This window comes from Streptococcus marmotae (genome assembly GCF_001623565.1).
GTDB classification, from domain to species: Bacteria; Bacillota; Bacilli; order Lactobacillales; family Streptococcaceae; genus Streptococcus; species Streptococcus marmotae.
Window position 1 is genome coordinate 862,889 of sequence record NZ_CP015196.1, and the last position, 112,181, is coordinate 975,069.

Below are 112,181 nucleotides of genomic sequence, written 5' to 3' on the forward strand. Positions count from 1 at the left end.
AAATATAGGTATGGTAGGAGAGCGTTCTATGTGTGGCGAAGGTGTACCGTGAGGAGCGCTGGAACGCATAGAAGTGAGAATGCCGGTATGAGTAGCGAAAGATGGGTGAGAATCCCATCCACCGTAAGACTAAGGTTTCCAGGGGAAGGCTCGTCCGCCCTGGGTTAGTCGGGACCTAAGGAGAGACCGAAAGGTGTATCCGATGGCCAACAGGTTGATATTCCTGTACTAGAGTATGAAGTGATGGAGGGACGCAGTAGGCTAACTCAACCGGACGACTGGAAGAGTCCGGCCAAGCAGTAAGGCGTGGTATGAGTCAAATGCTTATACCTATAACGTTGAGCTGTGATGGGGAGCGAAGTATAGTAGCGAAGTGAGTGATGTCACACTGCCAAGAAAAGCTTCTAGCGATGTATCATACTCTACCCGTACCGCAAACCGACACAGGTAGTCGAGGCGAGTAGCCTCAGGTGAGCGAGAGAACTCTCGTTAAGGAACTCGGCAAAATGACCCCGTAACTTCGGGAGAAGGGGTGCTCAGTTAGACTGAGCCGCAGTGAATAGGCCCAAGCAACTGTTTATCAAAAACACAGCTCTCTGCTAAATCGTAAGATGATGTATAGGGGGTGACGCCTGCCCGGTGCTGGAAGGTTAAGAGGAGGGTTTAGCGGTAACGCGAAGATCTGAATTGAAGCCCCAGTAAACGGCGGCCGTAACTATAACGGTCCTAAGGTAGCGAAATTCCTTGTCGGGTAAGTTCCGACCCGCACGAAAGGCGTAATGATTTGGGCACTGTCTCAACGAGAGACTCGGTGAAATTTTAGTACCTGTGAAGATGCAGGTTACCCGCGACAGGACGGAAAGACCCCATGGAGCTTTACTGCAGTTTGATATTGAGTGTCTGTACCACATGTACAGGATAGGTAGGAGCCTAAGAGATCGGGACGCCAGTTTCGATGGAGGCGTTGTTGGGATACTACCCTTGTGTTATGGCCACTCTAACCCGGATAGGTGATCCCTATCGGAGACAGTGTCTGACGGGCAGTTTGACTGGGGCGGTCGCCTCCTAAAAGGTAACGGAGGCGCCCAAAGGTTCCCTCAGATTGGTTGGAAATCAATCGTAGAGTGTAAAGGTATAAGGGAGCTTGACTGCGAGAGCAACAACTCGAGCAGGGACGAAAGTCGGGCTTAGTGATCCGGTGGTTCCGCATGGAAGGGCCATCGCTCAACGGATAAAAGCTACCCTGGGGATAACAGGCTTATCTCCCCCAAGAGTTCACATCGACGGGGAGGTTTGGCACCTCGATGTCGGCTCGTCGCATCCTGGGGCTGTAGTCGGTCCCAAGGGTTGGGCTGTTCGCCCATTAAAGCGGCACGCGAGCTGGGTTCAGAACGTCGTGAGACAGTTCGGTCCCTATCCGTCGCGGGCGTAGGAAATTTGAGAGGATCTGCTCCTAGTACGAGAGGACCAGAGTGGACTTACCGCTGGTGTACCAGTTGTCTCGCCAGAGGCATCGCTGGGTAGCTATGTAGGGAAGGGATAAACGCTGAAAGCATCTAAGTGTGAAACCCACCTCAAGATGAGATTTCCCATAACGTTCAGTTAGTAAGAGCCCTGAGAGAAGATCAGGTAGATAGGTTGGGAGTGGAAGTTGTGTGAGCAATGGAGCGGACCAATACTAATCGCTCGAGGACTTATCCAAAGAAAAAAAGATTCAACGAGCTTACAGCGTAAGGAAGACTTGTGACGAATTGATATGATATTCAATTTTGAGTGTGTAAATACTCAGAAGATAGTTAAGTGACGATAGCCTAGGAGATACACCTGTACCCATGCCGAACACAGTAGTTAAGCCCTAGAACGCCGGAAGTAGTTGGGGGTTGCCCCCTGTGAGATATGGTAGTCGCTTAGCTATTATCCGCCATAGCTCAGTTGGTAGTAGCGCATGACTGTTAATCATGATGTCGTAGGTTCGAGTCCTACTGGCGGAGTAAAGAGATATCTTTAATTTATTTTATGGTCCGTTGGTCAAGGGGTTAAGACACCGCCTTTTCACGGCGGTAACACGGGTTCGAATCCCGTACGGACTATAAAGTTGGAGGATTACCCAAGTCTGGCTGAAGGGAACGGTCTTGAAAACCGTCAGGCGTGTAAAAGCGTGCGTGGGTTCGAATCCCACATCCTCCTTTTAAATAATAGTATCGCGGGATGGAGCAGCTAGGTAGCTCGTCGGGCTCATAACCCGAAGGTCGTAGGTTCAAATCCTGCTCCCGCAATTTGATTGTGGACTTGGCTCGGTAGCTCAGTTGGTAGAGCAATGGATTGAAGCTCCATGTGTCGGCGGTTCGATTCCGTCTCGCGCCATTAAATTAATATTTAGGAAGGGTAGCGAAGAGGCTAAACGCGGCGGACTGTAAATCCGCTCCTTCGGGTTCGGGGGTTCGAATCCCTCCCCTTCCATACCTTTACGGGCATAGTTTAAAGGTAGAACTAAGGTCTCCAAAACCTTCAGTGTGGGTTCAATTCCTACTGCCCGTGTTATATTATGGCGGGTGTGGTGAAGTGGTTAACACATCAGATTGTGGCTCTGACATTCGTGGGTTCGATTCCCATCACTCGCCTATTTTATTATTGGGGTATAGCCAAGCGGTAAGGCAAGGGACTTTGACTCCCTCATGCGTTGGTTCGAATCCAGCTACCCCAGTTATCATATATTAGCCGGCGTGGCGGAATTGGCAGACGCGCTGGACTCAAAATCCAGTGTCCGCAAGGACGTGCCGGTTCGACCCCGGCCGCCGGTATGGTTGATATGACAAGGTTTTTCAAACTTTGTCTTTTTCTTTCTCTGGATAGATGTCATTCTCTTCGTTGTTGATGTGAGCTTCTCTGAGAGTGATGAAAGAATAAGGAATTATGTAATACTTAACAAAAATCAAATTCTGATGTATCATAGTCCTATGAACGCTACACAAGAACAAATCACAGAACTCAAATCAGCTCTCAAGGCTAAACACCTCTCTGCCTATCACAAACGGATTCAAGCGGTCTATTTACGCTCTCAAAAGTTGACCTACAAGGCCATTTCTGACTTAATCGGTTTATCTCATGATACGATTTGGCGTTTGGTGAAAAAATATGAACAAGAAGGCCTCTCTGCCCTTACCCATGATGCACGAGGGGGGCGTCATCGTTCTTATCTTACTTACGAAGAAGAAAAAGCATTCTTAGAAGAACAGTTTGTTGGTAGTGCTTCAGACCAATTTGTCACTATTGCAGAAATGCACGAGGCTTATCAAACTAAAATTGGGAAACAAACGACGCGAGAAGGGTTTTATGCACTGTTGAAGCGTCACGGTTGGCGCAAAGTAACACCAAGACCTGAACACCCTAAAAAGGGCAGATGCCAAAACGATTTTGGCGTCTAAAAATAAAATATACCTTCAAGAAGACGAGAAAGCGCTTTAAGAAGGCTCTATAATATCTGTAGTGGGTACGCCCGCCACAGAGATTATGGAGCCTTTTTCAGTGTAGAAAAAAAGTCCCATATGACCTATAATGAAAAGCGACAAAAATATCATTTAGAAAGACTCATATGGAACAACTAAATCTTATCACAAATTTTCTCAAAATGAAAGACAAAAATATCACTATCACTAATGAATGCGACATGGGAACACACTTAGAACTCCACGGTCGCTTGGATTACACAGCCCCTAAATGCCCTTCCTGCAAGGGACAAATGGCTAAGTACGACTTCCAGAAAGCCTCTAAAATCCCCTACTTAGAAACTGCTGGCTACCCGCTACTTATCCGCCTTCGAAAGCGTCGTTTCAAGTGCAAGGAATGTGGGAAAATGGCGGTCGCTGAAACTCCTATTGTTAAGAAAAACCATCAAATCTCTGTCGATGTCAACCAGAAAATCGCACAATTACTCATCGAAAAGCAAGCAATGACACATATCGCACACAGACTCTCCATTTCTACATCTACAGTTATTCGAAAACTCAATGAGTTTAAATTTGAAACGGATTGGGATAAGCTTCCAGAAGTCATGTCCTGGGATGAGTATGCCTTCAAGAAAGGGAAAATGAGCTTTATCGCTCAAGATTTTGACACAAATAACATCATCGCTATCCTTGATGGAAGAACGCAAGCAACCATCCGAAATCACTTTCTGAGATACCCTAGACAGGTCAGAAACCGCGTTAAAATCATCATTATGGACATGTTTAGCCCCTATTATGTCCTCGCTAAGAAGCTTTTTCCGAATGCCAAAATAGTGCTTGATCGCTTCCACATTTTGCAACATCTCAGCCGTGCTATGAACCGTCTCAGCATACAAATCATGAAGCAATTCGACAGAAAATCGCATGAATACAAAACGCTCAAACGATACTGGAAACTGGTACAACAAGATAGCCGTAAACTCAGTGACAAGCGGTTTTACCGCCCTACATTTCGCATGCACTTAACCAACCAGGAGATTGTCGCTAAACTGATAGGCTATTCTCAAGAACTGAGAGAACACTACGAGCTCTATCAACTACTGCTTTTTCACTTCCAGGAGAAGCAAGCTGACCAGTTTTTTGGACTTATCCAAGACGCTCGGCAGACTGTCGACCCGATTTTCCAGACCGTATTTAATACCTTTTTGAAGGACAAGGATAAGATTCTCAACGCCATGGAATTGCCTTACTCAAATGCCAAACTTGAGGCGACGAATAATCTCATCAAAGTCATCAAACGCAATGCCTTTGGCTTTCGAAACTTTGAAAACTTTAAAAAGCGGATTTTCATTGCTTTAAACATAAAACGAGAGAAGACCAATTTGGTCCTCTCTAGGTGTTAGCTTTTCATCTACCCACTACAGTTGACAAAGAGCCTTTAAGAATAGTAGACGCTACCAGAAGGTCAGACTCATGTATCAAGATGAAGCAGGATTCGGACGGATTAGTAAAATTGGGAAGTCTTGGGTGCCAAAAGGAGTACGACCTCATGTTCACAGCCACTATATTCGAGAATATCGCTACTGCTATGGAGCTGTTGATGCCCATACGGGGGAATCTTTCTTTATCATTGCTGGGGGTGTAACACCGATTGGATGAATGAATTTTTAAGACAACTGTCTCAAGCCTACCCTAATGACTACATTTTACTCGTGATGGATAACGCCGTATGGCATAAATCACGGACGTTAGAGAAACCTGCCAACATTGGCTTTGAGTTCATTCCACCTTATACCTCTGAGATGAATCCCATTGAACAAGTCTGGGCTGAGATTCGTAAGAGAGGTTTCAAGAATAAGGCCTTTAAGACGCTTGACGATGTCATTAGCAAGCTGCAAGAGGTGATTCAACGTCTGCATTGGTCTGTGTTAAAACCCATTGTTCATAGAAATTGGCTCTTTTCAGATTTTGATGTTAAATGAGTATAAAATGAGTTTCGAATGAAAATGAAATGAAAAATACTTGATTTTTTTTATTTTTATGATAAAATTAACTAGTTAATTAAGTGATTAAGGATTGGTATATGAGATGGAACAATTAGCTCATCAGATTGATCGGAGTTTACATGAGATTATACTGAGTTCGGAGAATCAGTTAGAGATTTTAGTGGGGACTTGTCAAAGTGAAATGCATTTGACGAATACTCAAGAGCATATTTTGATGTTGATTGAAAATAATGCGTTTACGAATAAGGAAATCGCAAAACAATTGAACGTTAGTCAGGCTGCCATTACAAAGGCGATTAAGGCCTTGATTGCTCAAGACTTATTAGTGGCTGTTCGGGACAGTCGAGATGCGAGAATTGTACGGTATAGCTTGACAGATGTCGCTAAGCCAATTGCCGCAGAACATGCACATCACCATGCTCACACACTAGCCTCTTATGAGGAATTGGTTGGTCATTATTCAGAAGAAGAGCAAGTGATTATTGGTCGTTTTTTGACTGATTTAGTAAAAAAGATTCGGAAGGAAATATGAGATATATTACAGTAGAGGATTTATCGTTTGTATACGATCAAGAGCCTGTTTTAGAACATATCCATTATCATCTAGATAGTGGAGAATTTGTGACATTAACAGGTGAAAATGGAGCAGCAAAGACTACCTTGATCAAAGCTACTTTAGGTATTTTAAAGCCAAGGAAGGGAAAGGTCACGATTTCAGAGACAAGTATTGCTGGGAAAAAGTTAAGAATGGCCTATTTGCCTCAGCAGATTGCAAGTTTTAACGCTGGTTTCCCAAGTACAGTTTATGAATTTGTTAAATCAGGACGCTATCCTCGGCAAGGGTGGTTTCGACGGTTGACAAGCCATGATGAGGAGCACATTCGGACGAGTTTAGAGTCTGTTGGGATGTGGGAGCACAAGGACAAGCGACTTGGTTCCTTGAGTGGTGGTCAGAAGCAACGGGCGGTGATTGCTCGCATGTTTGCCTCAGATCCGGATATTTTTATTTTGGATGAACCGACAACAGGGATGGATAGTGGGACGAAGGCCGCTTTTTATGAGTTAATGCACCATAGTGCGAAAAAGCATGGGAAATCTATTTTGATGATTACACATGATGCGGATGAATTACGCAACTATGCTGATCGAAATATTTATCTTGTACGAGATCAAGCCTCTCCTTGGCGTTGTTTTAATGTGCATGATAGGAAAGAGGGGGTAACGCATGGGTAATGTGCTCGATTTTTCGATATTTCATTATGAATTTATGCAACGAGCTTTTCTAGCCATTATTGCGATGAGTTTATTTTCCCCTATATTAGGTGTGTTTCTGATTTTGCGCCGTCAGAGTTTGATGAGTGATACACTCAGTCACGTATCGTTAGCTGGGGTGGCTTTTGGACTTGTTTTGGGAATCTCCCCTACGGTTTCGACAATCTTGATCGTCATTATCGCAGCAATCTTTTTAGAATACTTACGAACCTTATATAAGAGTTTTATGGAGATTGGAACAGCTATTCTGATGTCAACCGGTCTTGCTGTTTCCTTGATTGTCATGAGTCGTTCAGGTGGTAAGAGTAGCTTGAGTTTAGAGCAATATTTGTTTGGGTCAATCGTGACCATTAGTCAAGAACAGGTGATTGCCTTGTTTGCGATTGCAGCGGTTGTATTAATCTTGACCTTGCTCTTTTTACGACCTATGTATATTTTGACCTTTGATGAAGATACAGCTTTTGTAGATGGGCTACCTGTTCGCGCTATGTCTATTGCCTTTAATGTGGTGACAGGGGTCGCTATTGCGCTCATGATTCCAGCAGCAGGGGCTTTACTGGTTTCAACGATTATGGTTTTGCCCGCTTCGATTGCCCTTCGTCTAGGAAAAAGCTTTAAAATGGTAATTGGAATTGGAATGCTGACTGGATTTGTGGGAATGCTTTCTGGTTTGTTTATGTCTTATTATGCAGAAACACCAGCTAGTGCCAGTATCACCCTAATTTTTATTGGGATTTTTTTACTTGTCAATTTGGCAAATAAATGGAAAAGATAGGAGAAATAATGAAAAAAGTTTTAGTAGCGATGATGGGGGTCTGTCTTATTTTGTTAGCAGCATGTGCTTCCAAGACTGAATCTGCTAAGAAGAATCTTCAAATTGTAACGACCTTTTATCCGGTCTATGAATTTACCAAGCAAGTAGTTGGGGATGAGGCTGATGTTTCTCTCTTGGTAAAAGCAGGGACAGAACCACATGATTTTGAACCTTCAGCCAAGAATATTGCAGAAATTCAAGAAGCGGATGTTTTTGTCTATGAAAATGAAAATATGGAAACATGGGTACCAGATGTGTTGGCGTCTGTTGATACTAAAAAAGTCAATGTGATTAAGGCGACAGAAGGAATGCTTCTCTTACCTGGTGGTGAGGAAGAAGAGGATCATGATCATGGAGAAGAAGGTCATCATCATGAATTCGACCCTCATGTTTGGTTGTCACCAGAGCGAGCTGTTCATCTTGTAGAGGCGATTCGTGATGGTTTGGTTGCTAAATACCCAGACAAAAAAGAAGTATTTGAAAAGAATGCAGCTGCCTATGTGCAAAAATTAGAAGCGTTGCATGCAAATTATCAAAAGACCTTGTCAAATGCTAAACAGAAGTATTTTGTGACTCAACATACAGCCTTTGCCTATCTAGCATTGGATTATGGTTTGAAGCAGGTATCTATTACAGGAGTATCTGCGGATCAGGAACCAACTCCGTCTCGTTTGTCAGAGTTAACGAAATATATCAAACAGTATGGGATTAAGTATATTTACTTTGAAGAAAATGCTTCAAAAGCAGTAGCTGAAACCCTGTCAAAAGAAACAGGTGTGGAATTGGCAGTTTTAAATCCATTGGAAAGTTTGACAGATGAAGATGTGAAAAATGGAGCAGATTATCTTTCAGTCATGGAAGAAAATTTGAAGGCCTTGGAAAAAACAACGAGTCAAGCTGGGCCAGAGATTCAACCAGAAGCTGGGGAAGAAGCAACAAAGACAGTCTATGCAGGTTATTTTGAAGATAATGCTGTTAAAGACAGAACCTTGTCGGATTATGTGGGAGAATGGCAGTCCGTGTATCCGTATCTAGTCGATGGTACTTTTAACCAAGTCTTTGATTATAAGGCGAAATTAAGCGGTCAAATGACAGCAGAAGAATACAAGGCTTATTATGATAAAGGTTATAAGACAGATGTTGAACAAATCAACATCACAGACGATACCATGGAGTTTGTCGTCAAAGGGCAGTCTGAAAAGTATACTTATAAATATGTTGGTTACAAAATTTTGAACTATAAGAAAGGAAATCGTGGGGTTCGTTTCTTGTTTGAAGCGACCGAAGCCAATGCAGGACGTTTCAAGTATGTTCAGTTTAGTGACCACAATATTGCACCGGTAAAAACAGGTCATTTCCATATCTACTTTGGTGGAGAGAGTCAAGAAAAATTACTGGAAGAATTGGATAATTGGCCGACCTATTATCCAGATGAGATGACAGGTCTTGAAATCGGTCAAGAAATGCTATCGCATTAAGATGCTAAAAGGAGCTAACGTGTGTTTAGCTCTTTTTTACATTATGTAAGAGGGAATGGTTGACATTTTTTGACTACAAGCGTAAACTTTAAAAGAAAGGAGGTGCTGTAATGGAACAAATGATATCAGCTGCGGAGTGGCAGGTAATGCGTGTGATTTGGGCTCATCCAGGGTATACCTCGAGTCAGATTCTCTCGGCTTTACAAGAAGGATTTGACTGGCAGGTTTCGACTGTTAAGACGCTCTTAGGCCGGTTGCGGAAAAAATCCTATTTGGAGATGAAAAAAGTGGGAGGCCAATATTACTACTATCCTTTAGTAGAGGAAAGGGGGCATGTGCAGCGACAGCTTCAGGTGTTGCTAGATACTATGTGTTCTACTAGGCATGGCGAGTTGGTTAGCCAGCTCTTAGAAATGGGACAGTTTTCGCGTTCAGATTTACAGAGCCTAGGAGAACGAATCGCTCAACAAGAATCATCAGCACCAGAACAAATTGCCTGTCATTGTTTAGCAGGTCAGTGTACTTGTCATCATCATAAGGAGAATACCCATGCAAAAAATTAAGTTAAGCAATCTATCATGCCAAAATTGTGTCAGACATGTAAAAGATCATTTTCAGGCCATGTCTGGTGTAGAGGAAGTATCGATTGATTTAACACATCAAATCGCAACAGTCGCGACAAGCGTTAGCCATGCGCTATCTGATTATCAAGCAAGCCTTGCTGATACGGTTTATGAAGCGCTTGAGATAGTGGACTAAGAAAAAGCCATAATCAACAGATGTTATTCTGCTGATGTCATGGCTTTTTATAGTGAATTGAATAAAGGTTAGGACATCGTTCAGTCGCTTTGATGAACGCCAGTTCTATCTGCAGCTCCTTGCCTTGTCCTATTCCTTTCTCAATCCACTATATTTGTTAGTGTTTAGTTGGTGAACGAAGTCTTCTAATGGTATGATTTGTTTCTGAACTTCAATTCTATCCCAAAACCCGTCCTCTTTTTGCCGTGGGATAAGATGGGAATGAAAATGTGTCCCCTCGTCCATTAGATTTTTGTCATTGCGTAGAAGAGTGACACCGTCAATGGGGAGTATCTCCTCCATAAGAGTGATCATCTCTTGCTCTAGCTCTGCTAGCTCATGAAGAAGGGGCAAGGGGAGTTCAGACAGGCTGGTAAAATGGTCTTTACTGATTATCAAGAGGTGCCCTGTCTGAATGGGGTCTATATCCCAAACTAGTTTGAAATGTCTGCTCTGATACAGAATGGCTTCCTCTGAAATATTGCGACAAAAGATACAAGGCATAATCTGCTCCCTTTTTTAAGATGAGATAGTAAAAACTGAGAGCAGGTCCCAGTTTTTATGGTTAATAGGTAACAACGAAATATTTTTTCTTACCACGGCGGATAACGGTCAATTCGTTTTCGAGTTTGTCAGCATCTGTCAATGCATAGTCAAGATCCTGTACGCGGTCTCCGTTAATGTAAATCGCACCATTTTGAACATCTTCACGAGCTTGACGCTTAGAATTCACAACACCTGCCGTCACAAGGAGTTCGACAATGTTGAGGCTATCCTCTGCTGTTACAGTGTAGTTTGGTACGCCACGAAGTCCTTGTTTGAGTTCTTTGACAGAAAGTTTTTTGATATTTCCTGCAAACAGTTGCTCAGTAATGTTTAGTGCTTCTTTGTAAGCTGCTTCACCGTGAACCAAGGTCACCACTTCACGGGCAAGGATTTTTTGGGCTAGGCGTTCATGAGGTGCTGCTTCAAATTGTTTTCGGATTTCTTCGATTTCGTCAAGTGGTAAGAAGGTGAAAATTTTCAAGAAACGAACAGCATCGGCGTCCATGACATTCATCCAAAATTGGTACATTTCGTATGGTGAAGTCTTATCAGCATTGAGCCAAACAGCGTTTCCTTCTGATTTTCCGAATTTTTTACCAGTTGCATCGGTAATGAGTGGCACAGTGATGACATGGCCAGTCTTGTCTGCCTTACGGCGGAGCAATTCAGTTCCGGCAGTCATATTGCCCCACTGGTCACTTCCGCCAATTTGGAGAGTGACGTTATGCAGGCGATTGAGTTCATAGAAGTCAAAGCCTTGCATGATTTGGTAGGCAAATTCTGTGTAGGAAATCCCTGTTTCAATCCGCTTTTTCACTGATTCCTTACTCATCATGTAGTTGACCGTGAAGTATTTTCCGATGTCACGCAAGAAATCAATAAAGCTGATGCTCGCGAACCAATCGTAGTTGTTGGTCATGACAGCCTTGTTGTCCCCATTTTCAAAATCAAGGAAACGTTCTAGTTGGGCTTGGATACTTTTCACCCAGCTATCCACTGTATCTTTTGTTTGCAAGCTCCGTTCGGTATCTTTGAAAGAAGGATCGCCAATCAGACCAGTTGCTCCTCCCACGAGTGGGTAAGGTTTGTGACCAGCTAGTTGCAAGTGACGGTTGACAATAATTGGGACCAGGTGTCCTAAATGTAGGCTGTCGGCAGTGGGATCGTAACCTGTATAATAAGAGACTTGACCCTCTTCTAAGGCTTTTCGTAAAGCATCTTCATCTGTGGTTTGAAAAACCAAGCCACGTTCTTTTAGCTCATCAAAAATGTGCATGTCTCTTCTCCTTTTTAAGTTTTTTCGTTAGCTTCCATTGTACCATATTTTGGGGACAATCGTGTAAGAAAATTTCGTAAAATACGAAAAAATGTGATAAAATAAGGAGAATAAGGAGTTTTGTATGACGACTAAATTACCGAAGAAAAAAGAAGAAACAAAAGAAAATGTTTCTTTGACAATCAGAGATATAGCTGGAATCGGTCTGCGCACGTTAAAATTGTTAGTGGATTTTGGAGCTATTTTATTATTCTTACTTGGAGTGCTGGGGACAGGTCTTGGTTTGGGGTATGTTGCCAGTTTATTTGATAAGGTGGAAGTACCTGACTCTACAGACTTGGTCAAGCAGGTGACGGCAGTTAGCCGTATTTCAAAAGTGGTTTATGCAGATGGAAGTATGATTTCAGAAGTCAATTCGGATTTGCTTCGTCTTCCTGTCGAGAGTGATGCTATTTCAGATAATGTGAAACATGCTGTTATTGCAACTGAGGATGCAACTTTTGAAAGCCATGATGGTGTAGTTCCTAAGGCGGTCTTGCGAGCAGCGCTTGGTTCTGCAGGAGTTGGATCATCAAGTGGCGGTTCGACATTGACTCAACAGTTGATTAAGCAGCAGATTGTCGGGGATGCACCGACCTTTAGTCGAAAGGCTAATGAAATTATATCAGCTCTCGCCTTAGAGCGGACGATGAGCAAGGAAGAGATTTTAACGACCTATCTAAATGTTTCTCCTTTTGGGCGGAACAATCAAGGGCGCAACATAGCAGGGGTTGAGGCTGCAGCTAAGGGTATTTTTGGAAAATCGGCTAAGGAGTTGACCGTTCCTCAGGCAGCTTTTATCGCAGGTTTGCCACAAAGTCCAATTGTTTATACGCCCTATTCTGCTACAGGTGGGTTTAAGTCGGATGAAAATATGGCTTATGGAATTGCTCGGTCAAAAGAAGTCTTGTACAACATGTACCGCACAGGGTATTTGACACAAGAAGATTATGATACCTATGTGGCCTATGATATAAAACAGGATTTTATTGCACCAGCACCCGTGACGAAGGATACGAAAGACTTTCTTTACTATGCGGTGATGGAAGAAGCTCAAGAAGCCATGTATCAGTATCTGGTCAAGCGAGACAAGGTGTCTGATAATGATTTAAAAAATGACAAGACAGTTGCGGCCTACGAGGAATTGGCGCAGCAAGAATTGAGTCAAGGTGGGTATACTGTAACGAGTACCATCGATAAGACCATTTACCAGACGATGCAAAATATCGTTGCAACCTATGGATATATCTTAGATACGGGACCTGGTTTTGTTGAAACTGGAACGGTTCTGTTGGACAATAAAACCGGAGCTATTCTTGGATTTATCGGCGGTAGAGATTACACGAACAATCAAAACAACCATGCGCTTCATACAAAGCGCTCGCCGGGTTCAACGGTTAAGCCTTTTTTGGCTTACGGAGTGGCGATTGATCAAGGAATGATGGGCTCAGCTAGTGTATTATCCAATTATCCGACAACCTTTTCTGATGGCATGCAGATCATGCACGGTACGAGCAGAGGGACGGGGAAGATGAATTTGCAAGAGGCGCTCAATGTGTCCGCAAATATTCCTGCCTTTTGGACCTACAAAATGTTGCGGAATGCAGGTGTCAATGTCAAGTCTTATATGGACAAAATGAACTATGACATTGATTTATATGACATTGAAAGTTTACCACTAGGTGGTGGTATTGAGACGACAGTTGCAGACAATACAAACGCATATCAAGCATTGGCAAATGGTGGAGTATACAATAAACATTACATCGTTGAAAAAATTACAGCGCATGATGGAACAGTAGTGTATGAGCATGAAGCGAAACCTGTTCAAGTCTACTCAAAAGCGACAGCAAGCATTATGACGAATTTGCTTCATGGTCCAATTACCTCTGGAATCACAACTAGCTTCTTGAGTCGATTATCAGGAATCAATCCACAAGCGGCTAGCAGTGATTTGATTGGGAAAACAGGTACGAGTAATGATTATGTTGATATTTGGCTGATGCTTGCGACACCGCAGTTTACAATTGGAACGTGGGCTGGAAATGATGAGAATTTAGAGATGGATTCTTTGTCCAGTTATAACAACAATGCCCAGTATATGGCTTATCTCATGAGTGCCTTGCATCAGGTCAATCCTTCGCTATTTGAAGGTCGTTTCCAGTTAGATGACAGCGTGGTGGCCTCTAGTGTACTTGCTTCAACAGGACAACGACCAGCTAGTGTGCAGGTCAATGGCGTAACCATTACCCCTCCAGGCCCACTTGTTACAAGTTACTGGGCGAAGAATGGCGCTCCTACAACAGATTATCGCTTTATGATTGGTGGGACAGAAAGTGATTATTATCAGGCTTGGAGTAGCTTGTTACCGCCGCCTCCAAGTTCAAGTAGCAGTACAAAACGTTCTTCTAGTCGTTCTTCGACTGAGTCGACTGCTTCATCGTCGCAGTCGACCACCGTTCCAGGTAGCAGTTCAAACCCATAGGCCAACGAAATATGTCATCAGCTAGGGGAACGATTCCGTTTGAGGACTATTCCTCTAGCTGATTTTTTGCTGACTAAATTCTCAGAGTAAGTTCTACCTTATTTTTCTGTCTCAGTCTAACTTCTCGTTTTTTATCACACCTAGAACTTACCCTGAGATTTTACGCTGGCGTAAAGAACTGGGTGAAACAGTTGAAAAAAGCATGAAAATAGTGTATAATGTATTTAAATTATTTGTCGTGTGTTTTGTCTGAAATATTGTCCAGGCAAGGCTTGCAGCAGTTAAATCGGGCTTAGTTAAGGAAGATTTAGCTGCTCTTTTTGTGCTTATTTTTGGTATCTAAAAGCAATTGTCATCAATTCTTAAAGATTCTAAAAATTCAGACAAAACGACAATGTATGGTCTTATTAGCTAGACCTAGAGAAAAAAGAAGGAGTTAAAAACTTGGCAGGACATGAAGTTCAGTACGGCAAGCACCGTACCCGTCGTAGTTTTTCAAGAATTAAAGAAGTTCTTGATTTACCAAATTTGATTGAAATTCAAACTGACTCATTCAAAGAATTTTTGGATCACGGTCTGAAAGAAGTTTTTGAAGATGTACTTCCAGTATCCAACTTTACAGATACAATGGAACTGGAATTTGTTGGTTATGAATTAAAAGAACCAAAGTATACCTTAGAAGAAGCACGTATTCATGATGCGAGTTACTCAGCGCCAATCTTTGTGACCTTCCGTTTGATTAACAAAGAGACAGGTGAAATTAAGACACAAGAAGTCTTCTTTGGTGAGTTCCCAATTATGACTGAAATGGGAACCTTTATCATCAATGGTGGTGAGCGGATTATTGTTAGTCAGCTCGTGCGTTCTCCAGGTGTTTACTTCAATGATAAGGTTGATAAAAATGGGAAGATTGGCTATGGTTCAACCGTTATTCCAAACCGTGGTGCCTGGTTAGAGCTAGAGACAGACTCAAAAGACATTGCCTACACACGGATTGACCGTACTCGTAAGATTCCATTTACAACTCTTGTTCGTGCACTTGGATTCTCAGGTGATGATGAAATCTTTGACATCTTTGGTGATAGTGAGCTAGTGCGCAATACCATTGAAAAAGATATTCACAAAAACCCAGCTGACTCACGTACAGATGAAGCCTTAAAGGAAATTTATGAACGTCTTCGTCCAGGTGAACCGAAGACAGCAGAAAGCTCACGTAGCTTGTTGACAGCGCGTTTCTTTGACCCACGTCGTTATGACTTAGCTCCTGTAGGTCGTTATAAAATCAACAAAAAATTGAATCTTCGTACTCGCTTGCTCAATCAAACATTGGCTGAACATGTGATTAATGGTGAGACAGGAGAAATTGTCCTTGAGGCTGGAACGGTCTTGAATCGCGATGTCCTTGAGGCTATCGAAGAACAATTTGACGAATTGAACTTGGTTGAATACAGCCCGAATGACGCTGCTGTTGTGGTAGAGCCAGTCTTGCTTCAAAAATTCAAGATTGTAGCGCCGACAGACCCAGACCGTGTTGTAACAGTTATCGGGAATGCCAATCCAGCAGAAAACGTCCGTATCATTACACCGGCAGATATCTTGGCTGAAATGAGTTACTTCTTAAACCTTGCTGAAGGTCTTGGGCGTGTGGATGACATTGACCACCTTGGAAACCGTCGGATTCGTGCGGTTGGAGAATTGCTTGCCAACCAAGTACGCATTGGTTTAACACGTATGGAGCGTAACCTTCGTGAACGCATGAGTGTGCAAGATAACGAAGTGTTAACTCCGCAACAAATTATTAATATCCGTCCTGTAACTGCTGCAATCAAAGAATTCTTCGGCTCTTCCCAGTTGTCACAGTTCATGGACCAACACAACCCGCTATCAGAATTGTCCCACAAACGCCGTCTATCAGCCTTAGGACCTGGTGGTTTGACTCGTGACCGTGCTGGTTATGAAGTTCGTGACGTGCATTATACCCACTATGGTCGTATGTGTCCGATTGAAACGCCTGAAGGACCAAATATCGGTTTGATTAACAACTTGTCTTCCTATGGACATTTGAATCGATATGGCTTCATCCAAACTCCTTACCGTAAGATCGATCGTGCGACTGGTACGGTGACAAATGAAATTGTCTGGTTGACTGCTGATGAAGAAGATGCCTATATCGTAGCGCAATCAACTTCTCCACTTGATGAGAATAACCGTTTTGTAGACAAGATTGTCATGGGACGTCATCAAGGGAATAACCAAGAATTTCCAGCAGAATCTGCGGATTTCATGGATGTGTCTCCTAAGCAGGTAGTTGCTGTTGCGACAGCATGTATTCCCTTCCTTGAAAACGATGACTCCAACCGTGCCCTCATGGGTGCCAACATGCAACGTCAGGCTGTGCCGTTGATTGATCCAAAAGCTCCTTATGTAGGAACGGGTATGGAATATCAAGCAGCTCATGATTCAGGTGCAGCAGTTATTGCCCAGCATGACGGGAAAGTTACCTATGCAGATGCAGACAAGGTTGAAGTACGCCGTGAAGACGGATCACTTGATATTTATCGCATTCAAAAATTCCGCCGTTCAAACTCAGGTACAGCTTATAACCAACGCACATTGGTGAAAGTTGGCGATACCGTTGAAAAGGGTGACTTTATCGCTGATGGACCGTCTATGGAAAATGGAGAAATGGCGCTTGGACAAAACCCAATCGTTGCCTATATGACTTGGGAAGGGTATAACTTCGAGGATGCGGTTATCATGAGTGAGCGTTTGGTGAAAGACGATGTCTATACATCTGTTCACTTGGAAGAATACGAATCTGAAACCCGTGATACCAAGTTGGGTCCTGAAGAAATTACTCGTGAAATTCCAAACGTTGGTGAAGATGCACTGAAAGATTTGGATGAAATGGGAATTATCCGTATTGGTGCAGAGGTAAAAGAAGGCGACATCCTTGTTGGTAAAGTAACTCCAAAGGGTGAAAAAGACCTTTCGGCGGAAGAACGTCTCCTCCACGCTATCTTTGGTGATAAATCTCGAGAAGTTCGTGATACTTCTCTTCGTGTGCCTCACGGTGCTGATGGCGTCGTTCGTGATGTGAAAATCTTTACCCGTGCTAACGGTGACGAATTGCAATCAGGTGTCAACATGCTGGTTCGTGTTTATATCGCTCAAAAACGGAAGATTAAGGTCGGAGATAAGATGGCGGGACGCCACGGAAATAAAGGGGTTGTCTCTCGTATCGTACCTGTTGAGGATATGCCATACCTTCCAGATGGAACACCGGTTGATATCATGTTGAACCCACTTGGGGTACCATCTCGGATGAATATCGGACAGGTTATGGAGCTTCACCTTGGAATGGCAGCTCGTAACTTGGGCATTCACATCGCGACACCAGTCTTTGACGGGGCAAGTTCAGAAGACTTGTGGTCAACGGTTAAAGAAGCAGGCATGGATAGTGATGCCAAGACTATTCTTTACGATGGACGGACAGGTGAGCCATTTGATAACCGTGTGTCTGTTGGGGTCATGTACATGATTAAACTCCACCACATGGTCGATGATAAACTTCATGCTCGTTCAGTAGGACCTTACTCACTCGTTACCCAACAACCTCTTGGAGGTAAGGCTCAATTTGGTGGACAACGTTTTGGTGAGATGGAGGTTTGGGCCCTTGAAGCTTATGGTGCTTCAAACGTTCTCCAAGAAATCTTGACTTACAAGTCTGATGATGTTAACGGTCGTTTGAAAGCCTATGAAGCCATTACCAAAGGAAAGCCAATTCCAAAACCAGGTGTACCGGAGTCTTTCCGCGTATTGGTCAAAGAATTGCAATCACTTGGTCTTGACATGCGTGTTCTTGATGAAGATGATCAAGAAGTCGAGCTCCGTGATCTTGATGAAGGCGAAGATGATGACATCATTCACGTAGATGATTTAGAAAAAGCGCGTGCAAAAGCTGCAGCCGATGCTGCCGCAGCATTTGCAGCAGAAGCCGAATCAGAAGAATAAGGATGTGCAGAAGCAGGATATGTATCTGTTTCTGCAACCTCCTCTTGTTAGAAATGAAGAAAGGGATTATTAGTGGTTGACGTAAATCGATTTAAAAGTATGCAAATCACTTTAGCTTCTCCCAATAAGGTCCGTTCATGGTCTTATGGTGAAGTTAAAAAACCTGAAACAATCAACTATCGTACACTTAAACCAGAGCGTGATGGACTCTTTGATGAAGTCATCTTTGGTCCAACAAAAGACTGGGAATGCTCTTGTGGAAAGTACAAGCGAATTCGTTACAAGGGAATCGTTTGTGACCGTTGTGGTGTAGAGGTTACGCGAGCTAAAGTACGCCGTGAGCGGATGGGGCACATTGAGTTGAAAGCACCCATTTCACATATTTGGTATTTCAAAGGAATTCCAAGCCGTATGGGCTTGACCTTGGATATGAGTCCACGTGATTTGGAAGAAGTTATTTACTTCGCTGCCTACGTAGTCATTGATCCAAAAGATACACCGCTTGAACACAAGTCTATTTTAACGGAACGTGAATACCGTGAAAAATTACGTGAGTATGGATTTGGATCATTCGTTGCGAAAATGGGAGCAGAAGCGATTCAAGACCTGTTGAAGCAAGTAGATTTGCCAACAGAAATCGCAGCTTTGAAAGAAGAATTGAAAACAGCTTCTGGTCAAAAACGCATTAAAGCCGTACGCCGTTTGGATGTCTTGGATGCCTTTTACAAATCTGGGAACAAACCTGAATGGATGATTTTAAATATCTTGCCAGTTATTCCGCCAGATTTACGCCCGATGGTTCAATTGGATGGTGGTCGCTTTGCAGCTTCTGACTTGAATGAACTGTATCGTCGTGTTATTAACCGGAACAACCGCTTAGCTCGATTGCTTGAGTTGAATGCACCAGGTATCATTGTCCAAAATGAAAAACGGATGCTCCAAGAAGCAGTTGACGCTCTTATTGACAACGGTCGCCGTGGTCGTCCGATTACAGGTCCAGGTAGCCGTCCGCTGAAATCCCTCAGCCACATGCTGAAAGGGAAACAAGGGCGCTTCCGTCAGAACTTGCTTGGAAAACGGGTTGACTTCTCAGGACGTTCTGTTATCGCTGTTGGTCCAACGCTTAAAATGTACCAATGTGGTGTGCCACGTGAAATGGCAATTGAGCTTTTCAAGCCATTTGTCATGCGTGAAATTGTTGCCCGTGAGATTGCAGGAAATGTTAAAGCAGCAAAACGCTTGATTGAACGTGGAGATGACCGCATTTGGGATATTTTAGAAGAGGTTATCAAAGAACACCCAGTGCTTCTTAACCGCGCACCGACCCTTCACAGACTTGGAATTCAGGCATTTGAGCCGGTTCTAATTGACGGTAAGGCGCTTCGCTTACACCCGCTCGTGTGTGAGGCCTACAATGCCGACTTTGACGGGGACCAAATGGCGATTCACGTACCATTGTCAGAAGAAGCACAAGCAGAAGCACGTATCCTTATGCTTGCGGCAGAACACATCTTGAACCCGAAAGACGGAAAACCGGTTGTAACACCGTCTCAGGATATGGTCTTGGGGAACTACTACTTGACCATGGAAGATGCTGGCCGTGAAGGCGAAGGAATGGTCTTTAAAGACATGGATGAAGCCGTTATGGCTTATCGCAACGGTTATGTTCACTTACATACCCGTGTTGGTATTGCGACCGACAGTCTTGACAAGCCTTGGTCAGAATCACAAAAACACAAAGTGATGATGACGACAGTTGGTAAGATTTTATTTAATGCTATCATGCCAGCTGGTTTGCCGTACCTCCAAGAGCCAAATAATGCCAACTTGACAGAGGGCACACCAGACAAGTATTTCTTGGAATCAGGATCTGATATCAAAGCTGCAATTGCGGCCTTGCCAATCAATCCTCCATTCAAGAAGAAAAATCTTGGAAATATCATTGCAGAGATCTTCAAACGTTTCCGCACAACTGAAACATCTGCCCTTCTTGACCGCTTGAAAGACCTCGGTTACTACCATTCAACGCTTGCAGGTTTGACAGTGGGAATTGCAGATATTCCAGTGATTGACAACAAGGCAGAAATCATTGAAGAATCACATGAACGTGTAGAACAAATCAAGAAGCAATTCCGCCGTGGTATGATTACTGACGATGAGCGTTATGCAGCTGTTACAGATGAGTGGCGTTCAGCGAAAGAGAAATTGGAAAAACGCTTGACGGAATCACAAGATCCAAAGAACCCAATCGTTATGATGATGGATTCTGGAGCCCGTGGTAACATCTCGAACTTCTCCCAACTTGCCGGAATGCGTGGTCTGATGTCTGCGCCGAACGGACGTATCATGGAATTGCCAATCTTGTCAAACTTCCGTGAGGGACTCTCTGTATTGGAAATGTTCTTCTCAACTCACGGAGCGCGTAAAGGTATGACAGATACGGCCTTGAAGACAGCCGACTCAGGTTATTTGACTCGCCGTCTCGTCGACGTTGCTCAGGATGTGATTATCCGTGAGGACGATTGTGGAACAGACCGTGGCTTGGACATTCGTTCGATTACTGACGGTAAGGAAATGATTGAGCCGCTTGAAGAACGTTTGCAAGGTCGTTACACTAAGAAGACAGTGAAACATCCTGAAACAGGTGCTGTCATCGTTGGTCCAAACGAATTGATTACCGAAGATATCGCGCGTGAGATTGTGAATGCTGGTGTTGAACAAGTGACTATTCGCTCTGTCTTTACATGTAATACCCGCCATGGTGTATGTCGTCATTGTTACGGTATCAACTTGGCAACAGGTGATGCGGTTGAAGTGGGTGAAGCGGTTGGTACAATTGCCGCTCAATCTATCGGAGAACCTGGAACTCAGTTGACCATGCGTACCTTCCACACGGGTGGTGTAGCCTCTAACTCAGATATCACGCAAGGTTTGCCTCGTGTCCAAGAGATTTTTGAAGCCCGCAATCCAAAAGGGGAAGCGGTTATTACAGAAATCAAAGGTGAGGTTACAGCAATTGATGAGGATGCTGCAACACGCACGAAGAAAGTCTTTGTTAAAGGTAAGACTGGCGAAGGTGAGTATGTGGTACCATTTACAGCCCGAATGAAGGTTGAAGTGGGCGACCAAGTAGCACGTGGGGAGGCGCTTACAGAAGGATCTATTCAACCGAAACGTTTGCTTGAAGTACGTGATGTCTTGTCTGTTGAGACCTATCTTCTTTCTGAAGTACAAAAAGTATACCGCAGCCAAGGGGTAGAAATCGGAGATAAACACATCGAGGTAATGGTTCGCCAAATGCTTCGTAAAGTTCGTGTCATGGATCCAGGAGATACAGACTTGCTCATGGGTACTTTGATGGATATTACAGACTTTACAGATGCCAATGCAGATGTGGTGATTGCAGGTGGTATTCCAGCGACTGCTCGTCCAGTTCTTATGGGAATTACCAAAGCCTCTCTTGAAACCAACAGTTTCTTGTCTGCGGCTTCCTTCCAAGAAACCACTCGTGTCCTTACAGATGCAGCGATTCGTGGTAAACGTGATAATCTTCTTGGCTTGAAGGAAAATGTTATCATCGGTAAGATTATTCCAGCAGGTACTGGTATGGCACGTTACCGGAATATTGAACCTCAGGCAGTTAACGAAGTTGAAATCATTGAAGATACTATTGCTGAAGAATTGGCAGAAGAACTCGTATCTGAATAAATCTTTATATAGAAAGCCTGATGAAACCCTATCAGTGCAGACTTAAAAGAGCTTGTCCAAGAATCAGGACAAGCTCTTTTCTACTAACCAAACAGGGATTCAAGACAAAATAGTTTCGAAAAGCACTAATTAGTGATAAAATAATTTTAACAAAAGAAAAGGAGTGATAATATGATTGAATTAGGTATTTCTACGTTTGGAGAGACAACTCCGCTTGAAAAGACAGGGCAGGCAGTGAGCCATGCAGAACGGATTCGGAACTTGGTAGAGGAGATTGAATTGGCAGACCAGGTTGGACTAGATGTTTATGCGATTGGGGAGCATCATCGAGAGGATTTTGCAGTTTCTGCACCGGAAATTATATTGGCTGCAGGGGCAGTGAACACCAAACAGATTCGTTTGTCTAGTGCTGTAACGGTTTTGTCATCGATTGACCCAGTTCGAGTTTATCAGCAGTATGCGACGATTGATGCCTTGTCTAATGGTCGTGCCGAAATCATGGCAGGACGAGGTTCTTTTGTTGAATCCTTTCCTTTGTTTGGTTATGATTTGAAAGACTATGAAGAATTATTTGATGAAAAGTTGGACATGCTTCTTGCGATTAAAAATGATACTCTGCTCAATTGGACGGGGCGGCATACGCAAAGTGTGGAGAATAGACCTGTTTATCCAAGGGCTGTGCAAGAAGATTTTCCCATCAAAATTGCAACAGGAGGCAGTCCTGAATCCACGCAGAAAATTGCAGAGTTGGGCTTACCGATTGTTTACGCCATGATTGGCGGCAATCCTCGTTATTTTAAACCTTTGGTTGAGATGTACCGGAAAATTGGTCGGCTAAAAGGACATGATGAAACGAAGATGACAGTCGGGGCTCATTCATGGGGATGGATTGCAGAAGATAAGGATAAGGCAGAGCGGGACTATTTTTACCCGACGAAGCAATTGGTAGATGCGATTAGTAAGGATCGGCCTTTCTGGAAACCATTGACCTATGATGCTTACTTGAAGAGTATCGGTGAGGATGGTGCGATGTTCGTCGGTGATTCTGATACAGTGGCCAATAAGATCATTCGAGTGGTAGAGGACTTAGGATTGGATAGTTTTATGCTCCATCTTCCAGTAGGGTCTATGCCGCATGAGGATACCTTGAAAGCCATTAGACTGTATGGCGAGCAAGTCGCACCGAAGGTTCGCTCCTATTTTGCAGCTAAGAAAGCCTAGTTGCTTGCGCTAAAATAATGCTAAATTCTCAGAGTAAGTTCTAGTTGATAAGGTGTTTGTATTTTGCCATCGTAAGAGCTCATTTCTAACCCAAACGCCTCAGACTTAATTCCACCATAAAAATCCGTTTTAGACTAACTTCCGCTTCGAAAACGAAAGTGGAACTTACTTTGGGAAATTACCGGAAATTACCGCACTAAAATAATCAGCAAAGATAGTTGACACAGGGCATTGTTTGTGTTATGATGATAGACGGTACTTTTTACTTTTGGTCTCTCAAAAGTGTACAGAGACGTGCTGACAAATAGTTGCAAAGTACACACAGATAGGGGCTGTCACCAAGTGCTCTATCAACCAAAAATAAAAAAATATACAGGAGAATGTAGATGCCTACAATTAACCAGTTGGTACGTAAACCACGTAAGTCTAAAGTAGAAAAATCTAAATCACCAGCTTTGAACGTTGGTTACAACAGCCGTAAAAAAGTTCAAACAAACGTTTCTTCACCACAAAAACGTGGTGTTGCGACTCGTGTCGGAACAATGACACCTAAAAAACCTAACTCAGCCCTTCGTAAATTCGCTCGTGTACGTTTGAGCAACTTGATCGAAGTAACTGCTTATATCCCAGGTATCGGACACAACTTGCAAGAGCACAGCGTAGTGCTTCTTCGTGGTGGTCGTGTAAAAGACCTTCCAGGGGTACGTTACCATATCGTTCGTGGTGCACTTGATACTGCAGGTGTAAACGATCGTAAACAAGGCCGTTCTAAATACGGTACAAAACGTCCAAAAGGGTAAGAAAGGGGATATAGATAAATGAGTCGTAAAAACCAAGCGCCTAAGCGCGAAGTATTGCCAGATCCGCTTTACAATTCAAAATTAGTAACACGTTTGATCAACCGCGTTATGCTTGACGGAAAACGTGGTACAGCGGCTTCTATCGTATATGGTGCCTTTGATCAAATCAAAGAAGCTACTGGAAACGATGCACTTGAAGTATTTGAAACAGCGATGGAAAACATCATGCCTGTACTTGAAGTCCGTGCACGCCGTGTTGGTGGTTCTAACTACCAAGTCCCAGTTGAAGTTCGTCCAGAACGTCGTACAACTCTTGGACTTCGTTGGTTGGTAACTATTGCACGTAACCGTGGTGAACACACAATGGTTGACCGTCTTGCAAAAGAAATCATGGATGCAGCAAACAACACAGGTGCAGCTGTTAAGAAACGTGAAGATACTCACCGTATGGCAGAAGCAAACCGCGCATTTGCACACTTCCGTTGGTAATATAGGATATGAAGGCGTAAAGCAAATGCTAGCCAAAATAGGAAATTCGACGAAGAGTTTTAAAACTCTAGGAGAATTTATCTTTTTGGCAGACATTTGTAGCCTGAATTCAATTAAGATGTGAGGACGTTAAGAAAGTTCAAGGAAAAATAGAAAATCTTTGCAGAACGCTTGAGCGTTCAAGAAGATTTGTCTTTTTTCCAAAACTTTTAGTCCGAACTCAATTACATTAAGATACAGAAGACGTAGAGAGCAAGGGCAAAATAGGAAAACTAACAACGAAGCTTCAGCTTCTAGGAAGTTTTGTCTCTACTAAAGGGAGCCACATCTGTAATTAGCTAAAGCTACAACAGTTGCGTCTCTTTTTGGCAGACATTTGTAGCCTGAGTTCAATTCAATTAAAATGTGAGGACTTTTCGTCCAAACTCAACTAGCAAAATTGCTCAGCAGTATCTTTTTACCACTTTACAAAAAAGCATTTGAGAACGGGTAGGTCCTGCCTATCCGTTCTTTTCTAAAATATGCTATAATAAGATGTAACTAAATTTAACTAAAATAGGAGAACATAATGGCACGCGAATTTTCACTAGAAAAAACTCGTAATATTGGTATCATGGCCCACGTCGATGCCGGTAAAACAACAACAACAGAGCGTATTCTTTACTACACTGGTAAAATCCACAAAATCGGTGAAACACACGAAGGTGCGTCACAAATGGACTGGATGGAGCAAGAGCAAGAACGTGGGATCACGATCACCTCTGCTGCGACAACTGCACAATGGAACAACCACCGCGTAAACATCATCGACACACCAGGACACGTGGACTTCACCATCGAAGTACAACGTTCTCTTCGTGTATTGGACGGCGCGGTAACCGTTCTTGACTCACAATCAGGTGTTGAGCCACAAACTGAAACAGTTTGGCGCCAAGCAACTGAGTACGGAGTTCCTCGTATCGTATTCGCCAACAAAATGGATAAAATCGGTGCAGACTTCCTTTACTCAGTCAGCACACTTCATGAGCGCTTGCAAGCAAATGCTCACCCAATCCAATTGCCAATCGGTGCAGAAGATGATTTCCGTGGAATCATTGACTTGATCAAGATGAAAGCTGAAATCTATACAAATGACCTTGGTACAGATATTCTTGAAGAAGATATTCCAGCTGAATACCTTGAGCAAGCACAAGAATACCGTGAAAAATTGGTAGAAGCAGTTGCTGAAACTGATGAAGATTTGATGATGAAATATCTCGAAGGTGAAGAAATCACAAACGAAGAATTAAAAGCGGGTATCCGTAAAGCAACCATCAACGTTGAATTCTTCCCAGTATTGTGTGGTTCTGCCTTCAAGAATAAAGGTGTTCAATTGATGCTTGATGCGGTTATCGACTACCTTCCAAGTCCAGTTGATATTCCAGCAATCAAAGGTATTAACCCAGATACAGATGCTGAAGAAGAGCGTCCAGCTTCAGATGAAGAGCCATTTGCAGCCCTTGCCTTCAAGATTATGACGGACCCATTCGTAGGTCGTTTGACCTTCTTCCGTGTGTACTCAGGTGTCCTTAACTCAGGTTCATACGTAATGAATACTTCTAAAGGAAAACGTGAGCGTATCGGACGTATCCTTCAAATGCACGCTAACAGCCGTCAAGAAATCGAAACAGTTTACTCTGGAGATATCGCTGCTGCGGTTGGTTTGAAAGATACAACAACTGGTGACTCATTGACAGACGAGAAAGCAAAAGTTATCCTTGAGTCAATCAACGTTCCAGAACCAGTTATCCAATTGATGGTTGAGCCAAAATCTAAAGCAGACCAAGACAAGATGGGTGTTGCCCTTTCTAAATTGGCTGAAGAAGATCCAACATTCCGCGTTGAAACAAACGTTGAAACTGGTGAAACAGTTATCTCAGGTATGGGTGAGCTTCACTTGGATGTCCTTGTTGACCGTATGCGTCGTGAGTTCAAGGTTGAAGCAAACGTAGGTGCGCCTCAAGTATCTTACCGTGAAACATTCCGTGCTTCAACTCAAGCTCGTGGATTCTTCAAGCGTCAATCAGGTGGTAAAGGTCAATTCGGTGATGTATGGATTGAATTTACGCCAAACGAAGAAGGAAAAGGATTCGAGTTTGAAAATGCTATCGTCGGTGGTGTGGTTCCACGTGAATTTATCCCAGCGGTTGAAAAAGGTTTGATTGAGTCTATGGCAAACGGTGTTCTTGCTGGCTACCCAATCGTTGACGTTAAAGCGAAATTGTACGATGGTTCATACCACGATGTCGACTCATCTGAAACGGCCTTTAAAGTTGCGGCCTCTCTTGCCCTTAAAGAAGCAGCAAAATCTGCACAACCAGTTATCCTTGAGCCAATGATGCTTGTAACGATTACTGCACCAGAAGACAACCTTGGTGACGTTATGGGACACGTTACAGCTCGTCGTGGACGTGTAGATGGTATGGAAGCTCGTGGTAACACACAAATCGTTCGTGCCTATGTACCACTTGCTGAAATGTTCGGTTATGCAACTGTTCTTCGTTCAGCGACACAAGGACGTGGTACCTTCATGATGGTATTTGACCACTATGAAGATGTTCCTAAGTCTGTACAAGATGAAATCATCAAGAAAAATGGCGGTAACGCTTAATAATAAACTAAGCACCTTCGGGTGCTTTCAGATTGAAGACAAAGTCCTAGAAACACTTGTTTCTGAGGGCTTTTTTGATGTCAAGGAGTATAATAGAGGTAAGAAGAATGTGAGGTGTTGGCTATGTCTCACAAAGAAAATCCCGAATATAACCGTCGTCAAGTAGGCTTCTATACGCTTGAAGAGTTAGTTCCAAAGGACCACTTTCTGCGTCAGTTGGAGGAAACTGTCGACTTTTCTGTCATCTATGACTTGGTGGAGGATAGTTATTCCTCAGACAAGGGTCGTCCTAGCCTTGACCCTGTTATGCTGGTCAAAATCCCTCTGATTCAGTGCTTCTATGGCATTCGCTCCATGCGTCAGACCATCAAGGACATTGAGGTCAATGTTGCCTATCGTTGGTTTCTGGGCTTGAGTCTGGACGATAAGGTGCCTCATTTTACCACATACGGTAAAAACTACAGCCGTCGTTTCGCTGAAACAGAAGTGATCACGCGTATCCTCGAACATGTCCTCAATCTCTGTTTGACTGCTGGATTAGTGGATACAGATGAGATTTTCATCGACGGAACGCACATCAAAGCAGCTGCCAACAACCATAAATACAGACGACAAGAGGTCGAGGCTCAAGCTAAATGGATGAGTGAACAACTCGAAAAAGAAATCGCACAAGATCGGGTAACACATGAAAAAAAGCCCTTAAAGCCCGCCGCAAAAGGCGAGGCTAACACTAAAAAGATGTCCACGACTGACTCAGAGAGCGGCTGGTTTCGTCAAGATATGAGAGCGTTAAAAAAGTCGTACAAAAATAGGGACTTGCTTCGTGTTTGAAAAACACAAAAACAAGTCATCTTTTTTGCTAGACTTTTAGATCGAATTCAATTTCATAAGGGGGAGCATAAGGAGGTTTTCGCTTATGCAGCACAGGTGGCTTGCGACAAACACGGTTGGGCATTAGCCTATACTGTTGAAGCAGGCAATGTCCATGATAGTCAAGCTTTCCCTGCTCTTTTCGCAAAGCTAGAACCGTTTCACCCCAACTATATCATCGCTGACTCTGGTTATAAAACTCCCAGTATTGCCAAATGTCTACTGGACCAGCATATCACACCTGTCTTTCCCTACACCAGACCTCGTGGCAAGAAGGGCATGTTACGACCGAATGATTTCATTTATGACGAGCATTATGACGTCTACCTCTGCCCTGAAAACCAAGTCTTGTCTTACAGCACTACCAACCGTTCTGGCTATCGAGAATACAAGAGTAACCCTAAGACTTGTGCAACCTGTCCACTCCTAAAGAGTTGTACTGAAAGTAAGACCAAGCAGAAGCTAGTCACCAGACATATCTGGAAAGGTTACATGGAGATTTGTGAAGAGATTCGCCACCAAAGAGGGATGAAAGAGCGATATCAGCATCGCAAGGAGACGATAGAGCGACTCTTTGGGACGGCTAAAGAATACCATAATCTCCGCTATACAAGAGAAATTGGTAAGCTCAAAATGCGAGATAAGGTTGGGCTGACTTTGGCGTGCCTTAATCTCAAAAAACTGGTGAAAATAAGGGCAGGAAGGCCTTTTTATGTTGCCCTAATCTACTCTTTTAGACTACTTTTTTCAAAAATAACACAGCAAACAAAAAGACAAACTAGTTTAAGGGCTAGTTTGTCTTCGGTCTGTAAGCACCTTCGGGTGCTTTTTGTGTTTTGAAAAGTAATTGTTGACTCATCATTTTGAAAGATATAGTCAGAAAAATCAGAAAATTCTGTTGACTTTAGAGGTTTATTTTTGTATAATAAATTATAAAGATAAATTACAAAATAAAGTACAGCTGCTATAAAATCTCGTTATCGTGCTTCCAAAGCAGTTCTGTAAGGTAAGCAGCCAACTGAAACAAGAGGAGCTCAGGGCTTCAGCTTGATGGTGCAGCCTACCAATCCTATATAAATCTAGCGTCTTATACGAATAGAGATGGGACATTTGCATTTTAGCTAAGTCAGGAACTTATTATGGTCCAAAAGGTACTTATATTACCAGGAATCGTGCGGTCAATTCTGGCGGAGGGGCACACGGAGGTAGTTATTGGAAATGATAGGCTAGAAGTGGTGCGAGGATAAGAACTTATAACGAAAGTGGCTACTATCTAAGACCGTAAAGCTAAACGCATCTTTGGCAATAAAATGAGGAGTTCAAATGAAAAAATATCAGTTACAAGATTATGAAATCTATGTGTCTCAACGATTGCACCCCGTTTATGATGGTCAGGATCAATTATTGATTCTATATCCCGAGCAGACATCTATTTGTTGTAGCGTGACATTGTCGCCGACTGGTAATCTTCAACTTGCTACTTACTGGGGAATTGTTTATGATATTTGCGGCAAAATAGTTCATATTTGGTATAACGATGAGGAGGGAGTGCAGTGAATCACTATCACTTTGGAAAATACACCGTCCATGTTCACTCAGCGTTGAGCGTTTTTATCGGTAACGATGGGACAGAACTTATCATTTATAACGATAAGGATGATTATGCTGTTGTTGCAGTATTCCGTTGGGTGTCAGAAAAGCAAATCCTCCGAGTGGTGAATAAATGGCGCTTAACGTTTGAACACGACAGTCAGAATAATGTATTTATTCATTATGATCCAGATTATCGTTATTGACAAGAAGTTGGGGAAACACTGAGTATCGTTCCCTTTATTTTTAGTACGAATCTTAAGATTTTTCAAGATAAAAACGAGGCTGGGCAAAAACTAGCCAGTAAATAAAAAACACATATAGATTCAAGCTGATTTTGATGAAATCCTGCCGAACTATTTGTGTTTTTATTTTTGTCTCTATTATATTGGACTAATTTCTTAGCCAATTTCGTGAGATTCATGCTCATTAGGAGGAATCCTATCTCAGTTTCAACCACTTTTTGACCTCTGACATGCACTCTGCGTACGCCAAAAACACCCTTCATCCTACCAAATACAGGTTCGACATCCACCTTGCGTTTGGCATAAATGCGGGCTCCCTCTTTACTTGTCAATTCCTCTTTGGCTAAGTTCTTGAAATAGTTCCACGTAGGATTATACTGAATTTGTTTGAGGTTTCCTTTCTCTGTCCGTGCTAATTGGTCTAACTCTTCACTAGCTTGTACAGGATCAGCTTCGTAAATCTTACTATCTTTCTCAAATCCATACTTTTCCGTTCTTCGTGAATAATTCTTAAACGAGTAGACAACTCCATCTGGTTTTATCCACTGGTCAGAATCTTCTAGGTAAGTCCAGTTTTCAGGATTGGCATCACTCTTCTTGTAGCTTTTCTTCTGCTCTTTCTGATATGTTCCGTAGGGAATTAGAGGCGTTTTCTCCAGAACATCAACGATAAAGCTGTAATTTTCTTCACTACCATAACCTGCATCCGCAACAATGTGTTGAAAGAGTTCTAAGGTTTGGATGGATTGAAGAAAAGGTTTGAGTGTACGAGTGTCAGTTGGATTCGGATACAATCCGTAAGCTAAGGCAAACTGGCTATTTGTACCAAGTTGAAGGTTGTAACCAGGTTTGAGCTGACCATTCCTCATATGATCCTCTTTCATCCTCATAAACGTCGCATCAGGATCTGTTTTAGAATAGGAATTTCGCTCTTGTAAAATCTGTTTATCTCGTTCGTACTTTTGTTTCCGAACAAGAAAATCCTCTTTCAACTTTCTCTTGAGTTTCTTAATTCTTCTTCGTTTCTGTCTGTTAGCCGATCCACCTTTACTGACTTTAGGCTCTTGTGAGATAGCATTTTCCAACTCATCTAGTACTTGTTCGGTCTCTTGTAGGAGTTGGTTTAGTCCTTCGCTAGTGAGACATTCTTCCTTGGACAAGGCAGTATCCACCCCTTCTTGGACTAGCTTGTCATAGAGGGCAGAAATGTTTCCATTCAAGGCATCTTCATAGCGCTCAACGGCCTTTTTCCACGTGAAAGAATACTTGTTGGCATCAGCTTCTACCTTAGTCCCGTCAATGAAGAGAGCTTTATCTTCAATCAATCCATTCTCTCTGAGGAGGAGAGTAAAGTAGATGAAAGCAGTTTTGATAAGCTGGTTGGCGTGTGTAGAGGCCCGAAAACTATTTATGGTTCGATAACAGACGTAGGTATCTTGACTCAGCCATTTCATAGGAATGACTTCCTCATTCATTTGGACAATTTTTCTACCAGAGAAAACTTGGCGAGCATAGGCGAACAGGGTCATTTTGAGCAACATCGCTGGATGAAAGGCAGGACGACCTGTGTGGGAAGTTTCTTCTAGGAGAACGGATTGAGGAATAGTATCCACAAACTGACTAATCAGACGTGCCTCATGTGTAGCAGGTAAGTCCCAAGCGATATTTAATTCCAAACTAAGCTGATTTGTGTTATACTGTTTATACATTTTCATGCCTTTCTAGTTGTTTTGTGGTTATTATAATTATAAAGCATGAAATGGAAAACGAGCAACTCCTAATTGGAATGGCTCGTTTTTTATATATGAGCAGCTAGTTTTTGCCCAGCCTCGTTTTTATAGATAACCGTAGTAGGGACGCTGAACGAGACTTTGATGCAGCCAGTTAATAAGAGTGATAAAATCAAAAACAGGCAGTCCCACACGGGATTGGATTTTTGCCGCATATGGAGGAAGGTCGCTGCATTCGAGCAGAATAGCTCCGATGTCTGGATGCTCTTTCCGTAGGTTTTCAACCACATCCGCCAAGTCGTTCCCTAATTTTTCATGATCTAGATGCGTCTGATTCCAGCGGATTGGAGCAAAACTTTCTAGGCTACCGATTTCTTTGACGATACAGTCTTCAATTTTAGCATGGGCTTTTTGGAAAAAGTCACGATTGGCACCGTTGCCATCAGCTACCAAAACGGCAATTTTTTGCTCGGCGTTTAATCCCATCTTGATAAGAGGAATCTGAAGGACGCTTGAAAGATAGACAGGGATAGAGACTGCGTGTTTAATTTCTTCTTGGAAATGATTGAAATAGCCACAGGCACCAACAATAGCCCGCACACCTTTCTTTTCTAACCGTTGGGCAGCTTCAATAATTGCTGGCAAAACCTCAACTTTTCCTTGGAAAAGATCCTCAATTTCAATGTCGATAACTTCGTATAGAACTGGAAAGTTAAAGGTTGTTGCGTTGACGACATTACCAGGCATTTTGACATAGTCGAAATCAATGGCAATGATACCAAGAGCGATTCCTGCAACGGGCGTCGGTACAACGTGATGGGAGCGGTCTATTTTTTGTGGATTGTCTAGATAAGTATAGTGGTGTTGGTCCATCTTAATCAGCCTTTCTAAAGTTGCCATTTTCAAGATAATCTAGAATTTCGTCAGAAGAGAGATGTGCTAAATCTAGATCGTCCAGCGTCAATCCTTTATCATAGAAATTTTGTCCGGTCATCACAGATCCAAGAGTAATCATACTGTCGATAACCGGAGTTGAAACACCGTACTTTTTCCCTAATTCATGGTAGAGATGGCATCCGACTGGAATGTCTTCTGTGATATAACGATCGTGGATGCTAAATGGCCCTGTACCATAAGCCATAGGAAATTGTTCTTCAAAAGGAATAATGCAGTCATCTCCCATATACTCAGGTCCTAAGATACTGGTACGTGATAAAAAGTTTTTCTTAGGGTAGCGTTGCAAGTCTACGCCGATTTTTTCTGCTAATTCAACTTGTTCCAGATAAAAGGCATATTGGACCTCGGCGACAGATTCGCTATAAGCATGGGAATAGATAGAATAAGAATATTTATCATTGCCTCCAAAGATTCGTCCCCAGTTTTCCATCACGCCGGCACCTAAGATCGTTCCTGGCACATGGAGGACAGGGTTGACATTGCTAAAACCGATGTCAAGAACCGTTTTTCCGCCCGTTACTCCTTGGCCATGAGTGATAGCATCGAAGCTACCGATAGCCTTGGAACTTTCCAAAAAGGCATATTGGTCGGTACTTGGAAGGCTAGCCCCACGCAGGGTGATTGCTCGGTATTTTAGTTCAATTTTTGGCGTCAAAACGCCGCCTTCTTTAATGATGCGAGAGCCGTATGGGGCACTAGACCAGCCACCGACAATGATGTCTTTTTGACAGTTTAATTCGCGCATTTTTTTCCGCAACTTGAGACTTCCAAAGTTGTCAGGGATGATATGAACAATCATGCCATCTTCTAAAATAGGAACTAATTTCTCAAAAAAAGTATCGTGAGCGACAGATGGAACGGTGACAAGGACAAGGCGAGTTCCTTTTACCGCTTCAGCAATATCTGTTGTTACAAGGTCAAAATGCGCTTTTCCGCTTCGTTCAAAAGCAAAAAGGTTATTTTGACCTGTATGAGCAATTGTAATTCCCGTTTTGTCAATGTCTTTGAGGGTGAAGGAGGCAAATTCTGGTAATTCATAAAGATGAACGGTATTGCCTGCGAGAACAGAATCCGCTGCGACAGCCTTTCCGACTGCTCCGGCTCCTAATACTGCAATGGGATGATTTTTTAATTCTTGAATATCCATGTTTATCTCCTTGTTATACTATACTTTCCTTATTCTATCATAATTTATAAGGAGAGGAATTTGGTATTTTTTATCAAGGTGATAGAAAACAACTATCAAAGCTCATTAAAATTTCTTTCTGAAAAAAGAAAATCATTTGCAATTTTATCAACTTCATTATATAATAGTAATGTTGAAAGGTAACTTGTGTATTAACAAGTTAAAATTTTCACAAAAGGATTAAAAGGCTTGCCTTTTAAAATAAAAGAACCCGATTTTCATAAGGAGGAAATCATTCATGGTAGTTAAAGTTGGTATTAACGGTTTCGGTCGTATCGGACGTCTTGCATTCCGTCGTATCCAAAACGTAGAAGGTGTTGAAGTTACTCGTATCAACGACCTTACAGATCCAGTTATGCTTGCACACTTGTTGAAATACGACACAACTCAAGGTCGTTTCGACGGTACTGTGGAAGTAAAAGACGGTGGATTTGAAGTTAATGGTAAATTTGTCAAAGTTTCTGCTGAACGCGAACCAGGAAACATTGACTGGGCTACTGATGGTGTAGACATCGTTCTTGAAGCAACTGGTTTCTTTGCATCTAAAGAAAAAGCTGAGCAACACATCCATGCTAACGGTGCGAAAAAAGTTGTTATCACTGCACCTGGTGGAAACAACGTGAAAACAGTTGTATTCAACACAAACCACGAAATTCTTGATGGTACTGAAACAGTTATCTCTGGTGCATCATGTACTACAAACTGCTTGGCTCCAATGGCTAAAGCACTTCAAGACAACTTCGGTGTTGTTCAAGGTTTGATGACAACTATCCACGCTTACACTGGTGACCAAATGATCCTTGACGGACCACACCGTGGTGGTGACCTTCGCCGTGCCCGTGCTGGTGCTGCAAACATTGTTCCTAACTCAACTGGTGCTGCAAAAGCTATCGGTCTTGTAATCCCAGAATTGAACGGTAAATTGGACGGAGCTGCTCAACGCGTTCCTTCACCAACTGGATCAGTAACTGAATTGGTAACTGTTCTTGAGAAAAATGTAACGGTTGATGAAGTAAATGCTGCAATGAAAGCTGCTGCAAACGATTCATACGGTTACACTGAAGATCCAATCGTTTCTTCAGATATCGTAGGTATGGCTTACGGTTCATTGTTTGACGCAACTCAAACAAAAGTTCTTGATGTTGACGGTAAACAATTGGTGAAAGTTGTATCTTGGTATGATAACGAAATGTCATACACTGCTCAATTGGTTCGTACACTTGAGTACTTTGCAAAAATTGCAAAATAATGAGTAAAAGGAGAGGTTGTTTGACCTCTCTTTTCTAATGTAGCAACGTTTGTATTCGAGTGATATTTTTTGTGAAATCTTTCCCTAAATCCCCAAAATATGATATAATGAGGGAGTATAAAATAAAGAATAGGAGTTTTTGTAAAATGGCAAAACTTACTGTAAAAGACGTTGACTTGAAAGGCAAGAAAGTCCTTGTCCGTGTTGACTTTAACGTTCCTTTGAAAGACGGCGTGATTACAAATGACAACCGTATTTCAGCAGCCCTTCCTACTATCAAGTATATCCTTGAGCAAGGTGGACGTGCGGTGCTCTTCTCTCACCTTGGACGTGTGAAAGAAGAAGCGGATAAAGAAGGCAAATCGCTTGCACCAGTTGCTGCGAACTTGGCAGAAAAATTAGGGCAAGATGTTGTCTTCATCCCAGGTGCAACTCGTGGGGCAGAACTTGAAGCGGCAATCAATGCGCTTGAAGATGGACAAGTTCTTTTGGTTGAAAACACTCGTTTTGAAGATGTTGACGGCAAGAAAGAGTCAAAAAATGATGCAGAACTTGGTCAATACTGGGCTTCTCTTGGAGATGGAATTTTCGTTAACGATGCCTTTGGTACAGCTCACCGCGCACACGCTTCAAACGTAGGTATCTCAGCAAATGTTGAAAAAGCCGTTGCAGGTTTCCTTCTTGAAAATGAAATTGCCTATATCCAAGAAGCGGTTGAAAATCCAGTTCGTCCATTTGTGGCAATTCTTGGTGGTTCAAAAGTTTCTGATAAGATTGGTGTCATTGAAAACCTTCTTGAAAAAGCTGATAAAGTCCTTATCGGTGGAGGTATGACTTACACATTCTACAAAGCACAAGGTATTGAAATCGGAAATTCACTTGTAGAAGAAGATAAATTAGATGTAGCAAAAGCTCTTCTTGAAAAAGCAAATGGTAAATTGATCTTACCGGTTGACTCAAAAGAAGCAAATGCTTTTGCTGACTACACAGAAGTCCGTGATACAGATGCTGAAGCCGTTTCTGAAGGCTTCCTTGGTCTTGACATCGGTCCAAAATCCATTGCGAAATTTGATGAAGCTCTTACAGGTGCGAAAACAGTTGTTTGGAACGGTCCTATGGGTGTCTTTGAAAATCCTGACTTCCAAGCTGGAACAATCGGTGTGATGGATGCGATTGTCAAACAACCAGAAGTGAAATCAATCATCGGTGGTGGTGACTCAGCTGCAGCTGCCATCAACCTTGGTCGTGCAGATAAATTCTCATGGATTTCTACAGGTGGTGGAGCTTCAATGGAGCTTCTTGAAGGTAAAGTATTACCAGGCTTGTCTGCATTGACAGAAAAATAATCTTCTCATGATGGAAGGTTAGAAAAGGTGTCGATAGGCACCTTTTTATACACCTTCTAGAGTTTTTGAGAAGCTTAGCGAACGAGAGAATCTAGCAAGGTATAAAGTATTGTCAGGGTTGGCTGCATCGGCAGAAAATAATTCATCTAAAATAATGAAGATTAGAAAAAAGGCGCATCGAAGGCGTCTTTTCCTATGTTTTATCATGTTTTGTAATGGGCGGTAGCTTTAGATAATGACTGCGAATGGCAGTAGCTCTCCCCTTAACATCATCAGCTTGGTAATTTAATGGTATAATAATAAGGAATAGATTTGTCGTTGATGAGAGGAAGTAAGCTTGTATGTTTAAAAAATATCGATTTAATCCCAAGGAATTTAAGTTGGGAATGCGAACCTTGAAATCAGGAATAGCGGTCTTTTTGGTTATCCTGCTATTTGCATTTTCTAGCCGACAAGGAGCTCAAATTGCAGCTCTGACAGCCGTTTTTAGCCTGCGTGAGGATTTTGATAAAAGTGTGCATTTTGGCGCATCTAGGATTCTAGGAAATTCGATTGGTGGTGTCTATGCCCTTATCTTTTTTATCTTAAATCAAATTTTTCATGAGCATGTACTAGTTACGATTTTTGTGGTGCCGGTGTGTGTCATGTTAACGATTATGACAAATGTGGCCATGAATAACAAACCTGGGATTATCGGAGGGGTAGCTGCCTTGCTGATTATCACCTTATCGATTCCGTCTGGGAATGCGATTCAATATGTTTTTATTCGTGTCTTTGAGACGTTTGTTGGGGTGTTTATTGCGATTTTGGTTAATTCGGATATTGATAGACTAAAAAAGCGATTACAAAGCGAACGATGTAAGAAAATATGACATATAATATTGACGAATGAATAAAATTCTCCTATAATGGTAGGCAGAAAGGAGCTTATCATGAGAGAAAAAGAATTTCGTAGATCTTTAGCGGTCTTTCCAATTGGTAGTGTGATGAAATTGACAGACTTAACGGCGCGTCAAATCCGCTATTATGAAGAACAGGGTTTGATTCACCCAGATCGAAATGAGGGCAACCGTAGACTCTATTCATTGAATGATATGGATCAATTGCTGGAAATCAAGGATTTTCTTAATGAGGGTCTTAATATCGCAGCAATTAAGAAAGAGTATGCCAACCGCCAGGCTAAGCCTCAGAGGGAATCTGAAACACTGACAGATGAAGATGTGCGCCGTATTCTCCGGGATGAACTCCGCAACCAAGGGCGCTTTTCTAACCCTACTAGTATCTTTCGTTAGCCTTCCCTGTCTTAGACAGGCGTGTTATAGTTGAAGCATTAAAGGAGACCATTATGTCAATTACAGTAGCGGATATCAAACGGGATATTCAAGAAAAGAATGTGACTTTCATTCGCTTGATGTTTACAGATATCTTAGGAATTATGAAAAATGTTGAAATTCCAGCCACTGATGAGCAAGTAGATAAGGTGTTGTCAAATAAGGCGATGTTTGACGGCTCTTCTATTGAAGGATTTGTCCGAATCAATGAGTCAGATATGTATCTGTATCCGGATTTGAATACATGGACTATTTTCCCTTGGGGTGATGAAAACGGTCGTGTTGCGGGTTTAATTTGTGATATTTATACGACAGAGGGCGAACCATTTTTAGGAGATCCTCGTGGAAATCTGAAAAAGGCCTTGCGTCATATGGAACAATTAGGCTTCACATCGTTTAATCTAGGCCCAGAGCCAGAATTTTTCCTCTTTAAAATGGACGAAAATGGCAATCCAACACTTGAAGTAAATGATAAGGGTGGATATTTTGACCTTGCACCGACGGACCTTGCGGATAATACACGCCGTGAGATTGTCAATGTCTTGACACAAATGGGCTTTGAAGTAGAGGCTAGTCACCATGAGGTAGCAGTAGGGCAGCACGAAATTGACTTTAAGTATGCGGATGTTTTAAAAGCCTGTGACAATATTCAGATTTTCAAATTGGTTGTCAAAACGATTGCTCGTAAGCACGGTCTATACGCAACTTTTATGGCTAAGCCGAAATTTGGTATTGCGGGTTCTGGAATGCACTGCAATATGTCCTTGTTTGATAGCGAAGGAAACAATGCCTTTTATGATCCAGCAGATTCTAATGGGATGCAGTTGTCAGAAACGGCCTATCATTTCTTAGGAGGCTTGATGAAGCATGCGTACAGTTATACAGCGATTATGAATCCGACAGTTAACTCTTATAAGCGTTTGGTACCAGGATTTGAAGCACCTGTTTATATCGCTTGGGCTGGTCGCAATCGTTCGCCATTGATTCGTGTCCCTGCCTCTCGTGGTATGGGAACGCGTTTGGAGTTGCGCTCGGTTGATCCAACTGCTAACCCGTATTTAGCCATGGCAGTCTTGTTGGAGTCTGGTTTGGATGGTGTCGAAAATAAGATTAAAGCGCCAGCGCCAGTAGAATCGAATATCTATGCGATGACTGAATCAGAGCGCCAACGTGCAGGAATTGTTGATTTACCATCTACCTTGCATAATGCGATTAAGGCCTTGCAAAAAGATGAGGTTGTCAAAGCTGCTCTTGGAAATCATATTTTTATCAACTTCGTGGAAGCCAAGAAAATCGAATGGGCTAGCTATGCGACCTATGTATCACAATGGGAAATTGACCACTACCTAGACTTGTATTAAGAAGAGGGAAGGATGCCGAAAGGTGTCCTTTTTGTTATGGCTGTTAGCTATCATAAAAGGCTGGAGTTTTGGCTGAGTCGTTGCTGCTTATACTCATTTAATTTCAAAAATAGCTATTTTATCTATTACTATTTATTTTTTTATAAAAGTATGAATCCAATAGGCTGCTTTCTCAGTAAATGAAATGAATGGTGATAGGAAAGGGAGTTCATATCCGAACCATCTAAGGAAGTCACAAAACATTAACTTTGATTTTCATGGAGTCTTACAACTTTGTAAGGTTTCAATACAGAATTGTAAGGTTATAGAGTATTTCAAGTTTTATAATAAAGATAGGGAGAGTGATTAAAATAACTTTCTTGAGTAAAAGATTGATAGGAGTTAGATAATGAAAGATGTGATCACGTTACAGCAGTTAGTAAAGGTTTATAAGGATGTTCCAACTGTTGATTTGGAGCAGATTACGGTACATGAAGGGGAAATTTATGGCTTTCTTGGCCCAAATGGTGCTGGTAAAACAACGACCATGAAAATGATTTTGTCGTTGGTTTCACCGACTTCTGGTCAGATTTTTGTTAATGGTCAGCCGATTGATCAAAAGGGACAGTATTTAGGTCAAATAGGATCAATGATTGAGGAACCTTCGTATTATCCGAATTTGACAGCCTATGAAAATCTGCTAGTTTTTCAGAAAATGCTTGGTTTTGACAAGAAACAGATTTGGCCGACATTGAAATTAGTCGGGTTGGCAGATGAAAAAAATCGCAAGAAATTAGTAAAAGCCTATTCTTTAGGAATGAAGCAACGCTTGGCTTTAGCCTTTGCATTAGTTAAGAAACCAAAAATTTTACTCTTAGATGAGCCGACCAATGGCTTGGATCCTGCCGGGATTCATGAAATTCGAGAGTTAATCGTTAAACTGGCTAAAGAGGAAGGTTTAACCGTCTTTATTTCGAGCCATATTCTCTCTGAAATTGAGCACATCGCTGATCGAGTAGGCATTATCAATCATGGGCGCTTGGTTTACGAAGGAGAAATTAACGCAATTAAAGCCAAGACATGGATTGAGATCGGTGGTGATTTTTCAAATGGGTCTGTTCTGGAGTATCTGAAAGAGTTTGGCCATTTGACTATTTTAGAATACAGTCCTGATCGTGTGAAGCTAGCTGATTTGGAGGACGAAGATGTAGCTGATTTGGTCAACTGCTTGGTGGGTCATCATGTTCGGATTTTCCATGTTTCTCGTGAAAGAGAAAACTTGGAAGATATCTTTCTGACGTTGACGAAGGAGGGGTAATATGTTAAAAGCAATTCAAATTGAATGGTTAAAGAGCAAGCGGACGAAATCATTGATGACTTCAATGGCGATTATCTTGAGTGGAATAGTGTGGACGGTTGCGGTATCAAGAGTAGATGGCCAGGGAGTGGAATCGTTTTTTGACAATCAAGATACTCATGCTTTGATCCTTCCTTTGGCAATTAGTATTTTTGTTTCCCGCATTGTTTTTAACGAAAAAGAAGGTCGAACCTTTAAGTTACAAGCCAGTAATGGGAATGGTTTACAGACTGTATTTCATGATAAGTTATGGTTTGCAAGTTTATTTTTTGTCTTAATGGCTATTCTTTATTCGATGATTATTTTCTTGTATATTGTAGCTATTCGAGGAGCTTCGGTCGCTATTCAGCTAGTGGGGATTCAAATTGCAACACTTTCACTAGCAAGTTTTGTGCAGGTTTGTTTGTACCTGACCTTAGCCCTGTCTATGGAAAAACCGGGAGGTGTACTTGCTTTAGGATTTATCGGTTCGTTTTTGGGGCTGATTTTTCAATCACAGACCAACAAGTTATGGTCTTTTCTAATTCCTTGGGATGGGGCAAGTTTCTTATCCGTTTATAAATTTGGTTTTGATCCAAAGGCTGATCAAGGATTTTACACAGTAGATAGCCAGTTAGCCTTGAAAATAACAATCTATACTCTCTATGCACTTGCTTGCTATTTGCTTGCACGGAAGATGATGTTGAAAAAGAAAGGAGAATTGCTATGATACAGTATATCGTTGCTGAGTGGCGAAAATTACATAAAGTGCAGCTTGGACTGATTGGGTTACTCATGCTAGGTATTCCCAGTGTTATAGGATTTGGGATTTATTATATGAATCGCGCCGTTTTTATTGAAGATACACAGTCTATCGTGATGTGGGGGCAGCTGACCTTCTACTATAGTCAGATTTTCTATCCAGCCCTGTTGGCCATCTTCGTCGGCCTCTGTTTTATGCCAGAATTTGAAAGAACGACGTTAGAAATGTTACGGGCGAATCATGTATCAATTAAAAAACTTGTAGTGAGCAAATTGCTTAACTTGCTCCTTCTGTTACTCCCTATTCAACTATTGTTGGTTGTGTTTTGGTTGTTTGCTCTATGGCTTGATCAGATAACCGTCTTTTCTGAACTTGTACTTCATTTAAAGTGGATTTTTCTGTCACTTATAGGTTCTCTCGGTATTTTGAGTTTACAGGCGTATTTATTTGTCAAGACACGAAATATTGCTAAATCAGTTGCTTATGCGGCTATGGGAGCTGTTGGCGGATTTGTTTTGCTTTTTATAGGGGATAGGTTGCCGTTATTTTATCCCTATTCACAACCGATGATTGCGCTTCGTAGTCGAGCTTTGGTGGATTTTCCTCGTTCAGAATTGGTATTATTTGTCGGGATAAATCTTCTATATTGTGCTGTATTTTATGGCTTGACAGTCAGAGAGCTTCAAAAACGGCCGTAGTTGACAAACTAAAAAACCGTCATCTCTTTTGAGGTGGCGGTTTTATCTGTTATTTATCAGGTGTTAGAATCATCGGGATGATGATTGGTTCGCGTTCGGTCTTTTCGTATAAGAAGGGTCTGAGAGCATTGACAATAGCTCCGTTGACAGATTGGATATTGGCTTCTTTGTTTTTAAGAGCGATACGAATGGCATTGAATAAAATGCGTTGGCTTTCGCGAATGAGGTCGCCTGACTCTCGCATATAGATAAAGCCTCGGCTGAGGATATCTGGACCTGCTAGAATCATTTGTGATTGGAAATCAACAGTTGCGACAGCAAGGACAACACCGTCTTCAGATAAGTCTCTGCGATCTTTGAGGACAGCTGCACCAATTTCTCCAATGCGGTTTCCGTCTACATAGATATCCTGAGCGTTGAACTGTCCTGCTAGACGAGCACTATCTTTTGTCAGGGCAAGGACATCTCCATTTTCCATGATGAAAATGTTATCTTTAGGAATACCGGTATCCATAGCGAGTTGGGCATGGATTTTTTGCATGCGATATTCGCCGTGGACAGGCATGAAGAATTTTGGTTTGATGAGGCGGAGCATGAGTTTTTGCTCTTGTTGTCCACCGTGTCCAGAAGTATGGATGTTGTTAATCTTGCCGTGAATGACTTCTACACCTGCTTCAATCAAGATGTTAATCAGCTTGTTAACGCCAGTTGTGTTTCCTGGGATGGGGCTAGATGAGAAGATAACGGTATCGCCTGGTTGCAATTGAACTTGACGGTGGGTACCGTGTGCGATACGAGAAAGGGCAGCCATCGGCTCACCTTGACTTCCTGTACAGAGAATCATAATTTCGCTGGCAGGGTATTCTTTGATTTCATTTGGCTCGATAAAGGTATTTTTAGGGACTTTGATGTAGCCTAGCTCAATACCGTTTACAATGGCTTTTTCCATAGAACGGCCAAATACGGCAATCTTCCGTCCAGTTTTTACCGCGGCATCGGCAGCTTGTTGTAAACGGAAGATGTTTGAGGCAAAGGAGGCAAAGATAATGCGACCGTGAATGCCTTCAATCAATTTCATGATGGATTGGCCGACGACTTTTTCTGAGTTGGTAAAGGTTGGTACTTCCGCATTTGTCGAGTCAGAAAGTAAGCAAAGGACACCTTCTTCTCCAAGAGCCGCCATGCGATGTAAGTCAGCAGGTTCTCCTACAGGTGTAAAGTCAAATTTGAAGTCTCCTGTACAGACAATCTTTCCTTGAGGAGTATCAATGACGATACCAAGTGGTTCTGGAATAGAGTGAGTGGTGCGGAAGAAGCTGACTTTGAGCTGTTTAAAGGTCAACTCGGTATTGTGATTGATTTCATGGAGTGTTGCATCACGCAAGAGACCGTGTTCTTCTAATTTTCCACGAATGAGAGCAAGGGCAAGCGGTCCAGCATAGATAGGGATATTAGCTTGTTTGAGAAGGAAAGGAATCCCTCCGATGTGGTCTTCGTGACCATGGGTGATGACAAGCCCCTTTACACGGTCAATATTATCAACGATATAAGAGTAATCTGGAATAACGTAGTCAATACCGAGTAGGTCATCTTCTGGGAATTTAATACCCGCATCGACAATCAGAATCTCATCTTGGTATTCAATCCCGTAGGTATTTTTCCCGATTTCTCCCAAACCACCGATGGCAAAGACGCCGACTTCTTGAGGTTTTAAATTTACTGACATGGATTAAAACTCCGTAATACTAAAATCGGCATGAGTTTTTTCGTACTCAAGGTGGTTTTCAGACAATAATTCGATAAATTCGATGTTGTAAGCTGTATGTTCTTCTACTAGTTGGCGAGCGATAATACGGCCTTCTAATTCAGTTTTCGCATCAATATCGAGATAAAGAGTACGAGTTTGTTCGCGGCGTGGAGTAGCATCTTTTGCTTCTTGGTAAAATACTTTATAAATCATGTGTTTCCTTTCATTGATGACAATTCTTTCTGAAAAATGAGAGAGTAGACTGCGCCCTATTTCACTTCTTTTATCTGTTCAGACTACAAAAAAGCAAGAGTATAAGCGGATAGCTTAGGCTCTACATTTCTTGTTGGGTTTGGATGCATTGCACCGTCCAAACAGGCTAGGCTATTGCGAAAATAGTCTAGTGAGATCTATGTAATTTTCTAGAGTTGTCATTTTTAGTTGTGATTTTTCTACTATTATACCACAAAAAGAACATATTGTAAAAACCCTTGATTTCAATAGTTTTTGGAAGCGGGTTAAGTGTTTTACTACGTTTTCTACTACGTTTTTGCTATATTGCGATAAAGTCTGCTAATTTATCTGCCACCTCATCTTTTTGAGATTTTGATAAATGGGTGTATAAATCTAAAGTGATTGAGATTTTAGCATGACCTAGCCGTTCTTGTGTCACCTTGGCAGGGACTCCAGTTTCAAACAGGAGTGAGGCGTGAGTGTGGCGGAAGCCGTGTAGGGTTATATGCTTTAATCCATGTTTGTTCAGAGTGCGCCGCAACCATTCTCTTGCGCCAGAGGGGGTAACGGTAAATACCCTGAAATGTCCGTGCAATGGTTTAATACATTGCGTGAGATAGGATTTAGCGAGTTGCATTGTCTTAGCGTCCATCGATATGGTACGAGTACTTTTTTTAGTTTTGGGTGATTGGATAGTCCAGCCTTCTCCGATTTGAGCAAATGTTTTGTTTATGCTGATGGTATTGTTTGTAAAATCGAAATCGTCTTTTTCTAGAGCTGTGGCTTCGCCTACACGTAGTCCGCCGAAGGCAAGAATACGATAGAAGAGTAGTCTTTCTAGGCTCTCGTTTTCTTCTATGATTTCTAAGAAATGGGTCAGTTCGTCTTTTGTATAATGATTTTCAGTTGTTTCTCTTTTGGGGATGTGCGTAGATTTTGGGATAATGACCTTGTCGAGTGGGCTGTTGTCGATAATTCCTAGATGAATGGCGTATTTAAAAATGCGATTAGCTAAACTTCTGTAGGTTCCGAAGGCGGATGTATTTGCTAGATTATTGACAAAACGTTGACAGATTGCGATATTGATTTTAGAGAATTGTAAGTGCCCGAATACGGGTTTAATGTGCTTTTTGAAGTAGATTGTATTCGTGTGGTAAGTTGACTTTTTGACGGTGTTTTTATATTGCTCGAACCACAGTTCGGCTACTTCGTTAAAGGTGATTTTGTCATTGCGTTTCCAGGTGCCTTGCCGTTGGAATTCTTCGACTAGTTTGGTTTCGGCTCGTTTTGCTTCCCTTTGAGTTTTAAAGCCTTGTCTGGTCGTTCTTACTTGTTTTCCTGTTATGGGGTCAATTCCTAGATACGCTTGTAATTTATAGGCGGTAGTGCCGTCTTTTTTGGTGTATTTTGTAATCATTTATTTTTCCTTTCTCGTTGCGCTGGGGAATGCTTTTTTGAGATAGGATATTGGCATCACCTCCTTTTTGTGATAAAATGGGTATAGTAAAGGGGGCTTTTTAATGCCTGTTTACTGTTCGATTATTTTTTCTCCTCACACTCAGACTTGGCGGTTGAGAGTGTGGGGAGTTTTTTATTTAGTTGACAGTTATACTAAGTTATTATATAATAAAGATAACGAAGAACAGTGGTCTAGGTCCTAATAGCCTGGGTGACAAGGGTAGTTCCCTTGTTAGCTTGCAGTTGAAATTACTGCTACCCTGTTCGTTTTTTTATTTCCATTTTTCGCATCTTTGATAACTGAAACCAATGTAATTGCCGTTGCTGTCAACAGGGAATCGTTTAGATAAACGACGTGCATAGTCTTTTTGATTTTTCTCAACGCCTCGCCAGAGTGCACCAGAGACCATGTCTGCTAATTGTACCCCGATTGTAAATTCTGAATCAACGAAATTGATAGAAGGAGAGAATTGTTTATCGTCGAAACCTCTAAAATCAATCGCTTTGCTCTCCAAAGCTTGTTTATAAGCAATGTAAACACTTTTGTTATGGACGGGGTCGATTCTGTCGATAAAAACAGTGACAGTTTGCTTTGAACGTTCGTGCTTCATAAAACTGTTGACGGCAGATAAAATGTGTTGGAAACACATTTTATAAACATCGTCTTTGCTAGACAGCAAACCTTCTTTTTGTAAAGTAGGCTTGTGAAGTTGAGCTCCAAAACAGTGACACTGAGATTCTGAAATAGTTAAATAAATCTCGTCAAGAAAATCTTGACGTTTTTTATTTTGAATTAGTTTTTTCTGTTTAATAGTCGTTTTTAATTCTTCATAAGGATTTTTTAAATAATTTTCCTTTAGACCTTGTATCCGTCTCTCGACATCACTTAGATCTTCGGCTTTTATTAAAACAGCTCCTAGCACAAAATATTCCGAGTTTCCCTCTTTATTTTTTTCGCCTCGGTGTAAATCTTTTGTTCCAGATTCATCGATATATAGTAAATACATTAGAACGGTAAATCATCATCAGAAATATCCGTTGAAGATGATGCTATTCCATAGGTTTTAAACAATGTTTCAGAACCGCACAGAGGGCAGTATGCAGCTTCATCAACTAACTCTATATCGTTTTCCCGGTTAGGGCAATTACGAGCAGTGCATGTGTTTTTTAAAGGGGCTCCGCATTTAATGCAGAAGTTATTTACTGCATCATTTTCGTGATTGCAACGTAAACATTTTTTCATATTGATCTCCTTTATCTCTCAATCGGTGTGGCGCTTCCTACGATATTGAAGATACTTTAATCTCCCCTATAAACGTCCACGATTTCGCTGTTCATCCTACCGTTTATTTGGTAGTTTGAGTTTGTAGACTTGCTTTCTGTGGGCGATATGGACGGCTAGGACAATCAATTTGTCATCTTGAATGTCGCAGATAATGCGGTGATCTCCGACACGGTAGCGCCAAAATCCGCCTAGGTCTCCTGTCAAGGCTTTTCCGTGTAGTCTGGGCAGAGAAGTGCCGTCTACGTTTGCATAGAGCCAACGGATGATTTTTTCGGCGATAGGTTTGTCTAATTTTTTGAGTTGTTTTTTTGCCTTGGGGTCAAATTCTACTTTGTAGGTCATAGGGCAATACCTAGTTCGTCAGCGACTTCTTCGAGTGCATAGGTTTTGTAATCAGGGTTATTTTTTTGTTCGGCTAAGGCTGTCATGCCTGCTGCGTAATCCTCAGCTTCTTCAAGGATGGCTAGGAGTTGTTCAAAGGTGAGTTGGCTATCGTCGATGTTATTTGCTTTGAAATAGTCGGCGATATATTTGTTTTTTTCGTCAATTGTGAGTGTGAATGTGGTCATTGTATTCTCCTTTATCTTTCCATCGGTTTGAAACTGCCGATGACTTTTCCGATGATGTGTGTTCTTCCAACATTGAAGATGCTTTACCCCTCCCGATAAACGTCCACCACTTCGCCGATAGTTCGGATTTCATCGTTTGGGGTGAGTTGGATGTTGTCATAATCTGGGTTGAGGGATTGGAGGTAACCGTCTTTGAGTTTTTTGACGTAGTTTTCGCCGTTGACTTGGAAGATGCCAATGGTGTTGGTGTCTACTTGGGAGGTGTACTTAATAAAGAGAAAATCGCCGTTTTTTATCTTTGGCTCCATGGAGTGGCCAACGACAATAGCGATGGTGTCGTAGTCGTCATCGTCTGGGATGTCGTCTTCGTAGAAGGATACGATGGTATCGTAGTCATCTTCTTGCCAATAGCCTGTACCTGCTGAGACTTTACCTGGTGCAGATTTGTCAACGCGTTTTCGAACTTCGTACTCAACCCTTTTTTCAGAGATGGACACCACCTTGTTTTCTGCTTGGGGAGTGTTTGCTTTTATTTGCTCCTCTAATTGCTCCGTAGCGACCTCTAGGACGATTTCTTGGCGTTCGGGGTGTAATTGTACCACCTTGTCATTTATCGCCTGTACGGTGCCATTTTTTGCGTCTGGTGAGGCGGTGGAGGTTTCGCCGAACATCATAACTTCAGGGTGAACCCCAAAGAATATTGCAATTTCTTCTATTTCGTATATTTTGGGAGAACGTGTTCCGCTTTCCCATTTTGAAATAGTTGATTTTGTTTTTCCAATTTTCTCTGCCAGCTGTTCCATTGTTAAATTGTTAGCTAGCCTGTATTCCTTGACCATTGCAGGAAAAGCTATTTTAGTATTCATAAGCGCTCTCCTTTGTTTTCTAACCTTATTATATAATCGTGTTTTCTTTTTGTCAACAAAAACGATAATAAAATATTATCAAAAAGTTGACTTTTTTGACACAAATCTGTTGACAAAAAGGAAACAAAGGTGTATAATGTATTTGTAAGGTTGAGAAAGGCAATCTTAGACAAGGAAACTTAAAGAAAGGAAAGAGCTTAATGAAAAGCAGAAAGCACAAAAAGAAAAAGCTTACCAATGAAATTAAAATCGGACTTGTGATTGCAGTCGTAAATCTGATTTCAGCATTGATAAACTTAATCTCAAAACTCTTCTAATGAAGAAGGTGGGAGGGGCGAACGCCCCAACCACTATTGTGTAGTTTCATTATAGCAGAAGGTGGAAAAAATGCAAGATAAAACCGCAAAAATAATAACCTGGTCTTTGATTGCCTTAACCGTCATTGTTATCATCATCACTTGGTTAGTGTAGAAAGGGGGGTGGTTAATGAAGAAAACAGAGTTCGAAAAGCTCTTGGATAATAGCGGGATTAAGCGTCAGGTAATTGCCGAACGAATGGGTCTTACTCGTACTGGATTCTATCGCAAACAGAAGAAACCGAAAGAGAGATTTGACGGCAATGAAATGCTGGCTCTTGCTGATATTTTGGGAGTTGACTCTAAAGTGGTCCTTGAGGCCATTTTAGTTTCATAGTTTGGTTGACAAAAATAACACCAAGGAGAAAAACATGGATTTAGAATTACCATTCAAGGAATGGCTGGCGGAAGTCATGCCGATTAGACCACAAAACAACGCTTTGCTGGATTCTGAGCGAGGATTGGAGATTGCCAAGCTGTGCATTGAGATTGAGCGTGAGGCCTTTAATTGGCGCCGTTCGGACGTGGATACGTTTTGGATAGACATTCAGATGTTTGTCTACTACAAATTATCAGACGAGGAAATTCGTTTCATTTGCAAGCAACAACCAGGTATTGAAAATCACGCTAAATACGCTGAGGAGCGTAAAGCCTACGCTGAGATGATGCGAGGGTTTGAAAAACTAAAAGCCTTGGCGCTTGGGATGACGGTCAATGAAATGTATATGCAAAAGCATTTGGACAAAAAATAATCAAAAATTTGCTTGATAAACTACATTTATCAAAGTTTGTTGTTGACAAAACACAACAAACTATAACTAATGGAGAGGAGGGCAGATATGACTTATGGTGAGCGCATGCGTAGGCTTCGAGAGGACAAGGAAATGTCCTTGCGTGAGCTGGCAGAGAAGACGCTATTAGATTACGCATTCTTATCTCGTGTAGAGAATGATTTGCGGACGTTAACACTCCCACAGGCAAAGGCGGTGGCTCGTGAATTGGGCTGTACGGTGAATGAGCTGGTGGGGTAGGAAGGAGGAGTGAGGATGCAGAAGCAAATTGAAAAATTGCATTTAAGTATCAAGCCAAAACTTGAACCCATAGAAGGGCAGTGTTTATTGTCATCTGGGTATCAAATAAAAGTTAATGATTGGGAACTCGGGCGTGGCGTAACCGATTTTAAGTTAGAAATGCCAGCAGGAGAAAAACCAAAAGCCACTATCACATTTACACCAGATGTAGTTGACGTAGATGAAATAGTGGCAGAAGTTCAAGCCTTATTGCCTGAACTCAATGAATAAACCGCTGTAATCTTCTTGGAGTTTGGCAGAGATTTGACCAGTTAAAATGAGCTTCTTAGCAGTATCTCTAAAATCATCTTGGTCAAATTCATCAGAGCGAAAATCGTGAGCGGTACCAGCTGGAGTTGTTGGCTCAAGTTTAGCGAACTCAAGAATTTTATCAGCAATTACTTGGTTATACGACATAATCAATATCCTCCTTTCGTTAGTTTTTTATGTGAATACAACGGTGAGAGGTCATATTCAAAAGAATTATATCGCCAATATATTGCCTTGTCAATATATTGCGCATAAATGATATAAAAATAGATTTAAAATACAATATATAGTGTCTAGGAGGAAGTGTTATGTGGCAGAGAATCAAGCGAATTATGGATGAAAAAGGTATGACGATGTATGCCGTTAGTAAGAAAGCTGGCATCGATCAGAATGTGTTGATTGATTTGAAAGCTGGACGGAGTAAACGCATTTATTATGACAACATGGTGAAAATCGCTGATGCACTAGGTGTCAGCTTGGATGAATTTAGAAAATAAACACAGGAGGATAAAATGGATAATCCGCAAAAAGTATATAACACAAAAAGGCCAGGGGTTAGATTGCCGAAGGAAGTGCATGAAAAATTAGTTGAGTTTTGTACGGAAAATGATTTGGTTATCAGTACAACTATAGGGCGCTTTGTGGAATTTTGCTTGGAAAATGTAGAGATTAAGGAAGTGCAGACAACGGCCGAAAAATTGTTTATTGGAGATAGAGAGGTGTAAATGGCGCAAAAAAGAATGTTCAATAAGACCATTACTAATTCCGATAAATTCTTAGAATTGCCGTTAAGCACACAAGCCCTCTATTTTCATCTCAATATGAATGCTGATGACGATGGTTTTATCGATAATGCTAAAACTATTAAGCGAATGATTGGGGCGAGTGATTTGGATTTAAAAATGTTAGTTGAGCAAAATTTTTTGATTCTTTTTAATAGCGGAATTATAGTAGTCAAGGATTGGCGGATACATAATACCATTAGGAACGACCGCTATAATAAAACGGTATATGCAGAAGAATTTAAACAATTGCAAATCGCTGAAAGCAAGGAATACCAAGGGTTTGAGGAGTCTGGCAACCGTTTGGCAACCGTTTGGAAACCGTCTGGCACCCAATTGGCAACCCAGAAGAGAATAGAAGAGAATAGAATAGATAAGAATAGATTAGATGAGGATAGAGAAGAGAAGGACAGAGTAGATACTCCCTCGCTCGTCATCGTCAATCATTGTCAAAGTCATGGATTGTTCGTAGATGGACCACAGCTTCAAATGCTAATGGATTTTCACACGCTTGATGGTATGAATGTCGATGTCATTTGTAGAGCTGTTACAGAAGCGGCAGACAATAACAAACGAAATCTAAAATATATCTTGGCTATCTTACGGAACTGGAAAGCAGGTGGAATCCTGACGTTGGCTCAAGTTGAGGATAGGGAGCGACAGAGAGTTGAGTCAAAAGCTAAGTCTTTCCAAGGCGGAAACAGCCCTAACTTGAAACAAACCAACGTCCCTGAATGGTCTACCAAGCCGCCCAAGACTGGGATAACGGCAGAAGGTCAAGCGGAGTTGCAGAAGTTGGTTGCAGAGCTTGAGGAGCTGGAAAATGGATAAAGAAAAAGCCCCAACGGACGGCAATCCGAAAAGGGGCATACAAAAAATTACGAGGTAATTATATCATGAAAGAGGCGAGGGTGCAATGAATCCGCAAGAAAGTTTTAATGAGTTGGTTAATTCTCTTGCTATGCAAATCGCAGAAAAAGCACTTGAGGCGATAAGCGAACGAGATAGGAATATCTGGCTGACTCAACAGGAGTTGATGGATAGGGAAGGGTTATCGTGGCGGGAAGTGAAGCGGATGGAGAGCTACGGTCTTCGGTTTTACAAAAATGGCAAGCGCAAAGAATATTGCCTTGCAGATGTAAATGAGGTTAAACACTTAATGAAACAATAAGCGCTGGGGAGTGCTGAAGGAGAATAGCATGTTTGAAAAGTTGAAACAGTTTTTGGGGTTATCAGCCCAAGAGGAAAAAGAGCAGTTGCCAGATGAAGCTGAGAAATGGCGGAGTTTGGCGATTGAGTATTGGCAGTTTGCGGAGAAAGAAAAATTAGGCCATCGACGAGCTCGGGCGAAATTATACAAGCTACAGGCGCAGGTGGACTATTACAAGAATTTACTAGAGATACATGAGGTGGATTATGAGTGATTTTTTAGGCGGGGCATGTGTTGCGCTGGCATTCTTCATGATTTGCTTGGGCGTTGCGATTACGGATCAGTACAAGCTGGAGAAACAGCGTAAGAAGCGTGAGAAGCAGTTATTGATTGAACAGCATGAGCGAGAGTTAGAAGCAAATGCGGTTGCTAGGTATAAACACATTAAGAATGCTCAAACACGTTGGTCTGTCAGCAGAGGTCCACAAGTACAAGCTGAGATTGATAGATATGCAAGGCAGCATGTAGTTGTAGTTCCAACGCAAAAACCAAAGGCAAATAGAAAGTACGGTGCAAAATATGCTTAGTAAACGTAAGAAACAGGAATTTGAGTTAGCGTGGCATAAAGCGACGGAGAAAGAACGTGAGGCAGTTGTGGATGTTCTTGACAACAAGGCGCAGTATTTGAAACAAATGCGGGCGCTATGCCAGAAACATGTGAAGGAGGGAGTATGGAGCATTTGAAAGATTTGACGGCAGAAGAAGCAAATGTATTGAATTTTATCATTGCGCATGGAACGTGTGAGAATCCTATTCCGGCAAAAAAAGCATGGAAAGCATTAGGGCTTTATAAGCGCAAACTAGAAAACATTGTCGAGTGTTTGAAGCGGAAAGGCCATCCGGTCGGTAGTCTAAAGGGCAAAAAGCATGGGTTGTATGCAGCACGAAATAGAGAAGAGCTGGAGATGGGTTTACGGGCGAACGTAACGCAGGCACGTACAACCTTGCAAATTGCAAAAGTACAACGTGGCATTGATTTTGAGGAATATTGGACACGGAGGTCTTGACATGATGAGTCGTGAATACCGTTGCGCAGATTGTGGATACGAATGGTCTGAGATTTCGGAATATAAAGCGTTAGATTGTCCCGAGTGTCAAAGCGACATTGTTGATGTAACGTGGCAGGCTAGAGCTTATGATTGACTTACAAACGAAAGACCAGTATGAGGACAACCTCTACTGGTGGAGAAGGTACTCAAGTCTAGCAGATGAACTGGCAGAGGTGTATCTGTTGATTGAGTGGCAGAAAAAAGAGATCAAGCGCTTAGAGCGTGAAAATTGGAATTTAAAACAGACGAAGAGGAGAAAATAGATGGCTTATTTGTATGAACTAGAAGGAATTTATGCTCAGTTGCAAGAGATGGAGCTTGACGATGAGACGTTTCGTGATACTCTAGAGAGCCTTGATTTTCAAGGGCAGCTGGAAGTTAATATCGAGTATTTTGTCAAAATGATGAAGAATAGCTTGGCTGATGCGGAAATTTACAAGGCGGAAGCAAGCAAATTCACTGAAAAACGCAAGCAAGCGGAGCAGAAGGCAGAACGTTACAAGGGAATCATCAAGAATGCGATGAAGCTGTCGCAGGTCAAAAAGGTCGAGACGGAGTTGTTCAAGGTTTCCGTCAGCGATCGAAAGACGGTGCAGATTGTGGATGAGACGAAGATTCCGTTGCAGTACATGAAGGAGAAAATTGAGTATACACCAATCAAGGCAGATATCAAAAAGGCGCTTGAAGCTGGAGAGGTGATTGAAGGTGCAGAATTTGGGTATTCGGAAAGCGTGGTGGTTAAATGAGTCAGAGCGGTATGACTTTTGAAGAGTTGCAAAAGAAGATGCAGATAGCAAAAACAAAGCAGGGTGATGTCAAGTATGCGTTTAGGAATGCGGAACAGATTGAGACGCATTTTAAGAAAGTATCATCTGGTTGGGTATTAACGTTTGAAGATGCGTTGCAAGAAATGGCTGGACGAATTTTTTATATCGCTAAAGTGATTGTGCAGAAAGATTCGGAGAAATACAGTAGTCAAGGCATTGCGGAATTGGGAGAAGTTCCAGTATTGACGACTAAAACGGGAAAAACCATTCAGCAAATGCAGATTCCGCAGTGGACGGGAGCTGTTGGCTCATACGCAAGGAAGTATGCATTGCAGGGTGTGTTTGCGATGGGAGAAGAGGATGTGGATTCTTTTCAAAAAATTGGCGTAGATGAGCTAAATGAAATAACAGACCGTTTAGAAAGTAAATGCGATACAGAAGAAAAAATGCAAGAAGCGGTCGCTTGGATTTGTGAAAAAAATGGCATTTTAAAGTTAGAAGATTTGACGATGAACCAGTATCAAGCGGTGTTGGGACTTATCGCTAAACTCGGAAATAAAAAGAAAGTGGATAAACAAGAATGATAAACAATGTAGTTTTAGTGGGTCGGATGACGAGAGATGCGGAGTTGAAATATACTCCGTCTAATCAGGCAGTCGCGACATTTACGCTTGCGGTGAATCGCAATTTCAAGAATCAGAATGGCGAGCGGGAGGCGGATTTTATTAACTGCGTGATGTGGCGACAACAGGCTGAGAATTTGGCCAATTGGGCTAAGAAGGGCGCTTTGATTGGGATTACAGGCAGCATACAGACACGAAGTTATGACAACCAGCAGGGGCAACGGGTCTATGTGACAGAAGTGATTGCCAACAATTTCCAATTGCTAGAGAGTCGCAATCAGGGTGGCCAAGGTGGTTCTTCCCAAAATGAAAACAAGCAAGAGCAGACTAGCTTTTTCCAGGGGCAGACAACAACACCGATGGAACTCTCAGATGATGATTTGCCGTTTTAAGAGGTGACAGATGAAATTAAAGATTACTCAGCACAGTGAACATCCGAACGTCTATATCGTTTGGCACGGTGAGTTTACGAGGACGATAGTGCATCAGGTTGTTGAGGATTTCGAAATGTTCAAATATTGGTTTGAGCAACAACGGTACTATCTGACCTCTAATCAATTTCTGATTTTAGATGATGAATGGCTAGAGATGGTGCTTGCATTTTATCAACAGCGAGATGAATTGCCTATATGAAATTTGAGTTTATTTTGAGTAACACGAAACAGCGCAAAGAGATGTTGAATGCGAATGACAGACCGCATTGGACACAGAAGGCTCAAATCACTGCCTATCTTCGCCGTATTGCCGTTTTAAAAGGTCAGGAGTATAAAACTATACCCTATACTAAAAAACGCCCCTGCGGGCTTGTGGTGACGATTTGCGCACCAACTAAGAGACGAATGGATCCGCCGAACTTTTATCCGACTGTAAAAGCACTGGTTGATGGCCTGACAGATGCTGGTATTTGGTCGGATGACAATCATGAAGTGATTCGGTTTATGACTTTTGAATACGGCGGGCTTAGTGGTGTGAAAGGAAAATATAAAATCGTGATAGAGGTTGAGGAGATAGAAAATGGGTAAACGAAGACGTTTAAGCGATGCGCAAGTAAAACATTTTAGCGTTAAGCTACGTGCTTTGCGTAAGCAAATGGGACTGACACAACGGGGATTGTCCCTGAAGTTGGGCTATCATTATTCGGTGCTCAGTAACTGGGAGCTTGGCAATTTTGCCCCAAGCAAGGAAGCGTTGGAAGATATTTGCACGTTCTTTAGTGTGAGTGAAGAAGAGTTGATTGGAGAAAGTAGATGAAACAATTTGATAATATAACAAAACCCCAACACTACCACGGGAAATACGGGCTTGAAGCCATGAGCGTTGTCGATAATTTTATCGGTGATTTAGCTGGGAAGGCAGCCTATTGTTGGGGCAATGTCATCAAGTATTTATTGCGGTTTCAGATGAAAAATGGGGTTGAGGACTTGAAAAAGGCTCGGCAACATCTGGATTGGTTGATTGGGGAGATGGAGAAAACAGATGAAACAATTTAAATTTGGAGATAAAGTGAGAGTATTACCACAAGAGGAACGACCTGACCGCTGGTTAGGGCAAATGATGCAGTATCAGAATGGGATTGGTATTGTTGTAAATAGAAAAGTACCTTATTGTTACGTATGTTTTGAAGATGGTTCTACGTGGAGTTATGATGAAGAACAGCTTGAACTAGTGACTGACGAACTACAGAAAGTGAAAATTCCGCAATTTGTGGCGGATTGGATTGAAGAATGTAAAATAATCTACAATCTTTATGGAGTAATGGGGCGAATCCATGACAACCTAGTTCCAGAAGACATTCTTAAATGGTTTGTTCACAATCCTACAAGAACAGGAGACATTTTAGCTCGTGCTTGGCTTGATGGTTATGAGATTGAGCAGGAGAAGAAATATCGGGTACCACTTGAGGGATTGGTTTCTGCAAACGGTCAGCAGTATTTATCAAAAGGCGAGAACCATTCAGATAGTTTTTTCGCTTGTGCAAGGGACAGTATCCTGATTCAGGAGTTTACACTTGAAGAAATTCCAGAGCATTATAGAGAGTTTGCAGTGGAGGTAGAAGTAGATGAATAAACAAGAAGTGATTAAAACAGGGGACAGAGTTATCACTCGGGGTGTAGTTGTTCGCAACTTTGAGGGATACGGTGGTTGCCAATTTTCAGAAGTCGAAACTGATAAAGGAGCGATAATTACTTGTGCGACGGAACACCTTGAACCCGATGAACCACAGAAAGTGAAAGTGTCACAAGTAGCTGTAGATTATTATGAGCAATATAAAGACGAATTATCTGGTTTTGATGAATGGTTCAGCGGTTTATATAGTTATGAGTTTGAAAATGATTTTGACAAAGCTGAAGAACTACAAACTTGGCTATATGACAATGATGATAAGACGAATCGTCAGAGAGAGTTTGCTCTTGCAACGTTGATTGTAAATGGTTTAGATGCAGTTGAGGTTGAGCAGGAGAAGTTGTATACAGTCGAGATACCAGACCCGAATATTGATGAATACAGCATAGTGTTAGGTCGCAAAGAAGGGAAAGTGTGTATCAGGCAATCCATGTCGAAAACATGGAAAATGAGCTGTAGCAATCAGCTCACCGAAGCCGAAATCAAGCAAGATTTTGAGTGGGCTTGGCAGTTTGCGAAGGAGGTGGAGTGATGATTAGCACAAGGGAGAAGAATCAGATTTTAGATGGTTTGGATTTCCGCGTCTATAATGGGCTGCGAAAGACCATGAGGCCTGTCAGGGGCTTTCTCAAAAAAGATGATGGAGAGATTCACGTCAGTATCGGGAGGGACAGCAGTGGCTACAACACCGTGCCGCTTTTTTGGGAAAATCCAGATGGTGTCCGTCAGGCTTATCTGATGAAATACACGGGTCTGCGTGATTTTCGCAACAAGAAAATTTACGAGGGCGATATTTTGGAAGAGCCAGATAGCGGTTTTCGTTTCGAGGTTAAGTTTCGAAAAGATAGGCCTGTTGTTTATTACAAGGGCAAATACAGCGATGATTTAGCAGAGTTAAACAGGCTGATGCGTGTGGTTGGGAATATCTATCAGAATAAAGAGTTGTTGGAGGTCGAGGAGTGAAAGTCTATTGGGGGACTAGCGAGCAGAGAGAATTGCTAGGCGAATGTGAGACGCAGAATCAGGCTTTTGACGTGATTGATCATCATGTTAGGACGAAGCGTGAAATCAGTGCGCCGTACTATCGCTTTTGGAACAAAGATGGCCAGCTAGTGATTGATTATGGAAGTTACAGGAATTTTTATTATGTAGATTTTGAGGAGGCTGTCCAATGACCACACAGATAAAATTAATCATCGTGCTCATTGCGCTATTTCTGCTGTCCACGCTGTTTTTGATGGTGTTGTCAATCAGAAGTCTACAAGACCAGATTGACGGGCTGTACCAACGCAACGAAGTGCTTACGCAACAGTTGCAAGAGATGAATAAGTATGTACAGTATCCAGGAGGGTAAAATGACAACAGCTGAGAAAGTGGCCTACATTTTAAAAGTCAACTACTGGACGCAGCAGCAACTTGGAGAGAAAATCGGCGTAACTTTTAACACGATTTCTAAGTGGAAGCGAGGTTTTGCTATAAGCGATGAAAATCGCCTTAAAATCGAACAGCTCTACAACCAAGCAAGGAGATTGGAGTGGGAACGTAGGCAACTGAAGCCGGAACCGATGCAAAATCCGAAAGTGAAAGGCAAAGTCTTGTCAGAACGTGGGAAGATAGTGTTTAAATTCCCGTGGTACGGTTACCAGCGAAAATAAAAAAAGCCAGCAATTGCTGACTCCTTGTGAATAATAACCATATCAATATTATATCACAAAGGAGACAGCGAAGTGACTTTTTTTCCAGAGATCGATGAAAAACAGACAATCAGAAACGCTAAGAGGAAACTGAGAGAGTATCCACGCTGGAGGCGGATTGCAGGTGATGTTGACGGCCAGAAAGTCACAGCGACTTACTCTTTTGAGCCTAGGCAATCGCATGGTACACCTAGCCGTCCAGTTGAGCGGCTGGCGATAAGTAAGGTAGCCGCATTAGCAGAGCTTGAAGCTATCGAGTATGCGGTGGGTCATCTGCTTGATCCGTATCATAGGCGGATTTTGTACGAGAAATTTTTATGTAATCGTCCTAAATATGATTTTGAAATCTATCATGGTTTATTCATGAGTGAGGGGAGTTACTATCACGCATTATCCATTGCGCTGATAGAGTTCGCAGAAGTATACCGTGGTGGGGTATTGCTTGTAGAAATTGCAGATACAACCTAGTTTTTGCATAGTTGGCGTGAAGTTTGTAGACCATTTATGGTGATAAAATGGTATTGTCATAGGATTAGGTCAGGAAGCGTATGGCGCTCTGGCCATTTGGAGAGTTGGTTCGATGGGTTGGGACAGCGAACTGTAAATCCGTTCTTGTTTGAAGGCGCAGGTTCGAATCCTGCACTCTCCGTAATATGGGGTTGATGACAATATCCCCTTCAGCGACGGTTGATAAAAATGTGCATCAAGCACGGCTTCACGCCTGAAAATAAAAGGGTAGAAGACTTGTCTGTAGGAACATAAATCTGTTTTGGAGGCAGACGGGGTAGCGCCCTTGGTACGAGATAATAGCTAAATCTTCAAATCAATAAGATTAAAAGTACCCGTGTCGGTTCGATTCCGACTGTTCCTGTGTTAAGCTCTGAGAAGTCTGCGGACCTCAGGAGCGATGAGGTTAGAGAATTGCATATCGCTCTAACTCAATATGCATTAGTCACACAAGCGTGTGGCTTTTTTGATTTTCAAGAAGGAGACTAGGCAATTATGCAGATTATCGAAATGAATGTAGATGAATTGAGGCCGTATAGTAAAAATCCAAGAAAAAATGATGGTGCAGTAGATCCAGTTGCGAATTCAATTGAAGAATTTGGTTTTAAAGTGCCAATTGTTGCTACATCAGATGGTGAGATTATCAATGGGCATACTCGATATAAGGCTGCGAAGAAACTCAAATTAGAGACTGTACCCGTTATTGTTGCCGATGATTTGTCTGAAGAGCAGATAAAGGCGTTTCGGTTGGCTGATAATAAGGTCGGAGAAATTGCCACATGGGACAATGTTTTGTTAGACATCGAGCTTGATTCAATAATTAATTTGGATATGGAACTTTTTGGATTTGAGGAAAAAGAGGAAGTAGAAGACATCATACCTGAGGTTGAATTTACAGAAGAGTTGTATGAACAAAATAATTATTTAGTTTTAAAATTTGATAATATTGTTGATTGGGCACAAGCGCAGAGTTTGTTTGGAATTGAAAGCAAGAAAGATTTAGCCAAAAAAATGGATCGACAAGGGGTTGGCAGGGTTTTAGATGGTGCTAAGGCTATCAATCAAATATTAGGAGAAGTGAAGTGATGAAAATTTCAGTGAATATCCCTAGTTATAAGCGACCTGTTGTCGAAATATTGAAGTTATATCCTTTTTGTGTTGTTTGGGTTGCGGAGAAGGAAAAAGAGGCTTATCAAAAACAAAATCCAGATACAATTATTAGAACAATGCCTGATGAAGTCCAAGGGAATATTGCAAGAGTTCGTAATTGGATTTTAGACCACACTCAAGATGATGATGTAGTTGTGATGATTGATGATGATTGTTATTTTTTTGGCTTTTGGGAAAATGAAGAGAAAACGTCGCTTGAGGCAGAAGATTTCATTCAATTTATTGAAAAATATTCTTTGATTGCGGATGAGTGGGGGGCAAAATTTTGGGGAGTAAATTGTTTAGAAGACAGAAGGGGCTATAGAGCGTTTTGTCCATTTTCCACAACTTCTTTTATAGGTGCCCCGTTTCATTGTTTTTTGAAAGGAAATGAATTAAGGTATGATGAAAATATCCCTTTGAAAGAAGATTATGACATGACACTCCAGCAATTGAATCGTTATCGTGTAGCATTGCGAGTGAATAAATTTCATTATCGAGTAAAGCAATCAGAGCAAGCAGGTGGTTGCGCAATGATGAGAAATTATGATGTTGAGTTAGAACAATTGTTGCGATTACAGAAAAAATGGGGTGATAAAATTGTCAGATTTGACAAGACAAGCAATAGCAGGCTCGGTAAAAAGCAAAAGAGATTTGATTTTAATCCTATCATAAAACCACCGATAAAGGGGGTCTAGTTGATGGCACAAGGGCAATATCAAGAATGGCTTAAGGCTGAGAATCTTTTGCTTTTGCAAGGTTGGAAGCGTCAAGGTTTGTCTGATGAGCAAATTGCCCGAGACAAGATTGGAATTAACCCTCGTACACTTGAGAAGTGGAAGAAATCTCATGGGCAGATTGGGCAGGCTTTAAAAAGAGGAAAGGAGCATGCCAATTTTTTAATCGAGAATAAGTTGTTTGAGAAAGCGGCGAATGGGAATGTAACAGCTATGATTTTTTGGTTGAAGAATAATTGGCGTGAAAAATATAATGATAGCCAACTATCAGAAGAAGAACGTCAATTATTGAAAGAGCGTATTAAGTCATTAGAGTTAGATAATAAAGAAAGAGAAATTTTACAAAATCCAGAAGATGAAATCATCATCGTAGATTCTTGGGCAGACGAGGTGGAAGATGATTGATATTCAGAAGAATGTGAATCCGCATTTTAAGTCGGTTTGGGTGTCTAAGTTTCCGTATAACGTTCTAAAAGGTGGGCGAAATTCGTTTAAGTCGTCTGTAATTGCGTTGAAGCTGGTCTACATGATGATTCTGCATATCAAGATTGGAGAAAAAGCCAACGTGGTCGTGATTCGTAAAGTTGGAAATACCATTCGAGATAGCGTTTATCTTAAAATACAGTGGGCGTTGCGATTGTTTGGGATTATCCACAGGTTTAAGATGACGGTATCGCCGTTTAAAATCGAACATAGGGGAACAGGGTCGACTTTCTATTTCTATGGCCAAGATGATTTTCAAAAATTGAAATCAAATGACATCGGGAATATCATTGCGGTTTGGTACGAGGAAGCGGCAGAGTTTGCCAGTCAAGAGGATTTTGACCAGTCTAACGTGACTTTTATGCGACAGAAGCACCAAGAATCTGATTTTGTGCAGTTCTTTTGGTCTTACAACCCGCCTCGCAATCCCTATTCGTGGATAAACGAGTGGGCGGAGGAGCTGAAAGAAAATCCTGACTATCTTGTTCATGAGTCTAGTTATCTTGAGGATGAGTTGGGCTTTGTGACGGAGCAGATGTTGTCGGATATTGAGCGGATAAAGCAGAATGATTATGACTATTATCGCTACATTTATCTTGGTGAACCAGTCGGGCTTGGGACGAATGTCTATAACATTGATTTGTTTCAGCGTGTGGAGAGAATACCAGCTGATGAGCGAGTGATTGGCCAGTTTTTTGCGATGGATACGGGGCATCAGCAGTCTGCTACGACGTGTTTGCATGCTGTGTTGACGAGTAAGAATCGCTTGTATCTTGTGGATACCTATTATTATAGTCCTGCTGGTAAGGTTAAGAAAAAAGCTCCTAGTGTGTTGTCAAAGGAAATTCATGAGTTTGTTCAACGTCAGGGACGGAATTTTCCAAATGTTCCTATTTTGAACCAGACGATTGATAGCGCAGAGGGGGCTTTGAGAAATCAGTATTTTGAAGATTATGGGGAGCGTTGGCATCCGGTGGCGAAGAAAAAGAAGATTGTGATGACTGAGTTTGTGCAGTCGCTTCTCGCTGAGGGGCGTTTTTTCTATTTGCCAAGCAAAAATAATGTTCAGTATTTCATTGAGGAGCATAAGAGATACATGTGGGATGAAAAGTCGGTGATGAATGATGATCCAAAAGTTGTGAAAGAAGATGATCATACGTGCGATGCGTTCCAGTATTTGATTATCGATAATGCACAAGCCTTGGATTTGAAAGCTTAAAGGAGTGGTAGATGGGACTAGTGCAGACGATTAAGAATTTTTTTACAAGGAGTAAGTATGCGATGACGACACAGAGTTTAGCGAGTATTACGGAGCATCCAAAGATTGCTATTTCCCAAGATGAGTATACTCGGATTCAGGAAAATGTCCGTTATTTTGCGGGGAGGTATGACCCGGTAGAGTACAAGGATAGTAATGGCAATAGGCAAAAGCGTGAGTTCAACCATTTGCCGATTGGGCGTACTGCTGCTAAGAAGATTGCTAGTTTGGTCTTTAATGAGCAGGCAGAGATTGTACTTGATGATGAGGTCGCAAATGAGTTTATCAATACTACTTTGAAAAACGACCGTTTTAACAAAAACTTTGAGCGTTATCTTGAAAGTTGTTTAGCGTTGGGTGGTATGGCGATGCGTCCGTATGTGGATGGCGATAGGGTGCGTGTGGCTTTTGTTCAAGCTCCTGTTTTTCTGCCTTTGCAGTCCAATACGCAGGATATTTCTAGTGCTGCGATTATCACTAAGACGGTGAAAAGTGAGGGGCAGAAAAATCGCTATTACACCTTGATTGAACTTCATGAGTGGGGAGCAGATAACCGGTATACGATTACGAATGAGTTGTATAAGTCTGATAATCCGAGCGCGGTAGGGGCAAGGGTGCCGTTGGCAGAGCTTTATGAAGGGTTGCAAGAAGTGGTTTCTCTTAATAGGTTGAGTCGCCCTTTGTTCACGTATTTGAAACCGCCTGGTATGAATAATAAGAATATCAATAGTCCGCTTGGTTTGTCTATCTTTGATAATGCGAAGACTACGATTGATTTTATCAATACCACCTACGACGAGTTTATGTGGGAGGTCAAGATGGGTCAGCGTAGAGTGGCGGTGCCAACACAGCTCTTAAAGACTGAATATAATCAGGAAGGCGAGAAGGTCTTTGTCAGACGTGAATTTGAAGCTGGTCAAAATGTTTATGAGCAGTTTGATAGCGGCGATATAGACAAAGGTATAGGTATCACAGACCTTACAACGCCTATTCGTTCAGATGATTATATCAAGGCGATTAATGAAGGGCTTTCGCTATTTGAAATGCAGATTGGGGTGTCGGCTGGTATGTTTACATTCGATGGGAAGTCGATGAAGACGGCTACGGAAGTGGTGTCTGAGAATTCGGATACGTATCAGATGAGAAACAGTATCGTGACCTTGGTTGAGCAGTCGTTGAAGGAGTTGATTGTTTCTATTCTTGAGTTGGCGGCGTCCTACAAGTTATACACAGGAAAAATTCCTGATATGGATGCGATAAGCATCAACTTGGATGATGGTGTGTTTACGGATCGGCATGTCGAGCTGGATTATTGGACAAAGGTTGTTGCAGCTGGTTTTGCACCTCGTGAGATGGCGATTGAGAAAGTCTTGAATATCTCGAAAGAGGAAGCGAAAAAAATTAGCTCGTCAATTGATGACGAGGAAGTCCGTAGTATGACGCGACAGCGTAGTCGTGAGGATATAGACTTGTACGGAGAGTAGCTAGATGGTAAGGTCAAAGAAAAGGCAAATCCAGCTCAACGATGAGCAGATGCTTTTGATGGCGAGTAATGTTGCGGATATTTACCATCAGTTGTCTCTTGATTTGTTTGATAATGTGGTCGAACGGTTGAGGGAGCGTGGTTCTGTTTATTTAGAAAAGCAGCCGTATCTTTGGCAATTGGATAAGATGAATCAGATGGGCGCGCTTAATGATGAGAATGTCCGTTTGATAGCGGAGAGGTCTGGGATTGCCGAGGAGCAACTCCGTTATATCATTCAGAACGAAGGGTATAAGGTTTATACAACGACAGCAGAGCAATTGGCGGAAGCTATGGGGAATCCAGCGGATTTTGACCCTAAGGTGATGGAGGACTTAATCAGTTATTCCAACCAAGTGATGTTTGATGTGGATAATCTTATCAATACGACATTACCTAAAAGCGTGCAGGCTGTGTATAAGTCTATTGTGGAAGAGACTGTCGCAAAGGTGGTGACGGGTCTTTCAACGTCAGATATGGCTTTGAATGAGACGATTATGAAGTGGCATCAAAAGGGTTTTTATGGTTTTACGGATAAGAGCGGTAAAAACTGGCGAGCAGATAATTATGCTCGTACGATTATCAAGTCAACGGTCATGCGTGTTCGAAATGAGATGCGGACACGGCCTGCAAAGGAACTGGGGATTGATACTTTTTACTATTCGGTTAAGTCGTCTGCTCGTGAGTTGTGCGCTCCTTTACAGCATCAGATTGTGACAACTGGGCTGGCTCGTGTGGAAGCTGGTGAGAAGATTTTGGCTTTGTCTGATTATGGGTATGGGAGTCCGGGTGGTTGTCTTGGAATCAATTGTGGTCATATTCTAACGCCATTTATCCCTGGGGCGAATTATAAGCCTGAATTGGGGGAGGATGTCAGGGGTATCGCTCCTGAGCAGGCCATCGAGAATGCGACGATTGAAGCAAAGCAACGAGCGATGGAGCGGTCTATTCGCTTTAGCAAGGAGCAGTTACATGTGGCTGAAAAGCTCGGCGATGCGGAGCTGATTGATAAGTATAGACTCAAGTTAAGGAAACAGAAACATGCCTTGAAATCTTATCTGAATGAACATAGCTTTTTACGTCGTGATGAGGGACGGGAGAAGTATTATTACAATCCTGATAGCTATGCGAAGCAGGAGGCGAGGTTGAATAAAGAGTTCGAAGAGAAGAAAAGATATCATTTAGAACAGAAAGAAATGAGAGAAAAGTTTGAATCCGCTCTCAAAAATGGTATAATTAAAACAGAACTCAATAACGAAAATTTTGAAAATCATGTTAGAGGGACTAGAGGTTATGAAAACTACCTCAAGAAAAACCTAGCCAAGGGAGCTCCTCCACCAAGTTATCTAACAATTACCAAAGAAGAGTGTCAGGCGCTTATTGATAGGTATGCTGGGACGGGACAATTTAGATACAATCCAAAATCTAACAAAATGCAAGAAATAATCTCGCATGATGGACCTATTGGGACATATATAGACCAGAGGACAGGAGAAATCATCGAGAATGATAAAGATTTTCGTATTCACTATAGTAAAACAGGGGCACATATTGTGCCGACTATACGAGGGAAAAGGAGAAGAAAATGAGCAAGCGGCTTTGGAATTATCTGCGTTCAAGAGTTCGAGTTGTTAACAGCAACGGCGAGATTGTCAATGGTCTTGTTATTGATTTTGTTGATGAAATGGATAATGGCGAACAAGATGAAATTGTTATCCGTGTTGATAGGAAAAATCTTGACGATCCGACAGAAGTCTCTTTGCTTGAGAGCGAGATTGTTTCAATCAATGAATTAAACTAGCGCTTAGTTATCTAGGTGCTTTTCTTGTACTCAAAAGGAGGAATATATGGCTATTAAAGTAAATGTGAGTAGTATAAATTATGGAGATGAAGGTGCAAACCAGTCTTGTTTTGTAGATGTAAGGTTGCGTCTTGAAGGCGGAAAACCCACTGACCGAATGGACAAGTTGTCCACGCTAGTTGCTAAAATAAGCGAAATTGAACTTTAAAACAGTAAGAGCTGTCTTTGAGGCAACGAAAGGAGAAAGGAGAAAAACATGGAACAAGAGCAATATGGAATAACGCTGTTTTTATCAGATGGCAAAACGCTCCACTTTGAGCAGGTGGAGGACTTGGTGTTTTACACTGATTTAGAAACAATGAGTTTTACCTACTTCGGCAAGTCATTCGGAAAACGTCGCAAAGCACAATTTAACTACGCTGAATTGCTTGGTTTTAGCATGGATGAAGGATTGGATTGTGTAAAAAGTTATTCTGAAATAACATTAAAAAGAGAAGAGTTAGGTTATGAATAAACGTATGAAAAAGAAGTATTTGTTGTCATTTCTTGAAAAGAGGGTGGCAGACCTTGAACGCAAGAATGCAGGATTGCTTGCTCAAGTAATCTTGCTTGAAGAAGTGCAAAAGCAAATGGTTAGTCGTGTCGAACAGCTGGAGGAGCGGGTTTCTAAAAACGCTGAGGGAACGAATAAGGAGTTAGACCATTTTCGTGAGGTGACGAAAATGCTTTCGGATAATCAGGATTTTCTTCAAAATGAGATGAAGCGCATGAAAAAACCGTGGTTTAAACGGAAATAATCTAACCGTGTGGATTCCATGCGGTTTTCTTTTGCCCTGGATATGGCGTAAAAGTGTCTGTATTTCAGTCCCTCGTGACGTAAAACAAAGGGGTTAAGACATGGGTCTTAAACGGGAGATGTTGGTGGATGCAGGTATCACAGATAATGCTGTGCTTGACAATATCATGCAAGCGTACGGTGCAGGTATTGAAAACGCAAAAGCGCAGGCTAAGTCTGAGGTGCAGGCAGAAAACGACAGCTTAAAGCAACAACTTGAGCAACAAACCCAAGCTATCAAGGATTTGCAGGAAAAAGAGGGAGCTAGTGAGGAAAGCAAGCAACAGTTGGCGGACTTGCAGGCTCAATTTGACCAGTACAAGATGGATAGTGAGGCGAAACTTGCTCAGGTTCAGAAAACAAATGCTGTGGCTCTTGCTTTGAAAGATGTTGGGGCGTATAATTCGGATGATTTAATGAAATTCATTGACCTAGACAAGATTGAGCTGGGAGAGGATGGGAAGCCTGTTCTTGATGAAACCATTAAAAGTCTGAAAGAAGCTAGTCCGTATCTTTTCCAGAAAGAGACAGAGGCAGCACAACCGCAAATTACAGTTTCAGGGAATCCTTCAGCGGGTACTGACGGAGGGAAAGACCCGTTCCAAACTGTAATCGATAGTTATAAATAAGAAAGGACAAACATATGTCAGGAACACAAAATCAAAATTTACCAGTGCGTCAATACGCACCACAATACAGACAAATTCTATCTACTGTCTTTGATGCAAAGAAGGCTTTTGAAGGTGTGCTTGCGCCTATTCAGGCTTTGGATGGTGTGCAGTTTAATGCCAAGGCTTTTTCTGTTAAGACGAATGTAACACCAGTCGTTGTCGGGACTTACAGCACGGATGCCAATACGGCTTTTGGGACTGGCACAGGTAATTCTACTCGTTTTGGTCAGATGACGGAAGTTATCTATGCAGATACGGATGTTGAGTATAGCTATACTTTATCTATCCACGAAGGGATTGACCGCTATACTGTGAACAATGATTTGAATGCGGCGATTGCGGATCGTTTGAAATTGCAGTCAGAGGCGCAGACTCGCCAAATGAACAAGCGTATCGGTAAATTCTTATCAGATAATGCTGGGGAAACGAAAGCTTTGGCTGATTTCTCAGAAGATAAAATCAAGAAGTTGTTTAATGATATCAATGCTTATGTTATCAATACTGAAATTACAGCACCTATCAAGGCGTATGTTCGTGCGGAGTTATACAATGCCATCGTGGATATGGCGAGCGTGACGACTGCTAAGGGCGCTTCGGTGTCGATTGATACTAATGGTTTGGTGAAGTATAAGAATGTGACTTTGATTGAAACGCCTGCTCAGTATTTTGCTGAAGGGGTACTTGCTATCTTTGCACCAGATGGGATTGTGATTCCGTTTGTTGGGATTCAAACGGCTCGTACGATCGAAGCACAAGAATTTGATGGGGTGAAATTCCAAGCGGCGGCTAAAGGTGGAACTTTTATCCTTGATGATAACAAGAAGGCTCTTATTAAAGTAACTGGTACGATTGTGTAAGGAGGGGTAAATGGCTCTATATGAATCAAAGTGTAATTTGACTTTATTGGCTGAAGGAGAGAGCTTGTTGGTTGGAGATAAGATTGAACTAAGTCAGGCTCGGGCCGATGAAATCAATCAGGTGGTGAGAGGGATTTTTCAAGATATTCCTCAAGCGCTTGTTGCTGTTGAGGTAGAGAATGCTTCGGCGGAGAAACCAAAGCGGAGTCGTAAGAAAGTTGTGGAAGATACTGAGGCGGAATCTTAATCCGCCTTTTTGATTGGAGGTGAGGGATATGGCTTATTTGACAGAAAGAGAGTTTGAAGGATTCGGATTTGAGGAAGTAGAGGATTTTGAACTGCTCGCGAAGCGGGCTGAGGTAGCTATTGACCTCTATACTGGCAATTTTTATTCGGCGGTTGATTTTGAGTCAGACTTTGAACCAAGGAAGAAGGCAGTCAAGCAGGCTATGGCCTTTCAGATTGCTTATCTGGACAGTTCAGGTATTTTGACGGCAGAAGACAAGCAGGCTATGGCTGGTGTGACGCTTGGTCGGACTTCTATCAATTATTCTGGAGGCCGTCAGACGGCTTCTCAGACGCGTTCGTTGGCTGAGCGGTATAATTTATCTTTGGACGCTGAAAGTCTTCTGAGAGGGGCTGGTTTTGGCTATGCGGGGGTGAATTATGATCGCTATTGATAAACGGTTATTGGTTGACTCTGTCATCGTAAAAATCATCCAAAAGAAGGATGACTGGGGGAAAGAGACGTATCAAAAAGTCTCTCTTTCTCCTGTTCGTTTTGACCGTAAGTCTGCTACTGTTGGGACGGCGAATCAGCGGAGTTGGTCTAAGTCTTCTACAATCTTTGTGTATACTCGGTATTGTTCTATGACTATTGACGACAGTTGGTTGAACGCTATTGTCGATGATGGGGATAGGGAGTATAAAATTACGTCGATTACGCCTGTTTATTATCCGCATAACCGCAAGATTTTTTCGTATGAAATCGAGGTGGTGTGATGGTAGATGTCAAGGTTCATGTTGATGTAAAAGGGATTGAGCAGAAAGTTAGCTCGGAAGCACTAGCCAAGGGAAAGCTGGCTATCGCAAATCAGATGTTACTCGATATGGAACGCTTTGTTCCTAAACGAAGGGGAGATTTGAGGACGAGTGGACACGTCAGAAAAGATAGTGTGGTCTATAATGTCCCCTATGCTCGTATTATCTACTATGGTCGTAAGCGTAAGGGGTTCTTTTCTGAAAAGCAACGCCGTTTCTTTTTCGCGAATAAGGATAAGTTGCTGAATCAGCCTAAGACCCCTGGAACGGGTCCACGGTGGGATAAGAAAGCTATTCCGCTTTATTCTGAGAAGTGGGCTGAGGTTGGTTTGAGAGCGATGGGAGTATCGAAATGAATAACAATGATTTTGCGCAGGTCTTGTTAGATTTTATCAATAGCTTAGGTTTGCCTATTAGAGGTGGGCATGATTATCTAAGCGAGACGGAAGGGCTTGTGATTTACCCCTTGCCGGGTGGACAGGTTGATTCAGAGGATATGGCCGGAAATCGAGAGATTAGTTTGCCGTTTGAGATTGCCATGAAATCGCAAGACCAAGAGGTGGTGAATGCGACTTTATGGCAGATTAACACTGCTTTATCGAATTTTGAGTTAGACCTACCTAGTCAAAATGGGTCTTATGTGTTTCAAAAACTGGATGTCAATCAGCCGTTTTTAAACGACTTGAATGAAGATGGTTTTTATATTTATATGCTTGATGTGACTGCACATCTAGAAATTGAGAGGAAAGAAAATGCCTAAAAATAAAAATGCGTTACGAAAACACTATGTTGCTCCTTGGGATTCGGCTAATCCTGATAAGATGCCGACTGATTGGCTGTGGTTGGCGGCTGGAATCAAGAGTGCGGAGCCGGATAATGATGAGAATACGGAAGATGAGGCTTTTTATGATGGTGATGGTACGGAGGAGACAACCATCGTCAGCGTGAAGCGTGGGTATAAGTTTGAGGGGTATTATATCCCTGAGGATAAGGCGCAGGCGCATATTGCGGGTCTTGATTTGAAAGATGGTGATGAGCGTCGTGTGTGGTTTAAGGTGGTTTCGGCCGATAAGAAGAAGCAGCGTGTCGGTGTTGCTACGGTGAAGGACATTGAGATCACGGGTGGCGAAGCTCAGGAGTATGAAAAGTTCGCTTGTTCGATTGGTTGGAATACGAAGCCTGTGGAGTCGGCAGTTGTTGAATAATGGTTAGAGGAGCGTCTTGCTCCTCTTTTTGATATGTAGAAAGGAAGTATAGCTATGGTTGTTATTCAGAAAAAAAGTAATGTGATTCCGATTGATTTTGGGGAATTTGTCTTGGAATATAAAGCGAATGATGCGGGGATTAAGTATCTGGAAGGGTACGGAAAAAATCTGATGGCCAAGTCAAAAGAATTGGCGGAACTGTCTGATGAAGAAGCCCAAGAAGCTGGTTTTGAGTTTGTGAAGGGGTCTTGGAGTGATTTGTTTGACGAGGCTACTTTTAACAAGGTTTATGCTTTTGCGGAAGAGGATAGCGTGATTGCTCTACATTATTTGATTCAAGCGACACAGGGAATCATTTCAGAGTACAAAGAGCGTAATTCACAAGATGTTTTTAAGAAATACTTGAGTGACTAGTATGCTTGATTTATCTAAAAAGTTGAAAGATGAGTTGGTGATAGAGGATAGGGTCTATGCTCTTGATTTGTCTTTTAATAAAATCTTGCTTCTTTTTGAGATGTTGCAGGATGAGGATATTCCGGATTTTGTAAAGCCGCACTTTGCTTTGAGAATGCTGACGGGCGTTAAGTTTGATGAGTTATCTGTCGAAGAAGCTGTCCTTGTTTTTCAGGCGGTGTTTGAGGAACATATTCAGGTTCGGGATAGCAGGCGACAGGCTGAGATGTACGACTTGGCTGGGAATGTCTTGCCTAGTCAGTTGATTGAAGAGGAGGAAAAGCCTCTTTTTAATATCAAGCAGGATACTGATTATATTTATGCTTCTTTTTTACAGGCCTATGGCATTGATCTAATCGATGTTCAGGGCAAACTCCACTGGAAGAAGTTTAATGCGCTTCTTTCGGGGTTGCCGAAGGATACGAAGTTTGCGGAAGTGATGAAGATTCGCTCGTGGAGACCTCAAGAGGGTGAGAGTAAGGAGTATCAGTCACGGATGCGAGCGTTACAGGAGGAATATGCATTGAAAGAATCTGAATAGAAAGGAGGGGTCTATATGGCAGATGGGAAGGTTGTTATTCAGGTTGATTTGAATGGTGATAAGGCTCAGTCGGGTGTTTCTAAGTTGAAGGCTTTGCTAGGCGGGCTTGGCGAAACAGGGGCTAAAGTGGGGTCTGTGTTTAAGTCTGTTTTAGGGGCTAATTTGGTGAGTTCGGCTATTACAAGTTCTATTAGTAGTATTACTAATGGGGTGAAAGGCCTTGTGGGAGAATTGAATAGTTCTTCTAAAACGTGGCAGACGTTTGAGGGGAATATGAAAGCTTTTGGAAAGAGCGCTGATGAAATTGCTCATGTCAAGGGAGAATTGCAGAGTTTTGCGAAGGCTACGATTTATTCTGCCTCGGATATGGCTTCTACTTATAGCCAGTTAGCGGCGGTTGGAACCAAAAATACGACTGAACTTGTAAAAGGTTTTGGATATTTGGCCTCTGCTGCAGAAAATCCTCAACAAGCAATGAAGACTTTATCTACTCAGGCAACGCAAATGGCAGCTAAACCCAAAGTAGCTTGGCAGGATTTTAAATTGATGCTGGAACAAACTCCCGCAGGGATTTCAAAAGTCGCTGAGGCTATGGGTATGACCACGGAGCAATTGATTTCTGCTGTGCAGGATGGGAAGATTGAAACTCAGGCTTTCTTTGATGCCATTATCGAAGGTGGTAAGAGTTTCAAATCTATGGCGGAAGATTTTAAAACTGTTGACCAAGCGATTGATGGTCTCTCTGAGGGGTTAACCAATTCTTTACAGCCTGCTTTTGAAAAGGTGAATCAGTTTGGATTAAGAGCTTTGAAATCGATTGCTGAGAGGATGGATAATCTTGATTTTTCTGGATTTGCGGATAAGTTGGGAAAAGCGTTAGACAGTATCGACATTGAGGGGATTATAAGGAGTATTAGTTCGGGGATTTCTTCTTTGGTGTCGAGAGTTCAGACTTTTTGGCAGGCGTTTTCAAATACGGGGGCGGTTTCTGCTTTTGGGGAAGCAATCAAGAGTATTGCTAGCGCCCTGGGTCGTGTTTGGGATAGTTTAACTGCGTCAAGTGTGTTAACTACCTTAGCTAGTGTTCTTGGGAATGTGATTAAATGGCTTTCACAGGCTGCAACCGTAGCGGCTAATTTTGTCAATTCGCTACCTGCTGGAGCTATTCAGGCGATAGTTGGCGCCTTGGTTGGTTTAGTTGCGGGTTTTAAAGCTTTTAACTTCTTGAAATCCTTTAACCCTTTTAGTCTTTTTAAGCAAAATGCGTCAAGTGGAGTCAACGGTGCTACATCGGTTGTTCGGTCAGCGAGCACAGGCATCAGCTCTATTATCCGCAGTCTTGGTCGAAGTGTCGCTACGGCTGCTAAAGGAATTGGGACAGGGATTTCTACGGCTTTTAAGGGTTTGGGTCAGGCTCTTCAAATGGTGAGTCCTGTTCAAATTCTAGCAGTTTCGGTTGCAATAGTGGCGATTGGTGCTGCGATTGCTTTAGTGGCTACGCAAGGTGAGGGCGTTAAGTCAATTCTTGAAGGGGTTGGCTCTGTCATTGAAAGTTTTGGAACGGCGATTGGGACGGTTGCGTCTATGATAATTGGCGCTTTGGCAGAGGCTTTTGTGACAGTTGCGCCAGTCATTAGTGCCTTTGCGCCTGTTATTGAGGCGGTAGGCGTTGCTATTGCAAATGTAATTACGGCAATTGGTGGTGTCGCTCCTCAGCTAGCGGTATTGGTGAGCGCTTTAGGGAGTGCGATTAGTCAAGTTATTAGTACCTTGACGCCGTTTGTGGAGCAGTTAGGGAATTCGATTAGTCAGATTGTGACGTCGATTGGTTCGGCGATATCGGAGATTGTGACGGCTCTTACTCCAATCGTGGAGATTCTTGCTACGACATTTACGACGGTTGTTCAGATAATAGCAGATGCGGTTGTGCGAATTGTAGAGGCTCTTGCTCCGTTTATGCCTGAGGTGGCTCGGGTTGCTGAGGCAGTATCTAGGGCGGTGGAGTCGATTGCGAATGCTTTTACGGCGTTAGTGAGTCAGATTGCGCCGATTATTGATAGTATTGCAGGTTTGGTTCGTAGTTTTGGGGAGACCATTAAGACTATTCTTGAGGGTGTTGGCGATGCTGCTAAGGCATTTGGTGAAGCTTTTAAGACTGGTTGTGAGGGTGTTTCTGGGATTATCGAGTCTATCGGAAAGGCGATTCATGAAGCTTTAGATGGTGTTGCAGATATTATTCATGCAGTTGGTGATGCTGCTAAAGATGTGGCTTCGGCTTTTACTGAATTTAGTAAGGCTTTGAAGCCTATTGCAGACCATGGTGTGTCGGCAGCGGCTGGCATTGCGGCGGTTGCTGGGGCTGTAACTGGTTTAGGAACGGCTTCTTACGCTGGTAATTTGGTCGGATTTACAAAAGATTTGGATAAATTGGACACTGTTTTCTATAATTTGTCTAATAGAGCTTCTAGCTCTGCTTCTGCATTTTCGATGATTGGGTCGGCTTTGTCGGTGATGGGAATAGCCTTTCAGCAGTTGTCTGGTGTGATGCCTACGATTGATACAGGTTTTCAGAGTTTGAGTGTGGCAGTAGGGGCAATGGCTCCTCAGTTATCTCCGTTGACGAGTGCTTTTGGTTTGTTGGCTCCTGCTATGACGATGGTCGGCAGTTCTATTTCGATTGTTGTAACTGGTTTTACGGCTTTGGGAGGTGTTCTTCCGCTTGTTAGTGTGAATATGGCAAGTCTGGGCGTTAGTTTGCAGGCAGTGCAGGCTAGTATGCTTGCGTTAGGTTCATCTGTTACTCAAGTTTCGGCTGGAATTCAGGGGGCGATGGCTGCTATTGGCTCTACGGTTCAGTCAGGTATGGCACAGATGTCGGCTACTATTTCTTCTGCGATGAGTCAGACGGTATCGAGGGTTCAAAGCTCTATGAATCAGATGGTGAGTGTAGTAAGAACGGCTGGGAGTTCGATGGCGAGCGCTGGGCAACAGGCTGGTACAAAGACAGGTCAAAATATTGTAAACGGCATTAGAAGTGCTATGGGTGCTTTGCGAGCTGTGATGAATCAAGCGGTGAATATTGTTCGTTCGAGTGCGGGTGCTGGTCGAGCTGCGGGGCATTATGTTGGTTCGATGATTGGGCAAGGTGTAGCTGATGGAATGTGGTCTGCGGTCGGGTCTATCGAAGCGGCAGCGGCTCGAATTATTGATGCGGCGAATCGTGCGGCTCAAGCTAAAGCGCAAATCCATTCTCCATCTCGTTTGTTTAGAGATAAGGTCGGTAAGTATATCTCGCAAGGGATTGCGGTTGGGATTGATGAGAACGGCTATGCGGTAGAAGATAGTTTGAACTATATCAATGATCAAGTGAACGGCTTTAAGTTTGGTGCTGAAAGTGTGCTTGGATTTTCTAGCGGTCTTGCTTTTGCGGGAGCTGGTGCTCTGTCTAGCTCTAGTACGGTCACAAATAAGACGAATAACTATGAGTCGTTGCTCAAAATTGAGCGTTTTGAAAATCATTCGAATCAGGATGTTAGAAGTTTATTTGAACAGCTTAAATTTTTGGCAAGGGAGGAGAAGGATAGATTATGATTACGAAATTTATCACGTATAGGGGGATAACGAGTAAGTCGCTTGGTTTGCGAATCATCGATGATGTGTCTTTTGAATCTCCTGAGCGTGATGTGGAGTTGATTGAGATTGCGGGGAGCGACGGGGCTAAAATCCATGATAATAAGAGGCTGAGGATGGCGAATTACTCTTTGCCTTTTTCTTTGTATGCGACGCAAAAAAGCGTTGATGAGGTCATGGAGCAGTTGAACGGTTGGCTTTTGTCAGGTCGTGCGGAATGGTCTGATTTTGAAAAGAGTTGGGACTCTGATTATTTGTATAAAGCGACTTTTTACGAGAGTTTTTCTATCGAGGGAAGTTTGCGAGCACGAAAGAAGTGTATCTTGAATTTCAAGTTGCACCCGATTAAGTATCTAAAATCAGGTATGGATAAGATAGTGGTTACGAATGGAATGACTTTGAAAAATCCTCTTGCAAGACCAAGCAAGCCCTTGATTAAGCTGATTGGGACGGGCGATGTGACTTTGACGGTTGGGACGAGTATTCTGCGTTTAAAGGGCGTTTCTGGGCATATTATTATTGATTGTGCTACGGAGTCAGCTTCTTACGAGAATAAAGAACCGCAGTATGACAAGGTGTATTCCTATCCGTTTCCGGTTTTACAGTCGGGGTTGAATGTGATTTCTTGGGATAATCAGGCGTTTCGAGTTGAGATAACGCCTAGATGGGAGGCGGTTGTGACATGAGTTATCCGATTTTGTATGCGGCGAATGAGACGAATTTCAAGCATTTGGGGGTGTCGGTTTTGTCTGATGCGTCTAAGTGTTTGGTGACTCGTGAGCGTAATGGCTTGTATTTTTTGGAGATGGAGTATCCGATTGATGGGAAGGATTTCAAGAAAATCAAGAAGGATATGATTATCCGTGTGGATGCGGGGTATCGGACGAAGAAGCAGCGGTTTGTGGTTTCTAAAATCACGGATAAGATGAATGGCTATGCGGAGATTTATTGTCGTCATATTGCGATTGAGCGGATTTCTAAGAATGCTTTGCGTCCGAATGTGACGGTTGTTGGAACTGGTGCGAGTGCGCTTGAGATGTGGCGACAGAATTTGATTGATTCGTCTGTTGATTTTGCGACGTGGTCGAATGTGACGACTCAGGGGAGCGCTAGCTGGGAGATTGAGAATTACGAGAATGCCTACCAGGTGTTAGGGGGTAAGGCTGGCTCTATTCTGGATGTCTGGGGTGGCGAGTATGAGTTTGATAATCTGACGATTAAGTTGTGGGATAGTCTTGGGCGTAAGACATCGAATATCATTGCTTATGGGCGTAATTTGCTTGATTTGGAGCAGGAAGATGAGATTTTAAGCACGTATACGTCTGTTTATCCGTTTGCGAAGAAGACCGAGGGCGAGACGGAGCAGTTGATTGTCTTGTCGGAAGGGATTGTGGATAGTCCACATGTGGATAAGTATGCCAAGCGTAAGATTTTGAAACTGGATTTGTCGAGTGATGAGAATATCAAGAGCGAGGACCAGTTACGAAAGGCGGCGCAACGCTATATTAAGTCTAATCGTGTCGGGGTGCCTAAGACGAAGTTGACTATCAAGTATCAGGATTTGTCTAAGGTTCATGGAATCTTTGATAATGAGGTTTTGGAAGAGACGGACTTGTGTGACAAGGTCAAGGTTTATTATGAGGATTTGGGTATTGCCAATGACGAGGCCAAGGTTACGAAGGTTGTTTGGAATGTTTTGCTTGATGAGAATGAAGAGATTGAGGTTGGCGATAGTCGGTCGAATTTTTCGGATTCGTTAGGGATTAGCTCTGCTGTTGAAAGTGGTATCAGGCAAGGCACGTCAGGGATGAAGTCGGATTTTGATAGGTTAATCGAGGAGCAGATAGCTGTTTGGAATCGGCGTTTCGAGGAAGAGCGTGAAAAGATTGAAGATAGTGTCAAGGAAGGCATCGAACAGGCCAAAGCGAAAGCTGAACAAACCAAGGCGGAGCTTGCAGAGGAAATCGAAGAAAAGCTGGCTGAACAGGGCGCGGAAGCCAAAAAGTTGCTGGAGACCTTTCAGTCTTCTGACTTGGATAAATTGCGCAAGCAGATTGAGGAGACGTCTGAGACGGCGCGGGTCAATGCGGAGTTGATCGGCGGGGATGGGTCAACCTCTTACAACAAAAACCGCTTGGCAGGTGAGACGGAGCGGACGATTGCACTGGGGACGGACTATGTGACGGTCGGGCATAACGGAAATGGCTTTGAGGTCGGCAAGACCTATGTCATCTCATGGGATGCGGTCTGTACGCCTTATGGGAATCGAAAGCTTTCGGTGGTGCTTGAGGCGAGTCCTTATCTGGGGAGTGGGCATCTTCAGCTCCATCCGACAGATAGTCGTTTTCCAAGTATCGAGCAGGCCTTATCGGAACGAGAGTCGAGCGTGCTCAGTGTCTACTATGGCACCTACAGGGTGCACTATGCCAGTGACTGGTATCAGGATGCGACGGCGCAGTTTACAGTGGCCGATGATAAGAATAAGCTCAGGCTTGCGCTTGCCTTGAAGCAGGCAGCTGATGGCAATCTCGCCAACAAGTATGAAGGGAGCTGGTCAGATAAGCCAGCCCTAATCTTAGATGGAGGAAATGGATGACAACAGAAAAAATCCCACTCAGGGTACAACACAAGCGCATGAGCGCTAGCCAATGGGCGTCTAGTAGCTTGATTCTGCTAGAAGGTGAATTGGGCATTGAGACGGACACCGGTAAGGTGAAAGTTGGGGATGGGCGCAGTCGCTTTTCTGCCTTGCAGTATCTGACGGGGCCAAAGGGTGAGAAGGGAGACAGGGGAGTTCCTGGCGAAACTGGCTCAGCTGTGACCATCACTTCTACGACAAAAAGCAATGGCGTGACGACAGTCCGATTTAGCACTGGCCAATCGATTACGATTAATGACGGAGTGGTTAGCTTCGAAGCTCTGACCCCTGCTCAGAAAGCGAGCTTAAAAGGTGACAAGGGAGAGCGTGGCGAACGTGGCGAAGCGGGTCCGATGCCTACCATCACCATCAATTCGTCTGGTATCTGGGAAATCAATGGCCGAAGCACAGGTGTCTCTGGTCGTGGTCAGGCTGGCGCAACGGGTCAACGTGGCCTAACAGGTCCAGCAGGTCGAAATGGCGAGAAAGGTCAAAAAGGCGATAAGGGAGACAGAGGGGCAGATGGTGCACCTGGTCAAAATATTGTCAACCAACGTACCAATCAAGCCATGAAATACTGGTTTGGCTCAAAGGCAGACTATGACCGCATCTACAACAAAGATACCAATACCATCTATGACGTTTACGAATAGGAGGCGCTATGGCAAGACAGGGAATTTTCGTAGGTGGTAAGGAAGTCACCAAGCGCTATGTTGGGACTCACTTGGTCTGGCAGAAGTCGGGTGCCAGTGGGACGGTCTTGTTGAGCTTGAAGAATGTTAGTTGCTCGGTGTCGTATGATAGTTATCGTCCAGCCATTATCGTCAACACCACTCCAGCGGTTATTGACACACGGAGAATCACGGGTGTGACGATTAACGGTAAACAGATTGGCAAGGTGGCAGTGAGTTATGATCCAGGACGGCATGGCTCAAGTAGTTTCACGCTTTTATTCCCAGACCAGCAGGCGATGGGAAAGGGCTTGGACGCTGTGGGTTGGCAACGCTATAGCGGCTATTATCAGAATGTAGCGATTGATTTTTACGGAGTATAGGACATGGATATTACAATTCAACAGACCCGCTCGAAGGCGCTTGAAAAGGACGGGCGGTATTATAAGGTGTTTACCCCTCGCAGTCCTGATGAGGTGGTGAAATTGCACCATATGGGCTGTGTGGGGGATACAGTTGCGCGCAATATTCAGATTGAAAAGGGGACAAGTCCGTCTAGCTTTGCCTCTCCTGTGACCACAAGTCGTGCGTTGACGGGTTTGTTTAAGGATATGCGGGATATCAATATCGAGTTGACAGACCAAAATAGCCCGCTCTGGGGGAGAATTCGTGCTAATAACAGGGGGATGTTAAGCGAGTTTCTGGATAGGGATGTGAGGAGCGCCCTAGCGCAGACCAGTAGCTCTATTCTCGCTCAAGTCGAGGCAAAAGACCAAGGCAATATCAAGCGTTCGGAGTTGATACTGGATAACAATGGCTTTGTGACGAAGGTCGGTAAAACCATCAACGGGACGACTCTAGCGACCATGATTGCCCAGAATGAGCGAGATGTGTCGATTATTGCGCAGAAGTTCAAGGTGACAGGTGACATGTTGGTCGATGGTGCCATTACGGCAAGAAAGCTTGATACCAATAGCGTCCGAACAGGGATTCTGACGGCGGGGTCGATTACGGCAGATATGATTCAGTCGGGCGCTATCACGGGTGACAAGCTAAAGGTCGATACGGCTTTGATTAATAAACTCGCCACCAACAGTGCCTTGATTGATAACTTGGTCGCAAAGGATGCGTTTATCACTAAGCTTCAGTCGGTGGATTTGGATGCGTCGAGAATCAAGAGTGGGGTGTTGAAATCTAAAAACGGCAGCGTCACTTGGAATTTAGATGCGAATAGGCTTGATTTTTATACTGGAGCTGGTATCGAATTTCATGATTGGGATAATTATATCAAGTTTCATTCTGGTGGTTCAGTTGCTTTTATACAGCCAACGGTTCGTCAAGGAACAAATCGTGCCGCCTTGGCGATAGGAGTTAATGGCAATAACTCAATTGATTCAAACACGGGTGCCTTTGCAGGTATAAAAATCTTCAAGGATAATCTTTGGGATAATGTGTCTATTTACGGAGATACGATCCAGTTAACGAGTGGATTTAATGAAAATCACGCTCTTTTTATTGATGTAGTGAAATTTAATGGAGGCTTCAATTTAGGGGATATACTCCAAACGTTCAATGAAAACTTTAAGAGTTTGAGCAACGGAAAACCAGGTGATGTTTTGACTTGGAATAAAATTTATGGATAAGAGGAGAGAATAGATGCAACTAACAATTACAAATAAAGATTTGGCTACTTTTTATTCAGCGCTACAAAAAATGGAGATACGGCCGATGCGCCCTAATCGAGGGCGCATTAAATTATTAGCTCGTTTGGAAGAAAAGTTTCGTGAGTATGTAAAAGATGAATTTGAACTGATTAAAGATTATGTAGAGTTTGACAAACATGGGCAACCAATCGTAACCGAAGATAATTCGTATACAGTGAAAGATGAGTCACAGACTGAAGAACTCAGCAAATTGTTGGCTGAATTGGCTGATGATGAAGTGATGATTAAAGGTGGTGAATATTCGAAGCGCTACATTGACTTTTTAGAGTATCTATCAGAAGCAGAAGGAGACTTCACTATCGAGGAACTTCGAGTGATTGATGATGTCCTTGAGCAGTATGAAGTGAGCAAAGAACAGAAGGAGGGCTAGGATGGCGTTAAGACTTTATTCATCGGCTTCTTATAATGCGGCGCTAGGCAAGACCTTGGTCGGGATTAAGGAGAGCGATGAGCGGGAAACGGTTTTGTTTAATGCGACCTTAGACGGTGACCATTCGCAGGATTCGGATGCGGACTTGATTAGGCTTGCGCTTGATTGGTTTACGGTGCGCTATGTCAAGAACTTTTCAGACCAGCTCTTGAATGACAAGGTCAATGAGGCGACGAAGGTCATTTCAGAGGTTCAATCGAAATATGCGGAACTGGAAGATCGTTTGACCAAAGCTGAAGAAGAACGTGCTGAGCAGTTTAAACAAGCTGAATCAGAGCGCAATGAGCGGTTTGAAAACTTGGAAAATGCGATGAATCAGGCTGTCGTAGAGTTGACAACCATGTTTGCGGGTCGTCTGGAAGAAGAGGAACAGACAGATGACGAAGCAACTGAAAAAGAAGTCGCTGAAGAAGTGGAAATCGGCGATGAAGAAAAGGAGGCTGTGGATCATGAAGCAATTATTGGTTAGTTTGATGACGGGAGCAGCGTTAGTTAAGAAAGGAAAATTTACGATGAAATTTACGAAAAAATCTATTATTGTTAAGTCTTGGGTGGCGATGGTTGTCGGAGGATTGTATAGCTTTGACGATGTGCCAAAATTGTTCAACTTGCGGACGGTTGTGGGGCAGGTGCTGGCTGAGCAGGAAGTAGAAATGAAAGAGTAGTCTCTTTTTAGATGGGAGGAAGTATGCCAGAAAGTATCAAAGCAGAATTTTTATTGTGGCTTCTTGGGACGGCCATCCCTGTTGTGAGTATGTATGTCACCAACAAGGGGAAGATTAAGGAGACTGAACACCGCATGACCGTGCTTGAGATGAAGGTGGAACAAGCTGAGTCAAAAGCGATTCACAATGCGACACGGCTTGACGGTCATGATGAGCAGTATCGGGCTATGTATGCGATTGTGGAGCAGGTCAAGCATTTGTCGATGACATTAGAAGAAGTGCGCCAAGATGTAAAGTCTTTGGCCAAAAAGGAGTAGTAGGACATGATTAACTGGAAAGTACGTTTTAAAAATAAGGCCTTTTGGCTTGCCTTTATCCCTGCAATTGCGCTGGTGGTGCAAACGGTTGGGAAGTTGTTTGGGATTGAAATTGAGGTGACTCAGACGGTCGAGGGGCTTCTCAATGTCGTCAATGCCCTTTTTGTGGTCTTGGCCATCATCGGGATTGTCAATGATCCGACAACGGCAACCTTGTCTGATAGTGTGCGAGCATTGAGCTATGACACCCCTAAAGAAGATTAGTGTATTTGTGATTGTAGGCATCTGCTTTTGGGTGGATGCCTTTGTTCGTGTGGTTGAAGGGAGGTCAAGATGATGGGTGTTTTAAGTGTCGGTCTGAGGCAAATTGACGGTGGGTCTGTGGTCAAGCAGGGGGACACGTCGAGCTTGTTTACGTTTGAGCTGTTGGACGATGAAGAGCGGGTCATGACGGAGTTGTCTGGCTCGCTAGCGCAGGTGCGAATCGGGAAGTACCACAAGCTCTACTATGAGACGCATGTGACGGTGGTAGATGGGACGGTCACCTTTACCATCAGTAAGCCGATTGAGGCAGGTAAGGGCTATCTTGTCGAGATTGTGGTCAATGGCTATGTCTTTCCGTCTGATAAGTCGGTCAAGCTTCATGTTGTGGAAAACTTACTGGAGTATGAAGAGGCTGGTGAGTTGACAGAGAAGTCGCCTGTGTTGACACGGGAACAGACAGAGGAGTTGGTCAAGGCCTATCTGGAGCATCAGGCGGTCTTTACATTTTCTGAGGTCAGCGATGTCTGGACGATTGAGCATCGTCTGAATCGGTATCCGGCCGTTGTGGTGTCTGATAGTGCAGGTACGCAGGTCTTTGGCGATGTGCGCTATCTCTCAACCAATAAGCTTGAGATTCATTTTGCGGTACCCTTTAGTGGGACGGCGGTTTTAGTATAAGGAGGAACTATGCACGTTTTAACTAATTTAGATTTAAGGAAAAATCAGCTTTTAAATGCCATTGTCCAAAATTTGGGGACGGCACCTGGTGACCCGAAGGCGGGTCAGTTGTATTTTGATACGACAGAGAAGAAATTGAAGATTTACACTGGCGATAGCTGGGTGGGTCTAGATAGCAATGAAAACAGTCTTGACACAGACCAAATTTCCACGATTGCGGGAAACAAGGCGACTGATGCGCTGAATACGGCCAAGCAATATGTCAATGATGAGATTGCGAAAGTGGTCGGCGGTGCGGATGGTGAGTACGATACCTTGAAGGAAATCGAGGCGTTTATCAAAACGCATGCCGAGCAGTTGACGTCATTTGCCTCTGCCCCGCATAAATTTGTGACGGAGATTGGCGACGGTGTGGCGGTGGAGCACACGGTAACACACTCACTCAATACGCAGGATGTGCTGGTAGAGGTCTATGAAGCCAATGCGCCGAACGAGAAGGTGCTTGTGGATATCGAGCATACAGATGCCAACACTATCAAAATCACAACGGCTAGAGCCATTCCAGAAAATGCCAAGTTGAAAGTGGTGGTGATTGGATGAAGAATTATAGTCGAACAGGTCGTAGTGAGGATATGGTGACCCGTGAAGTGGCGCAGGAGCGAGCAGTTGAGTATGTAACGTTCTCAAACGGGGTGAGTCCGGGGGATCCAAGTTCGATCAATAGTCGGAAGGTTTTACAGGTTCATGAATTGACAGGGATTGGCTTTTTGCATTTGGATTTTAAGGTGACAGATAGCGCTCGAAAAGGTTTGTACAATCGTTATGAGATTGGGCGCTTTGACAAATGGTATCCCGCTAATACGCTTGAAGTGATGTTGTTTGACGGCTCAACCATTTGGACTGAAGATCAGAATATCTACGCTCGGTGCGAGGCTAATAAGCGTTATATCGTGGATTTGAATGGTTTTTATAGAAAGTAGAGGTAGGATATGGCAAGAGTAGAAGAAGTTGTACAGTATGCGATTGATTTAGCGAACTCTGGGATGGGTGTGGATAAGGACGGGATGTGGGGCACGCAGTGCGCTGATTTGCCGTGCTTTATCGTGAAGAATTGGTTTGGGATTGACTTGTGGGGCAATGCGATTGACCTACTAGATAGTGCGGCGCAAAATGGCTTGTCGGTCATCTATGATGCACCTGGTGTCAATCCGCAGGCTGGTGATTTGTTTGTGATGGCTGTGTCTGGTCATCCGTATGGTCATACAGGTATCGTTATCGAGGATAGTGATGGTGTGACGATGAAGACGGTTGAGCAGAACATTGATGGGAATTGGGATGCTCTCACGGTTGGGGGTCCCGCTCGGTTTAATGAACGTGGATTTGATGGGGTGATTGGCTGGATTCGTCCGCCGTACACGGATACGGAGATGGCTAGTCCAGTTGATACATCAGCTGGAACTAGCGAGGAGATTGACTTGATTCCAGAAGAGGGGACGTTTACCCTTGTGGATACAGCAATCAATGTCCGTCGTGCGCCAAATCTAACTGGTGAGATTGTCCATGTCTATCAGCCTGGGGAGTCTGTCCACTATGACAGCAAGGGCTCGGCCAATGGCTACCGCTGGATTTCTTATATCGGTCAGTCAGGTAAGCGCAACTATATGGCCATCGGTCAGACCGATGAAAACGGCAAACGTATCTCGCTCTGGGGTACTCTGTCCTAACACTAACCCCGCTCAGGAAACTGGGCGGGGGTTTTTGTTGTGTAAAATAAAAAGTTGTAAAATCTATTGACAAATGGCTTGTATTGGAATATAATAAAATATTCCACAGGTTTCAAACGGTTAACTAAATAACTTAGTGAAGAATGTTTGACAACATGCTAAGATGATATGCGTGATTCTCGTTACACTAGCGATGGGATACTGTCGCTAGATAAGTAATCAATCTGTTAGTGATAATAGATTGTTGCGAAGTGAAAGAATAGCAAGAGTGCGTATGATGTGGATAGAATGCGTAGTTAGACCAAGACTAGACGGTGGTAGCGATAATAGACGCCCCGGGGGGGAATAAGCCATCAAATCCAAGTTTGGCGACTTGCGATGCGGTGGTAATGCCAAAATAAGCTATTGTGCACATTGACGCTTGAAAAGAGCGTTGCTTACACTAAAAGTCTGTATGAGTAGCCCAAAGGTGCATGGAAAGAATACTGATAATTACTATAGGTAAAATTAAAATTCTGAATGTCGGGTGAAAGTTGGAGGTAACCAGTCCTGCCTAGCCACTGAAACGCCAAGGAAGTTATGGGGTAGCTCCCTATAGCTCAGACCTTGGTCGGCTATCGGTTAACAAGTTGCGTATTTTTGAAGCAGAGCGAAGGCTCATTTAGTTGATCGTTTGAAGTCTATGGAATGTACCAGCCTTGCGCTGGTGTTTTTTTGTAAAAGAAAAGACCTGTTTCAGAACAGGTAAAAAGCATTTCCCAGCGTTGAATTTTACTACGTATTTCACTACGTTTATTTTAAAATGATGGCGACTGACTGAATAGTGTAAAGTTCAAAAACCTTGTTTTATTAATTGTTTTGGCATTGATGGTGATTGAGTTTGCGATAAAGAAGTTTCATACCACAAAAGAGGGCTTTGGTAAAAGGAATTGGTAGGAAAATGAAAAAATCGCTTGTCTTTCAAGTGGTTTTCACAGGTCACCATTCTCAAGGATTGAAAAAAAGGGCGAGATAGCTTACAATAGAGAAGGATAGAATCATGAAAAGAGAGTAAAAAGATGAAAATATTGGCACTTGATACGTCTAACCAAACGTTGGCCGTAGCCTTAGTGGAAAATGGGCGTTTACAGACAGAGATGACACTTGCGATTAAGAAAAATCATAGTATTAGCCTCATGCCAACGATTGATTTCTTAATGCAGTCTGTTGGGTGGAAACCGGCTGATTTGGATAGAATTGTGGTAGCACAGGGTCCGGGATCTTATACAGGTTTGCGGATTGGGGTTGCAACTGCAAAGACCTTGGCCTATACTCTGGGGATTGATTTGGTAGGGATTTCGAGCTTACAAGCTCTACTACCAGCAGACAGTAAGGGCTTAGTAGTGCCACTGATTGATGCGAGACGAAATCATGGCTATGCCGGATTCTACGAACAAGGGCAAGCAGTCAAGGCAGATACCTACCTTTCTTTTGAAGCCTTATTAGAAGAAGTGAAAAACTATGAGCAGGTCACCTTTGTAGGAGAAGTTGCAGCTTTTACGGAGCAGATTGAGGCGGCTTTACCCAAAGCTCAGTATCAGGCGACCTTGCCGTCTGCTTATCAGCTTGCCTTGGATGGAGAGCATACGCCTGTGAGTGAGGTAATGTCCTTTGAACCTCGTTATCTCAAGCGGGTTGAAGCAGAAGAAAATTGGCTCAAGAATCATGAGGAAAGAGATAGAGAAAGTTACATTCAGCGAGTATGATAGAAATTGAAGAATACAAGGGGCAAGAAGAACTTGCACGAGATCTCTTTACCATTTTGTGCGATGTGTATGATCAGGCACCATGGACGGTAGAGCAGATTGAATCAGATCTACGCCAACCAGAAACGGTTTACTATCTGGCAAAAGAGGGGCGGGAACTTCTTGGCTTTCTAGCTGTCCAAGAGATTGTAGATGAATTGGAAATTTTGCAGCTTGCAGTGCGTAAAGATGTTCAAGGTCAGGGGATAGCAGGAAGGCTACTCCATTGTATTCAGGATTTTGCAGGTTCGGTATTTTTAGAAGTGCGGGCTTCCAATCAGCGTGCGAAAGGCTTATATGAGCGCTATGGATTTGAAGAAATTGGCAGGCGTAAGGGCTATTACCATGGTCCGATAGAAGATGCCATTGTGATGAAAAGAGAGACAGATGAAAGATAGATATATTCTTGCCATTGAGACATCATGCGATGAGACCTCGGTTGCAGTATTAAAAAATGATGCGGACTTGTTGTCCAATGTGATTGCGAGTCAAATTGAAAGCCATAAGCGGTTTGGCGGCGTTGTTCCTGAAGTAGCAAGTCGTCATCATGTAGAAGTAATAACGGTTTGTATTGAAGAAGCTTTGCAAGAGGCAGGGCTTGAAGCGCGTGACCTGACAGCGGTTGCGGTGACTTATGGACCGGGCTTAGTCGGAGCGCTCCTAGTGGGCTTATCAGCCGCAAAAGCCTTTGCTTGGGCAAATGGTTTGCCCCTGATTCCAGTCAATCACATGGCAGGACACCTGATGGCAGCACGTAGCGTGAAGGAGTTGGAGTATCCCTTGCTTGCCTTATTGGTCTCGGGTGGGCACACGGAGCTGGTCTATGTATCAGGAGAAGGTGAGTATAGCATTGTCGGAGAAACGCGAGATGATGCGGTAGGAGAGGCTTATGATAAGGTTGGACGTGTCATGGGGCTTCCCTATCCAGCTGGTCGTGTTATTGATGAATTGGCACATCAGGGACAGGATATTTATAACTTTCCACGTGCCATGGTCAAAGAAGATAATCTAGAGTTCTCATTTTCAGGCCTTAAGTCAGCTTTTATCAACCTTTGTCATAATGCCGAACAAAAAGGAGAAACACTTGTCAACGAAGATTTAGCAGCTTCTTTTCAGGCTTGTGTTTTAGATATTTTGCTGGCAAAGACGAAAAAAGCCCTCGAAAAATATCCTGTCAAGACCTTGGTGGTTGCAGGGGGAGTAGCTGCTAATCAGGGCTTGCGCGAGCGTTTAAATCAGGAAATAACCGATGTTGAGGTCATTATCCCACCCTTGCGCCTCTGCGGTGATAATGCAGGCATGATTGCCTTAGCTGCGGTCAGCGAATGGAACAAGAACAACCTAGCGTCTCTGGATTTGAATGCCAAGCCGAGTCTAGCTTTTGATTCCTTGTAGGATTGCTTATAGTAACTGGAGAGCCGAGAGGCTCTTTTTTCGGCTCTTTGTCAACTGTAGTGGGTAGATGAAAAGCTAACACCTAGAGAGGACCAAATTGGTCTTCTCTTTTTTGATGTTGATGGCAATCAAAATCCGCTTTTTGAAGTTTTCAAAGCTCCTGAAACCAAAGGCATTACGCTTGATGACTTTGATGATGTTATTGGTAGATTCCAATTTAGCGTTGGAATAAGGCAATTCCAAAGCGTTTAAAATCTTGTCCTTATCCTTTAGAAACGCCTTAAATACCGTCTGGAAAATAGGGTTAACAGTGGCTATTTCTTGCTCAATTAGGTCAAAGAAATGATCTGAGTTTTTCTCTTGGAAATGGAATAAAAGAAGTTGATAGAGTTCATAATGTTGTCGTAACTCATCTGAGTAGGATAGGAGCTTGTCTAAGATTTCCTTATTGGTCAAATGCATGCGAAAAGTAGGGCGATAAAACCGCTTGTCACTGAGTTTACGGCTATCTTGTTGTACCAGTTTCCAGTAGCGTTTGAGCGTCTTGTATTCATGCGATTTGCGGTCAAAAGCATTCATGATTTGGGTACGGACACGGTTCATAGCACGGCTGAGATGTTGCACAACGTGGAAGCGATCCAGCACGATTTTAGCATGAGGAAAAAGTTGTTTGGCTAGTTGATAGTAAGGGCTAAACATGTCCATAGTGATGATTTTAACGCGGTTTCTGACCTTTCTAGGGTATCTCAGAAAGTGATTTCGGATGGTTGCTTGCGTTCTTCCATCAAGGATAGCGATGATGTTATTTGTGTCAAAATCTTGAGCGATAAAGCTCATTTTCCCTTTCTTGAAGGCATACTCATCCCAGGACATGACTTCTGGAAGCTTATCCCAATCCGTTTCAAATTTAAACTCATTGAGTTTTCGAATAACTGTAGATGTAGAAATGGAGAGTCTGTGTGCGATATGTGTCATTGCTTGCTTTTCGATGAGTAATTGTGCGATTTTCTGGTTGACAGCGACAGAGATTTGATGGTTCTTCTTAACAATAGGAGTTTCAGCGACCGCTATTTTCCCACAGTCTTTGCACTTGAAACGACGCTTTCGAAGGCGGATAAGTAGCGGGTAGCCAGCAGTTTCTAAGTAGGGGATTTTAGAGGCTTTCTGGAAGTCGTACTTAGCCATTTGTCCCTTGCAGGAAGGGCATTTAGGGGCTGTGTAATCCAAGTGACCGTGGAGTTCTAAGTGTGTTCCCATGTCGCATTCATTAGTGATAGTGATATTTTTGTCTTTCATTTTGAGAAAATTTGTGATAAGATTTAGTTGTTCCATATGAGTCTTTCTAAATGATAGTTTTGTCGCTTTTCATTATAGGTCATATGGAACTTTTTTTCTACACTGAAAAAGGCTCCATAATCTCTGTGGCGGGCGTACCCACTACAGATATTATAGAGCCCTTTTTTCAGGAAGTTTCAACTGGCAGAGATGATTTTTCTGAAAATAACTTGAAAAGGTTGACGGTAGTTGGTTTCTAGCTTATACTAGTAAGACAATGATAGGACTTGGAAAGGAGTTTGGTATGCAAGGTTCATTTGTGAAAGAAGGGGCAATTGACGCGATTCCAACGGTCTTAGGCTATGCGAGTATTGGATTAGCTTGTGGAATTGTTTCGGTTAATTCAGGTATTTCAGCGCTAGAAATGGCTTTGATGAGCGTGTTCGTATATGCAGGAAGTGCGCAATTTGTGATGTGTGCCATGATTTTAGCGGGTGCGCCTTTGATGTCGATTGCGGTGACGGTATTTTTTGTCAATCTACGTCATTTTCTCCTCAGTCTGCATACAGCGTCCATGTTTCAAAAAAATTCTTTGGGTTCTAATATTTTTATCGGTTCATTTTTGACGGATGAGTCCTATGGTGTCTTGTTGCGGAAACAGTTGGAAAATCCAACGGTATCTCCCTATTGGATGTATGGGAATAATCTGGCTAGCTATACTGCATGGGTGTTGTTTACTGTGTTAGGTAATCTCATCGGCAGCTTCATTCCAAATCCAGAAGGGTTAGGACTTGATTTTGCATTGGTAGCAATGTTTGTAGGAATTTTTGCAGGTCAGCTAGAAGCGATGGCAAGACAGATTCCATTACGGAAGATTGGCTGGATTCTGTTGAGTGTATTTTGTGCATATATGGGATTGGTTCTGGTGACCTCTTCTTATATTGCGGTTCTTGTAGCGACCTTGATTGGCTGTTTTGTGGGGGTGATGCTGGATGATAAATAGGGAAATGGTATGGATGATTCTAGCTGCAATGGTCGTAACCTGGGTACCGAGAATTCTACCCTTTGTCTTAACAAAAGGAAAATCTCTGCCGCCTCTTGCCTTGCGTTTTTTACGCTTTCTACCTCTTTCCATTATCTTTGCCTTAACCTTATCAAGTGTGGTGGATGAAAGGGTGGGGCATTTTCCGCGTTTTCTACCAATTGAAACCATAGCCTTGTTACCGACTTTCTTTGTTGTTTTGAAAACAAAGAATATCCTGCTCGCAGTTATAGTAGGGGTTGTCGTAACAGCTAGCTTACGCTTTCTTTCAGGAATTTAAATCAGATACTAAAAAGTTCGAGATGTTTGTCTCGAACTTTTGTATTATTTCAATCGGAAGGTCTTGGGAGCTTTTTTGAGGAGAATCAGATAGCCGATGCCGACATAAAGGCTAATTCCGATGGAAAGACCTAGGATATACAGTAGACTTGCGATTTTTAGTTGGGTATTGAGATAAGCAAGCCAATACAAGGCTCCGCTGAGAATGCGATAGAGAGGATTGACAATTTCCATGTCTTTGGTAAAGGGTTGGAGAATGTAGTAGATAAAGAGATCGTGGAAAGAAAATAGGAAGGTGATGCTGAGCATGAGATAGGCAGTCAAAAGAGTCAGCTGCCACGAATATTGGAAATGGCCCATGAGCATGATGATGAGAAAGAGAGCGGAAGCAAAAATGCTGTTAAATTTTAGTGTTTGGATAAAGCGATAATTAAAGCCAGCTAAAATCGTCTTAGGCTCTCGATAAAATGGATAATGGAGCATAGCGATGTCACAATTGACAAAGACCATTTGGGTGATTTGCTTGCCGAGAGAGCCTGCATACATGATCATGAGGGTAAAGGGGAGAAGGGCAATCAATCCTTTCTCAGGTAGCTTGAAAGGTTTGTGTTCAAAAAATGCAATGATTGCAAATAAGGTGGGAACGAGTAGCAAAAAGAGCAAGCGTTTTTTCAATCCTTTTGCAAGTATAGTGTGATAGCGTTGGAAAAGCAGGGCATTGAGGTAGTTCATACCGGTCAGGTGCGTGAGGTCTTCCTGTTTGTCTAAACTTAATTTTTCCTGCATTGTCAAGCCTTGACGGGTGTATTCATTACCTTGTTTCATCTGGAAGATTTTCTTATCAAAGGCGAGCGATTCTTCCATGCGGAAGTTGAAATACTCCGTTATCTGATGAAAGGCAAGAACTGAACGGAGGCTCATGAGGAAAATGGGGATTTGAATCATGAGCAACACGAGTAAAAATGCGGTGTTGAGTGCATCTCGTTTGAAAAAAGCTAGGATTGCAAAGGTCATACCAGGTAGAAGGAGAGCCCAATTCTGCCAGGACCAATTTGTGATGAAGGTACGGCGTTTAAAGAACCAGAAATTACAAGCATAACCGGCTAATTGGGCGGTCGGGAGTGCTAAGAGTCCGACAGGCAGTATCAGCCATTGGTGAGCTAGACCGCTCAAGATCATCAAGGCAGGAAGATAGGCTAGGCTATGGATAATGGGGTCTACCAACAATTGACTGTGTAAAAAGAGTCTTTGAGAGAGTTTGAAATTGACCAGAAACTCTCGGTTTGATTGTGAGATGACGGCTTCAAAACCTCTCGAGAAGCGAGTGATTAGCCCTGTCATGCAAAGCCAAATCGCAAAGCCAAGCAAGAAGCTCTGGGGCTTCAGTGGTAGGGATAGAGGCTCTGCACCTGTTGCAAGATTGATAGTGATATGGGCTGTGCCCACATAGAGCGTCAGCCAGAAGAATTTTGCCAAGAAGCGAAAAGGGATGGAGAGAATAGTAAAGATATAGAATAAACTGCTTTTTACCTTGTAAGAATGGTAAACTGTTTCAGGAATGGATTTTCCAATGAAGGGGATTTTTCGAAGGTAGTAGAGAAAGCCATTGACCTGTTTGCTAAGGCTGAACTTTTCTTGATACCAGCTATACCGTAATATATCTTTCATCTGGATCCTCCTATTTATCTGCTAATAGATTGACGATTTCTTGTTCAAAATCGGCGTCGTGCAAACGTTCGGTTGGTACGGCTTGTAACTCCTTGTGATGCAAGAGGACAATTTCATCACACAGGTCTTGAGCCAGTTGGAGGATATGGGTCGAAAAGATGATGACGGAATCTTTTTTAGCCTTGCGAATGAGTTGTTTGAACTCATGGGCGGCAACAGGGTCAAAAGAGGTCAGAGGTTCATCGAGTAAGAGCACAGCTGGTTGTACGATGAGAGATAGGAGAAGCTGAACCTTATTTTGCATTCCATGAGAGAAGTCTTTCAGCAAGCGGTGTTGGTCTACATGGTCAATACCGACTAGTGTTAGCCATTCTTCGGGACTCCGTGAACTACGCAGTTTATCTTTGTGAATGTCCATGTAAAAGCGGATAAATTCAAAGGCGGTCATAAAAGCAGGGAGTTGCGGGTAGGTCTGAGTAAAGCCGATTTCAGTTGAATCATAGTCGCGTAGCTGATCCTCTTCTTCAAACTGAATTGTCCCATGTTCGAGGACGAGGTTACGGGCGATACAGTTAAAGAGGGTTGTTTTTCCAGCACCGTTTCTGCCGAGGAGTCCGTAGATTTTTCCTTGTTCAAACGTAAAGGACGTTTCTTGGAAGATGATTTTCTGGTCAAATTGTTTTGAAATGGTGTTAAGGGCTAGTTTCATCATAATCGGTCTCCTTTTTGTATCTTTGTTCTATGTTTATCATACATTAAAATATAAAAAAATTCAAGGGCGTCCTTGAATTTTATGAAAACGGTATCGGCTGTATACCTGCCACCCAGCCAGTGCAGAGACAGTAGGTGATGTTGAAGCCTCCTGTATGGGCATTGATGTCAAGTACTTCTCCTGCAAAATGCAGTCCTGCTACTTTTTTACTTTCAAGGGTTTTGGGATTGATTTCCTTGAGGTCTACTCCACCCTTGGTCACAAAGGACTTGGCTAGGGACATCTTGCCTGTAATCGGAATCGGTAGCGCCTTGATTGTAGCTATCAGTTGGTCCCTTTCTTTTTTAGACAGTTGTTTGACTTTGAGGGGATAAGACTTCGCAAAGAATTCTGCCAAGCGTTCAGGCATGAGGGTTTTCAAGACGTTTTTGAGGGCTTTTTCTCGTTCGTCCTCTAAGAGAGTAGCCAATTCTTCCTTACTCATCTGCGGTAGCACATCGAGATAAGCGGTTTCGCCTCCCTTGACAAAGCTAGATAGTCGTAGGGCGGCAGGGCCAGAAAGCCCAAAATGCGTGAACAAGAGATCGTGGGTGATAACGTGTTTATCGTAGCGGAGAGTGACATCGTCTAGCGAAATGCCTTGTAGCGCCTTGTGGGGGAAATCAGTCAGAAGCGGACTTTCAGCAGCTTCAATCTCTGTCACAGCGAGTTTGAAATGACGGGCAATGTCATGACCAAATCCAGTAGAGCCTGTTGAGGGATAGGCTTTGCCTCCTGTTGTGACAATGACCTTGCAAGCGGTGAAAAGATTATCTGCGGTCTTAATCTGAAAGGTGTCATCGATTTTTTTAACGGAGAGAACTTCTGTCCCTGTTCGAATGTCAACACCCAAATCCAACATTTTCATCTCAAGAGCCTTAATAATCGTTTGAGAGCGATCGGTCGTTGGAAAGATGCGTCCGTGATCTTCGACCTTTAGCTTGACACCGTTGTCCTCAAAAAAACGAATGATGTCATGATTATCAAATTGGGAAAAGACGCTGTAGAGGAAACGACCATTACCTGGGATGCCTTCTAGTAAGTCTTCAAGCGTGCCATTGTTGGTTACATTGCAACGGCCACCACCTGTTCCCGCTAGCTTTTTTCCGAGCCTGCGATTCTTTTCAAGGAGTAGCGTTTCTTGTCCATAGAAGCTAGCAGCAATTGCGGCCATCATGCCAGCAGGTCCTGCGCCAATAATAATCGTATCAAAATGTGTCATATTCAGTCCTTTTTTTGGAGGTATACTCTCTAAAAATCAACATCTGACTAGGGGGAGTGGGAAGAAATCGATTTTGTCAATTTCGCTTTCGCATTTCTAGGCTCAGGTATCAATAGTCATTGATATAAGTCAAACTGCTAAAGCTATAAAAGAAGCAGGGCTGGACACTTTTGTCTTAGCCTCTTATTCCCAACCTTCAACAGTCCGCTGGACGGTTGAAGCAAGGTGAGTTAACGATGTCAGATTTTGATTTTTGGTGAGTATTATTTGTGAGTTGTTCTGTCCTTCTATTGTAGCATAAATAGGTGCATAATCGGCAAAATGCACCTTCTGCTCCTTCTAATCGCTCCTAATAGCTAAAAAATCTGCTAGAAATGGTATCTAACAGATTTTTTCATTGACTAGTCTTTTCTTTTTCTATGAAGTGAAAGGCCTGTCAGTAACAGGAATAGTCCGCTAAGGGACACAAGGGCAGAATGGCTTTCTCCTGTGTTTGGTAGGGCTTTGCTGCGCTCTACACGGCTGTAAGAAAGGGAACCATCTGCATGTTGACGAACGCCTGCTCCTAAAGTGGTTGGAGCATCGTTTTTGGCCCCATCTTTTTTGTCTTCTGTTTTACCAGTTGACGGTGTTCGCATTGGAAGCGTAGTTGGCTGTGCTGGTTTGTTTCCTGTTGGTCTAGCTGTATTCGTTTGATAGCCAGCATTTCCTTGGTAGTTAGTGTTTCCTTGGTTAGCAGCGTTTCCGGTGTTTTCTAGATTTTTAGAGCTTTCTTTGTTTTCGGTACTACCCTGATTGTTAGTGTTTCTGTGCTTAGCAGTACTACCAGAATTCTCATAGCTTCCTTGGCTAATAGCATTTCCAGTGTTTTCTGGTTTTTTAGAGTTTTCTTGTTTTTCAGCGCTACCCTGATTACTAGCGTTTCCTTGGCTACCAGTATTTTCTGGTTTCCCTGTATTAGCTGTATTCAGCGCTTGTTGAGCGTCATATTGGGCTTTTAACTTGTTGTAGTGGGCTTTTGCTTCCTCGGCGGCTTTGGTAGCTTTTTCAAGGGCAAGTTTTGCGTCAGCAAGGGCTTTAGCAGAAGTTGCTTCTTCAGTGATGAGGTCGTTGAGTTTTGCTTTCGCTTCATCAAGGAGTTTGTCAGCGTTCTTGTAGTTTGCTAGGAGGTCTTGTGCTTTAGCAATACCCGCTTTCAACTCGGAGACTTTGGCAGCAGCGGCGTCATACTTGGCTTGGGCGTCCTTCACTGCAGCAGTTTTCGTTGCAATGCTTGCTTTCAAATCAGCAAGTTGTTGTTGATGAGCTTGCAATTGAGCTGCGTCATCTTTAGCAGCTTTCTTGAATGTGTTGAAGTCACGAGTAGCGTCTTCCTCAGCTTTCTCAGCAGTTTTGAGAGTGTTAGCGGCTTTTGTTTGAGCAGCTTTTGCGTCAGCCAATGCTTGCTTAGCGGTTTGGACTTTTGCTTTGATTGTTTCAAGAGTTGAGCCTGGCTGTAGGGCGTTTAGTGCTTGCTTTGCGTTATCAACATCTTTCTGAGCATGAGTTACAGCCTCTTCAGCAGATTTTAGGTTGCTTTGAGCTATTAAGAGTTGTTCTTGAGCCGCTTTCAGTTCTGATTGAGCAAGTGCCTGTTGGGCTTCTTTGTCAGTTGGTTTAGACTGAATCAGTTTCAACTCAGAGTTTTTACCGTCTATTCGTAAAATAGTGTTGAAGTAAATGGAGAAATCAGTTGCTGACGTTTTTGTTGGGGCAATGGTCGTCGCTAGAAGCCGAATGGCACGATTTGGATTGTTCAGCTTATCTTCTTCCAGCCAATAGTCTTCTAGGATAAGATGTTTTGCGTGACCTTGTCTCCTACTCCCATCTTCAAAAATCATCCGAGTGATAGAGTCGTTAACGAGCTGTTTGAGTCCTGCCATCGTTTTTGTGTGGTGGCCTGGTGAAAAGGATTCTCTGTAAGAATAGAGTCCTGCATTGACCATTGTGGGGAGTTTCGCTAGGTTGCTTAATTGGTGAACGTGAGAGTTCGTTGTAGGATATTTTTCTTGAATAAATGCAGCGAATTCCTGAGCGACGCTAAGAGTCTCTTCTGACACAGCCCACCGAGGTTGACGTTTGCCAGCATAAGCTGAATCATTCGCAACGAGTTTCTCGATATCATCTAAGTAACCATTTAGCGTATTGACCGCAAACTCAGAAATTTCAAGGAGTTCCTCACGAGAAAGATGGCGCACGTCAATAGTATGTGTCTGATCTTCTTCATCGCCGAAAATCATCTTATCTGTTATTGGCCAATCCTCACGTGAAATGGCTCTTAACGCATTAGCTGGACTTGATGACATGATTGTGTCGAAGGCTTCCTTGGTCATTGGAACACGATAGCCTTCGTTGACGTACTTGTATTTATCTGAGCTTTGTGCCTCAACTTTTGCTTGAGCAGTTGTAACTAGGGTTTGTTTTGCTTCGACATCTTTAGTAGCCGTTACTTGAGCAGCTTTAGCAGTGGCTAGGTCTTTTTCTTTTGCAGTGACAGCTGATTGTGCTTCATTAATCGCTTGAGCTTTGTCAGCATCAGATTTCATAGCAGCTTGCTCATCTTTTTCAGCTTGTTCGACGTTTTTCTCAGCAGCTTCTACAGCTTTATTAGAAGCAATGAACGCAGCAGTTGCATCTTCTTTTTCTTTTGCAGCATCTGTTTGTGCTTTAGCGGCAGCATCACGTTTAGAAGTACTATCAGCTAATTTAGCTTCACCTTCTTTAACGGCGCTCTCAAGAGATGTGAGTTTGTCATTCTCAGGCTGAACAGCGTCTTTAGCAGCTTGTAAGTCAGTCTTCGCAGTTTCTACAGTTTTCTTAGCTTCTGTCAACTCTTCAGATTTCGCTTGAATGTTGTTTTCAACTTCTGAGATTTTCTCAGGTATTGTTTCACCAACAGCTTTCTCCACATCAGCTTGTGCGGCAACGACGCTTGCTTTGTCTGTATCATTTTGTTTTTGGGCAACTTCCATATCAGCTTGCGCTTTGTTGGCAGCATCAGAAGTTTGTTGAGCTTGATTTGCTGCTTCAGCAAGTTGTGGCTTGGTTACTTCATTTTGAGCAGCAGTTGTCGTTACTTCAGCAGTCGTAGCTGGTGTTATGATTTCTTCGGCGTGCGCCATTGATGTAGCAGATACGGAAGCAGTAGCAAGGGCAATTACCGATGTTGTTTTTAGTGTGTTGTGTTTCATTAAGTAGAAAACTCCTATTTTACATTGTATTACAAATCAAATTATACCAAACGACGTATACACAATATGCACAGATGAAAGAAAAACGTAATTTTCTGAAAAAATTACGCTTTTTATGACTCGAATTTTATTCTATTACCCGCGAGACGTTTCCCTGAGAATGAATTTTCCATGATCTTCTGGGCCGAAGTATATATCTCCATTATAGTAAGCACATATCGTTCTACCTTTATACAAGTAGTCGTCGGCAATAATAGCATACTGAGGATTGACCTGTTGCCCATCTTCTGTGTAAACGTTTGAAAAGTCGGTGAGAACTTTAAAGGGTGCCAGATCTGAAATATTAACGTAACTATAGAAAATAAATTGGAAAAGGTCATTTGCGCTCGTGATTGGTTGCAACATTTTTTCTTTTGCTAAACTTTCAGTTAAATCTTGGGTTAAGAACGTTTCGACTGCCTCCGATTTTGGAATTTCAGTCTCATCGTTCATTAATTTTCCTGCCTCAAAAATAAATTGGCTTGATAGTGTTTCAGGCAGTTTTTTTGAGTAATCAAAATGCGAACGTAAAAAGGCTTCAAGTTCTTTATCGGTATCAATAATGCTATCAATTTTGTTATCCTTATAGGCAGCACTTATTATTCCCTTCGTAAAATCCAATTTTCCATTTTGATCAAGGAATGGCATGATGGGAACATCGTATTTCAAAGGAACAAGATTTAGGCGCCCGAATCTCTCTATCACAACTCCTCGCTGCAAACTAAAATTTCGATTTGTCTCTATATAATATTGTTTACCATTGACTGTAGGTTCTAAGGTTTTATGTTGAGGTGTATTCGTACTGTCGAGATAGGTGATTGTATAAGTATCGCTTGGTGTTAGCTGACGTGATAGCATCAGATACGTTCCGTCTTTATTTATCTTAACCTGATACTCTTTAGTCTCATGGGATCCCTCACGCTCAACAATCCCCGCATAAGTTCCGGCTGCCTCTTTGACTAAATCTGATAGTTCAAAACCTTCGACGGTTTTGGGATCAAGGGTTAAGTATTCTGATTCCAAGTCAGAAGCCTGTTTTTCGGTTTCTTTTGTGACTTCTGTTGTTTTACTAGTAGTGGATTCGCTAGTATCGCCTTGAGAATGCTGGCTTGATGAACATCCTGCTAGTATAGCGCCAGCTAGAATAGTAGCAGAAAATAAAGTTAATAATTTCCGTAGTTTCATAAAAATCTCCTTTTGTTTATTGCTATCGGTTTACTTGAATGTAGTAATCGTTAGCCTCCTGCTTTGAATTTCCGAATATTTTTTTGATAAGCTGATTCATCCTTTTCAGATACGAACTCATAGTCACCAATAATTAATGTATCATTTTCAAGCTTGTATTCTAAGGCTTCGCCATTGAATGTAATTGTCTTCTTCTTTTTATCTAGAGTTCCTTCAAAATATTCACTTTTAGGCTCTACATTAGTAGAGAAAAATCCAATTTTGACATCGTAGTATTCCACAACTAAGTCTACGTCCTCTCCTTTTATTGTCAAGGTCATCAGTGTAGCGTCAGAGCCAGCAAAACTGGAGCCGTTGTTTCTGTATGAGTTATAAGTTCCGTCTAAATTCTTTCCGCATGCTGTTAAAAAGAGTGCTATAAATGCGACGCATGCTCCTAAAATAATTTTTTTCATATTCATATCATTTATCCTAATGGTTTATCCGTGTATATTTTATGGACAAAACGACTATCGTCTATTTTGTTTACTAACACAATTAGTTGCTAAAATAACATATTAATCTTGCAGTTCAAGTCCTTGAGCATCTTGGTGCCACTTGCTTCCTGGTTTAGAGGTAAGGACTAACAGACAATTGATTAATGAAATAACAGTACTCACTGCTAGTGCCATTGGTGCAAGTGCAACGGTTACCCCACACAATATACAGATAGCAAGCCACACTATTCCTATAACAGTTTTTCCTATATAGAAGTGATAAAGAGGACCAAAGAATGCTAAAATTCCAGCAACAACTTTTGACTTAGAGCTTTGCCCTTTAATTCCCATACCATTTGAAAAATTTGCAAATTGTGCAAGATTATCAACTTTCGAGACAATATATTCTCCGTTGTTTTCATAAAACTCTACTTGGTCTCCGATTTTTGGCTCAAATCCAAATGCAGAACGATGAATTTCTGTGAATTGTCCATCGCCTTTACCTACGAAAATGGTATCTCCGTTAATTTTTATAATTTTAAACATTGTAAATCTCCTTTTTTGTTACCATCTATTTACCTGATGGCATATTTATCTCCTCATATTCTACCAAACGACCTATGCATATTTTGCGTAGATGAAAGAAAAATACAAATTTTTTTTAAATTTTTTCCAAAAAAAGCAAAAACCAGTCTGTGCGAGACTGGTTTTATTGGTCATAGAGCTTTAAGGTTTGTTGGAGTTCTTCTTGGAGGGCGGTTTGGATGGATTGTGGTTTGATGACTTTGACTTGTTTTCCTTGCATGAGGAGCCACATTTTTAAGCCATAGCCGTCATTGGTTTCCAAGACGATACGTGTAACTGTCTGACCGTTTTCGGTGTGCTGAGAGATTATTTTATGATTTGGAAAGCGGTCAAGAACGTAGACAGGGTCGTAATAAAAGTCAATAGTCAGTTGGACAGGGTTTCCAAAGAAGGCAAAGACCCCTGTTCGATGGGCTAACTCAGTTGCTTGAAAGCGCTGATTGTACGGGGGGGGGGGTAGAACTTTTCTTTTCTAAAAGACGTAGGTTTTCCATGTTATTGATGCGGAATTTGTTGAGGTTTTCTAAGATGATATCGTCTTCGCTGCTATGGTTTGCGGTCGCAATGTAGAAGTACATATCGCTAAAAAAGACCATTTCAACCGTCTTTTCAAACTCTTCCGTCACAAAATTTTTAGTATAGCTAAAGGCGATGCTCCGTTGCTCCGAGATGGCCTGTAAAATCAGTGCCAGTTTATCAAAGATACCTTGGCTAGGTACTCCCTTATAAAAGGCTACTTCATTTCTGAGGAGGTTTTTGTAGACAAAATCGTTCGGCACGAGGATGCTCAGTATCTCCTGTAGTTCTGTCTTGGAAAAGGCTCGGCTATTGATAAGGACTTTAATAATGGCGAGTAGCTTGTGGTCTGCAAGGAGGGACAGGTTGGCTAGTCCAGCCTTAGCCAGTGTCTCTTTGTTGAGGCTGTAACTTCCTTTTGTTGGTTGGTGGATAATCTCGTCATCCTGTAAACCATCCAGATGGCTCATGACCAACTTCAGCGCTTGTATATCTCGCTGGATAGAGGCGCCAGATACGTTATATTTTTCAATTAATTCTTTTTTGGTAATCTGCTTCGTCTTCACTAGATGAAGGAACAGGTCTAATAGTCGCTCGTTTGCTTGCATGATGTGTCATCCTTTTTCAAATTCTTAGTTATTATACCCTATTTTTAATGTCTGGACAAATACTTTTCGATATGCTAGGATAGAAAAAGTAGTTTGACAATGAAAGGAAATGTATGACACGAAAACAACTGCTAGCTTACGGATTGTTAGGCTTTTCAAAGGACTTACTCCTGTCTTTTTCAGGGGGCTTGCTGATGCTTTATTTGACAGACAGCTTGCTGATGGCAACGACAGTAGTTGGAGGGATTCTCTTTTTAAATCGCTTGTTTGATGCGGTAAATGACCTCCTTGCGGCTTACTTGCTTGACCGCTATTCCAGCCATCTCAAAGTCTGGTATCTTGCTGGTATGATGACTTCCATGCTTTTATTTGTCGCCTTGTTTTCGGTGGCTTTTTATCTCCCCAAGGCGCTGTTCGTGCTTGGCGTGTGTATTTTCTATTGTTTACTTGACATTTCTTATACGGTCATGGATGTGAGTTACTGGTCTTTACTGCCGAGGTTATCGACTAGTGACAGCACACGTGCAGACCTATCAACGGTTGCCACCTTCTTTTCGAGCTTTGCTTCCTTTATCTGTTTTACACTGGCTCTCCCCTTACTAGATGCGTTGGGAGGTGGGAATCAAGGCTTTGCTCGCTTGGCGCTACTCGTAGCGGTTGTTGTGGCAGTGATTGTTCTCCTTACCTATCCTCATTTGCCACGGCTACAAGCAGGGGAAGTAGGGAAAAAAGACTATCTGTCTATCGCGGCAATCTTTCGGATTGTCATTCAAAACAAGGTTTTCTGGCGGTATGCCCTGTATTTCTTTTTCTTCCAATTTTCCTTTGAATGGATGAATGCTTATAATATTTACTATTTCAAATACAGTATTCGCCAAGAATATTTTTATTCTATCTATGCCATCACTATCTTGGCGCAAATGTTTGGCGCTAGTCTGTATCCGAAGCTCAATCGCTTGCTTTCTAAAACGTCTATCTTTTATCTGTCTGGTTTCTTGAGTATTGTAGGCATGCTTGCTTTATTCACATTGGGGCAGACTCTAGCCGATAATGTTCCGCTGATGTTTTTAGCAGCGTCTATGAAACAAATCGGCTCAGGCCTTTTCATGGTGACAGCGACACATGACTTGGCTCTCGTCATTGAGGTCAGCGAACGTAAGACAGGTCATGGACACCCAGCTATTTTGACATCAGCCAAGTTATTATTGGCGAAATTTTCGACTGCTTTAACTGGTTTGGGCATAGGTTTTGGCTTGCATGTGGCGGGCTATGTGAACAATCAGCAGCAGACCCCAAGCACAGCATTGTGGATTAGTTTACAGGCCTTTGGCATTCCCATTCTACTTGTGATGATGAGTTTGATATCTTATCGGAGATTTGCAAAGGTTTCAGCGTAGTGTGAATCACTTCATTTTTAGGCCCTCTACGAAAGTGGGCTACCCATTTGAAAACGTAGGAAAATTTGACAGGACCAGGTGGTTGTGGTAAGATTTTAATGATACAAACAAGAAAAATCAAGCAATTGAGGATATTATGGGAATTGAAAAAACAGTCAGCGAATTGGCGGAAATCTTGGGTGTCAGCCGGCAGGCGATGAACAACCGAGTGAAGTCTCTTCCAGAAGAATTCGTTGAAAAGAATGAGAAGGGTGTAACGGTTGTCAATCGTGCAGGCCTTGTCAAGTTAGAAGAGATTTACAAGACTACCATTTTTGAAGATGAGCCGATTAGCGAAGAAGTCAAGCAACGCGAATTGATGGAAATCTTAGTCGACGAGAAAAATGACGAGATCAATCGTTTGTATAAGCAGCTAGAAGTGAAGGACAAACAGATTGCGGAAAAAGATGCGCAGTTGCGGGTGAAAGATGTTCAGATTTCTGAAAAAGACAAGCAATTGGATCAGCAGCAACAACTGACCTTAAAAGCGATGGCTGACAAGGATGTCTTGAAGTTGGAATTGGAAGAAGCAAAAGCACATGCGCAAGAAAAAACGAAGGGCTTCTTTGCACGATTACTTGGACGATAAGAAGTTTGGGACGAAGGATTGTCTCAGACTTTTTTTATTGCGAACAGCCCAATTTTTCGTGTGAGACGGGGGAGGCAAATTGGGCTCAAAGACGCTAGAATTTTAAAATGAAAAGGGTTACAATAAAAACAAGGAGGACGACATGATTGATAACCGTACCATTGCTATCTTAATGGAATTGTTTGCCAATCAAGAGATGAGCCTATATGAATTGAGTATTCAGACAGGAATTGAAAAAGAACAGTTATTGGCAAGCCTTGAGCAGGTCAATCACGTATTGGAGGCTCATGCTTTTGAGGAGATTCAGGAGCAAGACGGAGTTTATCAGGTACCTGATTCCTTGCTAGAGGAAAGTTATCACATTTTTGAAATGTTTCGCAATCGACAAATTTATTTGTCGCAGGAGGAGCGGATTGTCCTCATCTATCTTTACACCTTTATTCGGAAGGATTTTATTTCCAATGTGCATTATCAAGAACTCTTGAGTGTCAGTAGGAATACTACGCTTTCGGATATTAAAAATGTAAAGGAAATGTGCTTGCGATTTGGTGTTTCATTTGACTATACCAGAGCGCGTGGCTATCACTTAAATGGTCGGGAGGAAGACAAACATCGTCTAGCCTTGTATGCCATTAGTGATTGCTTGCAGACCTCGATTGGCTTGTGGGCCTTGGATTATATTCTAAGAGCTTGGCAGGAAGATAATGCGATTGATATACTGAAAAAGACCAGTCAGCAGGCCTGTCAATTTTACCAAGTTTCGGCTTTGGAAGATCGTTTGGATGAATACTTGTATTTCTTGCAGTTTCTGGCTATTCGTCAGGCTAGGGTTCAGTTGGAAATCGATTGGCCGACTGCAACAACTCTCGGATTTATTCAAGAATTTGTCGAGCAACTCTGGGAAATCCTTCAAACCAAAAAGAAGGCGAAACATACCTTATCAGAGAAGTGGTTGGCCTATTTAGCCCATTTGTTGCAGGGGTGCCTTGAGGGAGATGTAGAGCAAAAAGAAGGTTTGTTTCATCAATTGACCGTTGCGATTGTGGAGGAAATGGAGCGACTGTCTCTGATTGAATTTGATAATCGTTTGGAGATGATTGAGGGTCTACAGCGCCACTTAATTCCTGCTTACTATCGTTTGACTTCACAGTTGGTCAATGTCAACTCCTATACGGATGTGATTAAGGAAGAGCATAAGGACTTATTCCAATTGGTGCAAAAAGCCTTAGCACCTTTAGAAGCTCATCTCGGTTTTGCCATTCCAGACAGTGAAGTATCCTACTTTGTCATTCATTTTGGTGGCTACATTGAGGCAAAAAAAGAGCGTTCGTTTCGCTACCGTGCCTTGGTGGTCTGCCCTAATGGGGTCAGCTCATCCTTGATTGTCAAAGAAAATCTCCGCCAGCTGTTTCCAAATATTTCCTTTGCGGATACGCATTCGCTCAAGGAATTTGAAGAAAGCCATAGCGAAGAGTACGATATGATTTTTGCGACGATTAAGCTGGAGACCCAGTTACCTTTCTTTTTAGTTCCTCAGTTGATGACAACTAGTCAAAAGAAAGATTTATTCCAGCTAGTGAGTGACCAATTTCCGAATGCCGGATATTTCCCGATTGAAATTGAACAATTACTAGCAGTGATTGGCAAGCACGCGACGATTCATCGTGAACAGTCCTTGAAATACGAGTTGGTTCAGTTTATGAATCAGCAATCTTATGAACGAAGGAGACGAAGTCCTATGTTAGGCGAACTTATTACGAAAGAGACCTTCCAACGCTCTAGCGAGAGTCTGAATTGGAAAGAAGCGATTGCTTTAGCCACTCAGCCTTTAGTAGCAAATGGTTCGGTGGAAGCACGATATATTGATGCCATGATTGGCAAGGTGACAGAGTTTGGTCCCTTTATTGATTTAGGAAAAGGCGTAGCCATTCCCCATGCGCGTCCAGAAGACGGGGTTAATCAAATTGGGATGTCCATGCTAGCGTTGGAAAATCCAGTCTATCTCCTTGATGATCCAGCGCATGAAATTCGTCTGTTTATCTGCATTGCAGCAATTGATAACCAGACACACTTAAAGGCACTTTCAGGTTTAACAGCCATTTTACGAAAGGAAGAAAATATTCAACAACTCATCAATGCCAAGAGCTTTGATGATATCGCAGACTTAATAAAGGAGGTTAACTAATATGTTACGAATCGGTACTGCATGTGGTTCAGGATTGGGGTCAAGTTTCATGGTGCAAATGAATATTGAGTCAATCTTGAGAGATTTAGGCGTTTCAGATGTAAACGTTGAGCATTATGACTTGGGTGGTGCAAATCCAAGTGAAGCTGATGTATGGATTGTAGCTCGTGACTTGGCAGATTCTGCAACACACTTGGGTGATGTCCGTGTCTTAAATAGTATTATTGACATGGATGAGCTTAAAGAACTCGTTACAGCAATTTGTCAGGAAAAAGGCTTGATTTAATGAAGAGAGGAAGTGGTTAGTTACCGCTTCCGTAGGAGGATATGATTATGTTTTTAGATTTTTTAATTGATATCGCAAAAACACCTGCAATTTTGGTTGCATTGATTGCGATTCTAGGCTTGGTTCTGCAAAAGAAGCCACTTTCAGATATTATGAAAGGTGGGATTAAGACATTCGTTGGCTTCTTGGTTGTTTCAGGTGGTGCAGGAATTGTGCAAAATTCCTTGCAACCGTTTGGACAGATGTTTGAGCACGCTTTTCATTTGACAGGGGTTGTACCAAATAATGAAGCGATTGTAGCCGTTGCTTTAACAGAATACGGGACAGCAACTTCTCTCATTATGCTATTGGGGATGGTCTTTAACATCGCGATTGCCCGCTTTACTCGCTTTAAATACATCTTCTTGACAGGTCACCATACGCTTTACATGGCGTGTATGATTGCGGTTATTCTCTCTGTGGCAGGCTTTACCTCTGCTGGTTTGATTGTCATGGGAGGATTGGCTCTTGCCTTAATCATGACCTTGTCTCCAGCCTTTGTACAAAAATATATGGTTCAATTGACTGGCAATGATAAGGTGGCGCTTGGTCACTTTGGTTCACTTGGTTACTGGCTCAGCGGATTTATCGGTGGTCTTGTAGGGGACAAATCAACTTCAACGGAAGATATGAAATTCCCTAAAGGTTTGGCCTTCTTGCGTGATAGTACCGTAAGTATCGCTATTTCCATGTCTGTTATTTATATGATTGTAGCCTTCTTTGCAGGTGGCGACTATATTAAAGAAAACCTTAGCAATGGAACAAATAGCATGGTGTACGCTCTTACCCTTGGTGGTACATTTGCGGCAGGTGTCTTTGTTATCTTGGCAGGTGTCCGCTTAATCTTGGCAGAAATTGTGCCAGCCTTCAAAGGAATTTCAGAAAAATTGGTACCAAATTCAAAACCAGCCTTGGACTGCCCAATCGTGTATCCATATGCTCCAAATGCTGTATTGATTGGTTTTATCTCTAGTTTTGTTGGTGGTATCGTGAGCATGTTCATCTTGATTGCAACAGGTGGCGTGGTCATCTTGCCAGGTGTTGTGCCTCACTTCTTCTGTGGTGCAACTGCGGGGGTTATCGGAAATGCCTCAGGTGGTGTACGTGGTGCTGTTATCGGTTCATTTGTTCATGGTATCTTAATCAGCTTCCTTCCAGTCTTCTTGCTTCCAGTTATGGGAAGTCTTGGATTTGCTGGTTCAACATTCTCTGATGCAGACTTTGGTCTATCAGGAATCTTCCTTGGTCTTCTAGCAGATCATGGTGGTGTCATGACTGTTTCAATCGGTATCTTTGCAATCTTGGCATTGATGGTTGGTTTATCAGTTGTCAAGAAAGATCAGAAAGAAGGATAAAATATGACAAATAGGCTAGAAGAATTGACACACTTTGCAAAAGAAATTAGATACCATACTCTGACTACCTTGAATCAACTTGGATTTGGTCACTATGGTGGAAGTTTGTCAATTGTTGAAGTTTTAGCCGCTCTATATGGTGAGGTTCTGGATGTAACTATCCAGAATTTCGCTTCTAAGGAGCGTGATCACTTTGTCCTATCAAAAGGACACGCAGGGCCAGCCTTGTATAGTACCTTGTACTTGAAAGGTTTCTTTGACCATGATTTTCTCTGGTCGTTGAACCGCAACGGAACACGTTTACCGTCTCATCCTGATCGGAACTTGACACCGGGGGTAGATATGACAACTGGTTCGCTTGGTCAAGGAATGAGTGTTGCGACAGGAATTGCCTACGGTAAACAAATTACGAATTCGCCTCACTATACCTATGCCTTAGTAGGAGATGGAGAATTGAATGAAGGTCAGTGTTGGGAAGCGGCTCAGTTCGCAGCACACCAAGAGTTATCTCACTTGATTCTTTTTGTAGATGATAATAAGAAACAATTAGATGGTCCTACTGCAGAAATTTGCCAAACCTTTGATTTTGTAGAAAAATTTGCCTCCTTTGGTTGGGAAGCCGTTCGGGTAGATGGTTCTAGTATCGAAGCAATTCTTGAGGCGATTCAAGCGATGAAAGACAGTCGTTCTTCTCGTCCAAAATGTATTGTACTTGATACTGTTAAGGGACAAGGAATTGATTTCCTTGAAACGATGGCAAGTAATCACCATTTACGACTATCTGGTCAATTGGTGGATGATTTAGAAGCTGCTGCACAGGCGTTAGCAAGTGAATTGGAGGTCACAGAATGAGACAAACAACAGAAATGCGTTTGGTATATAGCGACTTCCTTGCTGAAGTCGGTAAGGTTAATCAAGAAATTGCAGCCTTAGAAGCCGATTTATCAAGCTCAATGTCGACAAGTAAATTGCCGTCTATCCTTGGTGGACGTTATGTTAACGTTGGAATTATGGAGCAAGAAATGGTAGGGGTAGCAGCAGGGATGTCTATTTTAGGCTACAAACCTTATTTGCATACATTTGGTCCATTTGCCAGTCGCCGTGTCTTTGACCAAGTATTCTTATCATTAGGCTATGCTCAATTAAATGCGACAGTGATTGGTTCAGATGCGGGTGTATCAGCTGAAATGAATGGTGGCACACACATGCCATTTGAAGATCTTGGCTTGATGCGCTTGATTCCAAAAGCACGGATTTATGAAGTTAGTGATGATATCCAATTCCGAGCAGTCTTGGATGAGACCTTGGAAACAGACGGGATGAAGTATATTCGAACCATTCGTAAAGCTCCAACAGCTATTTATCAAGGTGGCGAAGACTTTAGCAAGGGCTATTGTGTCTTGCGCGAAGGAGCAACTGCGACAATTGTCGCAAGTGGAATCATGGTGTGGCAGGCTTTGAAAGCAGCAGATTGCTTGGCAGAAGAAGGCATTGCGGTGCAAGTCATTGACCTCTTTCGAATGAAGCCAATCCATGAAGAGGTTCTGGGGTTGCTTGCAGGCAAGCCAGTGATTACTGCAGAAAACCACAATCGTGTGGGTGGTCTTGGTAGTGCTGTTTGTGAATTAGCAAGTACCAGTCCAAATACTCCAGTTTACCGTGTCGGTGTCGATGAATCCTTTGGTCAAGTTGGTCAACAAGCCTACCTCATGGATGTCTATGGTCTGACCGCAGAACACATCGTAGCTCAGGTCAAGTCAGCACTAGCTTAGAAAGATAAAAAATCAGCCCCTTAACGGGGTTGATTTTGTGCTATGGTAAAGCAGATTTATAGTGAATTGAATAAAGGTTAGGACATCGTTAAGTCGCTTTGATGAACGCTAGTTCTATCGGCAGCTCCCTGCCTTGTCAGCCACTATAGTTCTTGTTTGTGTGCGTTTCCCATTCTTCTCTAAGAATACCGTATTTGACGGAGTCGTAATAGACACCTTGCCAGTAGCGGACTTTGCGGATTTGGGCTTCTTTTGTCATACCCAATTTTTCAGCTGCTCTCATCATGCGTTTGTTGCCGCTCCAAGTTGTTAGACCGATATGTTCTAGCTCTGGCATGGTAGCAAAGATATGCTCTATCCAAAGTGTTAAGGCCTGAGTGCCATAGCCACCGTTCCAGTAGGCGGGATCATAGATGATGATTCCTATTTCGAGCCACCGAGTTTTCTCGTTTTCCCAATAGTAGGAGAGCATGCCAATTGGCTTTTCACCTATAAAAATTCCTTGGGCTCTTGGTAATCGTAGGAAAGGATATTCGTTCCCTTCTTTAAAGGCTTCAAAGCTGTCAAAGGTTTGGTAATCATCAAAATAAGGAGCGTCCCATTTTTTCCATTCAGGGTCAGCTGCTCGAAAGCCGATTTCCCAAATTTGCTTGAGATCGCCCTCTGTAAAGGGTTTTAAGTGGAGTTTGTTCATCATTGTGTTTCTCCTTGCTGTTACTATTAGTAGTATAGCATATGATGGGAAGCTTTGCCTTTGGTATGAACAAATTCTGAAAGAAGTATGCTATACTAAAATAAATAGAGAATACCGCGAGGAAATCCCATGTATAAGATTTTGGTAATAGATGATGATCTGGAAATTTTGAAATTGATTCGAACGATTTTAGAGATGAAGAACTTTTCTGTTACTACTCGTCAGGAAGTGTCATTACCCATTGATCCAAAAGTCTTTAAGGGGTTTGATTTGATTTTGTTGGATGTGATGTTGCAACAAACGGATGGTCTTGCGATTTGTAGAGCGATTCGGCAAGAAGTGGATACACCGATTGTCTTTGTCAGTGCTAGGGATACGGAAGAAGATATTGTCAAGGGACTGCAGTTAGGTGGGGATGACTATATTACGAAACCTTTTGGGGTCAAACAACTGAGCGCAAAAGTGGAGGCTCATCTGAGAAGAGAGGTGCGAACTCGACAGGCTCAAGAGAGATATGAGCAGGTCGTTCGTGAACTGGGTGCTGTCAGCTTTTTCTTGGAAGAGAACCAAGTTAGTATTAGGGGACAGGTCTTGTCTCTAACGCAACGAGAGTATGCTATTTTAGAGTTGCTTTCTCGTTATCCACAAAAAGTCTTTACACGAGAAGAAATCTATGAACAGGTCTATGATGAAGAGGCGGATGCTCTGTTTCATTCTATTTCAGAATATATCTATCAGATTCGGACAAAATTTGCGCCACACGGTGTCAATCCAATTAAAACAATCAGAGGGATAGGGTATCAATATGCAGATGGCACACTACTCCATTAAACACCGAGTTCTACGAAGTGTAGGAGAAATCGCCATTGGGACAATTATGCAGTTTATCGGTCTAGTTGGCTTGTCTTATTTGCTCATTATGACGCAGCAAGTAATCGTTACCGATGGTCAGTTGGCTGTTTCGATTGATGAACACGCTACTGTTCAGGGCATTCGTGACCAGATCGATCCATTTTTTTATGATTATGCTGTGTTTGATCAAGCAACTGGTGAGCTTCTTGCAGGACGTTATCAAGAGGGAGAATTGAAACAGTATCAAGCTGTTTTTAAGAATCAAAAGGATGCTATACATCGGTCTGCAGCCTATGTTCCTTATTCCAACCGGCAACTCACTCTTGTGCTTCGTGAGCCTCTGCTACCTGAATTTACCAATCCTAGTCTTCGTTTTATTTCGTGGAATGTCTTTAGTTATGTTCTTTTCTTCATTGGCGAATGCCTAATCGTCACTTGGTCTATTCTACGCTTGATACAGGAGTTTGTACACCATTTTCAAGCGGTACGAAGCATTTCCTTGAGTATGGGCAAACCGCAGATATCAGATCAAGCCTTCCAAGCAAGATTACTAGAGTTTGACGAAATTTTACGAACGTTGGAGGAAAAAAGTCAGGAATTAGCGCAATTACTGGAGGCGGAACGACAGGAAAAAAGAGATTTGTCCTTTCAAGTGGCTGCCCTATCTCATGATGTTAAAACCCCTTTAACCGTCTTAAAAGGGAATTTGGAATTGCTAGAGATGACTGCCTTGACAGATCAACAGGCTCGGTTTGTTGAATCAATGGGGTATAGTCTTGCAATCTTTGAACGGTATTTTCAGTCCATGCTGTCTTACACGCGCCTCTTGTATGAAGACAGAGATGATCGAGAACACATCGTTCTAGCAGAGTTGTTGGACGATATACAGATTGAGTTAAGGGATATGCTGGAGCAAAAGAAGATTGATTTTCAAATCATCAATGAAGTGGAGTCAATTGTCTTTTTGGGAAATGCCTTTTTAGTACACCGTGCTTTGATGAATATTCTAGTCAATGCTGTCCAATATGGGGCAGATAGTGGACGGATTAGCTTGACCATTTGTCGTCAAGCTACGTATCTTTTGTTTAAAATTTGGAATAATGGCGCCCCTTTTTCAGCAGCCGCTCTGAAACAGGGAACCAATTTATTTTTTACCGAAGATGGTGGACGAAGCGGCAGACATTATGGTATTGGACTAGCTTTTGCCCAAGGAGTGGCCAAGCGTCATCAGGGTTATGTGCAATTGCACAATCCCTCAACTGGAGGTGCAGAAGTGATAGTGGCTATTGAGAAGAGAGAAGTGAACCCCTAGGAATTGACAAACTCCTAGGGGTTTTATTTTCTAACCTTGAAACTACAGAAATTTAAATATTGTTGTAATGTTTTTCTGAATTGTGAGGTTTGTCTACATTCTGAGACGAGCTATGCTCGCTCTATTTCTTACCTTCCACAATTCTCAATTGCAAGGGGCGAGCTGCGCTTGCTCTATTTCCAGTTTTTATAGAGTATAACGATGTCCTAATCTTTATATAGTATGAACAAATTCTGAACAAGGAGATTTATAGTAAAGATAACAAAAGAAAAGGGGGACGATGCGATGCATCTTCAAGTGACACATCTTCAAAAAGAATTTAAGGATAAAGTCGTTTTGCAGGATCTTTCCTTTGAGATTGAGTCAGGTACGGTTTGTGGTCTTTTAGGAGTAAATGGAGCGGGTAAATCAACTCTGATGAAAATCTTATTTGGACTAGAGCAAGCAGACAAAGGGCAGGTCTTGATGGATGGACGCCTATTGAACAAGGATAAAGATAGGGGCAGACTTTTAGGGGCTCTGATTGAACGTCCTGCTATTTATCAGAATTTGTCGGCATTTGACAATCTGAAAACGAAGGCTTTATTATATGGCATTTCAGATGAACGGATTTGGGAAGTTCTTAGGACGATTGGTTTATCAGATACTGGAAAGAAGCGTGCCAAGGCATTTTCACTAGGGATGAAGCAACGTTTGGGAATTGGCATGGCGATTCTCACAGAGCCAGCATTTCTGATTTTGGATGAGCCGACTAATGGATTAGATCCTGATGGCATTAAGGATTTATTGCAGTTGATTCGGATATTAAAAGAAAAGCAGATGACGATTCTTGTTTCGAGTCATCAATTGCATGAGGTGAGTCAAGTAGCAGATCAGATTTTGATTTTACATCAAGGGCGTATTTGCTATGATCGGAAAAGCCATCAAGAGGATGATTTGGAACAACTGTTCTTTCATATTGTACATGGAGGTGTGAGATGAAGGCTCTATTTCAATCTGAGTATCTAAAGTTGAAAGGATCAGGGCAGAAAAAGCTAGCTCTACTATTGCCTTTTTTAACGATAGCCATTGCCTTTCTGATAGGTAGTCCTTATATTTTAGAAAGTTTTGCTTTGTATTGGTGGGAGGCTTTATTTCTTTTTGTGTTGATTAGTTTGCTTTGTCTGTATGATTACCAGGCTGAAAAGCAAGCAGGTCAGTTTCAAAATGTGCAAGTAGGGTCATTGACTGCCAAAATTCGCTTGGTAAAGGGGCTATTGGTGGTGTACCAACTAGCTATTGCAAGCGGTTTTTTCCTGCTCTTTCTCTATCTTGTTTCGCTGGTATTTCCGACTATTCTTGCTCTTCATTGGCTGACCAATATCCTAGCTTTGTTTCTCGTACTCCTAACAGTCTTGTGGGATATTCCATTTTTATATAGTTGTTTTGGACACTTCAACCCCTACCTTATTTTAGTGGTAAATAGTTTTCTGTGTTTTTTAGTAGCACCTTTTATTGCACAAACGAAGTGGTGGTATCTATTCCCCTATACCTATCATTATCAAGTCATGGCCATTTTACTACAGATAAAGCCGTCGGGAGATAAGATGGCGCAAGCAAGCTCGATTGATTTGCTCTCTTTGCTGATGGCAATTGGATTCTCTATCATTCTTACTGGTTTCGGCATGGTTATCTGGATGAGAAAGAGGAAAGATTCATGACTATCTTAATGAGTGAATGGTTCAAAGTCCGTCAGTCGTATGCCATCTATTTTTTAGTCGGAATGAGTCTGCTAGAATGTGTCGCGATACCAACTTATCTAGCCTTTGTTCCAAGTTCCTATGCCTTAGATGCTGCGATTTATTTTCCGATGTTAGCGAATTGTCTTCTCTATACTATTGTGCCTATTTTGTTGGTTGAGCAGGAAAGTCAAGCAAATCACTTTCAAAATATTCACAGTACAGCAACTAGTTCCTACTTATGGGCTGCCAAGTTAACACTGGTAGATGGTCTGTCTATCCTACCAACCGTGCTCTTAT

At 42.5% G+C, this 112,181-nt stretch carries 128 protein-coding genes, 11 tRNA genes, 2 rRNA genes and 4 pseudogenes (2 of these 145 running past the window's edge); 120 read left to right on the top strand and 25 right to left on the bottom strand.

All coding sequences use genetic code 11. The annotated features are described in order from the left end of the window. The 21 genes and pseudogenes from A4H00_RS04415 to A4H00_RS04515 form a co-directional block, all read left to right on the top strand. Positions 1–1,702 (top strand): 23S ribosomal RNA (locus A4H00_RS04415); it begins 1,203 nt to the left of the window's first position. 94 nt (positions 1,703–1,796) lie between these two features. Further along, positions 1,797–1,912, top strand: a 5S ribosomal RNA gene (gene rrf / locus A4H00_RS04420). A 5-nt stretch (positions 1,913–1,917) separates the two neighbouring features. Next, positions 1,918–1,991 (top strand) — tRNA-Asn (locus tag A4H00_RS04425). 27 nt (positions 1,992–2,018) lie between these two features. Continuing rightward, positions 2,019–2,090: transfer RNA gene (locus A4H00_RS04430), tRNA-Glu, on the top strand. Positions 2,091–2,097: 7 nt separating this feature from the next. Next, positions 2,098–2,187: transfer RNA gene (locus A4H00_RS04435), tRNA-Ser, on the top strand. Between the two features lie 15 nt (positions 2,188–2,202). Continuing rightward, positions 2,203–2,276: transfer RNA gene (locus tag A4H00_RS04440), tRNA-Met, on the top strand. Positions 2,277–2,291: 15 nt separating this feature from the next. After that, positions 2,292–2,364: transfer RNA gene (locus A4H00_RS04445), tRNA-Phe, on the top strand. A 15-nt stretch (positions 2,365–2,379) separates the two neighbouring features. Continuing rightward, a tRNA-Tyr gene (locus tag A4H00_RS04450) sits at positions 2,380–2,460 on the top strand. A gap of 7 nt (positions 2,461–2,467) precedes the next feature. Next, positions 2,468–2,538, top strand: a tRNA-Trp gene (locus tag A4H00_RS04455). A 10-nt stretch (positions 2,539–2,548) separates the two neighbouring features. Continuing rightward, a tRNA-His gene (locus tag A4H00_RS04460) sits at positions 2,549–2,621 on the top strand. Between the two features lie 11 nt (positions 2,622–2,632). Further along, positions 2,633–2,704: transfer RNA gene (locus tag A4H00_RS04465), tRNA-Gln, on the top strand. Between the two features lie 13 nt (positions 2,705–2,717). Further along, positions 2,718–2,801: transfer RNA gene (locus A4H00_RS04470), tRNA-Leu, on the top strand. A gap of 156 nt (positions 2,802–2,957) precedes the next feature. Further along, a complete protein-coding gene (locus A4H00_RS04475) occupies positions 2,958–3,425 on the top strand; it encodes a helix-turn-helix domain-containing protein (protein ID WP_167541354.1) in 468 nt (155 codons plus the stop codon). A gap of 167 nt (positions 3,426–3,592) precedes the next feature. Then, positions 3,593–4,849, top strand: coding sequence for an ISL3 family transposase (locus A4H00_RS04480; protein ID WP_067087650.1), 1,257 nt, complete (start codon positions 3,593–3,595; stop codon positions 4,847–4,849). A gap of 25 nt (positions 4,850–4,874) precedes the next feature. Continuing rightward, positions 4,875–5,428 (top strand): annotated as a pseudogene (locus A4H00_RS04485) (IS630 family transposase); the annotation flags it as partial. Positions 5,429–5,534: 106 nt separating this feature from the next. Further along, positions 5,535–5,984 (top strand): zinc-dependent MarR family transcriptional regulator, encoded by a 450-nt coding sequence (locus A4H00_RS04490; protein WP_067087652.1) that lies wholly within the window; start codon positions 5,535–5,537, stop codon positions 5,982–5,984. After that, on the top strand, positions 5,981–6,685 hold the full coding sequence (locus tag A4H00_RS04495; protein WP_067087654.1) for a metal ABC transporter ATP-binding protein: 705 nt from the start codon (positions 5,981–5,983) through the stop codon (positions 6,683–6,685). The genes A4H00_RS04490 and A4H00_RS04495 overlap by 4 nt, the downstream gene beginning before the upstream one ends. After that, entirely contained in the window at positions 6,678–7,499 is an 822-nt protein-coding gene (locus tag A4H00_RS04500) for a metal ABC transporter permease (RefSeq protein WP_067087656.1), read from the top strand. The genes A4H00_RS04495 and A4H00_RS04500 overlap by 8 nt, the downstream gene beginning before the upstream one ends. An 8-nt stretch (positions 7,500–7,507) precedes the next feature. After that, positions 7,508–9,016, top strand: coding sequence for a metal ABC transporter solute-binding protein, Zn/Mn family (locus A4H00_RS04505; RefSeq protein ID WP_067087658.1), 1,509 nt, complete (start codon positions 7,508–7,510; stop codon positions 9,014–9,016). 110 nt (positions 9,017–9,126) lie between these two features. After that, complete coding sequence (locus tag A4H00_RS04510; RefSeq protein ID WP_067087661.1) at positions 9,127–9,579, top strand: CopY/TcrY family copper transport repressor; 453 nt, start codon at positions 9,127–9,129, stop codon at positions 9,577–9,579. Continuing rightward, positions 9,566–9,775 (top strand): heavy-metal-associated domain-containing protein, encoded by a 210-nt coding sequence (locus A4H00_RS04515; RefSeq protein WP_067087663.1) that lies wholly within the window; start codon positions 9,566–9,568, stop codon positions 9,773–9,775. The genes A4H00_RS04510 and A4H00_RS04515 overlap by 14 nt, the downstream gene beginning before the upstream one ends. A gap of 129 nt (positions 9,776–9,904) precedes the next feature. Here A4H00_RS04515 and A4H00_RS04520 read toward each other — a convergent pair whose 3' ends face one another. After that, positions 9,905–10,321 (bottom strand): HIT family protein, encoded by a 417-nt coding sequence (locus tag A4H00_RS04520; protein WP_418080454.1) that lies wholly within the window; start codon positions 10,319–10,321, stop codon positions 9,905–9,907. A 58-nt stretch (positions 10,322–10,379) separates the two neighbouring features. Beyond that, entirely contained in the window at positions 10,380–11,636 is a 1,257-nt protein-coding gene (gene tyrS / locus A4H00_RS04525) for a tyrosine--tRNA ligase (protein WP_067087666.1), read from the bottom strand. A gap of 124 nt (positions 11,637–11,760) precedes the next feature. Here tyrS and pbp1b point away from each other — a divergent pair, with 124 nt between their 5' ends. The 11 genes and pseudogenes from pbp1b to A4H00_RS04580 all read left to right on the top strand — a co-directional run bounded on the left by pbp1b (position 11,761) and on the right by A4H00_RS04580 (position 29,708). Next, positions 11,761–14,160: a penicillin-binding protein PBP1B gene (gene pbp1b, locus A4H00_RS04530; RefSeq protein WP_067087669.1), complete on the top strand. Its 2,400-nt coding sequence runs from the start codon at positions 11,761–11,763 to the stop codon at positions 14,158–14,160. A gap of 444 nt (positions 14,161–14,604) precedes the next feature. Continuing rightward, complete coding sequence (gene rpoB / locus A4H00_RS04535) at positions 14,605–18,174, top strand: DNA-directed RNA polymerase subunit beta (RefSeq protein WP_067087671.1); 3,570 nt, start codon at positions 14,605–14,607, stop codon at positions 18,172–18,174. 72 nt (positions 18,175–18,246) lie between these two features. Next, positions 18,247–21,882 (top strand): DNA-directed RNA polymerase subunit beta', encoded by a 3,636-nt coding sequence (gene rpoC, locus A4H00_RS04540; RefSeq protein ID WP_067087673.1) that lies wholly within the window; start codon positions 18,247–18,249, stop codon positions 21,880–21,882. 171 nt (positions 21,883–22,053) lie between these two features. Continuing rightward, on the top strand, positions 22,054–23,103 hold the full coding sequence (locus tag A4H00_RS04545; protein ID WP_067087675.1) for an LLM class flavin-dependent oxidoreductase: 1,050 nt from the start codon (positions 22,054–22,056) through the stop codon (positions 23,101–23,103). A gap of 386 nt (positions 23,104–23,489) precedes the next feature. Then, positions 23,490–23,903 (top strand): 30S ribosomal protein S12, encoded by a 414-nt coding sequence (rpsL, locus tag A4H00_RS04550; RefSeq protein ID WP_002940030.1) that lies wholly within the window; start codon positions 23,490–23,492, stop codon positions 23,901–23,903. 18 nt (positions 23,904–23,921) lie between these two features. Beyond that, positions 23,922–24,392, top strand: coding sequence for a 30S ribosomal protein S7 (gene rpsG, locus A4H00_RS04555; protein WP_067087676.1), 471 nt, complete (start codon positions 23,922–23,924; stop codon positions 24,390–24,392). 568 nt (positions 24,393–24,960) lie between these two features. Then, positions 24,961–27,042 carry an elongation factor G gene (gene fusA / locus A4H00_RS04560; RefSeq protein WP_067087679.1) on the top strand — a complete coding sequence of 694 codons (2,082 nt, stop codon included), beginning with the start codon at positions 24,961–24,963 and terminating at the stop codon, positions 27,040–27,042. 123 nt (positions 27,043–27,165) lie between these two features. Next, a pseudogene (locus A4H00_RS12430) lies at positions 27,166–27,810 on the top strand (transposase); the annotation flags it as partial. Between the two features lie 114 nt (positions 27,811–27,924). Next, positions 27,925–28,752 (top strand): annotated as a pseudogene (locus tag A4H00_RS12435) (transposase); the annotation flags it as partial. Between the two features lie 483 nt (positions 28,753–29,235). Next, positions 29,236–29,469 carry a hypothetical protein gene (locus tag A4H00_RS04575; protein ID WP_067087685.1) on the top strand — a complete coding sequence of 78 codons (234 nt, stop codon included), beginning with the start codon at positions 29,236–29,238 and terminating at the stop codon, positions 29,467–29,469. Then, positions 29,466–29,708, top strand: a complete 243-nt coding sequence (locus tag A4H00_RS04580) for a hypothetical protein (protein WP_067087687.1) — start codon at positions 29,466–29,468, stop codon at positions 29,706–29,708. Before A4H00_RS04575 ends, A4H00_RS04580 begins: the two co-directional genes overlap by 4 nt. A gap of 62 nt (positions 29,709–29,770) precedes the next feature. Here A4H00_RS04580 and A4H00_RS04585 read toward each other — a convergent pair whose 3' ends face one another. The 3 genes from A4H00_RS04585 to A4H00_RS04595 all read right to left on the bottom strand — a co-directional run bounded on the left by A4H00_RS04585 (position 29,771) and on the right by A4H00_RS04595 (position 33,581). Continuing rightward, positions 29,771–31,456 (bottom strand): IS1182 family transposase, encoded by a 1,686-nt coding sequence (locus tag A4H00_RS04585; protein ID WP_067087688.1) that lies wholly within the window; start codon positions 31,454–31,456, stop codon positions 29,771–29,773. A 126-nt stretch (positions 31,457–31,582) separates the two neighbouring features. Then, positions 31,583–32,377, bottom strand: coding sequence for an aspartate/glutamate racemase family protein (locus A4H00_RS04590; protein ID WP_237334215.1), 795 nt, complete (start codon positions 32,375–32,377; stop codon positions 31,583–31,585). Next, positions 32,352–33,581, bottom strand: coding sequence for an NAD/NADP octopine/nopaline dehydrogenase family protein (locus A4H00_RS04595; protein ID WP_067087692.1), 1,230 nt, complete (start codon positions 33,579–33,581; stop codon positions 32,352–32,354). The genes A4H00_RS04590 and A4H00_RS04595 overlap by 26 nt, the downstream gene beginning before the upstream one ends. 277 nt (positions 33,582–33,858) lie before the next feature. Here A4H00_RS04595 and gap point away from each other — a divergent pair, with 277 nt between their 5' ends. From gap to A4H00_RS04635, 8 genes are all read left to right on the top strand, one after another. Next, a complete protein-coding gene (gap, locus tag A4H00_RS04600; RefSeq protein WP_067087694.1) occupies positions 33,859–34,869 on the top strand; it encodes a type I glyceraldehyde-3-phosphate dehydrogenase in 1,011 nt (336 codons plus the stop codon). Between the two features lie 146 nt (positions 34,870–35,015). After that, positions 35,016–36,215 (top strand): phosphoglycerate kinase, encoded by a 1,200-nt coding sequence (locus tag A4H00_RS04605; RefSeq protein ID WP_067087696.1) that lies wholly within the window; start codon positions 35,016–35,018, stop codon positions 36,213–36,215. 341 nt (positions 36,216–36,556) lie between these two features. Beyond that, on the top strand, positions 36,557–37,087 hold the full coding sequence (locus A4H00_RS04610; RefSeq protein WP_067087698.1) for an FUSC family protein: 531 nt from the start codon (positions 36,557–36,559) through the stop codon (positions 37,085–37,087). Positions 37,088–37,147: 60 nt separating this feature from the next. Continuing rightward, positions 37,148–37,507, top strand: a complete 360-nt coding sequence (locus tag A4H00_RS04615) for a MerR family transcriptional regulator (RefSeq protein WP_067087700.1) — start codon at positions 37,148–37,150, stop codon at positions 37,505–37,507. Between the two features lie 53 nt (positions 37,508–37,560). Then, complete coding sequence (glnA, locus tag A4H00_RS04620) at positions 37,561–38,907, top strand: type I glutamate--ammonia ligase (protein ID WP_067087702.1); 1,347 nt, start codon at positions 37,561–37,563, stop codon at positions 38,905–38,907. A 388-nt stretch (positions 38,908–39,295) separates the two neighbouring features. After that, the gene (locus A4H00_RS04625) at positions 39,296–40,204 is read left to right on the top strand and encodes an ABC transporter ATP-binding protein (protein WP_067087704.1); all 909 of its coding nucleotides are present in this window, start codon (positions 39,296–39,298) and stop codon (positions 40,202–40,204) included. 1 nt (position 40,205) lies between these two features. Continuing rightward, on the top strand, positions 40,206–40,952 hold the full coding sequence (locus A4H00_RS04630; RefSeq protein ID WP_067087706.1) for an ABC transporter permease: 747 nt from the start codon (positions 40,206–40,208) through the stop codon (positions 40,950–40,952). After that, positions 40,952–41,683 carry an ABC transporter permease gene (locus A4H00_RS04635; RefSeq protein WP_206281840.1) on the top strand — a complete coding sequence of 244 codons (732 nt, stop codon included), beginning with the start codon at positions 40,952–40,954 and terminating at the stop codon, positions 41,681–41,683. The genes A4H00_RS04630 and A4H00_RS04635 overlap by 1 nt, the downstream gene beginning before the upstream one ends. A 49-nt stretch (positions 41,684–41,732) precedes the next feature. Here A4H00_RS04635 and rnjA read toward each other — a convergent pair whose 3' ends face one another. From rnjA to A4H00_RS04675, 8 genes are all read right to left on the bottom strand, one after another. Then, positions 41,733–43,409: a ribonuclease J1 gene (gene rnjA / locus A4H00_RS04640; protein ID WP_067087711.1), complete on the bottom strand. Its 1,677-nt coding sequence runs from the start codon at positions 43,407–43,409 to the stop codon at positions 41,733–41,735. 3 nt (positions 43,410–43,412) lie between these two features. Next, on the bottom strand, positions 43,413–43,643 hold the full coding sequence (locus A4H00_RS04645) for a DNA-directed RNA polymerase subunit epsilon (protein ID WP_067087713.1): 231 nt from the start codon (positions 43,641–43,643) through the stop codon (positions 43,413–43,415). Between the two features lie 340 nt (positions 43,644–43,983). After that, positions 43,984–45,081 carry a site-specific integrase gene (locus A4H00_RS04650; protein WP_067087715.1) on the bottom strand — a complete coding sequence of 366 codons (1,098 nt, stop codon included), beginning with the start codon at positions 45,079–45,081 and terminating at the stop codon, positions 43,984–43,986. Positions 45,082–45,394: 313 nt separating this feature from the next. Beyond that, positions 45,395–46,129, bottom strand: a complete 735-nt coding sequence (locus tag A4H00_RS04655; RefSeq protein WP_067087717.1) for a DUF3800 domain-containing protein — start codon at positions 46,127–46,129, stop codon at positions 45,395–45,397. Beyond that, a complete protein-coding gene (locus tag A4H00_RS04660) occupies positions 46,129–46,365 on the bottom strand; it encodes a zinc-ribbon domain-containing protein (RefSeq protein ID WP_067087719.1) in 237 nt (78 codons plus the stop codon). The genes A4H00_RS04655 and A4H00_RS04660 overlap by 1 nt, the downstream gene beginning before the upstream one ends. A gap of 96 nt (positions 46,366–46,461) precedes the next feature. Then, a complete protein-coding gene (locus A4H00_RS04665) occupies positions 46,462–46,749 on the bottom strand; it encodes a type II toxin-antitoxin system RelE family toxin (protein ID WP_067087722.1) in 288 nt (95 codons plus the stop codon). Next, the gene (locus tag A4H00_RS04670) at positions 46,746–46,976 is read right to left on the bottom strand and encodes a hypothetical protein (RefSeq protein ID WP_067087724.1); all 231 of its coding nucleotides are present in this window, start codon (positions 46,974–46,976) and stop codon (positions 46,746–46,748) included. The genes A4H00_RS04665 and A4H00_RS04670 overlap by 4 nt, the downstream gene beginning before the upstream one ends. A gap of 83 nt (positions 46,977–47,059) precedes the next feature. Beyond that, positions 47,060–47,842, bottom strand: a complete 783-nt coding sequence (locus tag A4H00_RS04675) for a helix-turn-helix domain-containing protein (RefSeq protein WP_237334216.1) — start codon at positions 47,840–47,842, stop codon at positions 47,060–47,062. 486 nt (positions 47,843–48,328) lie between these two features. On the opposite strand from A4H00_RS04675, the gene A4H00_RS04680 reads away from it, so the two are divergent. The 4 genes from A4H00_RS04680 (at position 48,329) to A4H00_RS04695 (ending at position 49,499) form a co-directional block, all read left to right on the top strand. Next, positions 48,329–48,535 carry a helix-turn-helix domain-containing protein gene (locus A4H00_RS04680; protein WP_067087725.1) on the top strand — a complete coding sequence of 69 codons (207 nt, stop codon included), beginning with the start codon at positions 48,329–48,331 and terminating at the stop codon, positions 48,533–48,535. A gap of 34 nt (positions 48,536–48,569) precedes the next feature. Then, complete coding sequence (locus A4H00_RS04685; RefSeq protein WP_067087728.1) at positions 48,570–48,950, top strand: hypothetical protein; 381 nt, start codon at positions 48,570–48,572, stop codon at positions 48,948–48,950. Between the two features lie 87 nt (positions 48,951–49,037). Beyond that, positions 49,038–49,229, top strand: a complete 192-nt coding sequence (locus A4H00_RS04690) for a helix-turn-helix domain-containing protein (protein ID WP_067087730.1) — start codon at positions 49,038–49,040, stop codon at positions 49,227–49,229. 15 nt (positions 49,230–49,244) lie between these two features. After that, the gene (locus A4H00_RS04695; RefSeq protein WP_067087733.1) at positions 49,245–49,499 is read left to right on the top strand and encodes a hypothetical protein; all 255 of its coding nucleotides are present in this window, start codon (positions 49,245–49,247) and stop codon (positions 49,497–49,499) included. Here the strand turns inward: A4H00_RS04695 and A4H00_RS04700 are convergent. Further along, positions 49,476–49,685: a hypothetical protein gene (locus A4H00_RS04700; RefSeq protein ID WP_067087735.1), complete on the bottom strand. Its 210-nt coding sequence runs from the start codon at positions 49,683–49,685 to the stop codon at positions 49,476–49,478. The two genes, A4H00_RS04695 and A4H00_RS04700, sit on opposite strands and share 24 nt — an antisense overlap. A 161-nt stretch (positions 49,686–49,846) precedes the next feature. Between A4H00_RS04700 and A4H00_RS04705 the strand changes: the two genes are divergently transcribed. From A4H00_RS04705 to tsaD, 62 genes and pseudogenes are all read left to right on the top strand, one after another. Continuing rightward, positions 49,847–50,035 (top strand): helix-turn-helix domain-containing protein, encoded by a 189-nt coding sequence (locus tag A4H00_RS04705; RefSeq protein WP_067087737.1) that lies wholly within the window; start codon positions 49,847–49,849, stop codon positions 50,033–50,035. Positions 50,036–50,050: 15 nt separating this feature from the next. Beyond that, complete coding sequence (locus A4H00_RS04710; RefSeq protein ID WP_067087739.1) at positions 50,051–50,263, top strand: hypothetical protein; 213 nt, start codon at positions 50,051–50,053, stop codon at positions 50,261–50,263. After that, positions 50,264–51,151, top strand: coding sequence for a DnaD domain protein (locus tag A4H00_RS04715; protein ID WP_067087741.1), 888 nt, complete (start codon positions 50,264–50,266; stop codon positions 51,149–51,151). Positions 51,152–51,236: 85 nt separating this feature from the next. Further along, positions 51,237–51,491, top strand: coding sequence for a hypothetical protein (locus A4H00_RS04720; RefSeq protein ID WP_067087742.1), 255 nt, complete (start codon positions 51,237–51,239; stop codon positions 51,489–51,491). A 28-nt stretch (positions 51,492–51,519) separates the two neighbouring features. Further along, positions 51,520–51,744 (top strand): hypothetical protein, encoded by a 225-nt coding sequence (locus A4H00_RS04725; RefSeq protein ID WP_067087744.1) that lies wholly within the window; start codon positions 51,520–51,522, stop codon positions 51,742–51,744. Then, entirely contained in the window at positions 51,737–52,057 is a 321-nt protein-coding gene (locus A4H00_RS04730; protein WP_067087746.1) for a hypothetical protein, read from the top strand. Before A4H00_RS04725 ends, A4H00_RS04730 begins: the two co-directional genes overlap by 8 nt. After that, a complete protein-coding gene (locus A4H00_RS11830) occupies positions 52,050–52,214 on the top strand; it encodes a hypothetical protein (RefSeq protein WP_157770985.1) in 165 nt (54 codons plus the stop codon). Before A4H00_RS04730 ends, A4H00_RS11830 begins: the two co-directional genes overlap by 8 nt. Continuing rightward, entirely contained in the window at positions 52,202–52,537 is a 336-nt protein-coding gene (locus A4H00_RS04735) for a hypothetical protein (protein WP_067087748.1), read from the top strand. The genes A4H00_RS11830 and A4H00_RS04735 overlap by 13 nt, the downstream gene beginning before the upstream one ends. A 128-nt stretch (positions 52,538–52,665) precedes the next feature. Next, on the top strand, positions 52,666–52,842 hold the full coding sequence (locus tag A4H00_RS12010) for a hypothetical protein (RefSeq protein ID WP_167541355.1): 177 nt from the start codon (positions 52,666–52,668) through the stop codon (positions 52,840–52,842). Continuing rightward, positions 52,843–53,325: a siphovirus Gp157 family protein gene (locus tag A4H00_RS04740; RefSeq protein ID WP_067087750.1), complete on the top strand. Its 483-nt coding sequence runs from the start codon at positions 52,843–52,845 to the stop codon at positions 53,323–53,325. 11 nt (positions 53,326–53,336) lie between these two features. Next, entirely contained in the window at positions 53,337–53,930 is a 594-nt protein-coding gene (locus tag A4H00_RS04745) for an ERF family protein (protein WP_082815659.1), read from the top strand. Then, positions 53,927–54,361, top strand: coding sequence for a single-stranded DNA-binding protein (gene ssb, locus A4H00_RS04750; protein ID WP_067087753.1), 435 nt, complete (start codon positions 53,927–53,929; stop codon positions 54,359–54,361). Before A4H00_RS04745 ends, ssb begins: the two co-directional genes overlap by 4 nt. Positions 54,362–54,371: 10 nt before the next feature. Further along, positions 54,372–54,602 (top strand): hypothetical protein, encoded by a 231-nt coding sequence (locus tag A4H00_RS04755; protein ID WP_067087755.1) that lies wholly within the window; start codon positions 54,372–54,374, stop codon positions 54,600–54,602. A gap of 14 nt (positions 54,603–54,616) precedes the next feature. Beyond that, entirely contained in the window at positions 54,617–54,991 is a 375-nt protein-coding gene (locus A4H00_RS04760) for a RusA family crossover junction endodeoxyribonuclease (RefSeq protein ID WP_335339459.1), read from the top strand. Further along, entirely contained in the window at positions 54,984–55,220 is a 237-nt protein-coding gene (locus tag A4H00_RS04765) for a helix-turn-helix domain-containing protein (RefSeq protein WP_067087760.1), read from the top strand. Before A4H00_RS04760 ends, A4H00_RS04765 begins: the two co-directional genes overlap by 8 nt. After that, positions 55,217–55,459 carry a DUF3310 domain-containing protein gene (locus tag A4H00_RS04770; protein ID WP_067087762.1) on the top strand — a complete coding sequence of 81 codons (243 nt, stop codon included), beginning with the start codon at positions 55,217–55,219 and terminating at the stop codon, positions 55,457–55,459. The genes A4H00_RS04765 and A4H00_RS04770 overlap by 4 nt, the downstream gene beginning before the upstream one ends. Continuing rightward, positions 55,446–56,036, top strand: coding sequence for a DUF1642 domain-containing protein (locus A4H00_RS04775; RefSeq protein ID WP_067087764.1), 591 nt, complete (start codon positions 55,446–55,448; stop codon positions 56,034–56,036). The genes A4H00_RS04770 and A4H00_RS04775 overlap by 14 nt, the downstream gene beginning before the upstream one ends. Further along, entirely contained in the window at positions 56,029–56,625 is a 597-nt protein-coding gene (locus A4H00_RS04780; protein ID WP_067087766.1) for a DUF1642 domain-containing protein, read from the top strand. The genes A4H00_RS04775 and A4H00_RS04780 overlap by 8 nt, the downstream gene beginning before the upstream one ends. Then, the gene (locus A4H00_RS04785; RefSeq protein ID WP_067087769.1) at positions 56,625–57,056 is read left to right on the top strand and encodes a YopX family protein; all 432 of its coding nucleotides are present in this window, start codon (positions 56,625–56,627) and stop codon (positions 57,054–57,056) included. Before A4H00_RS04780 ends, A4H00_RS04785 begins: the two co-directional genes overlap by 1 nt. Further along, positions 57,053–57,268, top strand: coding sequence for a hypothetical protein (locus tag A4H00_RS04790; RefSeq protein WP_067087771.1), 216 nt, complete (start codon positions 57,053–57,055; stop codon positions 57,266–57,268). Before A4H00_RS04785 ends, A4H00_RS04790 begins: the two co-directional genes overlap by 4 nt. Further along, the gene (locus A4H00_RS04795; RefSeq protein ID WP_067087773.1) at positions 57,265–57,447 is read left to right on the top strand and encodes a hypothetical protein; all 183 of its coding nucleotides are present in this window, start codon (positions 57,265–57,267) and stop codon (positions 57,445–57,447) included. Before A4H00_RS04790 ends, A4H00_RS04795 begins: the two co-directional genes overlap by 4 nt. A 1-nt stretch (position 57,448) precedes the next feature. After that, positions 57,449–57,748, top strand: coding sequence for a helix-turn-helix domain-containing protein (locus A4H00_RS04800; protein ID WP_067087775.1), 300 nt, complete (start codon positions 57,449–57,451; stop codon positions 57,746–57,748). 72 nt (positions 57,749–57,820) lie between these two features. Further along, entirely contained in the window at positions 57,821–58,255 is a 435-nt protein-coding gene (locus tag A4H00_RS04805) for an ArpU family phage packaging/lysis transcriptional regulator (protein ID WP_067087777.1), read from the top strand. A gap of 98 nt (positions 58,256–58,353) precedes the next feature. Then, positions 58,354–58,436 (top strand) — tRNA-Tyr (locus tag A4H00_RS04810). A 353-nt stretch (positions 58,437–58,789) separates the two neighbouring features. Then, the gene (locus A4H00_RS04815; protein ID WP_082815588.1) at positions 58,790–59,380 is read left to right on the top strand and encodes a ParB N-terminal domain-containing protein; all 591 of its coding nucleotides are present in this window, start codon (positions 58,790–58,792) and stop codon (positions 59,378–59,380) included. Continuing rightward, complete coding sequence (locus A4H00_RS04820) at positions 59,380–60,141, top strand: GREB1-related protein (protein ID WP_067087779.1); 762 nt, start codon at positions 59,380–59,382, stop codon at positions 60,139–60,141. The genes A4H00_RS04815 and A4H00_RS04820 overlap by 1 nt, the downstream gene beginning before the upstream one ends. A 3-nt stretch (positions 60,142–60,144) precedes the next feature. Further along, entirely contained in the window at positions 60,145–60,585 is a 441-nt protein-coding gene (locus tag A4H00_RS04825; protein ID WP_067087781.1) for a hypothetical protein, read from the top strand. Next, positions 60,578–61,882, top strand: a complete 1,305-nt coding sequence (locus A4H00_RS04830; RefSeq protein ID WP_067087783.1) for a PBSX family phage terminase large subunit — start codon at positions 60,578–60,580, stop codon at positions 61,880–61,882. Before A4H00_RS04825 ends, A4H00_RS04830 begins: the two co-directional genes overlap by 8 nt. An 11-nt stretch (positions 61,883–61,893) precedes the next feature. Beyond that, entirely contained in the window at positions 61,894–63,405 is a 1,512-nt protein-coding gene (locus tag A4H00_RS04835) for a phage portal protein (protein WP_335339460.1), read from the top strand. 4 nt (positions 63,406–63,409) lie between these two features. Next, on the top strand, positions 63,410–65,032 hold the full coding sequence (locus A4H00_RS04840; RefSeq protein ID WP_067087785.1) for a phage minor capsid protein: 1,623 nt from the start codon (positions 63,410–63,412) through the stop codon (positions 65,030–65,032). Next, on the top strand, positions 65,029–65,244 hold the full coding sequence (locus tag A4H00_RS04845; protein ID WP_067087787.1) for a hypothetical protein: 216 nt from the start codon (positions 65,029–65,031) through the stop codon (positions 65,242–65,244). Before A4H00_RS04840 ends, A4H00_RS04845 begins: the two co-directional genes overlap by 4 nt. Positions 65,245–65,290: 46 nt before the next feature. Then, the gene (locus tag A4H00_RS11835; RefSeq protein ID WP_157770986.1) at positions 65,291–65,452 is read left to right on the top strand and encodes a hypothetical protein; all 162 of its coding nucleotides are present in this window, start codon (positions 65,291–65,293) and stop codon (positions 65,450–65,452) included. A gap of 48 nt (positions 65,453–65,500) precedes the next feature. Then, the gene (locus tag A4H00_RS04850; RefSeq protein WP_067087789.1) at positions 65,501–65,758 is read left to right on the top strand and encodes a hypothetical protein; all 258 of its coding nucleotides are present in this window, start codon (positions 65,501–65,503) and stop codon (positions 65,756–65,758) included. After that, on the top strand, positions 65,751–66,041 hold the full coding sequence (locus A4H00_RS04855) for a hypothetical protein (RefSeq protein WP_067087791.1): 291 nt from the start codon (positions 65,751–65,753) through the stop codon (positions 66,039–66,041). Before A4H00_RS04850 ends, A4H00_RS04855 begins: the two co-directional genes overlap by 8 nt. A gap of 100 nt (positions 66,042–66,141) precedes the next feature. Continuing rightward, on the top strand, positions 66,142–66,708 hold the full coding sequence (locus A4H00_RS04860) for a phage scaffolding protein (RefSeq protein WP_067087793.1): 567 nt from the start codon (positions 66,142–66,144) through the stop codon (positions 66,706–66,708). A 14-nt stretch (positions 66,709–66,722) separates the two neighbouring features. Further along, a complete protein-coding gene (locus tag A4H00_RS04865; RefSeq protein WP_067087794.1) occupies positions 66,723–67,607 on the top strand; it encodes a phage capsid protein in 885 nt (294 codons plus the stop codon). A 10-nt stretch (positions 67,608–67,617) separates the two neighbouring features. Next, entirely contained in the window at positions 67,618–67,854 is a 237-nt protein-coding gene (locus tag A4H00_RS04870) for a hypothetical protein (RefSeq protein WP_067087796.1), read from the top strand. Positions 67,855–67,882: 28 nt separating this feature from the next. Beyond that, entirely contained in the window at positions 67,883–68,287 is a 405-nt protein-coding gene (locus tag A4H00_RS04875; RefSeq protein WP_206281836.1) for a hypothetical protein, read from the top strand. After that, positions 68,274–68,609, top strand: coding sequence for a putative minor capsid protein (locus A4H00_RS04880; RefSeq protein ID WP_067087800.1), 336 nt, complete (start codon positions 68,274–68,276; stop codon positions 68,607–68,609). The genes A4H00_RS04875 and A4H00_RS04880 overlap by 14 nt, the downstream gene beginning before the upstream one ends. Further along, positions 68,609–69,004 (top strand): minor capsid protein, encoded by a 396-nt coding sequence (locus A4H00_RS04885; protein WP_067087802.1) that lies wholly within the window; start codon positions 68,609–68,611, stop codon positions 69,002–69,004. The genes A4H00_RS04880 and A4H00_RS04885 overlap by 1 nt, the downstream gene beginning before the upstream one ends. Beyond that, positions 69,001–69,408 (top strand): minor capsid protein, encoded by a 408-nt coding sequence (locus tag A4H00_RS04890; protein ID WP_067087804.1) that lies wholly within the window; start codon positions 69,001–69,003, stop codon positions 69,406–69,408. Before A4H00_RS04885 ends, A4H00_RS04890 begins: the two co-directional genes overlap by 4 nt. Beyond that, positions 69,401–69,853 (top strand): phage tail tube protein, encoded by a 453-nt coding sequence (locus A4H00_RS04895; RefSeq protein WP_067087806.1) that lies wholly within the window; start codon positions 69,401–69,403, stop codon positions 69,851–69,853. Before A4H00_RS04890 ends, A4H00_RS04895 begins: the two co-directional genes overlap by 8 nt. Before the next feature lie 54 nt (positions 69,854–69,907). Continuing rightward, complete coding sequence (locus tag A4H00_RS04900) at positions 69,908–70,267, top strand: hypothetical protein (protein WP_067087808.1); 360 nt, start codon at positions 69,908–69,910, stop codon at positions 70,265–70,267. Between the two features lies 1 nt (position 70,268). Then, positions 70,269–70,847: a Gp15 family bacteriophage protein gene (locus A4H00_RS04905; protein ID WP_067087811.1), complete on the top strand. Its 579-nt coding sequence runs from the start codon at positions 70,269–70,271 to the stop codon at positions 70,845–70,847. Between the two features lie 15 nt (positions 70,848–70,862). After that, positions 70,863–74,438 (top strand): tape measure protein, encoded by a 3,576-nt coding sequence (locus tag A4H00_RS04910; RefSeq protein ID WP_067087813.1) that lies wholly within the window; start codon positions 70,863–70,865, stop codon positions 74,436–74,438. Next, a complete protein-coding gene (locus A4H00_RS04915) occupies positions 74,435–75,163 on the top strand; it encodes a hypothetical protein (RefSeq protein WP_067087815.1) in 729 nt (242 codons plus the stop codon). Before A4H00_RS04910 ends, A4H00_RS04915 begins: the two co-directional genes overlap by 4 nt. Beyond that, on the top strand, positions 75,160–77,073 hold the full coding sequence (locus tag A4H00_RS04920) for a phage tail spike protein (protein ID WP_067087817.1): 1,914 nt from the start codon (positions 75,160–75,162) through the stop codon (positions 77,071–77,073). The genes A4H00_RS04915 and A4H00_RS04920 overlap by 4 nt, the downstream gene beginning before the upstream one ends. After that, positions 77,070–77,768: a hyaluronate lyase N-terminal domain-containing protein gene (locus tag A4H00_RS12315; RefSeq protein ID WP_067087819.1), complete on the top strand. Its 699-nt coding sequence runs from the start codon at positions 77,070–77,072 to the stop codon at positions 77,766–77,768. Before A4H00_RS04920 ends, A4H00_RS12315 begins: the two co-directional genes overlap by 4 nt. 8 nt (positions 77,769–77,776) lie before the next feature. After that, a complete protein-coding gene (locus tag A4H00_RS04930) occupies positions 77,777–78,169 on the top strand; it encodes a hypothetical protein (RefSeq protein ID WP_067087821.1) in 393 nt (130 codons plus the stop codon). Positions 78,170–78,172: 3 nt separating this feature from the next. Next, entirely contained in the window at positions 78,173–79,429 is a 1,257-nt protein-coding gene (locus A4H00_RS04935; protein ID WP_067087823.1) for a gp58-like family protein, read from the top strand. 13 nt (positions 79,430–79,442) lie between these two features. Further along, positions 79,443–79,880 (top strand): DUF1617 family protein, encoded by a 438-nt coding sequence (locus tag A4H00_RS04940; RefSeq protein ID WP_067087825.1) that lies wholly within the window; start codon positions 79,443–79,445, stop codon positions 79,878–79,880. A 1-nt stretch (position 79,881) separates the two neighbouring features. Then, the gene (locus tag A4H00_RS04945) at positions 79,882–80,409 is read left to right on the top strand and encodes a hypothetical protein (RefSeq protein WP_067087827.1); all 528 of its coding nucleotides are present in this window, start codon (positions 79,882–79,884) and stop codon (positions 80,407–80,409) included. After that, positions 80,390–80,605, top strand: coding sequence for a hypothetical protein (locus A4H00_RS04950; RefSeq protein WP_067087829.1), 216 nt, complete (start codon positions 80,390–80,392; stop codon positions 80,603–80,605). The genes A4H00_RS04945 and A4H00_RS04950 overlap by 20 nt, the downstream gene beginning before the upstream one ends. A 23-nt stretch (positions 80,606–80,628) precedes the next feature. Next, the gene (locus A4H00_RS04955) at positions 80,629–80,922 is read left to right on the top strand and encodes a DUF7365 family protein (RefSeq protein ID WP_067087831.1); all 294 of its coding nucleotides are present in this window, start codon (positions 80,629–80,631) and stop codon (positions 80,920–80,922) included. Positions 80,923–80,928: 6 nt separating this feature from the next. Next, complete coding sequence (locus A4H00_RS04960) at positions 80,929–81,186, top strand: phage holin (protein ID WP_067087832.1); 258 nt, start codon at positions 80,929–80,931, stop codon at positions 81,184–81,186. A gap of 69 nt (positions 81,187–81,255) precedes the next feature. Continuing rightward, positions 81,256–81,864, top strand: coding sequence for a hypothetical protein (locus tag A4H00_RS04965; protein ID WP_067087834.1), 609 nt, complete (start codon positions 81,256–81,258; stop codon positions 81,862–81,864). 9 nt (positions 81,865–81,873) lie between these two features. After that, the gene (locus tag A4H00_RS04970; RefSeq protein ID WP_067087836.1) at positions 81,874–82,464 is read left to right on the top strand and encodes a hypothetical protein; all 591 of its coding nucleotides are present in this window, start codon (positions 81,874–81,876) and stop codon (positions 82,462–82,464) included. After that, the gene (locus A4H00_RS04975; RefSeq protein WP_067087837.1) at positions 82,461–82,844 is read left to right on the top strand and encodes a hypothetical protein; all 384 of its coding nucleotides are present in this window, start codon (positions 82,461–82,463) and stop codon (positions 82,842–82,844) included. Before A4H00_RS04970 ends, A4H00_RS04975 begins: the two co-directional genes overlap by 4 nt. 9 nt (positions 82,845–82,853) lie before the next feature. Beyond that, positions 82,854–83,588: pseudogene (locus tag A4H00_RS04980) on the top strand (CHAP domain-containing protein); the annotation flags it as partial. Positions 83,589–84,646: 1,058 nt separating this feature from the next. Continuing rightward, complete coding sequence (gene tsaB / locus A4H00_RS04985; protein ID WP_067087841.1) at positions 84,647–85,333, top strand: tRNA (adenosine(37)-N6)-threonylcarbamoyltransferase complex dimerization subunit type 1 TsaB; 687 nt, start codon at positions 84,647–84,649, stop codon at positions 85,331–85,333. After that, entirely contained in the window at positions 85,330–85,770 is a 441-nt protein-coding gene (gene rimI, locus A4H00_RS04990; RefSeq protein ID WP_067087843.1) for a ribosomal protein S18-alanine N-acetyltransferase, read from the top strand. The genes tsaB and rimI overlap by 4 nt, the downstream gene beginning before the upstream one ends. Continuing rightward, the gene (gene tsaD / locus A4H00_RS04995; RefSeq protein WP_067087844.1) at positions 85,760–86,767 is read left to right on the top strand and encodes a tRNA (adenosine(37)-N6)-threonylcarbamoyltransferase complex transferase subunit TsaD; all 1,008 of its coding nucleotides are present in this window, start codon (positions 85,760–85,762) and stop codon (positions 86,765–86,767) included. The genes rimI and tsaD overlap by 11 nt, the downstream gene beginning before the upstream one ends. 75 nt (positions 86,768–86,842) lie before the next feature. On the opposite strand, the gene A4H00_RS05000 is transcribed toward tsaD, so the two are convergent. Next, entirely contained in the window at positions 86,843–88,099 is a 1,257-nt protein-coding gene (locus A4H00_RS05000) for an ISL3 family transposase (RefSeq protein ID WP_067087846.1), read from the bottom strand. A gap of 247 nt (positions 88,100–88,346) precedes the next feature. Here A4H00_RS05000 and A4H00_RS05010 point away from each other — a divergent pair, with 247 nt between their 5' ends. Both A4H00_RS05010 and A4H00_RS05015 read left to right on the top strand, forming a co-directional pair. After that, complete coding sequence (locus A4H00_RS05010) at positions 88,347–89,045, top strand: AzlC family ABC transporter permease (protein ID WP_067087850.1); 699 nt, start codon at positions 88,347–88,349, stop codon at positions 89,043–89,045. Then, positions 89,035–89,364 (top strand): AzlD domain-containing protein, encoded by a 330-nt coding sequence (locus tag A4H00_RS05015; RefSeq protein WP_067087852.1) that lies wholly within the window; start codon positions 89,035–89,037, stop codon positions 89,362–89,364. Before A4H00_RS05010 ends, A4H00_RS05015 begins: the two co-directional genes overlap by 11 nt. A gap of 44 nt (positions 89,365–89,408) precedes the next feature. On the opposite strand, the gene A4H00_RS05020 is transcribed toward A4H00_RS05015, so the two are convergent. From A4H00_RS05020 to A4H00_RS05055, 9 genes are all read right to left on the bottom strand, one after another. Beyond that, complete coding sequence (locus A4H00_RS05020; RefSeq protein WP_067087854.1) at positions 89,409–91,031, bottom strand: hypothetical protein; 1,623 nt, start codon at positions 91,029–91,031, stop codon at positions 89,409–89,411. A 10-nt stretch (positions 91,032–91,041) separates the two neighbouring features. Continuing rightward, the gene (locus A4H00_RS05025) at positions 91,042–91,740 is read right to left on the bottom strand and encodes an ABC transporter ATP-binding protein (protein ID WP_067091474.1); all 699 of its coding nucleotides are present in this window, start codon (positions 91,738–91,740) and stop codon (positions 91,042–91,044) included. An 82-nt stretch (positions 91,741–91,822) separates the two neighbouring features. Then, entirely contained in the window at positions 91,823–93,004 is a 1,182-nt protein-coding gene (aao, locus tag A4H00_RS05030; RefSeq protein WP_067087857.1) for an aminoacetone oxidase, read from the bottom strand. A gap of 401 nt (positions 93,005–93,405) precedes the next feature. Next, positions 93,406–96,234 (bottom strand): SEC10/PgrA surface exclusion domain-containing protein, encoded by a 2,829-nt coding sequence (locus A4H00_RS05035; RefSeq protein ID WP_067087859.1) that lies wholly within the window; start codon positions 96,232–96,234, stop codon positions 93,406–93,408. Positions 96,235–96,369: 135 nt separating this feature from the next. Continuing rightward, complete coding sequence (locus tag A4H00_RS05040) at positions 96,370–97,458, bottom strand: hypothetical protein (protein ID WP_067087861.1); 1,089 nt, start codon at positions 97,456–97,458, stop codon at positions 96,370–96,372. A gap of 50 nt (positions 97,459–97,508) precedes the next feature. Continuing rightward, positions 97,509–97,919 (bottom strand): hypothetical protein, encoded by a 411-nt coding sequence (locus A4H00_RS05045; RefSeq protein ID WP_067087863.1) that lies wholly within the window; start codon positions 97,917–97,919, stop codon positions 97,509–97,511. A 96-nt stretch (positions 97,920–98,015) separates the two neighbouring features. Next, complete coding sequence (locus tag A4H00_RS05050) at positions 98,016–98,480, bottom strand: hypothetical protein (RefSeq protein WP_067087865.1); 465 nt, start codon at positions 98,478–98,480, stop codon at positions 98,016–98,018. A 163-nt stretch (positions 98,481–98,643) separates the two neighbouring features. Beyond that, positions 98,644–98,889, bottom strand: a complete 246-nt coding sequence (locus A4H00_RS11445) for a WCX domain-containing protein (protein WP_082815590.1) — start codon at positions 98,887–98,889, stop codon at positions 98,644–98,646. Positions 98,890–98,938: 49 nt separating this feature from the next. Further along, positions 98,939–99,643: a helix-turn-helix transcriptional regulator gene (locus tag A4H00_RS05055; protein ID WP_067087867.1), complete on the bottom strand. Its 705-nt coding sequence runs from the start codon at positions 99,641–99,643 to the stop codon at positions 98,939–98,941. A 113-nt stretch (positions 99,644–99,756) separates the two neighbouring features. Here A4H00_RS05055 and A4H00_RS05060 point away from each other — a divergent pair, with 113 nt between their 5' ends. From A4H00_RS05060 to A4H00_RS05090, 7 genes are all read left to right on the top strand, one after another. Continuing rightward, positions 99,757–101,040 carry an MFS transporter gene (locus tag A4H00_RS05060; RefSeq protein ID WP_067087869.1) on the top strand — a complete coding sequence of 428 codons (1,284 nt, stop codon included), beginning with the start codon at positions 99,757–99,759 and terminating at the stop codon, positions 101,038–101,040. A 136-nt stretch (positions 101,041–101,176) separates the two neighbouring features. Further along, positions 101,177–101,668, top strand: a complete 492-nt coding sequence (locus A4H00_RS05065) for a DUF536 domain-containing protein (RefSeq protein ID WP_067087871.1) — start codon at positions 101,177–101,179, stop codon at positions 101,666–101,668. A gap of 142 nt (positions 101,669–101,810) precedes the next feature. After that, positions 101,811–103,853, top strand: coding sequence for a BglG family transcription antiterminator (locus tag A4H00_RS05070; RefSeq protein ID WP_067087873.1), 2,043 nt, complete (start codon positions 101,811–101,813; stop codon positions 103,851–103,853). Position 103,854: 1 nt separating this feature from the next. Beyond that, entirely contained in the window at positions 103,855–104,139 is a 285-nt protein-coding gene (locus A4H00_RS05075) for a PTS sugar transporter subunit IIB (RefSeq protein ID WP_067087875.1), read from the top strand. 41 nt (positions 104,140–104,180) lie between these two features. Continuing rightward, entirely contained in the window at positions 104,181–105,533 is a 1,353-nt protein-coding gene (locus tag A4H00_RS05080) for a PTS ascorbate transporter subunit IIC (RefSeq protein WP_067087877.1), read from the top strand. Between the two features lie 3 nt (positions 105,534–105,536). Further along, positions 105,537–106,385 (top strand): transketolase, encoded by an 849-nt coding sequence (locus A4H00_RS05085; protein WP_067087879.1) that lies wholly within the window; start codon positions 105,537–105,539, stop codon positions 106,383–106,385. Further along, positions 106,382–107,305: a transketolase family protein gene (locus A4H00_RS05090; RefSeq protein WP_067087881.1), complete on the top strand. Its 924-nt coding sequence runs from the start codon at positions 106,382–106,384 to the stop codon at positions 107,303–107,305. Before A4H00_RS05085 ends, A4H00_RS05090 begins: the two co-directional genes overlap by 4 nt. A gap of 136 nt (positions 107,306–107,441) precedes the next feature. On the opposite strand, the gene A4H00_RS05095 is transcribed toward A4H00_RS05090, so the two are convergent. Continuing rightward, entirely contained in the window at positions 107,442–107,999 is a 558-nt protein-coding gene (locus A4H00_RS05095) for a GNAT family N-acetyltransferase (RefSeq protein ID WP_067091477.1), read from the bottom strand. Between the two features lie 129 nt (positions 108,000–108,128). Here A4H00_RS05095 and A4H00_RS05100 point away from each other — a divergent pair, with 129 nt between their 5' ends. The 5 genes from A4H00_RS05100 to A4H00_RS05120 all read left to right on the top strand — a co-directional run. Continuing rightward, positions 108,129–108,830, top strand: a complete 702-nt coding sequence (locus A4H00_RS05100) for a response regulator transcription factor (RefSeq protein ID WP_067087883.1) — start codon at positions 108,129–108,131, stop codon at positions 108,828–108,830. Then, the gene (locus A4H00_RS05105) at positions 108,805–110,163 is read left to right on the top strand and encodes a sensor histidine kinase (RefSeq protein WP_082815591.1); all 1,359 of its coding nucleotides are present in this window, start codon (positions 108,805–108,807) and stop codon (positions 110,161–110,163) included. The genes A4H00_RS05100 and A4H00_RS05105 overlap by 26 nt, the downstream gene beginning before the upstream one ends. 285 nt (positions 110,164–110,448) lie before the next feature. Beyond that, complete coding sequence (locus A4H00_RS05110) at positions 110,449–111,144, top strand: ABC transporter ATP-binding protein (protein ID WP_067087885.1); 696 nt, start codon at positions 110,449–110,451, stop codon at positions 111,142–111,144. After that, positions 111,141–111,863 (top strand): lantibiotic immunity ABC transporter MutE/EpiE family permease subunit, encoded by a 723-nt coding sequence (locus A4H00_RS05115; protein ID WP_067087887.1) that lies wholly within the window; start codon positions 111,141–111,143, stop codon positions 111,861–111,863. Before A4H00_RS05110 ends, A4H00_RS05115 begins: the two co-directional genes overlap by 4 nt. Then, on the top strand, positions 111,860–112,181 hold the beginning of the coding sequence (locus A4H00_RS05120) for an ABC-2 family transporter permease (RefSeq protein ID WP_067087889.1). 335 nt of this gene lie beyond the right edge of the window; the window shows 322 of its 657 coding nt (coding positions 1–322); it begins with the start codon at positions 111,860–111,862; its stop codon lies off the right edge, out of view. Before A4H00_RS05115 ends, A4H00_RS05120 begins: the two co-directional genes overlap by 4 nt.

Coding starts and splice junctions, on each gene's coding strand:
- aao (WP_067087857.1), bottom strand. CDS start 93,004: ATGACACATTTTGATACGATTATTATTGGCGCAGGACCTGCTGGCATG.
- A4H00_RS04970 (WP_067087836.1), top strand. CDS start 81,874: ATGCACGTTTTAACTAATTTAGATTTAAGGAAAAATCAGCTTTTAAAT.
- A4H00_RS04920 (WP_067087817.1), top strand. CDS start 75,160: ATGAGTTATCCGATTTTGTATGCGGCGAATGAGACGAATTTCAAGCAT.
- A4H00_RS05050 (WP_067087865.1), bottom strand. CDS start 98,480: ATGTTTAAAATTATAAAAATTAACGGAGATACCATTTTCGTAGGTAAA.
- A4H00_RS05090 (WP_067087881.1), top strand. CDS start 106,382: ATGAGACAAACAACAGAAATGCGTTTGGTATATAGCGACTTCCTTGCT.
- A4H00_RS04505 (WP_067087658.1), top strand. CDS start 7,508: ATGAAAAAAGTTTTAGTAGCGATGATGGGGGTCTGTCTTATTTTGTTA.
- pbp1b (WP_067087669.1), top strand. CDS start 11,761: ATGACGACTAAATTACCGAAGAAAAAAGAAGAAACAAAAGAAAATGTT.
- A4H00_RS05070 (WP_067087873.1), top strand. CDS start 101,811: ATGATTGATAACCGTACCATTGCTATCTTAATGGAATTGTTTGCCAAT.
- A4H00_RS04935 (WP_067087823.1), top strand. CDS start 78,173: ATGGATATTACAATTCAACAGACCCGCTCGAAGGCGCTTGAAAAGGAC.
- A4H00_RS04775 (WP_067087764.1), top strand. CDS start 55,446: ATGAAACAATTTAAATTTGGAGATAAAGTGAGAGTATTACCACAAGAG.
- A4H00_RS04800 (WP_067087775.1), top strand. CDS start 57,449: ATGACAACAGCTGAGAAAGTGGCCTACATTTTAAAAGTCAACTACTGG.
- A4H00_RS04905 (WP_067087811.1), top strand. CDS start 70,269: ATGCTTGATTTATCTAAAAAGTTGAAAGATGAGTTGGTGATAGAGGAT.
- gap (WP_067087694.1), top strand. CDS start 33,859: ATGGTAGTTAAAGTTGGTATTAACGGTTTCGGTCGTATCGGACGTCTT.
- A4H00_RS04890 (WP_067087804.1), top strand. CDS start 69,001: ATGAATAACAATGATTTTGCGCAGGTCTTGTTAGATTTTATCAATAGC.
- A4H00_RS12315 (WP_067087819.1), top strand. CDS start 77,070: ATGACAACAGAAAAAATCCCACTCAGGGTACAACACAAGCGCATGAGC.
- A4H00_RS05045 (WP_067087863.1), bottom strand. CDS start 97,919: ATGAATATGAAAAAAATTATTTTAGGAGCATGCGTCGCATTTATAGCA.
- A4H00_RS05040 (WP_067087861.1), bottom strand. CDS start 97,458: ATGAAACTACGGAAATTATTAACTTTATTTTCTGCTACTATTCTAGCT.
- A4H00_RS04595 (WP_067087692.1), bottom strand. CDS start 33,581: ATGGATATTCAAGAATTAAAAAATCATCCCATTGCAGTATTAGGAGCC.
- A4H00_RS04885 (WP_067087802.1), top strand. CDS start 68,609: ATGGTAGATGTCAAGGTTCATGTTGATGTAAAAGGGATTGAGCAGAAA.
- A4H00_RS05115 (WP_067087887.1), top strand. CDS start 111,141: ATGAAGGCTCTATTTCAATCTGAGTATCTAAAGTTGAAAGGATCAGGG.
- A4H00_RS05015 (WP_067087852.1), top strand. CDS start 89,035: ATGATAAATAGGGAAATGGTATGGATGATTCTAGCTGCAATGGTCGTA.
- A4H00_RS05000 (WP_067087846.1), bottom strand. CDS start 88,099: ATGGAACAACTAAATCTTATCACAAATTTTCTCAAAATGAAAGACAAA.
- A4H00_RS04875 (WP_206281836.1), top strand. CDS start 67,883: ATGGCTTATTTGACAGAAAGAGAGTTTGAAGGATTCGGATTTGAGGAA.
- A4H00_RS04865 (WP_067087794.1), top strand. CDS start 66,723: ATGTCAGGAACACAAAATCAAAATTTACCAGTGCGTCAATACGCACCA.
- A4H00_RS04735 (WP_067087748.1), top strand. CDS start 52,202: ATGGAGCATTTGAAAGATTTGACGGCAGAAGAAGCAAATGTATTGAAT.
- A4H00_RS04815 (WP_082815588.1), top strand. CDS start 58,790: ATGCAGATTATCGAAATGAATGTAGATGAATTGAGGCCGTATAGTAAA.
- A4H00_RS04825 (WP_067087781.1), top strand. CDS start 60,145: ATGGCACAAGGGCAATATCAAGAATGGCTTAAGGCTGAGAATCTTTTG.
- A4H00_RS11835 (WP_157770986.1), top strand. CDS start 65,291: ATGGCTATTAAAGTAAATGTGAGTAGTATAAATTATGGAGATGAAGGT.
- A4H00_RS04660 (WP_067087719.1), bottom strand. CDS start 46,365: ATGAAAAAATGTTTACGTTGCAATCACGAAAATGATGCAGTAAATAAC.
- ssb (WP_067087753.1), top strand. CDS start 53,927: ATGATAAACAATGTAGTTTTAGTGGGTCGGATGACGAGAGATGCGGAG.
- A4H00_RS04685 (WP_067087728.1), top strand. CDS start 48,570: ATGGATTTAGAATTACCATTCAAGGAATGGCTGGCGGAAGTCATGCCG.
- A4H00_RS04880 (WP_067087800.1), top strand. CDS start 68,274: ATGATCGCTATTGATAAACGGTTATTGGTTGACTCTGTCATCGTAAAA.
- A4H00_RS04710 (WP_067087739.1), top strand. CDS start 50,051: ATGGATAATCCGCAAAAAGTATATAACACAAAAAGGCCAGGGGTTAGA.
- A4H00_RS05075 (WP_067087875.1), top strand. CDS start 103,855: ATGTTACGAATCGGTACTGCATGTGGTTCAGGATTGGGGTCAAGTTTC.
- A4H00_RS05100 (WP_067087883.1), top strand. CDS start 108,129: ATGTATAAGATTTTGGTAATAGATGATGATCTGGAAATTTTGAAATTG.
- A4H00_RS04495 (WP_067087654.1), top strand. CDS start 5,981: ATGAGATATATTACAGTAGAGGATTTATCGTTTGTATACGATCAAGAG.
- A4H00_RS05095 (WP_067091477.1), bottom strand. CDS start 107,999: ATGAACAAACTCCACTTAAAACCCTTTACAGAGGGCGATCTCAAGCAA.
- A4H00_RS05010 (WP_067087850.1), top strand. CDS start 88,347: ATGCAAGGTTCATTTGTGAAAGAAGGGGCAATTGACGCGATTCCAACG.
- rpsG (WP_067087676.1), top strand. CDS start 23,922: ATGAGTCGTAAAAACCAAGCGCCTAAGCGCGAAGTATTGCCAGATCCG.
- tyrS (WP_067087666.1), bottom strand. CDS start 11,636: ATGCACATTTTTGATGAGCTAAAAGAACGTGGCTTGGTTTTTCAAACC.
- A4H00_RS04575 (WP_067087685.1), top strand. CDS start 29,236: ATGAAAAAATATCAGTTACAAGATTATGAAATCTATGTGTCTCAACGA.
- A4H00_RS04645 (WP_067087713.1), bottom strand. CDS start 43,643: ATGATTTATAAAGTATTTTACCAAGAAGCAAAAGATGCTACTCCACGC.
- A4H00_RS11830 (WP_157770985.1), top strand. CDS start 52,050: ATGCTTAGTAAACGTAAGAAACAGGAATTTGAGTTAGCGTGGCATAAA.
- A4H00_RS04650 (WP_067087715.1), bottom strand. CDS start 45,081: ATGATTACAAAATACACCAAAAAAGACGGCACTACCGCCTATAAATTA.
- A4H00_RS04690 (WP_067087730.1), top strand. CDS start 49,038: ATGACTTATGGTGAGCGCATGCGTAGGCTTCGAGAGGACAAGGAAATG.
- A4H00_RS04850 (WP_067087789.1), top strand. CDS start 65,501: ATGGAACAAGAGCAATATGGAATAACGCTGTTTTTATCAGATGGCAAA.
- A4H00_RS12010 (WP_167541355.1), top strand. CDS start 52,666: ATGATTGACTTACAAACGAAAGACCAGTATGAGGACAACCTCTACTGG.
- A4H00_RS05060 (WP_067087869.1), top strand. CDS start 99,757: ATGACACGAAAACAACTGCTAGCTTACGGATTGTTAGGCTTTTCAAAG.
- A4H00_RS04950 (WP_067087829.1), top strand. CDS start 80,390: ATGAAGCAATTATTGGTTAGTTTGATGACGGGAGCAGCGTTAGTTAAG.
- A4H00_RS04795 (WP_067087773.1), top strand. CDS start 57,265: ATGACCACACAGATAAAATTAATCATCGTGCTCATTGCGCTATTTCTG.
- A4H00_RS04975 (WP_067087837.1), top strand. CDS start 82,461: ATGAAGAATTATAGTCGAACAGGTCGTAGTGAGGATATGGTGACCCGT.
- A4H00_RS05085 (WP_067087879.1), top strand. CDS start 105,537: ATGACAAATAGGCTAGAAGAATTGACACACTTTGCAAAAGAAATTAGA.
- A4H00_RS04625 (WP_067087704.1), top strand. CDS start 39,296: ATGAAAGATGTGATCACGTTACAGCAGTTAGTAAAGGTTTATAAGGAT.
- A4H00_RS04545 (WP_067087675.1), top strand. CDS start 22,054: ATGATTGAATTAGGTATTTCTACGTTTGGAGAGACAACTCCGCTTGAA.
- A4H00_RS04630 (WP_067087706.1), top strand. CDS start 40,206: ATGTTAAAAGCAATTCAAATTGAATGGTTAAAGAGCAAGCGGACGAAA.
- A4H00_RS04700 (WP_067087735.1), bottom strand. CDS start 49,685: ATGTCGTATAACCAAGTAATTGCTGATAAAATTCTTGAGTTCGCTAAA.
- A4H00_RS04785 (WP_067087769.1), top strand. CDS start 56,625: ATGATTAGCACAAGGGAGAAGAATCAGATTTTAGATGGTTTGGATTTC.
- A4H00_RS04510 (WP_067087661.1), top strand. CDS start 9,127: ATGGAACAAATGATATCAGCTGCGGAGTGGCAGGTAATGCGTGTGATT.
- A4H00_RS04480 (WP_067087650.1), top strand. CDS start 3,593: ATGGAACAACTAAATCTTATCACAAATTTTCTCAAAATGAAAGACAAA.
- A4H00_RS05035 (WP_067087859.1), bottom strand. CDS start 96,234: ATGAAACACAACACACTAAAAACAACATCGGTAATTGCCCTTGCTACT.
- A4H00_RS04830 (WP_067087783.1), top strand. CDS start 60,578: ATGATTGATATTCAGAAGAATGTGAATCCGCATTTTAAGTCGGTTTGG.
- A4H00_RS05025 (WP_067091474.1), bottom strand. CDS start 91,740: ATGAAACTAGCCCTTAACACCATTTCAAAACAATTTGACCAGAAAATC.
- A4H00_RS04665 (WP_067087722.1), bottom strand. CDS start 46,749: ATGACCTACAAAGTAGAATTTGACCCCAAGGCAAAAAAACAACTCAAA.
- A4H00_RS04705 (WP_067087737.1), top strand. CDS start 49,847: ATGTGGCAGAGAATCAAGCGAATTATGGATGAAAAAGGTATGACGATG.
- rpsL (WP_002940030.1), top strand. CDS start 23,490: ATGCCTACAATTAACCAGTTGGTACGTAAACCACGTAAGTCTAAAGTA.
- A4H00_RS04915 (WP_067087815.1), top strand. CDS start 74,435: ATGATTACGAAATTTATCACGTATAGGGGGATAACGAGTAAGTCGCTT.
- A4H00_RS05020 (WP_067087854.1), bottom strand. CDS start 91,031: ATGAAAGATATATTACGGTATAGCTGGTATCAAGAAAAGTTCAGCCTT.
- A4H00_RS05110 (WP_067087885.1), top strand. CDS start 110,449: ATGCATCTTCAAGTGACACATCTTCAAAAAGAATTTAAGGATAAAGTC.
- A4H00_RS04610 (WP_067087698.1), top strand. CDS start 36,557: ATGTTTAAAAAATATCGATTTAATCCCAAGGAATTTAAGTTGGGAATG.
- A4H00_RS05105 (WP_082815591.1), top strand. CDS start 108,805: ATGCAGATGGCACACTACTCCATTAAACACCGAGTTCTACGAAGTGTA.
- A4H00_RS04945 (WP_067087827.1), top strand. CDS start 79,882: ATGGCGTTAAGACTTTATTCATCGGCTTCTTATAATGCGGCGCTAGGC.
- A4H00_RS04720 (WP_067087742.1), top strand. CDS start 51,237: ATGAATCCGCAAGAAAGTTTTAATGAGTTGGTTAATTCTCTTGCTATG.
- A4H00_RS04845 (WP_067087787.1), top strand. CDS start 65,029: ATGAGCAAGCGGCTTTGGAATTATCTGCGTTCAAGAGTTCGAGTTGTT.
- A4H00_RS04765 (WP_067087760.1), top strand. CDS start 54,984: ATGGGTAAACGAAGACGTTTAAGCGATGCGCAAGTAAAACATTTTAGC.
- rnjA (WP_067087711.1), bottom strand. CDS start 43,409: ATGTCAGTAAATTTAAAACCTCAAGAAGTCGGCGTCTTTGCCATCGGT.
- A4H00_RS04515 (WP_067087663.1), top strand. CDS start 9,566: ATGCAAAAAATTAAGTTAAGCAATCTATCATGCCAAAATTGTGTCAGA.
- A4H00_RS04715 (WP_067087741.1), top strand. CDS start 50,264: ATGGCGCAAAAAAGAATGTTCAATAAGACCATTACTAATTCCGATAAA.
- A4H00_RS05065 (WP_067087871.1), top strand. CDS start 101,177: ATGGGAATTGAAAAAACAGTCAGCGAATTGGCGGAAATCTTGGGTGTC.
- A4H00_RS04820 (WP_067087779.1), top strand. CDS start 59,380: ATGAAAATTTCAGTGAATATCCCTAGTTATAAGCGACCTGTTGTCGAA.
- A4H00_RS04840 (WP_067087785.1), top strand. CDS start 63,410: ATGGTAAGGTCAAAGAAAAGGCAAATCCAGCTCAACGATGAGCAGATG.
- A4H00_RS04500 (WP_067087656.1), top strand. CDS start 6,678: ATGGGTAATGTGCTCGATTTTTCGATATTTCATTATGAATTTATGCAA.
- A4H00_RS04940 (WP_067087825.1), top strand. CDS start 79,443: ATGCAACTAACAATTACAAATAAAGATTTGGCTACTTTTTATTCAGCG.
- A4H00_RS04930 (WP_067087821.1), top strand. CDS start 77,777: ATGGCAAGACAGGGAATTTTCGTAGGTGGTAAGGAAGTCACCAAGCGC.
- A4H00_RS04965 (WP_067087834.1), top strand. CDS start 81,256: ATGATGGGTGTTTTAAGTGTCGGTCTGAGGCAAATTGACGGTGGGTCT.
- A4H00_RS04780 (WP_067087766.1), top strand. CDS start 56,029: ATGAATAAACAAGAAGTGATTAAAACAGGGGACAGAGTTATCACTCGG.
- A4H00_RS04855 (WP_067087791.1), top strand. CDS start 65,751: ATGAATAAACGTATGAAAAAGAAGTATTTGTTGTCATTTCTTGAAAAG.
- A4H00_RS04730 (WP_067087746.1), top strand. CDS start 51,737: ATGAGTGATTTTTTAGGCGGGGCATGTGTTGCGCTGGCATTCTTCATG.
- A4H00_RS04960 (WP_067087832.1), top strand. CDS start 80,929: ATGATTAACTGGAAAGTACGTTTTAAAAATAAGGCCTTTTGGCTTGCC.
- A4H00_RS04475 (WP_167541354.1), top strand. CDS start 2,958: ATGAACGCTACACAAGAACAAATCACAGAACTCAAATCAGCTCTCAAG.
- A4H00_RS04725 (WP_067087744.1), top strand. CDS start 51,520: ATGTTTGAAAAGTTGAAACAGTTTTTGGGGTTATCAGCCCAAGAGGAA.
- A4H00_RS04695 (WP_067087733.1), top strand. CDS start 49,245: ATGCAGAAGCAAATTGAAAAATTGCATTTAAGTATCAAGCCAAAACTT.
- A4H00_RS04860 (WP_067087793.1), top strand. CDS start 66,142: ATGGGTCTTAAACGGGAGATGTTGGTGGATGCAGGTATCACAGATAAT.
- glnA (WP_067087702.1), top strand. CDS start 37,561: ATGTCAATTACAGTAGCGGATATCAAACGGGATATTCAAGAAAAGAAT.
- A4H00_RS04900 (WP_067087808.1), top strand. CDS start 69,908: ATGGTTGTTATTCAGAAAAAAAGTAATGTGATTCCGATTGATTTTGGG.
- A4H00_RS04835 (WP_335339460.1), top strand. CDS start 61,894: ATGGGACTAGTGCAGACGATTAAGAATTTTTTTACAAGGAGTAAGTAT.
- rimI (WP_067087843.1), top strand. CDS start 85,330: ATGATAGAAATTGAAGAATACAAGGGGCAAGAAGAACTTGCACGAGAT.
- A4H00_RS04615 (WP_067087700.1), top strand. CDS start 37,148: ATGAGAGAAAAAGAATTTCGTAGATCTTTAGCGGTCTTTCCAATTGGT.
- A4H00_RS05055 (WP_067087867.1), bottom strand. CDS start 99,643: ATGCAAGCAAACGAGCGACTATTAGACCTGTTCCTTCATCTAGTGAAG.
- A4H00_RS04490 (WP_067087652.1), top strand. CDS start 5,535: ATGGAACAATTAGCTCATCAGATTGATCGGAGTTTACATGAGATTATA.
- A4H00_RS04910 (WP_067087813.1), top strand. CDS start 70,863: ATGGCAGATGGGAAGGTTGTTATTCAGGTTGATTTGAATGGTGATAAG.
- A4H00_RS04895 (WP_067087806.1), top strand. CDS start 69,401: ATGCCTAAAAATAAAAATGCGTTACGAAAACACTATGTTGCTCCTTGG.
- fusA (WP_067087679.1), top strand. CDS start 24,961: ATGGCACGCGAATTTTCACTAGAAAAAACTCGTAATATTGGTATCATG.
- A4H00_RS04755 (WP_067087755.1), top strand. CDS start 54,372: ATGAAATTAAAGATTACTCAGCACAGTGAACATCCGAACGTCTATATC.
- A4H00_RS04605 (WP_067087696.1), top strand. CDS start 35,016: ATGGCAAAACTTACTGTAAAAGACGTTGACTTGAAAGGCAAGAAAGTC.
- A4H00_RS04745 (WP_082815659.1), top strand. CDS start 53,337: ATGACTTTTGAAGAGTTGCAAAAGAAGATGCAGATAGCAAAAACAAAG.
- tsaD (WP_067087844.1), top strand. CDS start 85,760: ATGAAAGATAGATATATTCTTGCCATTGAGACATCATGCGATGAGACC.
- A4H00_RS04585 (WP_067087688.1), bottom strand. CDS start 31,456: ATGTATAAACAGTATAACACAAATCAGCTTAGTTTGGAATTAAATATC.
- A4H00_RS04770 (WP_067087762.1), top strand. CDS start 55,217: ATGAAACAATTTGATAATATAACAAAACCCCAACACTACCACGGGAAA.
- tsaB (WP_067087841.1), top strand. CDS start 84,647: ATGAAAATATTGGCACTTGATACGTCTAACCAAACGTTGGCCGTAGCC.
- A4H00_RS04590 (WP_237334215.1), bottom strand. CDS start 32,377: ATGGCAACTTTAGAAAGGCTGATTAAGATGGACCAACACCACTATACT.
- A4H00_RS04870 (WP_067087796.1), top strand. CDS start 67,618: ATGGCTCTATATGAATCAAAGTGTAATTTGACTTTATTGGCTGAAGGA.
- A4H00_RS04655 (WP_067087717.1), bottom strand. CDS start 46,129: ATGTATTTACTATATATCGATGAATCTGGAACAAAAGATTTACACCGA.
- A4H00_RS04680 (WP_067087725.1), top strand. CDS start 48,329: ATGAAGAAAACAGAGTTCGAAAAGCTCTTGGATAATAGCGGGATTAAG.
- A4H00_RS04955 (WP_067087831.1), top strand. CDS start 80,629: ATGCCAGAAAGTATCAAAGCAGAATTTTTATTGTGGCTTCTTGGGACG.
- A4H00_RS05080 (WP_067087877.1), top strand. CDS start 104,181: ATGATTATGTTTTTAGATTTTTTAATTGATATCGCAAAAACACCTGCA.
- A4H00_RS04675 (WP_237334216.1), bottom strand. CDS start 47,842: ATGAATACTAAAATAGCTTTTCCTGCAATGGTCAAGGAATACAGGCTA.
- A4H00_RS04740 (WP_067087750.1), top strand. CDS start 52,843: ATGGCTTATTTGTATGAACTAGAAGGAATTTATGCTCAGTTGCAAGAG.
- A4H00_RS04670 (WP_067087724.1), bottom strand. CDS start 46,976: ATGACCACATTCACACTCACAATTGACGAAAAAAACAAATATATCGCC.